Raw genomic sequence first — 114038 nt, forward strand, 5'->3', positions numbered from 1 at the left:
ATCCGCCGTACGACCCGCAGTCTCCTTGGATGTCGGCACCCCTCGCTGTGGGCATCGACCACGTGAGCATGAGTATCAGCCACTCACCACGAGGCAGTGAGGCCGTGAGCGCCGTCTGTCGCTTAGCCGAGCGGCATGGCTTGGTCATCTATGACCCCCAAGGGGACGAGGTTACCGGCTTGCAGCGGGACTACCGGACTACCGACGCAGCCACGCCTCTCCAGTAGGACTTCTGCGTGATTGCCGAGTAGAGCAAGGCGGCTACCGGCAGTGCCACGGCTGCACCGACCACGACTCGCCAGGGGCTTGTTGACATGCCTCATCGTGACAGGAACATGCAGAGATCGCAGGGCCGGGACAGCGACGTACAGCCATTCGTACAGCCAGGACCACCCACAGCCGCCGACGCTGTCCGACAGCGGCCGACGGGCTGACCAGGACTACACCCGGCGGACCAGTCGTCCGCGATCTTCTTTTAATCCCCAGGCCGCCCCGGCCACCGGCGCCCCACCCTTGACAACTGTCATTGAGACTCGTCCGTAGGGCGCTCTACCTTGTCCCCGTCCGGGGAGGCTGGACGGTCTGACGACTGCCCGACGATGAGATCCGCTCAGCCCTCATGAGACACAACGTCCCGGTCCACCCCGACCCCGCACCCGGCTATCCACCCTGCTGGCACTTGAGCTAGCTCCTCACTCGGAGACGGCCGGAGACGGGTTGGAGGTGGTACTTGCAGTCTCCTCGATCGGCCACGGCACAACCGGCTCGGGAGCCGGACGATCGGGCTGCGCTAGAACGAACAGGTAGAACAATCCGCACTGCACCACCAAGGCAATCAGCACGCTCACGGCAGCAGCCACCACGGCGATCCGAATGCTCCTGCGAGGAGCCTCGAATGTCCTGGTCCCCCCAGAGTTCATGGCAGGAGAGTACGAGTCCACGGGGCGCAGGCCAATGGCCGCGCTTTCGGTCCTACAGCCATCCGTACAGCCAAGGCCGTGCGCTGACGCGGACACTGGCCGACGGTGGCGGACAGGCAGACCAGGGGCCTAGCTCTCTGACCAGCCATCCGTGATTTTCTTCTAATCCCCAGGCCGTAGCTCAGCCGAGCAATCCCGGAACACGCTCCCGAAGCTTTGCCATCACCCGCGACAGCCCGGCGTCCAAGTCGTCGCCGTCCCACCGCACAAGGTCCCCGCCCAGCGGCTTGCCCGACACCAGCACCGTCCAGCGGCCCCGTTCGCGTTCGCCGTCCATCTTGACGATGGCGACCAGGCCGTGGTCCCCGAGCTGGACCAGCAACTCCGTCAGGCACTCATCCAACCCCATGGCCGCGTATTCGATCACGACCGCTCAGGGACGCGCTGTCCGCATCTGGTCCGCAAGAGGTCGGCGGACGGCAGGGGAGTGGTGAGAGATGTCGAGAGGCGTTTCCGCTGCTAGAAGCCCGTCCGCGCAGCTCGCCGGATTGCTCAACTTGATCTCGTAATGCGTAGGTCGGTGATGGTCGACCGGCCATCCCTCGTGGGACGGTCGGGTGACGACGAGCGGCCGGCAGGCGACCATGATGTCGGGGTGACCACGGTAGACGGCCGCCCGGAGGGCCCTGAGCCGGTAACCATCCGTGCCCGCACTCGCGCTCTGCGCCTCGGGGTGGCGATCCCCCTCGCGATCGTCAGTTTTCCGTTCCTGTTGCTGGGGGCATTCAACCTGATCTGGTGGTCACCTGCGCTCACCGGCCCGGGTCCGAACCCGTGTGATCCCGCCGTCGACGGGTGGGGAGCCTGCTGGCGTCCGGAGCAGCGAACCTTCTGGATCGTGGCCGCTGCGGTGGGCCTGCCGGGCGCGGTCTGCCTCGTGATCTCGCTGATCCGGCTTCCCCGAACCCGCCGCTGGTGGCCGTGGCCAATCGCGACAGCGGCGCTCCTCTTCTCCTGCCATTTCGCGCTGACGCAGATCCCCTGACTTCGGGGCCGGGGTTCGAGCCCGTCGGACGCGTGTAGCTAGCCAGCTATGCGCAGGAGTTTGCAGGCAGTTGCCATGGCCAACGTCCCGCCGCCATACAGCCATTCGTACAGCGAAGACCGCCGGCCAATGCCGACGTGACCCGACAGTGACGGACGGCTTGAGCAGGAGCAGGCCACCGTGACAGCCAGCCGTGATTTTCTTCTAATCCCAAGGGCGCTCCCGAGCCGCCGACGCTCAGCGTGGGACATAGCCGTTAGCAGAGTGGACCAACAAGCGGAAGCCCATCGGCACCCGCTGGTGACGAGGCAGGCCGAGCACGTCGTAGTCGACCGCGAGGTCATCGAAGCCGAGCCCTGATCCGGGAGCCATCTCCACGTCCGGGATCGTGACCGTGACGAAGACCGGCAGTTCCATGCCCGCCGCCACCCTGATCGAGCGGAACGGTGCCGCCGCAGCAGGGTCGAACACGACGGCGGTGGCCCCATCGGCAGGGTTTGCCGCCAGACGGGCAATCTTGAACACGTGATGATCCGCCGGACCGCCTTCGCCCGCGATGCCGGTGATCGTGACCGGCCACGGACCGGGATTGCGGATGGACGCGCCGAACGTGACCTGCCCTCCCGGATTGAACGCGAACCGCACCTCCGTCCTCGGCCCTTCGGTGCGGGACTCCGCGTCAGCCCCGTGCCACCACGAGCTGCCGTGATCGAGGCGATGGCCGATAGTGGCCGACAGATACCCAGCGCACAATGCGATAGCCAGCATCGCGGCGACCAGGAGCCGCCAACGGCGCCTCGCAGACGGCGTCCGCGGGGGACGAGCATCGGGCACGGCAAGTCGGCGGCGGCCTCCCCTTCTGATAGCGCCCGCACCTGCCACTGGAGGATCGACGACGGCCGGCACGGCGGGCCGGAGCGTCAACGTCATGACGCGCACGCTACAGCGCACATCCGCCCGGTGCTGCCCGCCCCAGGCAGCGTTCTGCTGGTGCCTCGGCGGCAAGGTGATCGCCGAGAGCCTGGCTTCGGAGCCAAACATGGGAGCCGCCGGGGCGAACGAAGCCGGACGAGCCCGGACCGATGCATTTGCCGAGCATGCGGCGACCAGGGCGACACTTCAGGCGGTCGGCCGCGCGACCGGCAGCAGTCCACATCCAGTCCTCAAGAGGCCGGACCGCGACCACCGACGCTGACAGACGCCGAGAGGCATTTCCGCATGTCGGGCCGGTCCAGGCCAGGTAGGCGCAGGTCGCAACTTGATCTCGTAATGCGTAGGTCGCTGCGATCCCGATTGCAGTCACAGTGTTGCAGCTCGTCGGCCTCTTGCACGATGCTGTCGAGCATGACCACGGCTAGGCGGGAACCGCCGGCATCGCGCGAACGAGCCGACCGCCTGACGCTGATTGGTCGCTGGCGCCACTTCGTACTGGACCAACCGGTCCTCGTAGGTGCCGGCGAGACAATCTGGATCGAAGACGGCCACCTCCTGGTGCAGCGTGTCGGTGGGCGACTGGACTCGTACCCCGGCGCCATGAACCGCTGCGGTTGCCGGGACCGGCGCGACGGTTGACAGCAACCGGTGACAGCAACGGCTTCGGACCATGAGGCACGGATAGAGACCCCGCAGCAGCAGGGCCAGCCACGGACACCGGGGTCGGACCGTTCCGCACAGCCTCGCCGAGGCTACGGATCAGAAGGTCGTGATCCAGGGGCGTGTGCAGCCCTCCACGCCGACGGCTGGGGTAGTCCTGCTCCGTCCCGCCAAGCGTCTGGCTCGCGTGGCCCCGTTGCGAGCCACCGATTGATCTCCTGGACACCGGCGGCGAAGGACCGAGCCAGCGCCGGGCCGCTGCCCACCACCCATTCCCGCCGTTCGACGACGTGCATGTTGTGATCATCCACGCACCAGCAGGCCACCTCGACGGTCGCGGCTACTTCGAGCAACGATGGCGTATCGAAGGCGACCAGAAGCGAGAGCTCCAGCCAGTCCTCGCCGGTGTTGGCCAGGGATACCGTCGCCGACAACACCAGCAACTGGGCGCCGGTCGCTGGCGGAGGCAGAGCAGGCTCGTGTGTGTACGACTCCCACGCCGGCTGCGCGCCGGGCAGTCCGGGCGACTGCATCGCATCAGCGGCGGCACGCATGCGGTCGTACACGGAGCTGTCCAGGTCGAACGGCAGTCCCTGGATCTGAAGATCAGCAAATTGGTCGGCGCGGGTTAGCAGCACGACAACATCGTTTCCGACCACCCGGTCCTCATCCAATCCTCAAGAGTTCGAGCCTCGCCGGCTGACAGTGAGAGATGCCGAGAGGCTCCTCCGCAGGTCAGGAACCCTTTGGTCAGGTGGACGACCTCACTATGTCGATCGCGTAATGCGTAGGTCACCCGTGCCATCCACGTGCCAGTAGTCGGTACCCCCGGCAGTCACCAGCGGCCGCGAACGGTCCCCACGTCCTGCGGATGGCCTGCCCTACCAGGTCCTTGTTGGCCGTGATCTTCGTCCTTCCAAACTGGGGCTCAGGCGCGCGTGGATACAGTGACGCGATGCGGAGGGATCTTGTGCGGCGCCAGTTGTCACGCCTCGTCGCGTGGACTGGCAACGACGGTCCCGTTCCGGCTGCGGCCGGTGTTGTCGGCGTGGAGTACCGGGGCCGGTTGGGTCACCCTTCCTCGTATGGCTTGCTCATGGCGCGCGCCGCGGACTCGCCTGGCGTCCAGTTCGACCTCAGCCCGGCATCCGTCGCCCTGTCGGTGCCGTGCGATGAGGTCACGCTGGGCCTGACCGAGCCCGAGTACCGGGCAGCGCTTTACGCCGCTGGTCATGATCTTCGCGTCGGGCTGGTCATCACGGGCGCAGTTGAGGGGAAGCTCGGCTCGTCCATCGTGGTGTTCACGCGGCTTGCCGCGGTCCTGTCCGTGCTGCTGGCTGTCGATGCCGAATCGGTTGATGCCACTAAGGTGTGGGCGACCTGGGACGACGCTTGGCCTGGCCGGAGCCGACCATGAACGCTCCCGTGGAGCAGAGAACGCGCCGGGCAATGCGTTGGGCCACGTATTCCTCGTAGCTGTAGAACCCTCACGATCAGGGATGTCTGCCGAGCAGGTCTTGTTGAGGTCGTAGCTGACCAGCTGTTGCCGGTCTAGAACACTTTGATGCTTCAGCTGGAGCAGTCGACGGCCGCGAGAGCGTGCAGCGGCACCGGTTGGGGTGACCAACACAGGCGAATGAGCGCGGTGCTCGACCGGGACACCACGCCGAGCATCGATGTGGCGAGCAGAACTAGGAACTCGCCTGCGGTTTGGCTGAGAGGCCCCAAAGCTCAGTGATCCGATCGCCGTCGAAGGTGAACATCTCCAGCATCGTTGCCGTCGAGCCGTCAACGAATCCGCCCATCTCGGTCCGAGTTGCCACCCGTTGGTCGTCCGCAACCAGATCTTTGAGAGTGACCTTTAGGGCGGGATGCTGGTCCCACATGCGCTGCCAGGCCCGCTGCACGCACTCCCATCCGCTGGTCTTCAACGGGTGACTGTAGAAGCTGTCGGCGAAGATTTCTTTGGCGGCCGCCGTGTCCCGTCGGTTGAAGGCCTCGTACATGCGCTCTGCGATCTGGTGTCCTTGATCCATGGAGCCAATATGTCCGTACCCCATGACATCGGGCCATCCATCTCCGTCGACCGCGCCCTGGAAGCGGGGTCCGCCCGGCTCGCTGGTCTGTAGACAGCCGACAGCACAGGCCGCGGTCGTGGTGACCGCACGTCGGCGGCGGTCCGGCGTCGGCGTCTACCCGTCGGCGGGTCGGCTGGCCGCGCGGTGCAGGAGGGCGAGGGCCGCCTCGCGGGCGTCGCCCGCGGCGACGGGACCGTCGAGGTGGTCGGCGACCACGATTGCGCCCTCCAGGAGCAGGAGAAGTTGCCGTCCCAGCGCGGCGGGATGTGCGGCTCCGGCTCGGGTCGCGATGTCGGTGAAGAGGTCCAGGTAGCGGCCGAGATGGCGGCTGGCAATGGTGCCGGTCGGCGTGTCGTGGTGCTGGGTGGCGGCGTTGACGATCGCGCAGCCGCGGAAGCCGGGCTCGCCGAACCAGGCGCCCAAGGCGTCGAAGACCGCGGCGAGCTGGTTCGCCGGCTCGTCGCCCGCGTCGGCGGCGGCTTGGGCCAGCCAACGGATGACGCGGTCGCTGCGCGCCTCCAGAACGCAGCGGATGAGTCCCTCTTTCGATCCGAAGTGGCGGTACAGCGTCTCTTTCGAGATGCCCGCCTCGGCGCAGAGCTCCGCGACACCCACGCCGTCGAGCCCGCGCGCGTAGAGGATTCCCTCCGCCGTGTGGAGGATCGCGGCTCGGGTGCGGTCGGGGTCGAGGCTGCTGCCTTTGGGGACGGGCACGCGGAGATGGTACCAGTCGGTTCGACAGTCTGTTAACGTCCCATCGGACCGACCGGTTCCATCTAAGGAGAGCGCTGTGTCCGACCCCCTCGTCACCGATCCCGCCGCAGCGCCTGGTCCCCCCGCGCGTACTGTGCCGATGACCTTTCAGAGCGCCCGCGCCACCCTGCTGGGCGTCCTGCATGTGCCCGCCGGGCCCGGCCGGCACCCCGTCGTTGTCGTGCTGCACGGCTTTCCGGGCAATGAGCGGAACTTTGACCTCGCGCAGGCGTTGCGCCGGGCGGGGTACGCGACGTTGGTCTTCCACTACCGCGGGTCCTGGGGGGTGGACGGCTCCTGGTCATGGACCCACATGCTGGAGGACGCCGCTCGCGCGGTCGCCCATCTGCGCGAACCCGAGGTCGGCGCGGCCTACGCCCTCGACGCGGACCGGTTGGCCCTCATCGGCCACAGCGCCGGCGGTTTCGCCGCGTTGATGACAGCGGCCGCCGACCCCGGCGTGACAGCGGTCGGTTCGGTGGCCGGTTTCGATTTCGGCACGGCCGCCGCCGCGTGCCGCAGCGACCCGACGACGCGAGCCGCCTACCTGGACGGCTGGGAAGGCGAGCTACTGCCCCTGCGGGGCACCAGCGCGCAGGCGCTGGTCACGGAGATGGAACAGGCGGGGGACGCGTGGCGCCTGGCCCGCCTCGCCCCCCGGCTGGCCACCCGCCCCGTGCTGCTGGTCGGCACCGGCCGGGACCCCGTCACTCCCGTCGGCATCCACCACGATCCGCTGGTGGCCGCCTACCTCGCCCACCCGGTCCGCGAGCTGGAACACTGCGTCTTCCACACGGACCACGTCTTGTCCGACCACCGGGTCGCCCTCGCCCGTACGGTGGTCGCCTTCCTCGATCGGTACCTGACGGACGTCCCCCGGTGAACCCGAACTCCACGGCTGCCGGAGCCGTCGGCGCTCTGCAGCGGCAGAAGTCGAAGCTCCACTGGGACGCCGCGCGATTCGCCCTGGGAACCGCTTCTGCCCTGGGGATCTCCCGATCGCCTACGGCCTGCTCCTCCCGCCCGTGAGAGCCGATCTGCAGTAGAGCCTCGCCCGAGCCGGTGCCCTGACCACAGCCAACAGGTCGGCTACCTCGTGGGCGCCGCGCTCATCGGTGTCGCGGCACGGGGCGCAGCAGGGTGGCGAGCACCCGTACCGCCGTGGTCATGCCGGCACCGTTGGCCTTAGCGCGCCGAGCACCGTGCCCCGGCGCATGCCGCGCCCGGGACCCTTGACGTTTGCAGGGTCCCGGGCGCGGGTGCTCGGCGCTGTCGGTCAGTGGGAGGCGGCGCGGTCCAGGATCGCCGCCAGCTCGTCCGGGTTGTCGCGCATGAGATTGTGCCCGCCGGGCAGGGCGTGGGTGGTCCAGCCGGGGTCCGCACTCAGCTTCTGGTAGGTCGTGGTGAACGGGGACTGGTCGGCCCAGCCGGCGGCGTACACGTAGTCTCGGCGCTCGATGTGCCCGAGATCGCCGGTGAGCCGGAGTGGCTGGAGCAATGAGGCGATCGGGTGGGACGTGGCCCGTGCGTCGAAGATCGGCAGCACCCGGGACGCGCACCCGGTCTCGTCCACGTCCACGTACCACCGTCGCTCCTGGTCTGACACGAGCGACCAGCAGGAGTCGCCGTGAGCGGGTACCACGGCGTCCAGGTAGACCAGGCAGCGGACCCGGTCGGGTGCGCGGTCCGCGGCTCCGGTGATCACCATCCCGCCGTAGCTGTGCCCGACGAGCGTCACGTCCCGCAGATTCTCGCCCTCGAGCGTGGCCACCACGTCCTGGATGTGGGTGTCGAGGTTGACCGTGCCGTGCAGGAGGTGGCTGCGTTCACTGAGGCCGGTCAACGTCAGCGGATGGACCGTGTGTCCCGCGCCGCGTAGCCGGCGGGTGAGCTGCTCGAAGCACCACCCGCCGTGGCACATCCCGGGGACGAGTACGACGTTGGCCATGATCCTGCTCCTTGTGTTGATCGTGAGTGGTGGTGGGGCACCGGAGGTCGCCGACGAGGGCGATGACCGCGGCGACGGCGCACAGGACTGCGGTCCAGGCGAGGGTGGCCGTGGTGGAGGTGTGGTCGGCGATCAGGCCGGCGAGCCAGGGGCCAGCGGTCTGACCGGCGGCGAACACGGCGGTGAGCACGCCGAGCGTGGCGGCCCAGTCGCCGGCCGCGGTGCGGGCCCGGACGAGGGCCGTCACCGCGGCCGGCACGCCCATGAAGCTCGCGCCGTACAGGAGCACGGAGAGCAGCACGAGGGGCATCGCGGACGACACGAGCATCAGCGCCGCACCGCCGCTCAGGACGACGAGGAGCGTGGTCAGCGCCCGGTTGCCGGGCCATCGGGCGATCGGGCGGCTCCACACCGCCGGTGCGGCCGCGACGGCCGTGCCGAGCACGGCCCAGGTGAGGACCACCTGCCCGACGGAGGCCTCGTGGCCGGCCAGGTAGGCGGAGAGGAAGGTGATGTAGGTGATATAGCCGGCGGCGAAGAGCAGGTAGGCCAGGGCGGGTGCGAGCAGTTGCCGCAGCCGGGCCCGGCCGGCCGAGGATGGTCCGGCCCCGCTGCTTGCCCCGGTCCAGCTGACCGCCGTCGCGAGCGCGGCAGCGGCGCCCAGGGCCACCCAGGCCAGCCGCCAGTGCTCACCGAGCAGCGGTACGGCCACGCCGCTGAGGACGATGCCCAGGCCGGCGCCGGCGAAGTACACCGTGATGGGGGTGGCCGACGCGGCGTCCGCCGCGAGGCGGGATGCGAGCACCCCGCCGGCGACGAAAACCACCGCTCCGGTGGCCCCGGAGAGCGTGCGGAGGGCCAGCAGCGTCAGGTAATCACCACTGACGGCGGTCAGGGCCAGCGACGTGGTGGTCAACGCCATGGCCAGGCGGAATGCGGTGGCCGCGCCGAGGCGGTGTATCAGGATGCGGGTCACCAGCGCACCGAGCAGGTAGCCGAAGCCGTTGGCGGTGGCCACTGCACCGGCTGCTGCCAGGGTCCAGTGCAGGTCGTCGCGCATGGCTGGCAGCAGCAGCCCGTACGCAAAGCGGGCGAGGCCGAGCGCGCAGGCGGTGCCGAGGGCGAGCCGTGCGGCCGGCCACAACCCCGCGGTCGGGGTTGCCGTCATCAGCCCTCCCAGTGATCGAACCGATCAGTACGAACTGGGCGATGCTAGCAGTAGAAGGAACCACTCGGTACCATCTGTGCCGTGCCCGTCCCCAAGGGATCCACCATTGACCCGGAACGCACCGGTTCCGGCATCATCGACGGGGCGACCCGCCTGCTCCACGAGCGGGGCCTCGACGGCATCGGCGTCGCCGAGCTGTGTTCCCTCATGGGGTGTCGAAGGAGACCCTCTACCGCTACTTCAGCACCAAGGACGGGGCTGGTCGCTCAGAATAAAGCCTCTTGATCTGGCACTTGGTGATGAACGCAGTGGCCTCCGCCAGTGGCGACGGTGCAGCGCCGAGTGCCAGGACCAAAGATGGCACCGCACTGCGGAGCAGGATCATGCAGGTGGCACAAGTTGGATTTGTTGGCTGCTCCGTTGGGACACTGAGCCCCCGATCTTGTTGTGGCAGTGCACTGTCCCCACTTGCTCACCATTCAAGGACACCTACCGCTGCTGCTTACGTCTGTCACTTCTCGCCCGCCGCGTCAACACCTGCTTGATGCGCTGAGACGGGCTGGTGCCTGATCCCTCGCTAGTCCGTCACCCTGGCCCGGGCGCTGGGGATCCGCATCGAGGACGCCGAGGCCGAGTGAACGCCTGCGGGTGCCGCCGCAGACATGCCAACGAGTCAGGCTGGGACGAGCAGGTCCCACCGGTTGCGACGGACCGGGTATCGGTTCAGAGTGGTCACCAGAACCCGCGCGAAGAGGTTCCGGAGCCAAAAGGCCGGCGACGAAAAGGGCGACCGCGCCGAGGCCGAGGGCTGACCCTCATCAGGACGTAGCCGTCCGGCTGCGAGAAATCCCGCAATCGCGAGGCTGCATATCAAGCAGGCCAGCGCGAGGTCCCTGCGAGAGGCCGGGTAGGGGGCGCGAGTCGCGCAACCGATTCCCGACAGGGCATAGTGTCCGTCGGCGTCATCGGCCGATGTCGCCTGCCCTCGGAGAGGATGGAAGGTGACGACACGCTCGCGTGCCCGATGGGCCCGGGTCGCCGCATTGATCGCGCTCACCGGGGGGACGCTCGCGGTGTCCGCGGCACCCGTGGTGGGCGCCGCGGCACCCGTCAGCATCCTGAGCGTGTCGGCGGAGAATGTGAAGCCCGGCGACAAGGTTCGCATTCAGTTCCGCGTCACGAACAACGGGAGCGGGGCCGAAACGGCCATCGTGGTGGTCGGTGGCGGCCTGCAGTGCACCACCGGCTGCCGGGTGGAGCCGAACCTCAAACCCGGCCAGAGCCAGGACTTCCAGGCCACCGTTGTCGCGCCTCAGGTGCGCGCGGGCGAGATTAGCGGTCTCAACATCTCCGTCGGCGTACGGCTCGACGGGCAGAACATCTTCGACTTCAAGATGGTCTACGTTTACGGCCCGGGCACGTCGCAACCCGGCGCGGGTGCGCCGCAACCCAGCGGGGACAAGCCGTCGTCGGAGGTGGACGGGGTGTCCGGCCAGGTCCGCGACACCAGCGGCAAGGCGATCGGCGGCGTGGCCCTGACCGTCCGGGACAGCGCCGGGCACGAATACCGTACAACGAGCGACCGGAGCGGTCGGTTCTCGATCAAGTCGGGCGCCGGCAAGACGATCGCCGAGGGCCGGATCACGGTCGTCGCGGCCCTGGACGGCTATCGCACCAGCCGCACGACCGTACAGGGCTCCGCCGGTGACACCGCGACGGTGCGGCTGACCTTAGCCGCCGTGGCCACGCCCGCCACGACCGCGCCGTCGCCCACCGCAACGGCAGCGGACGAGGCTCCCGGGCCGGAGACCAGCGTAGCCACGGCGGCACCTCCCGCCCTCGAAGCTGTGAGCGACGAGGGCAGCGGTTCGCTGCCGTTCATCCTGGGCGGCCTGCTGGTCGTCGCCGGTTTGGGCGCACTGGCCCTGATGGGGATCCGCCGCCGGAACACGCCGGACAAGCCGGCTCCGCACGTGGCGACTCAGCTGACGGCGCCAGCCGGAGCGGGCATGAGCGACGCGCCGACCGCGGTGCTGCACACGAGGCCGCCGGCCGATGGGTTACCCGGCCCGTACAGCGGGCCCCAGCAGGGCGGCGTCCAGCAGCTCAGCCACGAACCATACGGCGGGCCGGCCCGCTAACACTGTCGTAGCGGCGGTATCTGGTACTGGTCGAGTGCCTCCGGAAGTTGGGCGTCTTCTCGGGGCGCCCACGGCGACGGGGCTCAGTCGAAGTGGTAGCGGTCGGAGACGCGCGTTCCAGGTTCGCTGAGGCAGTCGAACGTGCAGGGCGAGGGGGCGATACCGCTGCTCGCGGAACGCATCGGTTGCCAACCGTCGACTTACTCAACTGCCGCAGACCGCGCGCGTGGTCAGCGTCCGCTCGCGCCGAATCGCGGACGTTGCTTTGGGATGGCATGGCCGGGTTGTTCGGTTCCCGTCGTTGACCGCGTACCGCTGCCGGGTGGCCTGGTGTTGGTCACCCGGCAGCGGCGGTTACGCCTTCAGCCGCGCCTGGTGCAGGATTGCCGCCAGCTCGACCGGTCGGCTGAGCATCGGCCAATGCCAGGTCGGCAGTTCCTCGTAGCGCCACGCGTCGTCGGCCATGTGGCGGTACAGCGGCAGTGTCGCGGCCATCCCCTGCACCTGCGCGGCGGTGAAGCTTGACAGCACGCCGAGTCTGGGCAGCTTTTCCCACTCCCCGGTCAGCCGGACCGGGGCGGTGGCGGTCGCCCACGGCTGGTCGACCGACCGCTCGCGCAGCAGCGTGACGATCGAGTCATCCACGTCGGGCACGCTGGCAGCAAGGTCGGCCCAGGGCGGCGGCGGCAGCCGCCACCCGTCACCGTGGTCGGCCACCAATGCCGCGTTGCGCTCGCGCTCGGCCGGCGGGGTGAACTCGACCTGGGTCACCCCGTCGGGCAGCGGGCCGGTGTCGACATAGACCAGCTGGGCGACGCGGTCGGTGACGCGGTCGGCGGCCGCGGTGACGACGCTACCGGCGTAGCTGTGCCCGACGAGGACCACGTCGCGAAGGTCCTCGTAGCGCAGGAGGTTGACCACGTCGGTGACGTGGACATCGAGGTCGGTGTCGGGACGGGCCAGGTGAGCGCGCTCCCCGAGGCCGGTCAGGCTGATCGGGTACACGTCGTGGCCGTGCCGGCGTAGTTCAGCGGCCGTCGAATGCCAGGCCCAGGCGCCGAGCCAGAACCCGGGGACCAGTACGAATGTCGTCATGCGCGATACGCTACGGTCAATACCGGACAGTTTCCGCCCGGATTAGGAGGACGTCTTTGGCCAGGCCGACAGCGCGCGTACTGGCCCTGCTAGAGATCCTCCAGTCGGGCGGCGCATTCAACGTCGCCGACCTGGCCCGCCGGCTCGACGTCGACGAGCGCACCGTCCGCCGCTACGCGACCCACCTCCTCGACCTGGGCATCCCGGTCGAAGCGCGCCGTGGCCGCTACGGCGGGTACCGGCTCGCGCCCGGATACAAGCTGCCGCCACTCATGCTCACCGACGACGAGGCGGTCGCCATCGCCCTCGGCCTTGCCGCCGGACGCCGCGCGGGCATGGTCACAGCCGATCACGCAGCCACCCAGAGCGCCACCGCCAAGCTGCGCCGGGTACTGCCAGCCGCCCTTGCCCGACGCATCGACGCCCTACTGAACACCATGGACGTCACCGGACCCGTCCGACAACCCGCCCCGCCCGGCACCGAGGTGCTGCTGGTGCTCGCCGAGGCGGCCCGCCACCGACACCCGGTACAGCTGACCTACACCACCTGGCATGGCCACTCCAGCGAGCGCGGCCTCGACCCGTACGGGCTGGTCTTCCACAACGGCCGCTGGTACGTCACCGGTCGCGACCACGCCAGCGGATCCACGCGGACATTCCGACTCGACCGCATCAGCGCTATCCGCGCCACCGACGGGGCGTTCGAGGTACCGGCCGGGTTCGACCCCACCGGCCACGTCCTCGCCGGACTGGCCTCGGTGCCCTACGCCCACGACCTCTCGGTCCTGCTGCAGACCAGCCTCGCCCAGGCACGGCGGCGGATCCCTCCCTCGGTCGGCACACTCACCGAGGTCGCCAACGGAGTGCGGCTGACCGCCCGAGCCGAACACCTCGACGGCGCCGCCCAGATGCTGGCCGGGCTCGGCTGGCCCTTCACCATCGAACGGCCCGCCGAACTCAGAACCGAGGTGCGCGCGCTGGCCGCTCGCCTACTCACCCACGTAGACGCAGGCGAGTAGGCCGCCACCAGCGTCCCGTCGAAGTTGGTAGATCGGCCAGCATGAAACATCCGCTCTTGCCCGCGATCGGCCTATGTGCGGGCACGGTAGGACGCAGCTGAGCGTTTCTGGGAGCCCGCTCAGCATGACCGGGCCCCCCGGAGCCTGGCCCGACTCGAACGGTGCTGCCACCCCTGGGTTCAGGGACGTGCGGCACCGGCGCGCACGTTGGGCAGGCCGGCCTCCAAGCCAAGTGCTGCCGGGCGCACCGCCGGGCTGTCGATACGCCACGACTGTGGCGGGGTGCGGCGACCAAAGCTGGTCATGGGCTTGGCGGCTCATCCATCGATCGCAGCATCGGCGGGGGTCCAGGGGGTGCTGCTGCCAGCGCGATGATCGCCGTCGCGGCCCTGGTGAGCGCGCTGCCTCGGGGTCAGTCCCACCAGAAGCTCCAGCAGTTCAAGCCCATGATTGCTTCGGCGTACTGCGGGAAGGTGTCGGTATGGCTCTGCCAGATGTTGTCCGGGCAGAAGGCGAAATGTTCGGCTGTCACCTGCAGGGCCAGGTCGAGGGTGACCGGTGGCGCGGCGATGCTCAAGTGCAGGGTGTCGAAGCTCAGCCCGACGACCGTGGCCCCGAACCGGTGCTGCCAGTCGCGGGCAACGGCGGCGAAGCGAGCGGTGTCGTTGTCGTGGTTGAGTGGCCCGGTCCAGCTGATCTCTGTCAATGCATGTGCGCCGTCGGTCGCGGGGACCAGCGCCAGGCGGGCCTGGCCGGTGCAGAGCATGTCGGCGTATTGATCGGCGAAGTGCTCCACCGGACCTTGCCGATCCAGGGCAGGTATGAGGCCGGGCCATCGTGCACCGACCGGATCAAGGTAGCCGAGGTTGGCAGCGGCCTCTTGGTCGAGGTCGTCCTCGGTGATCCCCTGCCACCATTCGGCGAGGACCACGCCGCTGTCGTGCTGTTCAACCGTGGTGATGCGGTCGTATTCGGCGTCGACGCCGAACGGTTCGTTGTCACCCTCGACGTGCAGCGCGAGCAGCGGCCACAGTCCGGTTCGGTGATGCTGGGCCCGCCACCGGGACCAATCACCTGCCGCGGCGGGGTGCGAGGAGAGCCAGTACACCGGCGTCCCGCCGTTGTATGGCTTCATCAACCGGCCCCCAGGGATGTCCGGCGGCAGCGCTTCGTACCAGGTCATGGCCGACACCATAGGCGCCGGTCACGACAAATTGTCCGGCGTGTCTGACGTCGCGGGTGTCACGGGCCACCATGACGGCTTCGTCCCAGGCACTTGGGCCAGTCATGGCCGTCGAGGCGTCGCTGCGTCGGCTGAGTGAGCCGATTGACGGAGGCTGCGGGAGCGAATTCGGAGCCCGGGGATGCGGTGACCGGCCGGCACATCGGTTGAGGCAGCGGGTCCGGGACCGCAAATCCCCCGCCTCACACGGCGCGGGCCTGCCCGACCGCCGTCTTGGCCATCGGTCACGCTGAGGGACAAGACGCTCGTGCTGCACCTTGGAAAACGCGGCGAAATAGAGCGTCAGGTGCGGGGACGCCACGGCCGCCCCGCCGGGGATCGGGAAGCACGTGGGGAGCAGCCAGGTAAGTGGCTGCAGCCTCTTGCGCGGGGCGGGAGTGGTCAGCGTGCGGTGTAACGAAAGATCGGGACCGCCCCTGAGCCGTTCGCCGTCGAGGTCGTCACGGGCCGCCCGCGCCCTCTCAGCGCCTGGCCTCCGCCGGATGTCGCACGACGGACGGGGACCCTGGCGATGCCTCCGGGTGGCATATGCTGCGCCGGCACGACGGGGAGGGTGACATGCGACGGTGGCGGGTACGGGCGGCGGTGGCCGCCCTGGCCGGGGCGGTGACGGCGATGGCGGGGTGCGGGGCGCCGGCCGGGTTGGACGGCGACCTGACCGACGACTGGCGGCCCGCCGCGGCGGCCGTGCAGTTCACCCCGAAAGTGGGCGACTGCCACGTGATCGCCAGCCCGTCGAGTTACCTGACCAGCTACCAGCCGGTCGACTGCACGCGGCAGCACCTGCTGGAGACCTTCTACCTGGGCACCTTCACCGGCGCGGTAGCCGAACGGGAAACCCCGCCGCCGGTGGGTTCGGCGGTGCTGCGACCGGCGTTCGCCGAATGCGACGCGAAGGCGACCGCGTTCGTCGGTGGCGACTGGCGGGGCGCCCGCTTGACGGTGCAGGTCGCGCCCCCGTCCCCGGGCGGGTGGCAGGGTGGCAGTCGCTGGTTCCGGTGCGACATTTTCGAGCTGGACACGGCCGACGGCGGCTCCGCGCGACGGCATCCGGACGACCACCCGGTGCAGCACACCGGCAGCCTGCGGGGCGCGCTGAAGGGCCCCTCACCGCTGGCCCTCGGGTGCCTGAACGAGGACCGGTACGGCGCCTTCGAGCAGACCGGCTGCGCCCGGCCGCACACGTTCGAGTACGTCGGCTCGTGGACGGCGCCCGACACCCCGTACGCGGACGCGGGCCGCGACGAGGACGGCGTGCACGCGAAGTGCCGGGCCCTCGTGGCCCGGTACGCGAAGGTCCCGGTGGACGGCGTGCTGCGCTACCGGACGGGCACCTCGTACCTGGTGCCGGCCGCGGAGGCGTGGGCGCGCGGTGACCGGGGGATCCGCTGCTTCTACTGGTCGGGGGGTCCGAAGGTGACCCACTCGATCAAGGGCGGTGGCACCAAGGCGCTACCGGTCCGCTGAACGCGGTGCGCCGGCGGAGGCGGGCGGGGCGATCGGGTGAGCCGGGCTTGTTGCGAGCCTCGCCAGATCTGCAGGAGAGGTTGCCGAACGCGTTTGCCATCCGTGCGATAGCGGAGGACCCGAGTCTGCGGCCACGACGACCGGCTCGTCGCTGGCGATCTCTTCGAAAGCCAGACGCAGCACTCGTAGGAAGTTGGTCTCGCCGGTGCCCTGATCCACGGACGTAACCCTAAGGGCAGATGAGGCTCGGCCGGTCTCCGAGGGATGCAGCAGCCGGGGTGCGGGCCGGTGGTGGTTGGCTTCCCGGGTGGCGTTGGATCGGGAGCTGCTGGCCGCTCGTCGGCCTCGTGATGTAATCGATGTTGCGGGGCGGTGGATCGCCGAGGCGTTGGTGGAGCACCGGGTTTGCTGGCTGATGAAGGCTCGGACTGTGCAGCGGCAGGTCGGTGGCATGGTGCAGCAGGTTGCCTTGCAGGCCGGGTCGTACAACCGCACCGGTGGGCTCATTGCGGTCCCCACCTATGCGGCGGTGCGGGACCCAGCGATGCAGCCGCGGCCGCTGGCGCATCCGCGCGGGGTCGCCGAGCGCCAGCCACCATGGTCCCGCCGCATCGACGTGCGGCTTCCGGGACGGCCCCGTGATGGCGTCGACATGGATCCTGAATCGTGGGGCCTCAATCCCGCGAGCAAGCCTCTGGCCAGGGTTTCCTGCTCGGTGAGCCCTTCGGCGGGCCCGAAGTGGCCTATCAGGTAGCTCAGGGGTTGGGTGGGTGGTGGCGGGTAGCAGCTGGGGCGGTCGCCGCGGTTGCGGCATGGGCTACAGGCGTGTGCGGCCCGTCTAGCTGGATTGCAATATCACCTCCGTGGGGTCTGCGCTGTTCGGGGTTGTTGCGGTGATGGGCACCGGAGCGACGGCCTCGCATGGAATGTGGGCTCCGAGTGGCCGGCCGAGCCATCTCGGTGGCAGTCCTGCGTCGATAGCGAGGCGGTCGTCCATCGCCGTCCACACGACCATGTCTAGCAGCCGGAGGTCGGCGATCAGAGGGCACTCGCTTCCTGGCTGCGCTTCCGCCAGCTCGGGCACAGTCGGCGAAACTTCCGCTCGTAGTTGAGCCAGCGTGCCGGCGTGGTCGCGGAGGTACGCCGCCATCGCTCGCACGATCGCGGAGATCCGCTCTTGTCGATCTTGGCCGAACCGCTGAACCTTGAGGCTGAGATCGTCACGCTGGTAGCCGAAGGCCATTCCGACGTAGCCGTCTAGCACGGGTATGGCCCGGGGTCGGTACAGCGCAGCGAGTTTCGTGATTCTCGGGGCCCATGCCCCGTCGAAACCGAACTGGCACGCGTGGATGACGGCGTTCAGCTGGACGTGAGTGAGGTGGTGCAGATCCTGGTCTGCTGGAACGCGACTGATTCGGTGGGCGAACTCGCGTCGGCGCGTGAGGTCGAAGTCGGCGATCTGCTTGAGTTCGACCCGGCCGTTGAGGGCGTTGGCGAACAACAGCGACCATGTGGAGACTTCGTCGAGTAGTCCCGCCGATCGGGCGCCGATGCCAGCCAGGTCGTAGACGGCCCATCCACTGTGTCGGGACGTGCAATACGCCAAGATCCTGCTCGCTGCATCTTCGATCGAGACCGGGGGCAGGACGTCTCCGGCGAAGCCCGCCGTTACGTCGACGGCCACCGCGTTTGTCATGTGCGGCACCGTACCGGCCAGGGCAGCGGTTAGTCAGCCGCTGCCTAGCCATATGCTTCAGTACGTCATGGCATCGCCGCGCCCTCGACCAGGCGGCGGGCGGGTGACGTGGGTATTCGGCCCGCCGCGGTCGCGATCCTGAAAAACCCCGGCCCGTCGGGCAGCCGGGAGCCCATTGCGGCCGATGTTTCGTTGGGAGTTCCACTGACAGGACAATCATCAGCCCGGTAACCAGTTCCGCAACCAAGATCAAAGATTGACGGAAAGGGTCACCTACTCCCTAGGCGGAGGGCGACGAGGGGATGCTCATCCTCGGAAGAGTCTCCGTAGCCACGCCCCACGTGGCCGCGGCGCCGGGGGTGTGACCTCCAGAATCTCGCCGTCGAAGTACTCACGGACCTCTACTTGATACCCGTGTGCAGCCAGCGTCTCAGCGTGCCGGCGCATCTTTTGAGGCTGTACGCGGAACGGGTCAACGTGGAAACCGCCCACGTGATGGGGGCCGCCACTTTTCCCGACTTCGACCTGGAAGCCGCCTTCGTAGTGTTCCTGTTCGCGGCTGGGGTCGTGCTCTCGGCCGCCGTGCTGTCGGAGCAGACTGCGGATTCGTTCCGCCTCTCGTTCGGCGTCCCGCTGCCGGTGCTGGTCAGCCGCGTCGCTCATGGCGGTCACAGTAGCTGAGCGGTGGCACCCGGTGCATCGCGGATGTCGATCCTCCAGCGGTCGCTGTCAACAGCGGCCGAGCACCAGCCCGGCTTCAGCGCGGCCCGGACTACGGTTCAGGGTGCCGTCGTGGTGACGTCGGTGTGGATTCCCCGAGCTGAGACCTGAATCCCAACTGCGAACACCTGAGCGGGTTTCCCAAACGATGACCTCTTCGGCGAGGCCGAAGCCTTAGGCCCCTGACTCCGCCTTACGGGCCGACGGCGTCCGCTCATGCCGAGTTGAGTGCGCCATGCGGATGAGCCAGTTGGGGTGGCAGCGCCAGTGGAGGCGACGGGCGTTAAGGCGCCGGGCGGGCGCCCGGCGCCGTCGCTGCTCTGCAATGCTCTTGTACCGTGCCTTCTTTTCGCCGCTTGGTGACTTCAGGATCACCGCTGGAACCGGAGATCGGCTTCTCACGCGCCGTGCGGATAGGGCCGTACGTGTCCGTGGCCGGCACCGCGCCGATCGCGGACGACGGTGCCACAGCCGGTCCGGGAGATGTGTACGCGCAATCCGTGCGTTGCCTGGACATCGCCGAGCAAGCACTGCGCGAGGCCGGCGCAACGCTGGCAGACGTCATCAGAACCAGGGTCATGCTCGTTGACATCGCCCGTTGGCGAGAGGCGGCGCGCGCACATGGCGAACGGTTCTCTCAGGTACGACCGGCGTGCACCTTCGTAGAAGTATCGCGTTTCATCGATCCGGAGTGGTTGGTGGAGTTCGAGGTCGACGCCATCGTGGCAACAACCGACCCGAGAGACGCCGTTACCCACGAAAGACCGTGAGCCGGTCGTGCGGATTCGTGTCTCGAATCGCGTCGCGCCAGCATCCTGATTTGCCGCTGAGTGTGCGCGGATCTGCCGAAAAGCGTACATTCAAGCCGAAAGCAGGATCAGATCTTGATCCTGCCATCGAGCCACCACTCTAGATAGGTGGCCAGGCTCGGGGCGACCATCGTTCGGCTGTCCGTTTCATGATCCCAGACGAACACGTCGGCCGGACGGTCACGCATGACGAAGGCGAACTGATCGCCGTTGCCGGCGTCCGCGAAGAACAACAAGGGTTCGAACGGCATGTAAAGCTGGGCGAACGTGGCGTCGGTGCGAAACTCCACGTTGTCGGTTTTGATCCGTTCTACGGGCCAGACGAGATCAAGGCCGTACTCGCCCTTGACACCGTCGCTCTCCCGGAGGAGCTCGGCAAGGTCGCGAGGCAGGGCTTGGCCCAGTGCGGCCTCGCAGGCGCGAATCGCCGCCTCCGAAGTCCCGGTATGGAAGGTGGCATCAGCCGTCCATCCCAGGATTTTCTCTCGCCACATGATCGTCAGCATCTCAGATCGCCCAGCGCCCCTGTGGAAACGAACGCGGAGCGGCCTCGGAACGCACTGTCATGCCGCTGATAAGGCGCGGCATACCTGAGCATGTCGGGTTGACAACCGGGCCGTGGCAGTGGATCGGGAGCAACTGAGCCCAACGGTCGCTGACCTGGCGTCGGCGTCAGCAAGGACGGCTCGGGCAAGCGGCCACGGTGTCTGACGAACGACGTGCAGGACGGTCCGACGCAGCCTGGACGCTGCAGCCCGGTCGCGAGCCCCTGATCGGGGGAGCAGGTTGGGAGCAGCAGGGTGCACTGAACGGCCCTGAACCGCACGGAACGGCAGCTGATCGCACCCAGCTGCACCCACCCCTGCCTGCGGCTTCTCGTTTTCGCAGGTCAGAGTCGGTGCGGCGTCCTGCTTCACACCGAAGAGGTCACTGGTTCGATTCCAGTATCGCCAACCATGGATATATGGGGCAGGAAGCCGGTCACCGGAATCGCCGGTAACGGGCTTCGCCGCTGTTGCCCCTTAGATTGTGAGCAGATGGGAGCAGGGTGCTCCCGCCCTTGGTTGGCCTGGCATTCCTATGGCCCTGGGGGTTTGCCGGCGTGCCCTGGCTCTGTTGCGGGTTGCGGGGTGGCCCGGCGGGCCGAGCCCCACGCAGCCGGGCGACCTCGGCGGGAGCCAGCGGGTTGGGTCGGGTGCGCAGCAGGCCCCGCGTGTCCAGGTCGAAGAAGCTCAGCCTCTTGTCCTCGATGCGGATGCCGACGCGTTGCCCGCCGAGGATCTCGGCGGCCAACTCACTCACTGTGCGGATCGATCCGGTCAGGGGGATCGCGGTAGATGACGTGGCTGTCCATTAGTGGGGCCATGAGGTCAGTCGTTCAGCCGCCCGGGCAGCGGGTGTCACCGCCGCTGTGTTCCACGCAGTGCCCCGGCGGGCCGGGCGTCGTCACGGCCGGCGCCGGATCGAGGTCCCGGCCGGCGAGCATGGCGACCGGTACGGCGGGCACGGCGATCACGACAGTCAGCACCAGGAAAACGACCGCCGTGCGTACCAGCCGCAGTTGGTACGCCACGAGCGCGATGAGGACCGGCCCGGCGGTCGCCACCAACGCGGCGACCAGCAGCGCCACGCTCGCCCGGCGTCTGAGGTCCTCGAACTCGCCGGGCTGATCGCCGTAGCTGACGCTCCACTGCTCCAGGCCGATGCCCACCCACCACACGGCCGCCGCGATCAGCCCGCAGACCCAGAGCAGGAACAGGAATCCCACGATCGGGCCACCCCGCCGACCTGTGCCGACCGCTTCAGACGTCATGTGGTCAGCGTGGACGGCCTAACCCCGGCCGAGCATGAGTCGGCGTACTCAGGTTCGCTCGGATCCCGGCCACTGACCCGATCTTCACCACCACCTGCCCCCACTCTTCCGGACGGGTAGCCCGGTCGCAACGTTGGTGCTGGTCGCTCACTTCACGGCGCTCGAAGCGCGGGCCGAAGCTCAGTACCTCAGCTCCGGCATCGCGAAGCTGGAGCATCACGCCAGCTTGGCCGGACGACTCGTGTCCCGCTGGTTCTAGTTAAATCCATTGGCCGGGCCCGGTCTCCGAAGCTGGGCTCGGCCATGGCCCCGGCACTCGACCTAAGGAGGCTCTCGTGGACGACTCCGACGGCGGTCCCAACTCCCTAGCCGAAGGCACGGCGCTGGCCTTGCGAGCACACTTGCTTGCCACGGCTCGCCCGGAGCTCCTGGTAGCCGCAGACGTGAAGCGAAACGGCGGTCCGGATCTGGTGTGCTGGCAGTGGCAGCCCGGCAAAGTCTGGGTCTGGCAGCTCCGCTACCTGCACGACCCTGGAACACCGCAGCACTGGCCCCCCGCCGCTGTGCTCGCCGCAGTTGCCGCCGACCCGCTGTCGGCCGGCCTCGACGTCGTTCCCGGACCGTCGATGCGCACATTAGGGCTGCTCGCGGAGCAAGAAGCCAGCAACATGGCCGAGCCGGAAGAAACCGTGGCGGTCCGCGACGGCCCGATTCCAGGCCTTCAGCTTTACTGCACTGCCTATCAGGAGGCTGGGGGCCCGGACTTCACCCGCCGGGAAGCCTCGATGCGGGCCGCGAAGTACGGCGCCTCCCGGTGTAACCGCGTGGTGGCGGCTGCACGGGCAACTTCACTGCCGACATAACACCCACAATCGCCGCCGGCTTCAGGGATGAACCCGGCGGCCGACAGAAATGGGTTGCCTGAACCCCGTGGTCGTAGCCCTTGTGGAGCGGGTACTCCACTTCCTCGGGAAGGCGACCTTGCGTCCGGTCCTGCCTCACCCACCCGCCGATGTCGTCGCTCAACTGCTCCAACTCCGCCTCAGACAACGCCCGATCCAGCTTCGGCCAGCCGAAACGACGAGCGATCTCGGCGTCGACGTAGGCGGTGGCATCCCCCCGACCGTCGGCGGGCAGGATGGTGCTGTACGCCGAGCGTTCCGCGGCGGCTGGGAAGGCCGGTCAGGGGCGTTCGATGCGCACGGGATCGCCCCGCACCAGCTCGTCGTGGACGTGCCATCGGGCGGCCACGACCGCCCGCCCGGCCGCCTCGTCACCGGCCGCGAGCCGCTGCCGCAGCAGCCGCAGCGCGATGCCCCGGTTGAGGCTGAACTGCCGCTCGGTGTCGACCACCACGACGGTGCCGGTCGGGCGGTGGGTGGCCCGCACGGCGGTGCTGGCCTTGTTGCGGTGCTGGCCGCCCGGCCCGCCGGTGCGTACGGCGACCACCTCCACGTCCGCCTCGGTGAATGGGGTGATCGGGGCGTCGACCTCGCACCGCCGGGCGGCGACGTACCAGTTCTTCCGGCCATGGCCGGCCCGGTAGGGGCTGGGCGCCTGCCAGCACAACGTTCCGGTCCAGCCGGCGGCGAACGCCTCCGCACCCGCGCCGGTGAGCCGGATCAGGACCGACCGGTAGGTGCCGGGCCGGTCGCCGGCGACGCTTTCCAGCCGTACTACGCCCACATCGTGCCGGGCGGCGTCGGCGTCCAGCCGGCGCAGCAGCCGGGCCAGCGCCCACGCGCACTCCTGCGGGCCCCGGCCGGCCGACAGCAGCAGGTGCGGGCTCACCGCCGCCCCCGCCACCGGTGCTCGGCCTGCCGGCGCTCGGGTCGCCGGTCGCCGCGGGTCGCGACCCCCACGTCCGGCGTCTTGTAGGTGACCAGTGGGACCGTGGTCGCCACCGGGGTCGCCAGCCCGTGACCGACCAGGTCGGCGATCACCTGCTCGATCCGCTTGTACGCGGTCGGCGCCTCCTCGAACAGCAGCTGCCGGTCGCCGCAGACCACCAGCGAACCCACCGGGGTGCGGCGCAGCTCCTCGACCGTGTGCTTGGCCCGGCCCCGGCGCAACGCGTCGGCCCGGGACATCTTGCGGCCCGCCCCGTGTGCCACCGAGTGGTTGGCCTGCGCGCCCGCGTGCGCGGCCACCAGGTACGACGGGGTGCCGCGGGTGCCGGCGACGAGCACGTCTCGACCGTCGCCCGGCGCCGCGCCCTTGCGGTGCAGGTAGTGCCGGTCGCGTACCTCGACCAGGTTGTGGCACTGGTCCACGATCGGCGCCGTCGGCTCGGCACCCAGTGCGATCGCGGTCCGGGCGGCCAGCAGCCGCCGGTTGAGCGAGCCCCAGCGTACGGCGTCGTCGTGCCGTGCCAGGTACGCGGCCGGGTCGCCCGCGGGCCCGGCGCCTCGCAGCTCAGTGTGCTCACGCAGGATCCGCTCGCCGAGGCCGCGTGACCCGCTGTGCACGACGAGAACCGTGTCACCGGCGGCGAGCTGGAGCCGCGCGGCGTGGCCCGGGTCGAGGACCTCGCCGACGCGGGCCAGCTCAACGAAGTGGTTGCCCCGCCCGACGGTGCCGAGACCGTCGAGGTGGCCGGCGGGGATGTCACCGTCCAGCACGGACCAGGCCGGGTCGTCGGCGTCCCGATCGGGGTCGAGCGGGCGGTCCAGGTCGGGGAAGCGGGCGGCGAGCCGCTCCGGCACGACCCGCTTCAGCGCGATCGGGAAGACGGCGATGCCGCAGCCGATGTCCGAGCCGACCAAATGCGGGTAGAGCATGGTCGAGGTCATCGCGGCGCCGATCGGGGCGCCCTTGCCGGGATGCAGATCCGGCATGCCGGCGACATGGACCATGCCGTCGAGGGTGGCCACCTGGCGGCACTGGTCGACGGCGTCGGACTCGACCCAGCTGGACGGGGAGGCGAAGACGGTGACGGTGGCAGGGGCTGGTGCCGGCAGGTACTCCTGCCGGAAAGGCTTAACGGACAAGGACGCTCGCTTCTCGCCAAAGACGGGATGGACGGCCGCCGATCGCGATGGCGTGGCGGCGACGAAGGTGCTGCCCTCAGAACGTCATGCCACCCAGCGTCCCGGAGTACACCGTCGCCAGCAACCGACTTTCGGGTCCGCCGCCAGGCGGGCCACCCCGTTCGTCGATGCGACGACCCACACCCAGGCGTCCATCGACGTTCATCCAGCCGATCGAAGTGCGTAAGCTCTGCACGGTCAGATCTGGGGAACCTACCGAGGAGGTTCCATGGATCGTCGAGCAATGTTGCGGGCCACGGTTGTCGGTGCGGGCGCGGTGGCCCTGCCGTTCACAGCGTGGTCGGCGGCGTACGGAGCCCCGGCGCAGAACGCAGCGGGGCCCTACGGTGGGCTTCAGCCCGCCGATGCCAACGGCATCCAGCTGCCGGTCGGCTTCACCAGCTCGATCGTCGCGCGATCCCGTCAGACGGTGCCGGGGACGTCGTACACCTGGCACGACGCCCCGGACGGCGGCGCCGTGTTCCCGAACGGCACCGGCTGGATCTACGTGTCGAACTCCGAGGTGGCAGCCAATGCGGGCGGCGGCGCCTCACGCCTCGTCTTCAACTCCAGCGGCACCGTGGTCGGGGCGTCGCGGATCCTCTCCGGCACCAACAACAACTGCGCCGGCGGCAAGACGCCGTGGAACACCTGGCTCTCCTGCGAGGAAGTATCCCTGGGCCGGGTCTTCGAGACCTACCCGCTCGGCGGGACCTCAGTGGCACGTCCCGCGATGGGCCGATTCAAGCACGAGGCCGCCGCGGCTGACCCCGTCCGCCGGGTCATCTACCTGACCGAGGACGAGACCGACGGCAAGTTCTACCGCTTCGTGCCGACCACCTGGGGCGACCTTTCCGCCGGAACCCTCCAGGTCTTCCGCGCCGGCACGGCCACCTCCGGCACGTTCACCTGGGCCACGGTGCCCGACCCGGACGGCTCGCCCACCCCGACCCGCCAGCAGGTGTCCGGCGCGAAAACGTTCAACGGCGGCGAGGGCTGCCACTACGCCGACGACACCGTCTGGTTCACCACCAAGGGCGACAACCGCGTGTGGCAGGTCAACCTGGCCGCCGGCACGTACGAGCTCGCCTACGACGACAACCTGGTCAGCCCTGGCGCCGCCCCGCTGACCGGGGTCGACAACATCACCGGGTCCACGGCCGGCGACCTGTACGTCGCCGAGGACGGCGGGAACATGGAGATCTGCATGATCACACCGGACGACAAGATCTCCGTCTTCCTGCGGATCACCGGACAGAGCGGCTCGGAGATCACGGGGCCGGCGTTCACCCCGGCCGGGGACCGGCTGTACTTCTCGTCGCAACGCGGCACGACCGGCTCATCCTCCGGCGGCATCACCTACTGCGTCACCGGGCCGTTCCGCCGATGACCGGCTCCCGAACGCGCTGACCGAAACGGGGCCGCCCGGCGAAGGACGCCCGGTCTTCACCGGGCGTCCTTCGCCGGCGCCCTCCACCCGGACGCGCCGGGGCGACGGCATCGGCGAGCAGCCGCTTCCGGCTGGGCCCGGCGTGGCGCCATCTGCAGATCGAGGATCACTTCCCCGGCCGACGTTCCCGCCGTCACCGCGCAGTTGGTTGACGCGCTGTCCCGGGACCCGGTTGCCGAGTGGCTGGTGCCGGACGCCGCCGACCGGCCGGATGTCCTGCACCGGCTCCTCGCCGTCGTCGACCACGCCGATCGAGACCGGCCACGTCGACGTGGCGGGGGACTGGTCCGCAGTGGCGGTGTGGCGGCGCCACGACCTGGAGGCGCAACAACGGGCGCTCGGCGACTACCACCTGCTCTGCCAGCACGGCTCCGGCCGGACCTACCGCTGCACCTGCCCAGCGCGCCGAAACTCCGGCCACTGACCCGCGCCGGACGCCCGATCCCCAGCTGCAGCTCCAGCTGAACGTTCCTCGGGTGGAGCCCGGCCGCTCTACCTCCAACGGCCGGGACACCCTGAGGGCCGGAAGGAGTGACCGCGCGAGGTCCGCAGGGGGGAGCGGGCCCGCCACCCGTGGGCCACGTTCCGGGCCTTCAGCTGCGGGTTGATGATTACCCTTGGCCGGTGGCGTTCACGGTTTGGTTTGTTGGGGTGTCGACAGGCAAGTCGGTGATCCATGAGGCGTTCCCGATCTGGATGGGCGACCTTGGTCTTGACGTACGTCTCGTAGGTCGCGACGTGCCCTTGGCCGCCCCCAGTGAGGCGTACCGCGCCTTGGTGACCGAGCTGGCCGGCAGCGATGACGTGCTCGGCGCCGTCATCACGACGCACAAGGTGGCCGTACTGCGCGAGGCTGGCGACCTCATCGACCGGCTCGACCCGCTGGCGGCCGAGTGCGGAGAGGTCAACGCCCTACGGCGTGAGACGGGCAGGCTGGCCGGCTTCGCCCGGGACCCGATCTCCGTCGGGCGAGTCGTCGACGACATCTGGCCCGACGGAGAACACGTCGTCTGTCTGGGAGCCGGCGGTAGCGCCATCGCGCTCGGCCGTCACCTGCTTGCCCGTCCCGCGCCACCGGCTCGCCTGGTGTTCACCGACCGCAGCGGCGCGGCCGGCAGTCATCTGGAGGCTGTGCTCGGTCCGTGGGCCGAGTCCCGGCGAGTGCGCCTCGAGATACACCTCGGCGCAGGGCCGTGGGATCAGCTCGTTGCGTCCGGTCCGCCCGGAACGCTCATCGTCAACGCCACCGGACTCGGCAAGGACCGTCCCGGTAACCCCCTGTCGCCAGTCGCCGAGTTCCCACCCGCTGCCGTGGTGTGGGACCTGAACTACCGGGGTGACCTGGCCATGCTGCGGCAAGCCCGCGCCCAGGATGGGTTGGTCGTTTACGACGGCTGGCAACTGTTCTGCCACGGATGGGCCGCCGCGCTCGGCCCAATCCTCGATCTGCCGAACGAGATGGACACCGCCAGCCGGTTCGCCACGCTCGCAGCACCCCTACGTGCACGCCCCTGAAGCTTGCCGCTGACCGGCAGCCGAAGTCCGAGGTGCGGGGGTCGGTGAGGACATCGAGAACCCGTCGACAAAGCTCGTTCCACCGGCGCGCATCATCTGGCCGACGACTGTCGCGCATCAGTCGACGGAGGACACCGGCTGCCGACCGGGGCGGACTCTCGCTACGACGACCACGTCACCTTTGGCTGCCGGGTTGGCCCTGTAGTCGACTCGCCGACGCCTGCTGCGACGCTCGTCAGCGGTGGCGAGGTTGCAGGAGACAGCCCGATCTTCGGCCGCAAGTTCAGCCGCGAAGAGGGGCTGAGCCACCCGCGGCTCTCTGAGTTCTGGCAGGGTTCAGCCGCAGTACGGGCCGCCCGCCGGCCCGGCCGCCTCCCGAGGGCCGACGACCGGCGCGAGAGCATCGACGTCAGCGGCGCGTGGCGAGGACCACGCCGCTCAGGCACAGCGCGCCGCCCAGCAGGGCGAGCGGCGCCGGCACCTCGCCGAGCAGCGTCCACGACAGCAGGACGGTCACCGGCGGCGCCAGGTAGGTCGCGGCGGTGGTGCGGCCCGCCGTCCAGCGGGACAGGACGTAGCCCCAGGTGAGGAAGCCGATGGCGGTCGGGAACACGCCCAGGTACAGCATGCCCAAGGTGGCCGGCGGTGGGGCCGTGGCGAGCTCTGCGAGGAGCGTGGGGGCGAACGGCAGCAGGGCCGCGGTCCCGGCCAGCGCGCCGAGCCAGGTCATCGTCACGGCGTCCACCCGCGCCAGTAGGCGCTTCTGGAGTAGTACGCCGAAGGCGTACAGCAGGGCGGAGAGCACCGCCAGCGCGACGCCGACCTTGTCGGCGTGTCCGGTGAAACCGCTGGCGGCGATCAGGGCGACGCCGGCGAAGGCGATTGCCACCCCGACGCCGAGCCGGCCGGTGAGCCGCTCGTTCAGAACGAGGACCGCGGCGACCGCGACGAGAATGGGCGCGACCGCCACCAGCAGTGCCGCCGTCCCGGCGTCGACCAGCCGCTCGGCAGCGTTGAGCGCCACGTTGTATCCGCCGAACCAGGCCACGCCCCAGACCGCGACCAGTCCCAGAGTTCCGCCACGGGGCAGGGCGGCCCGGCGGGGAGCCGTCGTCTCCGGCCCGGGCAGAGCGTGCTGTGCTCGCGTGCTGCGGCGTCGGAGGCCGCCGGTGAATGCCATGAACGCGCTCAGCGCGATGGATGCCGATGCCATACGGCCCAACGCCATCGCACCGGGGGAGTAGTCGTGCCCGGCGAAGCGGATGCCGACGAACGCCGACGCCCACAGGAACACGGTGGTGCCGGCGGCACCGACCGTCGGCCAGGACCGGGGGTACGCTCCGCTCGCGCGGTCGCCCTCGGTGACGGCCGGCCGGCTCGGGGTGGCGGTGAGCTGTGCACGCCTCATGGAGCGATCTTCGTGCGCCTGAATGTTCAGCACCAGCGACTATTTCTTCACAACGGTTTAGTGGGGCTTTACTGTCGTGGCATGCTCGACGTCCACCGCCTCCGTGTCTTCCGCTCCGTCGTGGCGTCCGGGTCCGTCCAGGCGGCCGCCGCCAACCTGGGCTACACCCCCTCCGCGATCAGCCAGCACCTCACCGCGCTCCAGCGCGAGACAGGTCTGACCCTCCTCGCCCGAGCGGGACGCGGCCTGCGGCCCACGGCTGCCGGGCATGCCCTCGCCGCCGAAGCGGACCGGGTGCTCGCCCGGATCGGAGCGGCCGAGTCGCTGATCGCCGACCTGCGCACCGGACGCACCGGCGCGCTGTCCATCGCGTACTTCGCGTCAGTGGGCGCCGCGTGGATGCCGCTCGTGGTGCGGCGCATCCTCACCGAGCTCCCCGGAGTCCGGCTCGACCTGGAACTGCGTGAACACATCCCGGACAGCCGGGAGGAACGCGCCGATGTCCAGGTGGTCGTGGCGGGCAACGGCTTCGACCCCGGTTCGGGTTTCACCACCCATCACCTCCTCGACGACCCCTACGTGGCCGTCCTTCCCACCGGGCACCGCCTCGCCGGGCAGGAGGAGGTGGACCTGGCCGACCTCGCCGACGAGCGCTGGGTCGACAACGACTTCGCCCGCGGCTGGTGTCGCGCCAACCTCATCGAGGCCTGCACCGCCGCCGGATTCAGCCCGGCCTTCCGCGTCGAGGCGCACGACTACCCGACGGCGCTCGCCTTCGTGGCAGCCGGCATCGGTCTCACGGTGCTCCCCGCGCTCGGCGCGGCACACCTGCCCGACGGCGTGACCCGCGTTCGGGTGGTCCGCCCGACGCCGATCCGGTCGATACACGTGGTGGTGCACGACGCGGTCGAGCACACCCCGGCGGTGCGCACGGCGGTCGCCGCGCTGTGGGAGGCGGCCAACTCCGCGAGCGAGCAGTAGGACGCCGACACGCAACAACGCTCGCCGCCCTCCGCCGCGGCCACGAGCGACGGGTGGCCGCACCAGGCGCCACCGAGCAGCTGGCCACCGCCCGGCTGCACCTCCGGCATGCGCTCGGCGACTTCGAGAACATCCCGGCGAACGCGCACTCCCACCTGTGGTTCGTCCGGGACCGGGCACGGAGGCGCGGCAGCGGATGCTGTCCATCCTCGTGCGGAGCGGCGGGAAGGTCACCGCGGTGCACTTCGGGCCGCGGCCGCCGGTACCGGTGCCGCAGCGGTGAACGTCGACCCGCTATGGACCCGGCGGGCCGGGTCCGGAGGCCTGGCTTGTTCTGTGCACGGGTGAGGACCTCCCGGATAGGTGGGAGCCACCAGCTAGCCGCACCCGAGTCCGTGGAAGTCCTCGTGGTTCACCGTGGCGCCCCGTTGTCGGAGACCGGCCCGTCGCACGCCGTCACCGGGGACCGGGTCCGGCGTCCCACGCCGTTGCCGTGCGGCGTCGCCGTACCGGTGCACCAGGGCGACCTCGGCGTTCACGAACGGGCGTCGAGGTTGAAAGGCGCTCAGCTGGCATTGTCGATTCGGTTGTCCACGGCGATCCAGTTCGTCTCCCACGTCTTCCCGCCGTCATCTGAGAAGGCCTGCTCGAACCTCGCCTTGTCTGGGCCCTGTCGGAGGATGAGGAAGCGCACTTTGATCGGGCGTCCCCCGAGTTGGTCGTCGCCGTAGAACTCGCCCACTCCGTCGTGGAACCCGCCGTACACGGACGGGGTGAGCAGTCCATCGCGGATGTTCACGAAGGTCAGGCTCCAGCGCCCCGCTTGGGGCTCATAGAGCCGCAGATTGAGGCCCTCGATCCGTCCGTTCGGCCCCGAGACCTTGAGTTCGACGACATTCGCGCGCCGGTCCAGCAGTGGGCGCACGACGCTCGTACCCTCGAAGTGGAGCCATTCATCTTCCGATTCCGAGAGCGGATCGGCGAGCACCCGCACCTTGGTATGCCACGCACCGATCTCCCAGTCGAAGTCACGTTGGCCGTCCTCGACAGCCGCCGAAGCCCCGCGGGGAGCCGCCGCCGCGTCGCCCGACGCCGCTATCACGGTCAGCATGAGAAGCGACAGGCACGGGACCAGAATCTGCTTGTACGGCACGGTGATCTTGGTGTGAAGGTTCATGATCCGACTATCTGAGCGGAGCACTCCCATGAACAAGAAGGCACCTTCAGGTAACCCCTCACCGTCGCGCCCCAATCCGCTACCCGGCTGCCCGATGGCCGCGGCGTTTGCCGCGATCGGTGGAAAGTGGAAGCTGACCCTTCTGTACTGGCTGGCCCATGGCGAGTGCCACTTCGCCGGCCTCCGCCGTCTGGGCGCGCCGATCACGCCCAAGGTGCTGGCCGAGCAGCTGCGCGAGCTCGAGGCTGACGGGCTCGTCGAGCGCGTCGTGACCGGACCCGTTCCGGCCCCAATCATCTACAGGCTCACCTCCTACGGCACCACGGTTCTGCCCGTCGTGGAAGGCGTCCGGGTGTGGGGCGAGGCGCACCTCCAGCGCACCCACGGCCAAGCCACCCCCGACGAGTCGATGCGCTGCACGCACGCGATCGCGTAGGTCCGCGGCTGGCCGCGGACGGGCGACTTGGAGAACTGCGCGCTTCCCCCTGAGATGTGGACACCGTCAGACTGCATCGGGCAGGCGCCGCTCGGCGATGTACACACCGATGCGGCGCAGCGCCGACCTCATCGCGCGGTACATAATGCCCCGCGCCCCAGCGACCAAGTCGTCCCCAACTCCACGTGAGCGCGGCTGTCGCCCCTGAGACCACCGCAGATCATCGCGTCCGAACGCCTCGACCACAGCAGCGACCGAGCTGCGGCGCCAACAGGACCCGCAGGATCAACGGCTGCGGAAAGAGCGCATCGTGACTCGGGCCGGAGCTGATCAGTGCGAGCGACCTCGCCAGGTCGGCGCGCTGCTCGGCAAGGGTGGTGGGTCCGTGATGTCTCCGTCATCACCCTCGCCGTCGAGGGAGGTGAGCGTGATGGCCAACCTCGCCACGCTGGCGACCCTGCTGCCGCAGGTGAGTGCTCTGGTGACGTCATCCGCAACTGGCAGCTGCGCGATCCTCAGGTGTCGACACGCGGGACGTGCCAACGAGCGGATGCCCGTGGGGCGCGCTGGGGACTTCAAGCGGCGAGCAGTGCCGCCGCTCGTTGAACGCCTGTCGCCCCGTCCACCGCAGCTTGGGGCCTGTGGTGGACGGGGCGACGGTGCTGACCGTGTCGGCCCGAGCCTGGGCGGCCGACAGGGGCGCAATGATCACCAAGCGCAGGGCGCGTAGTCCTTCAGGAAGCAGCCGTAAAGGTCTTCGCCCTGTTCGCCGCGAACGATCGGGTCGTACACCCGGGCCGCGCCGTCGACCAGATCCAGCGGGGCGTGGAAGCCCGCGTCCGCCAGCCGCATCTTCGTCGGGTGGGGCCGCTCGTCGGTGATCCAGCCGGTATCGACGCTGGTCATCAGGATGCCGTCGGCCAGCATCTCCTGGGCGCTGGTCCGGGTCAGCATGTTCAGCGCGGCCTTGGCCATGTTGGTGTGCGGGTGCCCTGGCCCCTTGTAGCCGCGGGCGAACTGGCCCTCCATCGCCGACACGTTCACCACGTACTTGCGGCGGGCGGTCGCTGCGGCCATCGCTGGTCGCAGCCGGCTGACCAGCACGAATGGCGCGGTCACGTTGCACAACTGCACTTCGAGCAGCTCGACCGGGTCCACCTCGTGCACCCGCTGCACCCAGCTGTTGACCGGGTCGAGGTCTGGCACCAGACCGCCGGCGTCGATGGCGGTGGCTGCCGCGATCCGTTCTGGCGAGGCGGAGCCGCTGGTCAGCGCCAACGCGGTGAGCGCCTGCGGGGTGACCGTGGCCGACTGCGGCGGGGCGATCAGGCCCGCCGGGTCGCCCTGGCCGGCAGGCTTGGCGAACGTGATCATCTCCGGCAAAGGGCCGTCCGGCAGGGCCGCCGCCTCCGCGGCGACGAGCTGCGCGTACGCCCCGGGCGTGCGGCGGACAGTCTGCGCCGCGTTGTTGATCAGGATGTCGAGTGGTCCCTGGCCGCTGACCGAGTCAGCGAGGGCGATCACCTGGGCGGGGTCGCGCAGGTCGATCCCGACGATTCGCAGGCGGTGCAGCCAGTCCCCGCTGTCCGGCATCGCGGCGAATCGGCGGACCGCGTCGTGGGGAAACCGCGTGGTCACGGTGGTGTGCGCGCCGTCGCGCAGCAGCCGCAGCGCGATGTACATGCCGATCTTCGCCCGGCCGCCGGTGAGCAGCGCACGCCGGCCGGTCAGGTCGGTGCGGGCGTTCCGGCGCTCCCGGTTGAGCGCGGCGCAGGGCGGGCAGAGCTGATGGTAGAAGGCGTCCACCTCGCGGTAGCGCTGCTTGCAGACGTAGCAGCCGCGCGGGTTGTGGAGGAAGCCGGCCGTGGTACCCACGGTGGGGGAGGCGAGCGGGATGCCCTGGGTCTCGTCGTCGATCCGGCCCGGGGCGCCGGTGGCGGTGGCCGCCGTCACTGCGCGGTCCGCCGCCGCGATGGCATCCCTCCGTTCCTCGCGTCGCCGCTGCTTGATCACCTTGTAGAACTTCGCGGTGGCCCGCTGCACCCGCACCACGTCGGGGTGATCGGAAGGCAGGTCCTCCAACGCCTCAAAGACGCTGAGACAGGTCTCCAGCAGGCTCCGATCGATGCCGTATTGACCGGTTTCCGTAATGTTGTCCGCCGCCATGCCGTCGCTGTCTCATCCCGTTTCCTGCGCCGGATCTGCCCGGCCCACCCCAAGTCCGACCCGGAACTGTACGCACCGCAGGGCCTCCGCCGCACCCGCGTCGCGGTCGGGGGCCGTCGCCGACGTCGAAGTCACACCCGCAGGTACCGACCGCGCGCTGAGGCGCCTGCTTCCAGCGAGCGTTCTCACGAACGTCCGGACGTCGGTGGGATCTGACGGCGCAGTGCCAGGATCCGTGCTTCCGGAATACTGCGTCCCCCCGGCCAGCTCAGGAGCGAAACCACTGCCCGGCAGGCAACCGCAGGCGGGGGTGCGGCGTGACTAGGGGTACGACCAGGCGGGGAGGGAGGGGACGCATGTCAGGCGAGGAGAGCTTTGACGCGTTCTACCGAGGTAGCAGGCAGCGGCTTTACGACTGCCTGTACGCCCTCACGGGCAACGCCGCCGAGGCGCAGGACGTTGTGCACGAGGCGTACGCCCGGGCCTGGCAGCGGTGGTCGACGGTCGGCGAGTACGCCGATCCGGAGGCCTGGGTACGGACGGTCGCCCGCCGCGTCGCGGTGAGTCGCTGGCGGCGGGCCCGTTCGGCGCTGCATGCCTACCGTCGTGCCGGCCCGCCGCCGGACGTGCCCGGCCCCAACCCGGACAGCGTCGCGCTGGTCGGCGCGCTCGCCCAGTTGCCGCCCGCTCAGCGGACCGCCTTGGTGCTGCACCACCTGGTCGGCCTACCGGTGGCCGAGGTGGCGCGGGAGACCGGCGTGCCCGACGGCACCGTGAAGGCCCGCCTGTCCCGCGGCCGGCGAGCGCTTGCCAACCTGCTCGAGGCGACACCTTCGGAGGCGCACAATGTCTGACGGATTCGAGAGCACGTTCGCGCCGCTGCAGGGCCAGCAGCCGCCGGCGCCGTTCGCGTCCCCCGAGGCGGTCCGCCGTCGCGGACGGCAGCGCTCGCAGCGCCAGGCGGTCGTCGCCGGCCTGGCCGTCGTCGCCGTGGCGGGGGCGGGGGCCGGCTCGGTCGCGAACCTCGGGCCGGGCGACGGCTCGCCAACCCCCGGTGCCAGCCGTACGACCGTGGCGCCGAGCGGCACCGGGTCGCCGAGCGTGGCGCCGAGCCCGACGACCCCGGCAACGAGCGCCCCGCCGAGCCCGAACGGCAGCGGCAGGCCCGACCCCGGCGTGGCGGACCTGGGCACCCTCATGCTCCGGCCGGCGGATCTCGGGCCGGGTGCGTGGCGGAAGCAATTGCCCCGCGAGCCGTTCTCCGGCGACACGTGGCGCTGGGCCGATCTGTGCGCGGCCTACCGCAGCTCCGACTACCAGTCGCTGCGCCGGCAGGCGGACCTCGACTTCACCGGGTACGCCACCGGCTCGGCCGGGTACGTATACGAACACCTGCACCGGTATGCGGACGGGTGGGGCCCGCGGGCGCTCGACGACGTACGTCACGTGCTGGCCACCTGCGCCGGCACGGCGACACCGTCGACCGTGCCCGGAAGTCCGGCGCCCCGCAGGTTCACCGTCGTGGGCACCGGCTTCGCCGGGGACGAGGCGCTGCTCGTCCGCGAGGAGCAGTGGTACTACGAGGGTGAGACACTTGCCGCCGATCCGATCGTGACGCTCGTCGCGGTGGTCCGGGTCGGCGACCTGGTCGGCACCGTGATGTTCTCGCCCGACCGGGACGAGCCGTACGCGCGGATGGTCGCCACGGCGGCGGCGGACCGGCTCGCGGCGGGGTAGTCGACGGCGGATGGGCGTGGCAACAGCTCGGGCCGGGCGGGGTGCGGTGGTGCGGTGCGGCCGGTCAGATGCCGGAGGACGCGGCGGCCGGGAAACGCTGGTCATCTGAACAGTTCACGGGCCAGGTCCGGCTGGACAGGATCGAGGAGCGGCAGCCGCACTCCAGACACCACATCTTGCGGCAGGCGACGCGGTTACCCACAACATCGGCCAACGTCTACTATGATCCGCTGCATGACCGTCGTCGTGAACGCCCGCCTAAAGCCGTCACGCACGCGCCGTGGAAGAACCTACGACTTTCACCTCGACGCTCTGCCGGGCAGCCTGACAGTGAACGAGCTGCCAGACGGCCGGCCAGCCGAGATTTTTCTCAAGGCCGCGAAGCAGGGATCGACCCTCGCGGGGCTGTGCGAGTCCCTGTCGATCACCACCTCGCTTGCCCTGCAGTACGGCACACCCGTCGTCGACGTCGTTTGCCGCATGATCAACGCCCGCTTCGAGCCGTCCGGGCGGACTGGTGACCCGGAGGTCCCCGTCGCGTCATCGCTCTCCGACTACATTGCCCGTCGCTTGGCGGTGGACTACCTATCCCCTGGCCAACTTGCGCAACTCGGGCTCCTGCCACCTGCCGAGGCGACCGCGCGATAGTCCGCGCGCAGGCCCTGGCTGGCGCGCGAGGCACATGTTGCGGCGAGGCCCACCCGTGGCGGTTCGAACTCGGCGAAGAACAGTCTCGGGACGTGGGTGACACTTTCCGGCTAGCCAGGTGGTGAGGGCCGCTCGGGTGGGCGCCCTCGGGCACGGGCTGCGTCGGATACGGCGATCGCGGCCAGGACGAGAGCAGCGGCGGCGGCGACCAGCAGCGGCGGCAGGAAGATCGTTGCCGGCGAGATGGCGGCGAGCACGAGGACCCCGGCCACGCGGTCTCGGGACACCCGACCGAACACCACGTACTCGAAGATGGCCCGTCCGGCGAGGAACAGTGCGGGTCCGCCGAGGATGACGGCGATCCACGCCGGTGGTGCGTGCCCCAACGGATGCTCGATGACGAGCTCGTCGCCGACGGAGATCGCGACGATGGCGGCGACCATGACCGCGTGGGCGTACATCGCCGACACGCCAACGCGGAGCGGATCACGGGCCACGGCGAAGGCCCCGCCCAACACCTCCCCAGCACGGTAGATGTAGATCCACCACAGCAGCACCGTGGTCGCGAACGCCACCACGACCGCCGCGCCGCGGGCCGCCTCGAAGCCGCCGCTGCTGAGCCCCAACCCCGTCACCAGAATCAGCTCGCCCAGCGCGATGATGAAGAACTGCCGAAGCCGCTCGGCCAGGAACTCGCCCGAGACCGAAAACTCCGCCGCACCGGCGCGGCCCAGCCTCGGCATGGGCCAGCCGAGTCCGGGCACCGCGTAGTCCACAGCCACCGCCAACGCCCACAGCACCCCACGCGGCCAACCCTGCACGACCGCGCCCGCGAGCCACGGCACCGCCGACACGCCGAACCAGAACAGCACCCGCAGCTCGGGACGCTGCGCCCGCTTGTCGCCCCACGTAAAGATCACGAGAAACAGGCTGCGACCGACCTGGACGGCGACGTACACGCCGGCGAAGGCCAGGCCACGCCCGCCGAACGCCGCAGGCGCTGCGGCCGCCAGCACCAAGCTGCCGAACATGGCCCCGATGGCCAGCCGCCGTATCGTGGGCTGCCAGGGGTCGAACCTGTCGCCTACCGCCGCCGACTGGGTCCACACCCACCACAGGGCGAGCAGCAACACCAGCGTCTGGAAGGCGCCGCTCCAGTTCAGATGCTCCAGCAGTCCTTGCGAGAGCCGGAAGAGCGCGAAGACAAAAACCAGGTCGAAGAACAGGTCCAGGAACGTCGCCCGCTGCTCCTCCGGCCCCCGCACCAGCCGGGCCGCGCCACCCGTCATCGGTTCGCCCCGTTTCTGCCGCTCCTGTCGGCCTCCGAAACAGTCGTACCACCGGCAACGCTGGGGGATGCGGATGTGCTGCTGCGGCCTGGGGTCGAACGGCCTCGCCCGTGGCGGTGACGGTGGAGGCCGGTCCTGATACCGATCTGTCATGCAGGTCCCGAGACCGGACAAGCCGGCTGCCGGCGAGGTTGACCCTCCTATTTCCGTCAAGTGGGGCGGGTTGCACAGCTCAGGCGAGTCCGTAGAGCCGGTTGAGGTCGAGTAGGAAGTGGCCGAGGACTGAGCAGGCATGTAGGTCGAGCACTAGGACCAGGAAGACGTTGGGTGTCTCGCAGTCGACCAGGACGTGTTGGTGTGCCCCGTCTGGCGACTGCCAGACGTAGGTGACGCGGACTTCGGAGAAGTCGTGCCCGTTGAAGTCGTCTTCGGGGATGGAGTCGAAGTAGGGCCAGAAGTCGAAGGGGGGTTCCTGGTCCGGGCCCACTCTTGTGGGGTGGGGTCCCATCGTTGCCTTGTACTCGTCCTCAGTCAGTCGCGGTGGCACCAGGCAAGGATGCCTGGTGCAGAGGTGGCGAGGCGAGCAGCCGACAGGCGTCTCCGGCGATGTAGCGCTTCAGGCAGCGCATGATCTCGGTCTTGGTCTTGCCCTCGGCGGTTCGGCGGGTGACGTAGTCCTTGGTTGGTTGGTGGCAGCGCATGCGGACCAGCGTGATGCGCCACGGGGCGCGGTCGGCATCGCGGTGACAAGGAGCTGCCCAGCGGTGTCGACGCCGACGCCGGGCAGGGCGACCAGGCTGGCCAGATGCTTGTCGAGGTCGTCGATCTCGGCCTGGCGCGTGAGCCAGCGGCGGGCGAGGCTGCGCACGGCGGTCTTGGTGGCGGTGGCCAGGTCGGTCACCGGGCCGGGCCGCAGGGCCGCGCACCCGCGGATACGGCGCTTGCCGGACAGCCCGCTCAGTTGGTGGTGGGTCTCGCGATCCACCGGTCGGGTCTTTCTTCTTGCCAGGTCAGTTGGCCCGTGAAGTTCCAGTGTCTGCGGAGGTGTTCGAGGAGGTCTTGTTGGGCGGCCTCGATGGGTGCGTCTGGTGGCGTGTCGGGTAGGTCGCCGCAGCCGATGGCGTCTGGTGTTTCCCGGACCGAGATGCGCCACCGCTGGGGCGTGCGGTAGAGCAGCACGTGACTGACGATCCCGTTCAGGGCGAGAGCTCCTTGGGTGCTGCCCGTCGCGGCGGTTCTGGTTTGCGGGCTTTGAATCCAGCGATACAGGAACCACGCCGGGCAGACTTGGAATGCGTGCCGAGGGCTGCTTACGGCGGCCCCGCCAGAGCTGATCGCAGCTGTTTCATCCACTGTGCGAACGCTCAAGCCTTGTCTCGCTCCGCAGCCTCTTCGGGGGAGAGGCGGCTGACTGCCAGGCCGGCGTCGGTACGAACGAGTGTCGGCGCGCCGATCCAGCTGGGGTCGTCGGGGGTACGGGTTCGACCCTGGTATATGGCGGCGCTTGTGAGGTGTACGAGCCCCGGGTTTGGGTAGCCCGCGAACCGCGTGTGTCATCAGAGGGGGTGGCAGTGGGCGGCGAGCGGATTCCGGGTTCCTTCACGGAGCAGACGGCGCGGGTCGGCGACGTCACGATCAACTATGTTCGGGGCGGTCGGGGCAGCACACTGGTCCTGCTGCACGGCTATCCCCAGACGTGGTACATGTGGCGCAAGGTTCTGCCGGAGCTCGCCAAGCACTACACGGTCATCGCGCCTGACCTTCGGGGATCGGGCGGCAGTGACGCCCCGGCAGGGGGCTACGACAAGAAGACTCTCGCCGGCGACGTGTACGCCCTGCTCACCCACCTCGCCCTTGATCGCGACGTCAGCATGATCGGACACGACATTGGGACCATGGTCGCGTACGCATATGCCGCCGCTCACCGCGACCACGTACGCAAGCTCGTGCTCACGGAAGCGCCGATCCCCGACCAGAGCCTGTACCAGTTCCCGTCACTGACCCCGAAGGGACCGGCCTTCTGGAACTTCGGATTCTTCAGCCTTCCCAACGGCCTGCCAGAACAGATCGTGGAGGGTCGCGAGGCCCTATGGGTGGATCGGTTCACCGATTCGATTCAAGTCCAGAAGACCGCCATCGGCGATGACGATGTCCGCGAGTACGCCCGGTACCTGCAAGACGACGCTCACCTGCGGGCCAGCTTCGACTACTTCCGCGCACTGCCCCAAGATGTCGCCGACAACGCCGAGTACGGCAAGACGAAGCTGACCATGCCGGTTCTCGCACTCGGGGCCCGAGCCAGCCTCGGGGAGGCGGTACCGACCCAGGTCGCGCGGTACGCCACGACGGTAACCGGTGGCGTCATCGAGGACTCTGGCCACTGGATCTTCGAGGAACAGCCGGCCGAGCTCACCGCACAGCTGATGCAATTTCTCCAACAGCCCTGAGTCGAACATAGCCCGCCAAGACGCCCATGGCGCATCCGCTTCCGCGGCGATCAGCGCGCGGAGGTGCCGCGAATCAGTTGGCGGACGAGTGTCGCGCACCAGGCGACGGAGGACAGGGCTCGACCGCGTCTGTCTGGATATCCCACGTCGCTACTGTCAAGCGGCTGCTGACAGTTCCGTCCCAGGGGCGGGCCAGGCGATTGCCTCGTTGTGGAACTGCAGGTGGCGTAGGCAGCCGTGGAGGATGCCGGCGAGTCGGTTGGCCAGAGCGCGAAGTGCCTGGTGGTGGGTGTTGCCGCGCGGTCGGGCGCGTCGGCCCTCTTGACCAGCAGCTTTGCTGCTTTACTATGTCACTAGTATAGCAGTAAGGGGCCATCGTGTTCGTCTTCCGGCTCGACACCCACTCCGGCGTGCCGCCGTACCTGCAACTCGTCCAGCAGGTCCGCCAGGCGGTGCTGCTGGGCTTTCTCCAACCCGGTGACCGCCTCCCGCTCATCCGCGAGGTGGTCGAGGACCTGGCGATCAATCCGAACACCGTCGCCAAGGCGTACCGGCAGATGGAGCAGGAGAACCTGGTCACCGGCCGGCCCGGTCAGGGCACGTTCGTCAATGAACAGCAGTCGGCCGTGATGCCGGCATCGACGTACACGTCGCTGCGCCGCGGCCTGGCGGCCTGGCTGCGCCGCGCCTACGCGGCCGGCCTCGACGAGCAGGCGGTCAACGCGCTTTTCACTTCCGTCCACCAGCAGACGAGGAATGAGGACGTGGCGTGACAGCGACCGAGTTCGCGCTGCGCACCGACGGTCTGGGCAAGCGGTACCGGAGGGGCTGGGCGCTGCGCGACTGCACCCTGGCCCTGCCGGCGGGCGGCGTGATCGCCCTGGTCGGGCCGAACGGCGCGGGCAAGACCACGCTGCTGCGCCTGGTCGTCGGGTTGCTGGCACCGAGCACCGGCACGGTGGAGGTCCTCGGCCACGACGTCACCGCCAGCACCCCGCAAACTCTGTCCCGGGTCGGGTTTCTGGCCCAGGACCATCCGCTGTACAAGCGCTTCACCGTCGCCGAGATGCTCCGCTTCGGCCGGGCCTGCAACCTGCGGTTCGACCAGGGGCTGGCCGAGCGCCGGCTGGCGAAGCTGGGCATCCCGCTCGACCGCAGGGCCGGCACGCTCTCCGGTGGGCAGCAGGCCCAGGTCGCGTTGGCTCTGGCCCTGGCGAAGCGGCCGGACCTGCTGGTCCTCGACGAGCCGGTGGCCAGCCTCGACCCGCTGGCCCGGCACGAGTTCCTGCAGGTCCTCATGGGCGCGGTGGCCGAAGGCGGGGTGACCGTCCTGTTCTCCTCCCACGTCGTGCACGAACTGGAGCGCGTCTGCGACCACCTGGTCGTGCTCAACCACGGCCGGGTCACGCTCACCGGTGACATCGACACCCTCCTCGCCGAGCACCGGCTGCTCGTCGGCCCGCGCACGGCCACCGACCTCGACCAGGCCAGCGCCGTCGTGGAGGCCGTCCACAGCGACCGGCACACGACCCTGCTGGTACGCGACGGCGCGATCCCGGCCGCGCCTGGGTGGCAGGCCCAGCCGGTCGCGCTGGAGGACCTGGTGCTGGCGTACCTGCGCCGGCCGTCCGAGCCGAGCGCCGCGGTCACGTCGGGGGTGGCGGCATGACGTGGTTGATCTGGCGCCAGCACCGGACCGAGGTCTGCGTCCTGGGTCTGCTTGTCGGCATGTTCGGCATTGCCCTGCTCGTGCTCGGGACGCAGGCCCACGACCTGTTCCCCGGCGGTCCCGCCCGGTGTGCGGGAGATGCCGGGGTCAACGAGGCCTGCGCGGCCTCCTTCCGCCGGCTCGACGAGGAGTACGGGTTCGTCGAGAACCTCCTGGCAGGCTTCTATCTGGTCCCCGTCGTCATCGGTGCGTTCCTCGGTGCGCCACTGCTCGCGCGCGAACTGGAGGACGGCACCTGGCAGCTCGCCTGGACGCAGGCCGTGCCGCGGATGCGCTGGCTGGCGGCCAAGCTCGCGGCACTGGCCGCCGTCACCGTCACGCTCACCGGGATGTTCACCGCGCTGCTCACCTGGTTCCGTCAGCCATTCGACGCGTGGGAAGGGCGGTTCCAGTACGACGCCTTCGACCTGGAGGGACTTGTTCCGGTGGCGTACGCGCTGTTCGCGTTCGGCGTCGCCACCGCCGCCGGGGCGATCCTGCGGCGCAGCCTGCCGGCGTTCGGCGTCGCGTTCGGGGCGTTCCTCGCCACCCGGATGCCGGTGGCGCTGTTGGCCCGTCCCGCGTACGCCCTGCCGCTCACCACCATGGAGCCGATCCCCGTCGGCGGCTCGAAGGACCAGGAGGCGCCCAGCTTCGCTGACTGGATGATCGAACGCGGCTACGCAGACGCCACCGGGCGCAGGCTGAGCTGGACCGAGTACTACGAGCTGGAGGCCGCCGCCAACCGGGCCGGCGCCAACCTCAACCAGTTCCTGCACGCGCGGGGCATCCAGCAGTTCAAGGTCTACCACCCGGCCGACCGGTTCTGGACGTTCCAGCTCATCGAGGCGGCCCTGTTCGTCGCTGTCGCGGCGGTCCTGATCGGTGTGGTGGTGTGGCGGGTACGGCGCCGTATGATCTAGCGCCCTGACCACAGACGTTCACGGTGTTGCTGCCGTACTGGGCGCCGCGGTCGCTGTGGAAAATCGAGGAAACCGTGCCGGCCCGCCTGCTGCCGGACCCCAGAGGACCCGTTGATGAAGAGGCGTTCGACATGCTCGCCGCGCATCGCCAGTCGTCCATGCGATATGTATCCTTGCTGACTGGAACCTGCCCCTCCAGCTCATGCCATCCCACGGATTCGCTGGGTGACGCCGGCAGATCGGAGTGACTTGGGCTGCTCACATGCTGAGGACTGCCCCCTCTTTCCCCTGCTCAACGCAAGCTTGAGCGTCTGGCGTAACCACTACTGCGACAGCGCGGAGGGTTGGCGGACATGCGCCAGGTACCAGCTGTACAGGACTGGCCAGCTCGTGCCAATCACGCTCCTGCCGAATGGAGTCGACGCCTTCAGGCCCGTACCTCCGACAGTATCCAGGTCCACTCAACCGGCGAACGCACGCCGGCGACGGACGCCAGCAACATCGCGACAGGTATCGGATGAATTGCTGCCAGCGGAGCGCGCAGGTGCCACGGAGCCGACTCCACCGGTGGCCCATCCGGATCATTCAGGCGGGCGGGACGAGGCAAGCGATGCATGGGTGCTTGCCGTCGCCGATGATGCGAAGCGCCGCGGCAGTGAGCGGCTGCATGCCTGGGTGGCAAGCCGGGAGCATCCGGGGACTGCTCCTGTTCCCATCCCCAGGCCGGGGGAGCCTTCTCACGCCGACGGAGCGGCAGTCGCCGTCGCCTGGTTCGAGCCAGCCAGCGCCGCGTGGACGGAAACCCTTGCTGGCTCTCGGTGCGAGGCACAGGTGGAGGCGGCCATCCTGTTGGGCCTGCCGCGCTGGTCCTCGGCGACACAGCCGCCGCGGGTGACCACCTGGGGTGTGGGTCTGGGCGCTACGGGTCTCGCGTTGTATGACCCGAGCGGTCATGTATTCGCCTACGGCGTGGCCGAGATACCGTCCACGTGGACGACCGCCGCTAGGGTGCTGGGCGCGGTCGCCGTCGTCTACGGAGTCGGTCCCCCGCCGCAGGCAGTGCCCCCCGAGTCGCTCCCGGCTCAACGGCTCACCGAGGCGCAACGCGACGGCACCGTCGCCGCTGCGTGGGTACCACTGCTCAAGTGACAAGCCGCCGCCTCACCCGTGCAGCCGCCGGACGCGCGCGGACCCGCGATCCACGTGCCGGGCAGCGCGAAAGCTCGGCACGCGGCTCTCACCCGGGCGCGGAACTGGCTCCACGCCAGCCGGGCGAACCAGACGGGCCGACGTGGACGCGTCATCCGCCACGGGCAACGGCCGTCCGACCGCGACCAGCCGTAAAGGGCAGTAGGGCGCAATCAGGCCGTTGATGAAGAGCGTTCGACATGGCGCCGCCTCATCGCCAGTCGTCCATGCGAAAGGTAAACTTGCTGACCGAGACCTGCGCCTCCCACTCATGCCATCCCACCCATCCGCCGGGTGACGCTGGCCAGATCGGAGTGACATGGGCTGCTCGCACGCTCCGGCCTGCCCCCTCCTGCCCCGGCCGAACGCAAGCTTGACCGTCTGGCGTAATCACTACTGCGACACTGCCCACGACCGGCGGACGTGCGCTCGATACGAGCCGCCCCGGGCGGGCCAGCTCGTACCGATCAACGCTTCAACCCCGGCTCGCCCGCACCCCAGAACCCCATCGACTCACCGGCGCCTCGGCGGGTCCGTGGACCCGACTCCTAGATTGGATTGCAGGTCCCCATGACCGAATACTGGCCCTGGTGGGCGGGGGCTGCCGGGCTCGCTCTCACCACCATCAACTACGCCGTCACAACCGATCGATCCTTCGGGGTGTCCGGTGCATGGGACCGCGTGCTGCACTGGCGCGCCGAACGCCGCGTCGAACGAGTCAACGAGCAGTTCGCTGACGAACGTGTCCTCACCGCGGCTCTCGCCGCGGCCACCACCGACCAGTTCGGAGCCGGTTCGGCGCCACCTGCTGCGCATCCCGCCCCGGACGACGACGCGCGAACACCGCGACGGGACGGGCGACGGCCCGCCTCGCCGAGCCCTTCGCTGGCGAGGCTGCTGCCGGCACCCTTGGTCAGCCAGGTCGCCCTGCTCCTGTCGATCTTCGTCGGCGGGTGGATTGCGGCGGTTACCGCCGGCCGATTCCAGCTCCGCCTCGACATGGGCGACGCCTTCGGCCAGATCGTGAGCGACAAACCGATCGAAATGATTGGCGCGCTGTTCGTCGGCGGCGTGCTCGTCGGTTTCGGTACCCGTCTCGCCGGAGGGTGCAGCAGCGGTCACGGGCTCAACGGCTGTGGCCGGCTACAGCCGGTCAGCATCGTGGCGACTGCCGTGTTCTTCGGCACCGGCGTCCTCGTGTCGTTCCTGCTGTGGAAGGTGATCTGATGCGTACCCGGGGCGGAATACTCGCCGCCAACATCATCGCTGGGCTGGCTCTCGGCTATACCGTCGCCAACATCGGGTTCGGTGACTACGGCGAACTGAACCGCATGTTCACCTTCCAGGAGCTTCGCATGTTCCTGGCCTTCGCCGGCGCCGTAGCGATCATCGTCGTGGTATTCGCCGCACTGCGCGTCCGCCGCACCCCAGGTCGCCTCCACGCCGGCGTAATCCCCGGCGCAATCCTGTTCGGCGGGGGCTGGGCCATCTCGGGTGGCTGCCCGGCGATCCCCATCGTGCAAGTCGCCAGCGGGTACCTTCCCGCCCTGGTCACGATCGCCGGCATAGTCGTCGGCATCCGGCTCTGCCGCTGGGCCAACATGAGGTACTTCCACCTCGACAGCGGATCCTGCGAGCGGTAGCCGAACACAGAGTCGCCCGGCCGGCCCCGGCGGCGTTGGCCAGGTCCGTCATGGAGATGTGCGGTCCACGCTCGGCGAACAGGCGCTCGGCGGCCGCGAGGATGCGCCGCCGGTTGGCCGCTGCGTCGGCCCGCTCCTCGGGAGCGGACCGCCAGACCTGCCAGGCCCAGCAACCGGGACGTATCTTCGTTCATGCCCGTGGCTCTTCTGTTGTGACCAGCTTGCTTCGACAACAAGATGGTCTCGGAGAGTCGCGGGTATCTCAATAGGACAGTTTGCTCCGGACGGCCACAACGGACGCTCGAACCCCTATCGACCCGAATAGCCTTGAGTCAACGAATGAGCGATGGCCGTCCGCGAGGACTGCGGCTGCCCGCGGTCTGGATCACGGTCGCAGGCATGATTCCCGGCATACACATCGTGTTCGACTGCGCCGATCCGGACCGGCTGGCGCGTTTCTGGATGGTGGCGCTACCTGGTTACGACTTCCCGCACGGGCCCTCCGGACGGCTTCGCCGCACGGGAGCAGTGGGCGGATGCGAACGAGCTCCACCAGGAGCAGCGCAACGCCAGCCGGACCCTGGTTGACAAGCAGGGCCACCGACCAGACATCTTCTTCCTCCGAGTTCCGGAGGGGAAAGCCGCTGAACCAAGAACCGGTCGCCGAATGCATATCGATGTCATGCTGACCGACGGGACACGCGATGAGGAGTCGTGCGGCTGAAGGGCTCCGGCGCGACCCGAGTATGAGGATCATCGCAAGCCCCAACGGCCCCGGTTGGGTGACCAGGGCCGACCCGGAGGGCAACCTGTTCTGCGTCGAGCGCAGTCAGAAGCATCATGGCCCACGTCAATCATCCCGCTGATCTAGGGTGACCTGGTGCCCTCGAAACCCGTGACAACCGTCCTGTTCGATTTCGCTTGGACCCTGTTCGCCAGCGACGCCAACCGCTGGGTCGGCAGCGCGGCGGCCTTAGTCGGCCGGGAGGTGGCCGTCGGTGAGGCGCACCGCATCGCCTCGGATTTCGCTGAGTTGTTGCGGACGACGGCTACGGACCCTGCCCACATCGCCCGGGACTTGGACCCACGGGTGTGGGACCGGGCGATTCTGGCTGTCCTGCAGCAAATCCGTGGGGTGGACTTGCCGTTTGCGCGAGCGCTGCACGAAACGCGGCGCGAAGCGCTCGAGCCGTACGCGGACACGTCGTCCACTCTCGCCGCACTGAGTGCCCGCGATATTCGCCTTGGCGTGGTCAGTAACGTCGGCTGGGACATTCGCCAATGCTTTGCGAGGCACGGGCTCGACCGCTACATCGATGCATTCGTTCTTTCCTACGAGGTCGGCTTCGTCAAACCCGATGTACGGATCTGGCGCACCGCACTCGACGCCCTGGCGGCACAGCCAGATCGAACGCTGATGGTCGGTGACCATCCCAGCGGCGACGGCGGTTCCGTGACCGCCGGGATACCGGCCCTGGTACTGCCGATGGTGAGTTCGCCAGCCCAGCTTCGCGGATTCGATCAGGTGCTGACGTTGGCCGGAATCTGAAGCTGGGCCACATCCGTGGGCGAGATGGCGCTGCTGCACCGCTGAATCCTGTGGGGACGCCCGCAGGGCGGGGGAGCCGCGCGTCGTCTGGCTGAACGGCTGGCCCGCCGGCCCGAGCCGGTGGCGAAGCGCCGACGCGGGCCTTCTCGACGCGGTCGTGTCGTCAGCGCTCCCGGCCGTCGAGGGCGGCGACCTCGCGTGTCTCTCCTGATCGATCAGCCGGCGGGGTGAGGCGCCGATGCCGTCGGCGGTGACGAGACGGCGCGCGGTGGCCGTTCGTTCGAAGCAGGGATCTCCCGGCGCGGCTCGGGCGCCGGCCGCTTGGCGAGCGCGGCCCGCCGGCATATCGGCAGATACCGGGGCGCCGGTGACGCGATACGAGGAACGAGTCGGTCGACCCGGCCCGGCACATCCGGTCGGGCGCGAACCTGTGGACGACCGGTGGCGTCCGCGCACAGCGCGGTCGCGGCGAGCAGCCACGGTCTCAGGCTGGTCATGACGAACCTCTTTCTCGGCAGCGCCGTGGTTCACGGCCAGGTGTCAGGGCAGGGCGAGTTCGTAGCGGCGGGTTCGGCGCAGGAGACGGAAGCCAAGGTGCCTGCGTGTGGCGAGCAGGTGCGGATCGTCGTCGGCGCCCGCGGCCTCTATCTCGGCGACGTGGGGGTGGACCTCACGTATTCGCTGGATCAGGGCGGCGGTGACCCAACGGCCCAGTGGCCGTCCGCGGTGGCCGGCGAGCACGGCCGGTCCGTACTGGTGGGCGCGGGGCGCGGCGGGCGCGTCGACGACCGCCACGGCGTACGCCGCCAGGTCGCCGTCCGTCTCGGCGGCGGTCAGCACGGCGTTGCCGGGACGGCCCGGGCCTCGGAGCAGTTCGTCGACCCCGGGTGCGTCGGCGAGGTCGCCGGTCCAGTGGGTCAGGCGGTACCCGGGATGCTCGGCGTCGACCAGCTCACCCAGCCACGCCTGGTGCACGTCACAGTAGGTGAGCAGCTCATGGCGCCGGGACCCGGTGTGTCGGAAGCCGTGCCGCAGGCAGAATGCCTCGCCCGGCGAGCCCGAAGCCACGTCCACGATCAGGCGTGGCTCGGTGGTGTGCTCCCGGACCGCGGTCAGGAGCCGCGAGCCGACCCCGCGCCGCCGCCACCCGGGCTTCACATACAGCCGCAGCTCGGCAGCACCCGGCTCAGCCGCCAGGCGGCGGGGCTGCCGGAAGTCGAGCCCGAGAGGGCTGACCGGCCACAGACCGGCCGTCCCGACCACCGACCCGTGCGCCGCCAGAGCCCGCCAGCGTGAGGTCCGAGGACGATCCGGCACCGCCACGACCTCGACCAGAGCTTCCATGGCCACCACGATCGCCCGACCCTCGAAGCGGAACAACGCGAAAGATCGAATGGCCGGATAAGCCAGCGGTTATCGCGCCCGCCGCACAGCTCCGCGGTCCCGTCCGCGCCACGACCGTAGACTTCGGGGCCGCGTACAACGTGCGGGACGCGAACGCGTCGCGTGCGGGGGAGGGGGCCGGGTGGAGCTGCGGGACATCGAGATCTTCCTGACGCTGGCCACGGAGCTTCACTTCGGCCGTACGGCCGAACGCCTGCGGGTGTCGCAGGCCCGGGTCAGCCAATCGATCAAGCAGCAGGAGCGCCGGATCGGCGCCGCCCTGTTCGAGCGGACCAGCCGCAGCGTACGGCTCACCCCGCTCGGCGAGCAGCTCCGCGCCCGACTCGACGCGGGCTACAGCGAGATCATGGCCGGCATCGACGAGGCCGTCGCCGCCGCCCGCGGGCAGGTCGGCACGCTGACCGTCGGCACGTTCGACGCGCACGCCCAGGAGATCGCGGCGGTACTCGACCTGTTCCGGCAGCGGCATCCGCAGTGTGAGCTGCGCCTGCGCGAGGTCCTTCCGAGCGACCCGTTCGGCGGGCTCAGGTCCGGCCGCGTGGACGTGGCGGTGCTCTGGCTGCCGGTCCGCGAGCCCGACCTCGTCGTGGGGCCCGAGTTGTTCACCGAGCCACTGGTGCTCGCCGTCGCACCCAATCACCCACTGGCCGGACGCGACCGGGTCGAGATGGAGGATCTCGGCGACTACCCGGTGGTGCATCCGGACGGCCCCATCCCGGATTACGTGTGGGAGGGTCACACCCCGTCCGCGACACCGGCCGGGAGGCCGATCCGCTCCGGAGCACCCGTGGCCACCCTCGCGGAGGCCTTCGCGGCGATCAGCGCCGGCGAGGTCGTCTCTCCCATCGGGTCGTACTCGGCCCTCACCCGGCTGCGCCGGGACATCACCTTCCTGCCCATCACCGACGGGCCGGTCCTGCGGTACGCGCCGGTGTGGCGCAGCACCGGCGAGACACCCCTGGTCCGCGCCCTCCTCCTCGCCGCCGCCGACGCGCCGGCCCACCGGGGCCCGGCTGCTGTCACGATGCCGGGGTGATCGATTGCCGGCGATCCCCCCACGCCGGTCTGACGCCGCTCCTCGCGGCGGTGGCGAGGCCCTCTGCAGCAGTCCCGAGGCCAGGATGCAGGTGTTCGGGCGTGCTGGGGCGGCGAACTCGGCGTGCCAGGTTCCGCCGCAGTCGTGGCAGCTCCGGCGGCCGGCTACGCGGCGAAGGATCTCGGCGTCGGGCAGGGTGGTCCGTGCCTGTCAGATGTTTCTCCGGAAACCGATCACCTGCTCACCGGGCGGCCGGCGCGGTACACGGCGACGGGGCGACGCAGTACGGTGATGTCGACCGTCGGGTCGCCGTTCACGACCAGTAGGTCGGCGTCGAATCCGGGGCGGACGCGGCCCTTGCTCCGCCCGAGACCACACACGCCGGCGCCGACCGAGGTGGCCGCGGCGAGGGCGGCGGTGGCGGGGATGCCGCACGCGACGTACTCGATGAGCGTCTCTGGCAGGATCCCGTGCGGCTTCGCCGGGCCGAGGCCCGCGTCCGAGCCGGCCACCAGGCGGACCCCGGCCCGGTGCAGGGTGGTGATGCCGTCGCGCAGCGTGGCCTCGCTCAGGCCGGCTCGCGCCGCCATCGCCACCACCTCCGGTGGCGTGAGCACTGCCGGGTGGGTGCCGAGCGTGGCACAGACCGCCGCCCCGGACGCGGCCAGGCGGTCCGCGAGCTCGTCGGGGACGTGGGCGCCGGTGGCGGTCACGCACGTGCAGTGTTCGATACCGTCGACACCGACGCGCAGCGCCTGCTCGACCGCGCTGAGCGCGTGCGCGTGCGCGGTCACCGGCAGGCCCAAGTCGTGCGCCCGGGTCAGCGCGGCGCCCAGCTCCTGGTCGGTGAACTGAGGCCGGGTGGTGTCGGTGCCGGGGGTGAACACCCCACCGCTGGCCATGACCTTCACCAGGTCAGCGCCGGCCTCCGCCCGCAGCCGCACGGCCTCGCGAATCCCGTCGACGCCGCTCGCCTCGCCCCCCAGCGACCAGCAGTGCCCACCGACGCTGGTGATGGGCGCGCCCGAACCCACCACCGTGGGCAGATCGTCGCGCGTCTCCCGCTCCCGCCACCGGAGCACCGCGCCGCGCCGGTCGCCCAGATCCCGAACCGTCGTGACACCGGCCGCCACCTGCGAGCGCAGTGAGGCCTCGATGACCGCGTCGAGGTCCGGCTCGGTACGCTCGGCGAGCCGGCCGAGAGCGTCTGGCCCAGCATCGGCGCACAGGTGCACATGCGCATCGACCAAGCCGGGCAGCACGGTGCCATCGGGCTCCTCGTACACCGGCCAGCCCTCCGGCGCCTCGGCCCGACCCCGGTGCACGTCAGCGATGCGCCCTTCGTCCACCAGGACCAGCACCCCGCCGGCCACCAGCCGCTCGCCGTCGAACACTCGCGCCGCCCGGACAGCGTGCTTCGTCATCGGTCCTCCCCGCGGCGCCGCAGAGGGCGCGCTTCGTGCGGCGCGCACTCGGGCTTGGTGTGGCGGAGGTACGAGGTGTGGCGACCAACAGGCCGGGCCCCGACGGGCCGCTCACCACGCACGGGACAGCCTCCTGGCACGTCGACCATCACTCGTGAGATCCGCAGCACCGTCAGCGCCAGGTGCGGCGGCACCGCGACGACCACTCCAGTGCCGTGTGCCAACTAAGCCACCGACGCGAAGCGTCGATGATGCCCAGTCTGGCCATCCGCACCCGCCTCGGAATAACCACACGCCGATTGTCATGCACCAATGCTCTGCGGCGGCGCACAGCAACTCCTCCCCGACGGAGGGGAATGCACTCCCTCTTCAGAGGGAGTCGCCGTTCCGTGTCCTGCTCCGCTCTTACGGGCTCCCGCCCGAGCTGAGCGGCGGGGGAGGGGGCACCGGAGGAACCGGGAGGGTTCGGGCTGCCCTGCCGCCTGGTAGGCCAGACGGACGGTGGCCTCGGCGCCCGGCTCACCAGCGCCAGTAGCCGGCGGGGGAGTACCGCGGTCCTGCTCCCGCCACTGGACTGCGGCTGGCGAACGACGCTGAGCGGACCCAGTTCGTCGATCACCTGCAGCGACGGTACTGCCGGGACCGGTACCCGAGCATGCGGGAGTGGGAGGAAGCCCAGCATGCGGGCTTCCTCGAAGAAGCCCAGTGGCGGTTCGGACGGTAATCCGCACCCCACGTCAGCGACGCCGAGGCCAGCGACGGTAGGCGGTTGGCGCGTCGCCGCAGTTCCCTGGCCGTAACGGCGCATGCCTTCAGCATGACCGGGACCAGGTAGTCAGCGACCCGGCCGGGCAGGCGGAGGGGTGGGTGGTGGAAGCGGGAGTGCTGCCGGATCCTTTCGACAGTCAGACCGGCCACGACCAGAGCGGACACCGTTGCCGGCAGGGTCGACGGCAGCGTCTCCACCGTGACGCTCAGCGGGTCTTCCTGGTCGCCCGCTTGCGGGGCGGCGTCAACAGCTCGGCGATCGCCGCGAGCGCGGACGGCACCAGGCGGTAGTAGGCCCAGACGCCCCGCTTCTCGCGCTCGAGCAGGCCGGCCTCGGTGAGGATCCGGAGGTGATGACTCACGGTCGGCTGGGAGAGGCCGAGCGGCGCCGTGAGGTCACTGACGGACGCCTCGCCCTCGGGAGCGGACTGGATCAGGCTGAGCAGTCGCAGCCGGGCCGGGTCGGCGACGGCCTTCAGCACTCCCGCGAGCCGTTCGGCATCGGCACGCTTGATGGGCTCACCAGCAAGCGGCGAGACAACAGGGGCAGCGGTGTTCGGTGTTCCCACGTCATGCATCGTTGCACCAACGCCATCAACAGGCTGGCGGAACCCAGTACCAGCCCACGGACGATCCGCGAGTAGGGATCGTCAAGTACCGGCCACGTGTGCCCGGCCGGGGTGTGGGCGTCGGCCCGCGTGTCGGCATCTTCGGCCCGCTTCGGCGAGCTGCACGCCGCGGTGTCGTGGCGCTGCAACCGCCCCGCTGCACCCGAGCAGGCGATGCTGCGCGAGCTCAACGCCTGAGGGGCGGTCCGGGTGCGATGCCGCGGGCGGCAACCGCACCCGGTGACCGGACATTCGACTCGGCGCAGACCTGCCCGGCCAGCGGCGTGACGGCCAGCCCCAGTCTGCGGGTGACCGGTGCGGCATTCTCCGGCCCGACGCTCGGCAAGCTCACCGCCGTGGGCGGCAGTCTCATCATGGTCGGCCTCGTGCTGCTTCGCGCGCAACGGCGTCGTCGCTTCGTTGCCTGACCTGAGCCGGTCCGACCATAAATGGGGCTGCTCCGGCAGGACGCTCAGCGTCGCCCATGGGGTGGATCTGCTGCTGGCCGGCACTCGACATGTCGGGTGCCGGCCAGCAGCAGTCGTCCGGGTTTCGCCCAGCGTCTCGTCTCGGCTCCGACATCACGCCGGCCAGGCCGAGGGCAATCCTGACCAAGCAGGTCCGGGGTGCGGCGGGTTTCCGTACGCTGCGCTGAGTGAAATGGGCACGTTCCTTCGTCGCGCTGGCGGCGACTCTGACGCTGACGGCGTGCGAGGCCGCCCGGACCCCACCGGCTGGTACTCCCACCCGTTCCGCCCCGGCGGCGTCGCCGTCCCAGCCTGCCAAGATCACCTTGGCGTTCGCGGGCGACGTGCACTTCACCGACCGTACGCGTGATCTGCTGCGCGACCCGGCGACCGCATTCGGGTCGATCTCGTCGACCCTGTCGGCCGCAGACCTGGCGATGATCAACCTGGAAACGGCGGTCACCACCCGGGGCGCTCCTGAGCCGAAGGAGTTCCATTTCCGGGCGCCGGCAAGCGCGTATGACGCGGTGAAGGCCGCCGGCATCGACGTCGTGTCGATCGCGAACAACCACGCGCTGGACTACGGGCGGACGGGGCTGGCTGACACCGTCGACGCGGCAAGGGCCGCCGGGGTGCCGGCCGTCGGCGCGGGCGCTGACGCTGCGGCGGCGTACCGGCCGTGGATCACCAAGATTCGCGGAACCAGAATCGCCGTGCTCGGGTTCAGCCAGGTCGCCGAGCTGTGGTCGCAGTGGAGGGCCACAGAAACCCGGGCCGGCATCGCGATGACCAGGGACCTGCCCCGCGCCGTCGCCGCGGTCCGGGCCGCCCGACAGCAGGCCGACGTGGTCGTCGTCTACGTCCACTGGGGTACGGAGGGCGACGCGTGTCCGCCCGACGAGGCTCGTGCGTTCGCCGGCGAGATGGCTCGGGCGGGTGCCACGATGGTGGTCGGCACCCATGCCCACCTCCTGCTCGGCGACGGCTGGCTGGGCAGGACCTTCGTCCAGTACGGGCTCGGCAACTTCGTGTGGTGGCGCGACGACGCGTACAGCAACGACACGGGGGTGCTGCGCGTGACCCTCGACGGATCGGCGATCTCGACGACGGAGCTGGTGCCCGCGACGATCTCCCGACGCACCGGCCGCCCCGAACCCGCCGGCGGGGATGATGCGGCCCGGATCCGCCGGGAGTACGCGGACCTGCACTCCTGCACCGGACTCGCCGCGAGCCCCGCCCCATAGTCGGACCAACGTTCGAGCCCTGTCCGAGGCGCCAGGTCGCACCCATCAATCGTCACTCTGTGACCCGCCGCGCCTCACCAGCGCCAGCAGCCGGCGGGGGAGTTGCGCGGTCCTGCTCCCGCCACTGGCCGGCGGTGTCGGCGCGCAGCAGGCGGTCAACCATCTCCAGCGCGGGTGGCTCCGAGGCGAACTCCCAGCGCAACACCCTCCCGGACTCCGTGTCCCCGGCCCGGGCCATCACCGTCCAGCGCGTCTCGCGGACCAGCCACACGTCACGCCGGGTCAGGCGCCCCCAGACACCGTTCCACCAGCGCCGTACCACCTCCTGCACCCCGTGATCGTACATACGTTCGATCAGGTCGGCGGCTCGGATGGCGAACATGTCTCGCGCGCCCGCACTGAAGGGCTACTCGCAGCGGTCCTCCGCGCCCCGGCCGTACGGTTCGCAGCAGTCCGGGCGGTGCCGATACACCCGAAGATCACGCCTGCCGCGGCGGGCGAACTCCGGCGTGATCTCGTACAAGCAGGCCCGCCACACGACGGTCTCCCCGCCGCCGGACACCGTCTGGCCGTCACCCGGCCCGCCGCGCAGCAGCACCTCCACCCCTTCGACCGTAGGTGATCGGCGAGGGACCGGCCCGAACTCGACCGATCACCCCCGCCTTGGACGCGGATCGAGAAGGAGCGAGTCCCCGCAGCGTGACCTGCACGCTGCGGGGACCGGCTGTCGGTGGCTCGACGCTCAAGACCCGACGCAGTGTCAGGCAGGTTCTGGTACCGATTTGTCCGGCAGGTCCCGAGACCGGACAGCCGGCCGCCGGCGGTTGCACAGCCAGGGCGTCAGGGCGTCACCAGGGCGTCGCGCGGCTCGGGTCACTGATCAACCCTTGGCTTGGCGCTTGGGCCGCTGCGGCTGCTCGCCCTTGTTGACTTTCGCTACGGCCGCGCGCAGCTCTTCCTCGCTCATCCTGGCGTTGGCTTTGATACCCATTGCGTGGGCCTGCTGACGCAACTCTTCCAACCGATCGCCGTCTTCCATGCCAACCTCGTAGTTCCGGTCCGGGGCAGCGACGAACACGCGCTTGCCTTCCCGCGTCTGCCGGCGTCAAACCACCGCGGCCTGGTGGACGGGCTGCTGTTCTGCTCGGAGTGACCGGGCGCCCGACGGATCGACGCCCTCACCTCCTCTCGTCGCCCTCATCGCCCGGATGGCGCCACTGCGGCGGGGTCTCCTCGCTCCGTTGAGAGTCCAGGGGGTTCTCGTCGGCCTCGGTGGTCCGCTCGAAGCTCGGGCGGCGGGTCTCCTCCGGCTCGGGTACGTCGACGGGACGGGCGCCGGACTGCGGAATCTGCTGGTATCTCGCCGCGGCCTCGGCGCCGTGGGCGCCCTCGACACTCGGCGATTCCGGCGCATGCCGTTCGCGGTGCAGTTGGTCGTGAAGATGCTGCGGCGGCTTGGCGGCGCGTTGCGGCAGGTCACGGCCGAGGTCGGCGACCAGCGGTCCGTATTTGGCGTCGAAGGCGGGGCGTTCGGAGCGGATCCGGGGCATACGGTCGAAGTTGCGCAGCGGGGGCGGGCAGGTGGTGGCCCATTCCAGAGAGTTTCCGTACCCCCAAGGGTCATCGACGGAGACAGCGGTGCCGAAGCGCCAGGACTTCCAGACGTTGTAGATGAAGAACAGAGTGGACACACCGAGCACGAACGACCCGATCGTGGAGACGGTGTGCATGGTGGTGAAGCCGTCCTGCGGTAGGTAGTCGGCGTAGCGGCGGGGCATTCCGCGGTTGCCCAGCCAGTGGTGGACCAGGAAGGTGATGTGGAAACCGACGAACATGGTCCAGAAGTGGGCCTTGCCAAGCCGTTCGTCGAGCAGCCGCCCGGTCATTTTCGGAAACCAGAAGTACACACCGGAAAACGCGGCGAAGACGATGGTGCCGAAGAGGACATAGTGGAAGTGCCCCACGACGAAATAGCTGTCGTGGACGTGGAAGTCGACCGGCGGGCTGGCCAGCAGCACGCCGGTGAGGCCGCCGAAAAGGAACGTGACGAGGAACCCGATCGCGAACAGCATCGGGGTCTCGAAGGTGAGTTGGCCCTTCCACATCGTGCCGATCCAATTGAAGAACTTCACCCCGGTCGGCACGGCGATGATGAAGGTGGTTACCGAGAAGAAGGGCAGGAGGACCTGGCCGGTGGCGAACATGTGATGCGCCCACACGTTCAGGGAGTAGAAGAAGATCACCCACAGCGCCAGGACCATGCCCTTGTAGCCGAACAGTGGTTTTCGCGAGAAGACCGGCACCACCTCGCTGATGATGCCGAAGAACGGCAGCGCCACGATGTAGACCTCGGGATGGCCGAAGTACCAGAACAGGTGCTGATAGAGCACCGGACCACCGGTGGTCGCGTCATAGATGTGGCTGTTGAGCACCCGGTCGGACAGCAGCGCGAGAAGCGTCGCCGACAGCAGTGGGAACACCACGATCGCCATCAACGCGGTGATCAACATGGCCCAGGTGAACAGCGGCATTCGCCACATCGTCATCCCCGGGGCACGCAGGGTCAGGATGGTGGTGACCAGGTTGACCGACCCGAGGATGGTGCCGACGCCCGAGAGCACCAACCCAATGACCCACAAGTTGCCGCCCACCCCTGGTGTGTGTTCAGCCCGGCTCAGCGGCGGATACGCCGTCCATCCGAAGTCCGCAGCACCTTCCGGGTTGATGAAGGAGCCGAGCACCATCAGGCCGCCGAACAGGTACAGCCAGTAGGCCAACGCGTTCAGCCTGGGGAAGGCGACGTCGGGCGCGCCGATCTGCAGGGGTACCAGGTAGTTGCCGAACGCGAAGGCGAGGGGGGTGGCGAAGAGGAACATCATGATCGTGCCGTGCGAGGTGAAGAGCTGGTTGTACTGCTCCGGAGAGAGGAACTGCATCCCGGGGCGGGCGAGCTCGCCGCGCATGAGCAGCGCCTCGATGCCCGCGGCGATGAAGAAGAAGAACGACGAGATCAGGTAGAGCAGGCCGATCTGCTTGGCGTCGGTCGTGGCGAGCAGCCTGAGCAGGGTGTTGCCGGGCACTGCTCGACGCAGCGGGCCGGGATAGCCACCGAACGCCGCCGGGGCGAGGATCGCCGGCTCACGGTCCTGGGGCTCCGCGCTCGCCCGCTTCGGCATGAGCTGCTCCTAGCACAATTCTCTCCGGGATCAGTCATCCGGACCATGTCACAGCGAGCCGGACAAAGAAGGCGAGTTGCGAAAAGGCCCTCGGCCCGGGCCGGCGCGCACGCCCGCTCCGGCCGATAGATGTCCAGATACGCGGTGTTCGCCGTCAGGGTTGTGGCGCTGTCGAACTCGCCACCGATCATCAGGCGGGTTCGAAGACGGCGCGTACGCAGCCGTCGAGCTTGTTTTTGAACATGTTGTATCCCTGTGGCGCCTCGTCGAGTGGCATGGTGTGTGTCGCGAGGTGCTCGGTGACCAGCTCGCCGCGTGCCATCCGTTCGAGCAACATCGGAATGTAGCGGTGTCCGTGCTGTTGGGCGCCACGCAGGGTGAGGCCCTTGTTCATCACTGCCCCGAGCGGGAACTTGTCGACAAGGTTGGCATAGACGCCGAGCAGGAACACGCTTCCGCCCTTGCGACAGTGGTAGATGGCCTCGCGGGCGGCGATCGGACGGTCCGACTCCAGGCGTAGCTGCTGTTTGACCTGGTCGTACAGGTATTGCGGGCCGGTGCTGTGGGACTCCATCCCCACCGCTTCGATGCACACGTCAGGCCCGCGACCGCCGCTGCGTTCCAGGAGTTCACTACCGACGTCCTGGGTCTGGTAGTTGAGCGCCTCCACGCCCAGGTACTTCTCCGCCATCTGCAGCCGATTGGCGAAACGGTCGATGATGATCACCCGTTCCGCGCCGAGCAGGACGGCCGCGCGTGCGGCCATCTGGCCCACCCCGCCCGCGCCCCACACCGCGACCACGTCACCGGCCTTGACCCCACCGAGGTCCGCGCCCATCCAGCCGGTCGGGGCGGCATCGGAGGCGAAGAGAGCACGCTCGTCGCTCACGCCGTCGGGGACGGTGAAGGCCCCTTGGTCGGCGTACGGAACGCGGATGTACTCGGCGTGGCTGCCCGCGAAGCCTCCGAGCGCATGGGAGTAGCCGTAGCAGCCGCCGGGTGCGAAGCCCCAGACGTTCTCCGTGATCGCGGGATTGGTGTTGCCGTTGTCGCACAAGGAGTACTGCTGCTGCTGGCAGTACCAGCAGCGGCCGCAGGAGACGAACGAGCAGACCACCACCCGGTCGCCCACCTTGTGCTTACGCACCTGCGGGCCGACCTCGACCACCTCGCCCAGGAACTCGTGCCCGAGGACGTCGCCCCGCTCCATGAACGGAATGTACCCACCTAGCAGATGCAGGTCGGAGCCGCACGTCACCGTCTTGCGCACCCGGATGATGGCGTCCTGCTCGTTGCGCATCGTCGGGTCCGGAACCTCGCCCACCGACAGTTCGTTGACGCCTTGCCACAACAGTGCCTTCACAGTCGCCCCTCCCGGCGCCCCTGCCGCGTCGCCATCTGCAGCGGTTTGTTGACCACCGTCGGCTGGGTGGTGGGTGGAAAGTCGGGGTGCAGCACCTCGCCGGTCTCCAGCAACTGCTTCGCCTCCCGCAGTGCGGCGCGGATCGCCTGGTTGGGATCGCGACCCGCGAGTCGTCTGGCCCCTGCGGTCACCGGAGACTGAGCGCCGTCACGCAGCCGTACCGCCAGCTCGATGCCGCGGTCGCCCGCGGCGCGGCGGATCCGCACGTCCACAGCGTCACCGAGACCGGCCAGTGGCTCCGGAAGTGGCGAGTCCGGGGTCAGCTCGTCGCGGGCTGGATTCACGGTCACCACGTGCCACCGCGGCTCGCGCCGCGTCAACGGGGCCTGCTGCCAGGGCCCATGACGGCCCGACGGAAGCAGGAACCTGCGGAGGACCAACCCCCCGAGCGTGACGACCGCCGCCTTGACCAACGCCTTCATGTACGCCCCCGAGTTGACCCCACCCGTCGCCGCATCTGCCTGACCGACGGCTCCGATACCGACAAACCCTGTCATATCGGTGCACTGTCACGCTGAGGAATCCCGCACCCCGGTCAGGCAGCGGTACGGGCGCAACCGACCTCACTGACGAGGTAGAGCGCGGCGAAGACCAGCCCCTGATCGGCGACGGCGGTCGACACCGCGACGGACATCAGCAGGCTGGCCAGCATGACGGTGACGATCAGCACCTGGACGCTCGGCCGGTTTGGGTCGAGCCGGCCCGACATCCACGTGGTCAGCACCCAGATCCACGTCGTGCTCGTGTTCCCGTACGGCCCGACGCTCGGCATGCCTGACCGGTTCGAGGGCAAGGCCAGTGCGGTGCCGTACCTGCGAAAGATGCTCTACCAGCTCACAGGGCTCAAGATGCGCGACGTGCGCTCCTACGCCGTTGAGGGTGACCCGGAGACCAGCTCAACGAGTACGAGGGCGACGCATGACCCCCGGCGGCAGCAGCTACACCCAGATCTACACGAACAAGATTCGGTTCCGCGAGGGCAAGTTGGTCCTGGTGAGGGCAGGCGGCGCACTCGGTTCAAGGCGCCGTCGGCCGGGACACCGGCGTGGGCAGAACTCGGCGGAGCGTGGGGAATCGGGAGCTGGCAGCAAGCACCGCGCCGTCCGGACGAACGACAGCTGCCTCCGCGTGGCCCCGTCCCAGCCATCGGTGTAGCTCGCTGCCGGGTGCGACACGAACAAGGACCGCTCCACGCCGAGGTGTCTGGCTGTCGGTGGCCAGGTCCGTGAGGCCGGGTACGAGGTTCAGTCGCGGCGCGACGGCGCGGCGAATGATGCTGCCCAGCTCGCCACCGGCCATCATCGCGGTGCCGATGAACTTCGCCAGCCAATCAATGGCACAACGGCCCGGATCGCCCTGACGGGTTCCTCCTGGGCGGAGGGACGAATCTTCACAGCCGCCACGATGGAGCTGCCCATGGGTTCCTGCCTGACAGCGACCCTTCGGCGCGAGCCGACCGCTGTCGCCGCCGGACCGGCGCTCGGATATCAACGGACGCAAGTCCTCGCCGTGACCCACCCCTTCGACCGCCGCGCGGCGACTGCCGTGGACAAGCCGACGGATGGCTTGCTGCGCCTACTCGGGTGTCACATCAGCGGGCTCGGTGGCGCGGAGGCCCCTCCGCGGGCGCGCCGCGCGTCCGCGACGGCGATTCCGGCCAGCACGGCAGTGGCACCGGCGCCGGCGACCAGCGGAGGCGCTGTCCAAGCAGCCGGGACCAGCACGCCGACGGCGAGGAGACCGACCAACCGTGAGCGGGAGATCCGACCGAAGACCTGCAGTTCGAAGGGTGCCCGCCCAAGCAGGAAGAGTGCCGGACCGCCGAGGATGGCAACGAGCCAAGTCGGCTCCGACCGGCCTGTGGGCTCGATGATGTACAGCTCGAAGCCGGCGCCAGCGAGGACCACACCGGAGATCATGATCAGATGAGTCAGGGCGGCCGCCAGGGACTGCCGGGTCGGATCCCGGGCGGCGGTGATAGCCCGGGGCAGGACCAGGCCGGCCCGGTAGAAGTAGATGCGCCACAGCTGCACGATGCCGATGAAGGCCAGCGCGAACCCCACTCCGTGCGCGAGAGCGAGGTCGCTGTCGGAGAACGCCCGGCCGGACACGAAGACGGCCTCACCCAAGCTGATCAGGAAGATCTGCTGCAATCGTTCGGCCAGGTGCTCGCCCGCGACCTGTTTGCCCGCCCATCGGCTGAAGCCGACCACGAACCCGGGAAACTCGATGGCCAGCGCGAGTGCCCAAAGCCCACCCCGCAGCAGCGGGTCGTGCACCAAGGCCCCCGCGATCCACGGCACCGTGCTCCCGCCGAGCGACAGCAACCCCGGCAGTGAGGATCCGCCGGTCCGCACCTGCCTGGCCATGAGGTAAACCAACAGACGGCTGAGCCGGACCACCACCCAGGCGCCGGCGAAGACCAGAGCCCGCTCCTCGAACCCCTGCGGCACGGCAACCGCCATGACGGTTGCGCCCGCCATTGAGGAGAACACGATGAACTGACCCGGACGCGAATCCGGATGCACTCGGCTGGTCAACGCGGCAGTGGTCTGCCACATGAACCAAAGTCCCAGAAACAGCAATAGCGTCCCAGCGAACGCACTAAACCCCAGCCCTCCGGCGTGGAAGTTCTCGAGGAGCCGCAAGCTGATCCGGTTGAGCGCGAAGACGAAAACCAGGTCGAAGAACAGCTCGAGGATGGTTGCCCGGCGCCAACTGGCTCCGTCGCGTACGAGCCGCTCGCCGCCTGGCTCACCCATTCGGCATCAGTCGGGTTCGCCGCTGGAGGCGCCCACGGCGTCCGCCTGCTTCGGCCAACCCACAACTCGGGCCATAAAACACGAGGCGGAGTATCCGCGGCGGGAGGCGACAAACCTGCCGTTCCCGATCACCGCCGACACCCTGACGGTGCTGCCCTCTGTCGGCCGAGGAGCATGGCGATCGCTGAGGAGGTGGAGCGAAACACCTGTTTGGCATCCAGCCGGGGGACGTCGATCAGCTCTGCGGTTGTTGGCCTGGCGGTCCTACCAGCCGCGCCGCGACCTGCCGCAGCGGCTGGCTGTTGTTGACGATCTTCTTCATCCATTGCCATGCCGTAGGGGCCGGGAATCCGCCCAGACCCCCGCCGCCGGCCGCCGCTGCGCGGTTCTGAGCCAGTTGCTGGGTGGTCTGCCCGAGCTGTTGACCGACCTGCTGGGTGGTCTGCTGCAGCGTCTGCGACAGCGGCCCCTGCGGCCCGAGCACCTGCTGAGCTGTCTGCCCGACCTGGTTCACGGCGGTGTCCACCGTCTTGACCAGCGACTCGATGATCTGAGGGTTGCGCTCGATGGTGCGGAGGGCGCTGTCGAGAATGCCGCGGAGCTCTTCGAGCCGAACCTCGAGCATCGCCTCGGCCTCAACGCCCTTGATGTCGATCTTCACCGTGCCGAGCTGCGCCTGAACGCCCACGTCGAGCTGGAGCAGGCTACCCAGTCGGGCTCGCAGTGAGACGGAGGCGTCCAGGTCGTCGACCTCGACGTAGATCTGTTCGACCTTGGCCTGCGGGATCTGGAGGACGACGTCTGGGTCTGACATCGTCTTGCTGCTGTGCCCGCCAGCCGGCTGGGGAAGTTCGTGCTCACCACGCTGCGGGGCGGCAGAGCTTTCGCCCGGCCGCTCGGCACGGGTTGGACCGCCGGCGGGACCGAGGTTCTGGCCACGACCGGACACTCCCGGGCCCTCCTCGGCGTCGCGCTGTCGATCGACCTGCTCGCGCGGTTGCGCCGGCGTCTCGCGTGCGCCCCTGCCCCGGCTCTCCGGTTCGGCCATTCCGCACTCCTCGGGCCTCGCCTCGCATGCGGACCGGATGGAGCCCAACATCGGTATGTGGCTCCGACCCTCGGCCCACCCCCTCGGACCGGATCGCGGTCTACCCGTGCGCCGAAGCATCAAACGGCTCAGCGGTACGCGCGCTCGCGACGACCCAACGACAGGTGAACGGCGCTAGCGGGTCGCTCATGGCTGTGTGCACCCGGGCCTGCCCGTCTATCAGGTGATCCAGAAACTGGGCAGCGGTCGGTGCCTTCGCCTGCGGTGTGGTTCCGTCGGGCTGCTCGGCACCTTCTTCGTGGCCGCCGCGCCGACCGGGTGGCGAAAGACCCCCGTGCCGACACCGAGAGGGAGCACCATGACAACCGTCGGAGGGCTCACGAGAACCGGTTGGTGCCGGTGAACGGCGACGAGCCTGGCTACCCGTGAGGAACACCGATGACCCACAGCGAACAGCACCGCCCGGAGATCGTCGTCGGGCTTGTGGCGACCCCGCCGGACTACCCGGCCCGGGTGGCCGCGCGGCTCACCACCGAGCTGGCCGGCCGGCTCACCGAGCGCGTGGACCCGGACGTACGGTGGACCGTTCGGGAAGGCTGGGGGGAGGTGGCGCCGCGCCGCGACGGTGGCGTTGAGGCGCTGCTCGACGACGTGGCCGAACGGCGCACCGACGACCGGTGGGACGTCGCAATCTGCCTGACCGACCTGCCGCTGCACACCGACGGGGTGCCGCTGGTCGCGCAGATCTCCGGCCGGCGCCGGGTCGCGATGGTGTCCCTGCCCGCGCTGGGACTGCAGCAGCTGCGAGCGGCCCGCGCGGCCGTTCCGGATATGGTGAGCCGACTACTCACCGACGCCTCGGACCAGCGGGTGCCGCGGGCCGGCTGGGCACCGGCCGAGTTGGCACGCCGGGTTAGGGCCATCCATCAGGTGGTCGACAACGCCGGGGAACTGGGGTACGTGGCCTCGCCGCTGATCGGCCGGGTGCGGCTGTTGGCCGGCATGGTCCGGGCCAACCGACCGGGCCGGGCTCTGCTGGGCCTGTCCAAGCTGCTGGTCGGCGCCTTTGGCACTGCCGCATTCGCGCTCACCACGGACACCATCTGGCAGATGGGCGATGCGCTCGGCGGACTCCGGCTCGCCGTGATCATGGTACTCGGGCTGACCGCGTTGGTGGCCTGGCTGATCGTCGCCCACGGCCTGTGGGAGACACCAGGCCGCGAGACACCGCCTGAGATGGCCCGGCTGTTCAACCTGGGTACGATCCTCACCCTCACTCTGGCCACGGCGGTGTCCTACCTGGTCCTTTTCGCTGGAACAGTGCTCGTCGAGGCGCTGCTGATCGACACATCGGTGCTGGAGCAGACCTTGCAGCGGCCGGTCGATTTCACCGACTACCTGACCCTCGCCTGGATCACCAGTTCGCTGGCCACCGTGGGTGGCGCGATCGGCTCGGGGCTGGAGAACGAGGAAACGGTGCGAGCCGCCGCTTACGGCTACCATCCCGAGCCCGGCGGCTGGCGGGATGAGAGGGACGGGTAGAGCCCGACCATGGGCGGGGTGTGAGCGGACGCGTGTCCGAGTTACGACCGAACCGCGGGGCACCGCGCACGGATCGGTTCGTTCGGGGTAGCCAGGCCTGAAGTGCAGTCTCCGTCAGCGGTCGATTTGGCGGGGGTTCAGGGGATCTGCGGCGGGTATGCCGGCCCGACTAGTTCGCCGCCCCGGTTCGCCATGACCGGGATGCTCGGCGAGGCGCGATGGGATACGGAGGCTACCCGTGACTCAACTGGCGGTCCGAGAGGCAGCGAGTGTCAGGCAGGAGGAGGTGCAGCGGCGGGGGCGCGGGCTCGGCTGGATGAGTCTCGGTCTGGGCGTAGCACAGCTGGCGGCGCCGGACACGGTGCGCCGGATCAGCGGCGTAGACGACTCCCCGACGTCTCGGGCGGTGGTGCCGCTCGTCGGGGTGCGGGAGCTGGTACACGCGGCCGGGCTCCTAACCAGCCGGCGGAAGGGCATCTGGGTGTGGACCCGTGTCGTGGGCGACGCGATGGACCTGACCTCGCTCGGAATGGCCCTCGCTCACCGGGGCGGGCCCCGCCGGCGGCGGCTCGTCGGTGTCACCGGCGCCGTCCTCGGGATCACCGTGCTGGACCTACTGACCGCCGTGCAAGCCACTCGGGCGAAGCAGATCGGCTCCGGGCCGGCGGTACGGGGCGCACGCAGAGGAGGAGCCATGGAGCTGACAGCCACGACAACCGTTCGCAAACCCGCATCGGAGGTCTACGCGTTCTGGCGCGATCTGGGCAACCTTCCCACGTTCATGGCTCATCTTCAGGAGGTCCGCGCCACCGGCGGCCGTACGAGCCACTGGTCCGCCAGCGCCCCGTTCGGCACGAACGTCGAGTGGGACGCCGAGATCATCGACGAGGCGGCCGGCGAGAAGATCGCGTGGCGGTCGACCGGGAACGCCGACGTGCCGAACGCCGGTACGGTTCGGTTCGTGCCCGCCCCGGACGGTGTGAGCACCGAGGTACAGGTCCTGCTGACCTACGACATCCCGGGTGGCCCCGTCGGCAAGGCGGTCGCCAAGTACTTCGGGGAGGAACCGCACCAGCAGCTCGACGACGATCTGCGCCGGCTCAAGCAGGTGCTGGAGACCGGCGAGGTGGTCCGGTCCGACGGCGCCCCGTGGGGCAAGCGGGCCCGCAAGGAGTTCCCGCAGCGTCCGGCGCAACCGCTGTCGGCTTCCGACCTCGCGAAGGGAGCGGACGCGTGAGAGCGAACACCTGGGCGGGCCGCAACAAGGTCAAGGTCCGTGACGTGCCGGACCCGAAGATCCTGAACAAGCGCGATGCCATCGTACGGATCACGTCCACCGCGATCTGCGGCTCGGACCTGCACCTGATCGATGGGTATGTGCCCACGATGCAGGACGGCGACGTCATCGGCCACGAGTTCATGGGCGAGGTGATCGAGGTCGGCGCAGGAGTGCCCGCCGACAAGCTACGGGTCGGCGACCGGGTCGTCGTGCCGTTCCCGATCGCCTGCGGCGCGTGCGGTGCCTGCGCCGCCGAGCTGTACTCCTGCTGCGAGAACTCCAACCCCAACGCCGGGATCGCGGAGAAGATGTTCGGTCATCCGGTCGCCGGGATCTTCGGCTATTCACACCTGACGGGCGGCTTCGCGGGCGGTCAGGCGCAGTACGCGCGAGTGCCGTTCGCCGACGTCGGTCCATTGAAGATCGAGTCCGATTTGACCGACGAGCAGGTGCTGTTCCTCTCCGACATCCTGCCCACCGGCTACATGGGTGCCGACCTGTGTGACATCCAGCCCACCGACGTGGTCGCGGTGTGGGGCGCCGGCCCGGTCGGCCAGTTCGCCATGGACAGCGCCCGGGTGCTCGGCGCCGCGAAGGTCATCGCCATCGACAAGGAGCCGTACCGGCTGCAGATGGCGGAACGCGCGGGCTACACGACGATCAATTTTGAGGAGGTGGACGTGCGGTCCCGGCTGCTGGAACTGACCGGTGGGCGGGGACCGGACAAGTGCATCGACGCGGTCGGCCAGGAGGCCACCCACGGCAGCGCACACGTCCACGCCTACGACCGGGCCAAGCAGGCGGTCCGCTTGGAGACCGAGCGCCCGCACGCACTGCGGCAGGCGATCCTGTCGTGCCGCAGCGGTGGCATCGTCTCGGTGATCGGCGTGTACGGCGGTTTCCTGGACAAGTTCCCCTCCGGCGCGTGGATGAACCGAGCGCTGACCCTGCGTACCGGCCAATGCCACGTACAGCGCTACATGAAGCCGCTGCTGCAGCGAATCGAACGCGGCGAGATCGATCCGACCCGGGTCATCACCCACACCCTGCCGCTCGACGAGGCAGAACGCGGATTCGACATCTTCAAGAACAAACAGGACCACTGCGAGAAGGTCGTCCTCAAGCCCTGACGACCACCCGCATCCGGCGACCACGGCGTGCACGGTCGCCGGATGCGGTGTCTATCGGGAGGCGCCGGTCGTACTGATTCGCATCACGGGCGACGGGTGCCTGGCTGTTTGCCGCGGACGACCCTGGGTAGGCGCGGTCGGTGAGCGGGCCAGAAACCGACCTCGGCACCCGGTCGGACACCAGCCGTGCCGTGGCGTTCAGCGACGCCATCTTCGCCATCATCATCACGCTGCTGGTCCTGGACCTCCGGGTGCCGGATGTCCCGCCCGGCCGCCTGCTGTCCGGACTGCTCAGCCAGTGGCCGGCATACGTGGCGTATCTCGCGTCCTACTCGTACGTGGCCGTCGTCTGGCTCAACCACAAGGCGGCATTCAACCGCATCCAGCAGACCGATCGCGGCCTGCACTGGATGAACCTGTTGGTGCTGTTCACCACGGCGCTGTTGCCGTTTCCGACCATCGTCGTGTCGCACGCCCTGCAGGAGCACGACAACGCCGACCAGCGCGTGGCCATCGCCTTCTACGCGCTGATCGGCGCGTCGCTGTGCGCGGCGTGGCTGGCGTTCTACCACTACCTGGCCCGGCACCCCGACCTGCTGAAGGAGCAGGCCAGGGATCAGTTCTTCCACGTCGAGCGGTTGCGGGCCCTCGCCGGGGTCGTTCTGTACGTCCTGGCGGGGGTGCTCGGCTACCTGGTGACGCCCCTGGTCGGCCTCGTCATCTTCCTCCTCCTGCCCGCCTTCTACGCCGTCACCAGCGCCGGCCTGTACCAGTTTCGGGTGACCCGCAGGATCACCCATCGCCCTCGACCACCCCGCGGCTGAGGGAGGGCAAACCGCCGTTTCACCCCTGGCGGGCGCGGGTACCCGCCGCAATCCGGTTCGAGAGGGGATCCGAGGTGGACTACACCGAGTTCATCCAGTCCGTGGCAGCGAGACCGAAGGTTCCGCCGGCGCAGGCGGAACCGATCACCCGCGCCGCGCTCGAGACGTTGGCAGAACGGATCACTGGTGGCCAGGCGAGGGACCTGGCCTCCCAGCTCCCTGAGGAGCTACGAGGCCTGGTGCATAGGCCCACCGAAGATCCGGAACGGTTCGGGCTCGCCGAATTCCTCGAACGGGTGCAGTCACGGGCCGGGGTGGATCGCCAAGTGGCCACCGACGGAGCACAGGCCGTGCTGGATACCCTTCGTGAGTCGGTCAGCGCGAAGGAGTACGGGGACCTTGTCGACCAGTTGCCGCAGGAGTTCTGGCAGTTGACCGGGCCGGGGACGGGACAGCTCGAGCCCCGCCGGGTCGGCACCTAGATCGGGCGCGCGGACCTGCCAAAAAGCTCCGGCGGTAACGGCAGAGGCGCCGCTACCGCACCGAGGTGCGGGTCAGTACTCCGCCGGTACATGCAGGTGGCGTCCGTCGGCCCGCAGGCTGACCGACCGACGCCAATGACCGTCACCGTTGGCCCGGCGCCCACCACCCTCCACCGTCGGGCGGAAGGCGCCGCTGGACCTACGAAGCGCCGTCCGCCCGAAACGGTGGGTGACGGCTACAGCATCTCCAACGGTTGCGGTCCGGCCGGCGGCGGGAACGCCGTGTCGAGTGCCGCCACGTCCTCTTCAGTCAGATACAGGTCGTGTGCTTCCGCGTTCTCCCGGGTGTGTTCGGGATTGGCCGATCGGGGGATGGCCGCGATCCTCTCCTGCCCCAGTAGCCAGGCCAGCGCAACCTGGGCGGGCGTGGCTCCGTGCCGGGCGGCGACCTCCGAGATCTGGGGGTGGCCGAGCAGTCGGCCCTGCTCGATCGGCGAGTACGCCATCACCGGGATTCGGTGCTCGCGTAGCCACGGCAGCAGGTCGTACTCGGGACCGCGGCGGGTGAGGTTGTACAGGATCTGGTTGGTCGCGCAGGAGTTCCCGCCCGCCTCGAGTAGGTCCGTCATGTCGGAGAGGTCGAAGTTGCTCACGCCCCACTGCCCGATGTCACCGGCGTCAACGAGTTCGGCGAACGCCTCGATCGTCTCCGCGAGTGGATGCGAACCGCGCCAGTGCAGGAGGTAGAGGTCGATGTGGTCGACGCCGAGCCGTTGCAAGCTGCGGCGGCAGGCCTGCACGGTTCCCCGTCGGCTCGCGTTGGACGGCACCACCTTGTCGACCAGAAAGACGTCGGAGCGCCGTCCGGTGATCGCCTCGCCGACGAGTTCCTCGGAGGCGCCGTCACCGTACATCTCCGCAGTGTCGATCATGGTCATGCCCAGGTCCAGCCCGGCGCGTAGGGCGGCTATCTCGTCCCGCCGCCTTCCGGGGCGCTCGCCCAGGTACCACGTTCCCTGGCCGAGCACGGGCATGGTCTGGCCGGACGGTAGCTCGATGGCGGCAGCAGCAAGAGTCATGGCGGCCCTTTCCGGAGCCTCAGTACCAATGGGTTGGGTGCGTTACCCGCTGCGGCAGGCAGCACGCGCTCGTAACGCGACCTTTCTCCGCGCAGGCCCTGTCTGAGCGGCGGGCATATGGGTGGGATTGTCCCTCTCCGAGCGGCGCTCACCGGCCTGTTTCCCGGTGCCCGCACCGGGAAGGCGACCGCGAGCGAACGATGCGCCGCCGACGGGGCGGCGCCGCGAAGGGAAGGCCCAAAAATGGCGCAAAGCCAGCAACCACTGACCGGCAAGCGAGTCGCTTGTCTCGCCGCCGACGGGGTGGAGGACGTGGAGTACACCCAGTCCCGGGCCGCCGCGGAGCAGGCGGGGGCCGAAGTCCACCTGATCTCCTTGAATTCCGGCGAGATCCAGTCAATGAACCAGGACATCAACCCGGCCAACCGCTACCGGGTGGACCGGACCGTCAACGAGGCCAACGCGGCCGACTACGACGCCCTGCTGCTGCCGGGCGGGACGGTCAACCCCGATCGGCTCCGGATGAACCCGCAGGCGATGGACTTCGTCCGGGGGTTCTTCCAGCAACAGAAGCCGGTGGCAGCGATTTGCCACGGCCCCTGGTCATTGGTCGAAACCGGGATGGTCAACGGCCGGACCGTCACTTCGTTCCCCAGCCTGCGCACCGACATCCGTAACGCGGGCGGGAACTGGGTCGACCAACAGGTGCAGGTCGACAACGGACTGGTCACCAGCCGCAGCCCCAGCGACCTTCCGGCCTTCTGCGCCAAGATGGTCGAAGAGTTCGCCGAGGGCAAACACGTCCGACAGATGGCGACAGCCTGACCCGGGTGGGGGCTCCAGGCCGGGAGGATCAGCCCGCCCTGGAGCCACAAGCCGGCCGGCATCCCGCAATCGAGCGACTCACTCAGTGGCCGGCCGGGCAGGGCGACCGGTGCACTGGCTCGCCCGATTCAGCCCCGAGAAGGCGCCGGAGTTGGCAATCGAGGTATGTCGGGCGGCCGGGTTGCCCCTGGTGCTGGCCGGCAAGTGCGTGGAGCCGTTCGAGCAGGAGCACTTCGGTGCGGTGGGACGCCGCCAGCGCCAAGGCATTGATCGACCGGAACGCCAGCAGACGCCCGAGGCCCCGCTTGCCCCCGTTCTATCCCCACCGGCGGCAAGGCCTTACCGACGGCGTCAACCAGACGGCCGACCTGCACCTCGGCCGCGGTGGTGGCCCTCTGCCTGGTGACGGCGTGCGCTCCGTCAACGGTTCGACCAGTTGGCGGAGCGACCCCTGGCAGGCGCCATGGTCCCGCGGCTGTCGGCCGCACGGCTGACCCGTACACCGTCAGCGATGGCGGCGGCCACCTCAGCCACGACGCGGGTCCTGACGACCTGTGGGTGGAGACGAACCGGAGGTCCCAGACGATCGGACGCAGCCCGGCCGTGCCGAAAAAGTGACCGGCGGGCAGCGAGAGACGCCCGGGCAGAGCACCAGCTCGACGGTGCGAGACGGCATGGGTGACCCTGGTGGTGCTTCCTTCCGCCCACTGATAGGTCCGCGGCGCCCGTGCCGCCGCGAGTTTGGGGTTCCGGCAGTGCTGTTCGACATCACCCGCAGCGAACTCGTCGCCATCTTTGGCGAAGACCGGCTCTCGTCCCTGCCCGGCACCGCCTTCCCGGCCGCCGCCGCGGGCACCGGCGGCGCCCGCCTCCTGCAGACCGTCGGCGTCCCCACCGGCACGCTCTGGCTGCGCGGGTCCGGCGAGGATGCCGGCCGGCTACCCCTCGTCCAGGATGTCGTCGACGTCGAGGACTTCGTGGACGCCCCGGCCGACGCGGGCGCCTGGCCCGTCATCGGCTGGCTGCTCAACGCCCACCTCGCCCTCGATCCGGGTACCGGCAGGGTGTACGCCGTCGACGCCGACGAGGAGACCGTGCAGGAACTCCACACGGACGTTTCCTCTCTCGTCCACGTCACCGCGGCGTTCCAGCGCCTGCTCGACGAGTTCAGCTTCAGTGGCGGCGACGAGGAGGCCGGCTTCGAGCGACTGGAGCGCGAGGTCGAGCGGATCCGTCAGGAGACGAGCAGCCGTGACCCGCTCCCGTTCCGCGACGACGAGACTGTCTGGGCAGTGGTCGGCGACGAGATCGCCATGGGCCAACGCTTCACGGGCAACAGCCCGGGAGCCCGCTCCCTCTACGGGTGACGGCTCCGGGAACGGCTCGGCTGCCGGTCAACGGCCGGTGCGGTGTTCCTCCGCCGAGTCAGGTTGTCGCCGGGTTCGAACCAGGACGGGACGAATCAAGCGAGTGCTGTCGCTGACTCATCAAATCTGGCCATTCCGGCTCCAGATCATGACGCCGGTGGGTCGCGGTTGACTATCGGTCCATCCGCGGAACAGGCGGATTGCGAGTTGGTCGGAGCACCACCATTGATCATGTGGTCCCGATGCCTCAGGGACGGGTGGCAGTGCGGCGAGGAGCTCGCCAAGGTGTGCATTGGTGGTGTCGTTGGGGACCCACGCCTCCAGCGAGCTGGGTGGCACAGGCTCCCAGTCGTGCAGCTCGTCCATGAGTGCGTGTCCCTCGATCAGGTGATTGATCGAGGGACAGACCTCCAGGAAGGGACCGCCCACGCTGACCCCGAATCGGCCGTCAGTGTGCGCTAGGTAGAGCACGGGTGACGACACGCGCTCGCCGTACCACGCAAATGACCACCCCATGCGCTCCGCCCGAACCATGTCGAGCAGGTCGAATTGCCAGCAGCGGAGGGTGTCGCGGCGCTCGTCGCCGATGCGGACGCTGCGGCGAACGTCGTAGCGCAACCCGCCGAAGCGGGCGGCGAAGCCTTCCCGCCTGACGGTCAACTCAAGGGGCGCCGCAATCAGCCGTCCCGACCGGTCTGCCACCTGCACAAAGTCGGTCAGCAGGCGAGGCTGCTCCGGCTGCCGGGTCCCGGCGCGGCACAGGAACGCCTGAGCTCTCGGTGACAGACCTTCGGGGTCGTCGAGCACGTGCACATGAACTTCCCAGCTGCCTGGTGCTCTGTTCCCGCGAGCTTAGGACATCCACTTGACCGCGCAGTCCCCACCCACTCCACGAGGTGCGGACGTAGGCGATGGGATGGCTTTGGAGCGCTGGTTCGGCTCTGCCCCTTACCGTTGCGGGGTGGCCGTTGGGAGTGGCGAACCTGACGGTCCAGAAGACGGCGGCGGTCCGGGGGGCGTGGGGTCGGCAGGAACGACATCGCACCGTGCCTCATTGAGCGGGACAACGCCGACCAGAGTGGCACCCAGTCTGCCGCTGCCGTCAGATGCGACCCCTGTCACCACCAGCCGCTCGTTCGCACCCAGCTGGCCAGCGTGAATCTTGAAGGTGGCGTACCTGGACCCCGCCGTCACGAGCCCATCAAGCGAGGTTCCGGAGCTGACAGTCCGATAGGTGCAGACCGTGCCGTGCGGGATGAACTCGACGTAGGCAGGGATGCCGGCCGTTGCCAGCCGTCGCTCCAACCCCGCGGGATCCTTGAAGTCGCGAATGCTCACCTCAACTGAACCGTCAGGACGAGTCTCAACCGCCCAGGCAGCCGAACCAGTCCCGGGCCCGACCATCGCCGGCACGCCAACGGCTGCGGCCACCGCGAGAGCCCCTGCGCCGGCCAGCGAGCTGATCTGCCACGTACGCCTGCGGCGGCGGTATCGCCCAGCAGTGGATCGAGCTGCCGCTTCCGCGACCTCGGCCTCAAGAACGGCCAGCAGGCGGTCCTCAAACGTCGTCGGTTGGTTCACTGCAATGCCTCCAGAATCAGCTGAGGGACTAGCTCGTTCGACGTCTCCTGCCGGCCTAACCGGCGGCGCGCGCGGTGCAGTCGAACACGCGCGGCGACGGTGGAGATTCTCAACGCAGCGGCCGCTTCATGAATGGTCAAGCCTTCGATCGCGACGAATTCCAGGACGGCCCGCTCGCCTTCGGTGAGCTCACCGAGCGTGGGCATCATCCGTCGCACAGCAGCCTGCGCATCGATGCGTTCCTCCAGGCGTGCGATGTCATCGTCGCTGAGTTGCCTCCGGCCAGCGACACGATCAACCGCCCGCCGCTCCCGTTCGCTGCGTCGAAGGTCGGCGATCAGTACGTTGCGGGCGATCCCGTACGTCCATCCCAGCGGGGTGCCTCTCGACGCCCGGTAGCGCGGAGCCGCGGCGATCGCGGCGAGGAACACGTCGGCTGTCAGGTCAGCCACCCGCTCGGTGTCCGGCACTCGACGTGCCAGGTAGTTCTGTACCGCGTTGAAGTGAGCCCTGTAGTAGCCCCTGAAGGCAATCGGGTCTACGGCAATCTGTCTCAGATCTCCAACGAAGCGGTCGCCATCACTCACTTGATCTCCCTCGCTTGGCGGTGCTTCTCACCCGGTACTTAGCCCGAGGCGGCGGAGGCGTTACAGCGGTCCCAATCAAGGCCGGTCACCGGATCAACGGCTCGGAGTGAAGATCGGCGGGCGCACCTCCGGCACAACTCACAACGACAAGGGCTATCAAGCACTGTCCGGCAACCGCAGAGTCCGCCCAGGTCAGGTCCGTTGGCCGTATCCTCATGCCGGAGGAGGGGTTGGCGAGGGCCACCCTCGCTGGCACCACAGCGACCTGTTGCAGCTGGTTGACGTCCTGCGGGTTCGCCAGTCGTGTGCGCGGCAGGCGGCAAATCGCTCCAGCGGCGTTTCCCTGCGTGTAAATGCCGCGCACGCCCCACCCACTGCGGGCCCGGTGGCGCAGCCCCGGACGCCCTGCTAGACCGCGGCCAGGATCCGCGCCAGCTCGGTCGGCCGCGTGATCATCGGCCAGTGTCCGGAATCGAGGTCGACCAGGTCGACGTGCTTGGCTCGGGCCAGCTCAGGTAGGTCGCCCGCCGCGATCCATCCCCGCGCTTCGGCTGGGGTGAACTCGGGGCACACCAGCACGACCGGTATGTCGAACCGCCGCTCGTCCTTCAGGCGTACAACGCCCCTGGCAACACCCTGCGGAACCGGGATCGCGGCCGCCTCGAACTCCCGCCGTGCCTGCTCGTCCAGGTCGGCCGCGTCCGCACCTTCGAACGGGTGCCAACCCGGGAACGGCATGGCGCCGTCGGTGATGTCGAAGAAGCTCGCATACGGCTGGCCGTCGCACGACGGCGACCCACCGATCAGCACCACCTTCGCGACCCGATCGGGGCGCGCGTCGGCCGCCATCCAGGCCAGGGTGCAGGCTGCGGAATGTCCCACCACCACCGAGCGACCAGGCCCCTCGTCCAGAGCGGCAAGCACGGCGGTCACCTGGTCGGCCAGCGTCGCCGACAAGTTTCCGTCACCCTGACCCGGCAGGGTGACCGGCACCGTACGGCGGCCCCTCCGCTCCAACTCCGACACGACGCCGCTCCACACCGATGCGTCGAGCCACAGGCCACCCAAGAGCACGATCTGTTCTGCGGTCATTGGGTGAACCTAGCGGCGGTTCCGGACGAAATGCTTCCGGTACCCTGGCCGTCGTGCCGACCGGTCCGAGCCCCACCGCCCGGGCCCTGCGCACGCTCGAGATCCTGCAGGCACGCCACGGCACGACTGCCTACCAGCTCGCCTCGCTCCTAGGCGTGACAGAACGGGCCGCGCGGCGCTACATCGGCATCCTGCGCGAGGCCGGCATCCCGGTGGAGTCGGCCCGCGGACCGTACGGGGGTTACCGGCTGGGCCGCGGCGCCCGGCTACCGCCGGTCGTCTTCACCCAGGAGCAGGCCCTCGGCCTGGTCATGGCCGTGTTCGACGGGCAGCCGAACGCCATCGACGCCGAGGACCTGATCGGCTCGGCCCTCAGCAAGGTCATCCGGGCACTCCCGGAGAGCCTCGGGCGGCAGGCAGCGGCGCTACGGGCGTACGCCGCGGTCACCCCCGATCGGCATTCGGTTCGCCCCGACCCGGCCACCACGAGCGCACTGATCGCCGCTGTCGCTGACCGACGCCGCGTCGTCGTCACCTACGGGAGCGAGAGTGGCGATGAGTGGCCCGCCGAGGTCGACCCGTGGGCAGTCGTGGTGCGGTACGGCCGCTGGTACCTGCTGTGCCACTCGCACCGCGCCGGCGCGGTCCGCACGTACCGCGTAGACCGGATCCGGGCCGTGCGGCAGACCCCGCGCGGGTTCACACCGCCCGACGACCTGGATCCTGTCGCCGCGCTTGAGGAGAATCTGGGCGCGGGTTGGAAGTACCCGACCCGGGTGGTGTTCCATGCCCCGCGGGAGAAGGTGGCGCCCTGGATCCGGCCGCCGATGGGTCGCCTCCACGCCGACGGCGACCGATGCGTGTTGGTGGGCAGCACCGGCAACCCAGCGATGTACGCGCAGGAGTGGCTGGCACCAGTCCCGTTCGACTTCTCGGTGGAAGAAGGCCCGGAACTACACGCCGCCGTGGCGGCGGTCGCGGCCCGTTTCGGGGCGGCACTCTCGCCTCCGCCGTCGGCCGAGGCTCGGCCTCAGGGGACCAGCCTGGTGCCCTGACGGCATCCGCCGGCCTGCCGACACCTCGCGCCGCACACGCTGCTTCCGGTCACTTGTGCGGACGCTCTGAGGGACCGTCATGGTCGGGATCGCGGCGGCCCGATCGCGGTGAGCGCCGTCAGCGGGAGGGCTTCGCGCTCGGCGGGCGCTCAGTTGGAAGAGGCCCTCAACGGTGCCGCCCTGGTGCTCCCCGACGAGCTACGCGCGCGACTAGACGCGGCGGCCTGAACGCGATAGCGCGTGCAGCCTCCGCTTACCCACCGTCACGGCCTCCCGCGAGCTGAACCTGCGCCTGCCGCGACGGTCGCTCCCGGCTGAGCGCCCTGGAGGCAGGGTGTCACGGCTCGCAGGTGCTCTCCCGTCCGCTCACGTCAGGCTGCGCGGCGACCCAAACATAAGATCAAGGTGATGACGATTCCTTCCGACAACCTGTTCCGCCCCTACCGCCTGAACGTTCCGCAACGCGAGCTGGACGACCTGCATGAGCGTCTGGACCGCACTCGTTGGCCGGACGAGCTACCCGGGGTGGGCTGGTCCTACGGCATACCGCGTGCTTATCTCGAGGAGTTGGTCCGCTACTGGAGGCATGACTACGACTGGCGGACCGCTGAGACGACGCTGAACCAGTGGCCCCAATTCACGACCACGATCGACGGGGCAAGCATACATTTCGCGCACATCCGCTCACCCGAGCCGGACGCCATCCCGCTGATCATGATCCACGGCTGGCCCGGCTCGATCGTGGAGTTCACTGAGATCGCCGCGTCCCTGACCGATCCGCGTGCCCACGGAGGGGAGCGGTCCGACGCATTTCATCTGGTGCTGCCCCACATCCCCGGATTCGGGCTGTCGGGGCCGACCAACGAGCCCGGCTGGGAACACCATCGAGTGGCGGACGCCTTCGCCGAACTGATGGAGCGCCTCGGCTACCCGCGTTATGGCGCCCAAGGCGGCGACTGGGGATCGGCGATTTCGCGAGAGTTGGGCCGCAGGCATTCAGAACACATCATCGGCGTACACCTGAACCTCCTGCCGGGCGCTCACGCGGTCAGCGAGCCGACCGCGGAGGAACTGAGCGCCCTGACGCTCGAGGAGCGCCAACGTACGCTCGCGTCCTGGCAGCGCACGCAGCAATGGATGCGTGAGCGTCAGGGCTACGCCGAGATTCAGTCCACTCGTCCACAGACACTCGCCTACGCGCTGACCGACTCCCCAGTGGGACAGCTGGCCTGGATAGCGGAGAAGTTCGCCGAGTGGAGCGACTCGTCCGACCGGCCCGAAGACGCCGTGGACCGTGACCACCTTCTGACCAACGTCATGCTCTACTGGCTGACCGGGACCGCCGGCTCGTCCGCGCGCATCTACTACGAGCGGGCACACGCCCCGTACTGGGGTTCACCGCCCGAACCATCGGCGACTCCTACCGGGCTGGCGGTGTTTCCCCAGGACAACTTCATTCCGCTGCGGCACATCGCCGAGCGGACCAACAACATCGTCCGCTGGACCGAGTACGATCGCGGCGGCCATTTCGCCGCGATCGAGCAGCCTGAGCTACTCGTACGCGACATCCGCGCCTTCTTCCGGCAAATTCGATCGGCATAGCCGCGAACATGCGGTGAAGAGCCCAGCCGGACGTCTGGGCTCTTCACCGCATCTCGAGGTGGGCGTTGGAGGCGATCTTTTCGATGCAGTAGGGCCAGGGGCTGGAATTCGGCTACGACAGGACGGCACCCCGTGGAGGACGGACATCGCCAGCGTCCCGTGCCCCGCCGGTCGCGAAGCCCCTCTGCCCGCCGGGCTTGTGCACGATCTCGACTGCGGTGCGCGGCAGGTCGCCGCGAAGTCCGTTGGTGCACCGATCGCGAAGCCCCTTCTGCACGCACACCGCGAGTCCATTCACCACGGCGCCGAGTTGCCCCTGCTGGGCCGCCGGTACTGCGGCGATCGTTACCCGAGCATGCGGGAGTGGGAGGCGGCCCAACATGGCGATGTCCTCGAAGAAGCCCGATGACGGTTCGGGTGGCATCCGGCAGCGCAGTGAGGAGGAAGCGGCGCCGGTCGGCCCGCCGAACGGCTCGGCTGATGTGAGGCGCCGGTGGCTCGCCGTGATCGACAGGGTCGCGGCCTAAGGTCGGGGCATGCAGCCAGACGACGAGGCGACGATGACGATCGGCGAGATCGCCGGCAGGTTCGGGCTGGCGACCCACGTGTTGCGGCACTGGGAGTCAGTGGGGCTACTGACGCCGGCCCGGGTCGTGGCTGGGCGCCGCCGCTTCCGCTCCGCCGACCTGTACCGGGTCGCGACGATCCTGCACGCGAAGGAGGCGGGACTGACACTGGAGCAGATCCGTGAGTTGATGGCCTCCGCCGTGCCGGCGCGCCGGCGCGAGATCCTGCTCCGCCACCGCACGGACCTCCTCGCACGCATCGCCGCTCTGCAGGACTCGCTGCGGTTCATCGAAGGGGGCCTGGAGTGCGAGCACGAGGACTTCAGTGTGTGCCCGCACTACCAGGCCATGGTGCAAGCGCGAATCGCGCCGCAGGCCACACCTCACGTACCCGCATGACGTGCCGACCTTGTCGCGATGACCAGCCAACGATCCGCAGCCGTCGGAGCGGGCTCCGTCACCCATCGGTCCACTCTTATCCCGACGTGAACTTTCCAGCTGCGGCTCGACGGAACATCAGGTCGAAGGCTCAGGAGCGGCGGGCTGAGGCCACCATCATCGGTACGGCCACGAACAGCCGTCCCATGGCCGCCCGGAACTGCTGCTCGCGCAGCCAGGCACCACTCTGCTCGACGGTGACGCTGCCTGCGGCGTCCGCCTTGGCGGCGAAGGCCTCGACCATCGGCAGGAATCCGGGTTCGGTGAAGATGCTGGTGTGCGCTTCGACGGCGACGTCCTGGAATCCGGCGTCCAGGAGCAGGTTCCGGTAGGACCGGGCCACCTGGGGGTTCGGTAGGGAGTCGGCCTGGCTGCGCAGGATCGCCCTGGTGAGCTCAGGGTGGGACGAGTCGATCATCAGCGCGTCCCAGTCCTGTCCGACCAGCACGATCCGCCCACCCGGGGTCAGCACACGGTGTGCCTCCGCCAGCGCCGCAGACGGGTCCGGCAGCACGTGCAGAACCTTGTCCGCCCGGTAGCCCGACACCGCCTGGTCGGGCAGCGGGAGAGACTCCGCGCTGCCCATCCGGAAGTCGGCCCCCGGCCAGCGGCGTCGGGCCGTGGCGATCATCAGTTCGTCCGGGTCGACACCGATCGCGGCGGCGCCGCGCTGGTGGAGTTCGGCAACCGCGCGTCCCGTTCCACAGCCCACGTCAACCACCGAGGCGCCGGGGGAGAGGTCCAGCAGCTCGTAGCTGCGGTGTCGTAGACGCACCACGCCCGCCTCGGTCTCCGCGGCGTCGAGTCGTGCGACCAACCCGGGAGTGGCGTCCATCGTGTCTTCGCTCATGGACGCCACTCTCCGACTTCAGGTCTACCTGAAGTCAAGAGGCCGTGCCACCAGCAGATGACGCCTCGCCGCCATCCAGGGATGAAGGCTCTGCCGGGACACCCCGGCAGGACCGCCTGGACCGCTGCTCAACGATCGACAACTCCACCAGCGTCAATCCCGGCCTTCCCAGCCCACGATGACGGCAACCATCGCGCGATGAAAAAGCCGGAATATCGATCACGTCAAGCATCGGGTGGGACGCGAGTGCCAACCATCTTCCATGACCGGACAGCTGACCGATGGGATCACATGCTGTCTGAGGTGCCGCACATCAGGATGACACTCTGAACGGCCCAACTGAACCAGGATTATGTCTGCTCGGCGTTTCGTGCAGCGTCTCGGAGGACGATGCGGTGCGGTGGCTTAGCTGGCATTTGTGGCAGGAGTCTCGGCATGCCGGGCCTGCTTGCAGAGCTGGTTGTCTGTTCCAGCGGTGTGGCATGGTGCGTGGATGATCGACAGTCGTGGGGCGTTGGAGGCCGTGGTTCGGCATGCCGCGGACCTGGAGGATGATTACGAGGACGTGGCCCCTGTCGTTACGGCGCTGGCGGCGTGCGGCGATACCAGTTTGGTGCCGCAGCTGCAGGAGGCGCTGGACCAGTTCCTTGATGAGCAGAATTTCTACGGTCGCGACCTGATCGCCGCCGTCCTGGCCGGCATTCACGGGTTGGCGGCACTGCCGGTGCTGTTGCGCGCCTCGGCGCGCGACCTGGGCGACGACCAGGACAGCTTGCAGGCTGAGATCATCGAGCTGATGCACGCGGATCGGGCGGCCAGCCAGCGTGTGGTCCGTGAGTTCGCCACCGGCGATACGCCCGAGCTTCGCCGTGTGGGGCTGTGGGCGCTTGGGTTCGTGGTCGAAGCGCAAGATATGGAGTTGCTTGCGGTGGCCGCGGCCGACCCGGATCCGAAGGTCAGGTCCCTGGCGATCGGCTCGATCCCTGACCCCGTCGGCGACGCTCGGGCATTCGCCCTGCTCGCCGCAGCGTTGGGCGACCTGGATGAGCAGGTGCGGGTGTCGGCGGTGAGCCGGCTCGGCTACACCGGCCGGGCTGACGCGGTGGCGCCGCTGGTTGCTCTCGCCGCTGACCTGTCCCCACGGGTACGGTCCATGGTCGCGTACGCACTCGGGCGACTCGGCAAGGATGAGGCGACGCCGGCTCTGCGGCAGCTACTCCACGACCCGGACCGGCATGTCCGCGAGGACGCCGTGGAAGCCCTTGGTTCGGTGGGCGGCCCGGCCGCGGTGGACGCGCTGCTGGCGTTGGCTGCCGAGCAGGACCCGCAGATGCGGGTCCAGGCCGCCAAAGCGCTCCCGAAGGCGGTCGACTCGGATTCCCGCGTGGCTCCGCAGCTCGCGATGCTGGCGCGAGACGGGGAGGCCGCGGTACGGGCGGCTACTCTCAGCGGCCTGGCCAGCGCCAGCCGAGCCCACGGGAGCCAGCTCCTGGTCGAGTTGACCGACGACCCGGACCCGATGGTCCGCCAGCGGGTCGCGGTCGTGGCACGACATCTCGCGCCCGAAGCTGCCCCGGACATCCTGCGCCGGTATGCCAACGACCCCGACCAAGCTGTGCGTCGACTCGCCGTCACCGAACTCAACCGGCTGGCCGAGCGCAGCACGGTTGATCGATCAGACACCAGCCAGTGACCCGATACCGAAGTCGGCGTGGGAGGACAACGAGGTGCTCCCGGTGTGTGGGCAGCAGGTGCGGGCGAAGTTCGCGGCCCGCCCGGTGTCGCGCCGCCAGGGCCATGACGTTACGTCGACCAGACCCGGCGCTACATGCCGGTGGGCGGGCTGCAGGGGTGTCGGCTTCGGTGTCCAACCGCAGACCGGCGTCGAGCTGCTGATGGTCGTCCCGAGTCGTCATTGCGACGGACATGCGCCCGGTGCACCCATCGCTGGATGCGTTCGCGGCTAGCTCGGTGAGCTGGCTGACTCCTACGGCCCGGTTTGACGCTGACCCCGGTAGGGAAGGTTCGCGGACACCTCAATGAAGGAGGCTGTATGGAGACGTCCGCTAACGTCGGGCGCAGTTACCGACAGTCGACACGTCCATGCGGGGCGGCGCATGTCGCGGCGCCGGCCGCGAGGGGGCGAGCCTGATGGCTCGCGTCGGTCGCTACGGAATCCCAGGGTTCGTGTGGTTCCTGATCTGGCTCGTCGTCTGCATCTTGATCGTCATCCTGTTGGCCATGCTCATTCACCACTTCGGAGGCGCGTCGCTATCACTCAAGCTCGGCCACTTCTACCTGAACATCGGTGTCACCTGACCCGCCAGATCGTCGACACTTCGGCGCCGGTATCGCACAAGCCGTGTTAGCCGTCACCGAAGGTGACGACTAACACGGCTCGGAAAGCGCGCAAGCGTTAGGCCCTGTTTCGAAAATGAAGAACGTCTGATCGCCCGCCGTTGGCCCCCGCTGAGTCGGCGCCGGCGTGTCGGTGATCGATAGTTGGCGAGGTCTCCGGTAGAGGGTTCATAGACCAAGACGAACTTTTATACCGGAGACCTCGCGGCCACCGTAGCGGTGACGAGGCGACACGACCTGACCGACGCCCAGTGGGCGGTGCCAGAGCCGTTGCTGCCCAGGCCGGGCCGCACCCGGGGGTCGGCCAGCTGCGGCGCGACGTGCCGGCCCTGTACGGGCCCTGGCTCAGAGTCGGTTGTATTGCTCGCGAACCAGGGACTCGACGACTGCGATGGTGTCCGGCGGTCCGCCATCTGCGCTGATGAGCACGACGATGTCATCCCGGTGTGCGACGGCGTCGACCTCGGCTTGGCCCTGGCCTTCTCCGGTGAAGGCGGTCGCCCCCGGCACGTCGGGGATACCTACCTCGCCGCCGCGGCCACGCGCGCGCCGTTCGAACTCCGCGTAGGACTGCTGGAACTGGTCGGCCTGCTCCCGCGAGTCGAATTGGAGCAGGGTAACCGTCACCGATGCGGTGTCTGGTCGGGTCCACGCCGCGCCGGCGGCGTGCCGCACGTCGAGCAGCTGCGCGGCGAGTATCAGGGCATCCGGGCCCCCGGGCGGCAGGAGCTGGGGAACGTTGACCCGGTCGTCGACGGCGGCTGGTCGAGCGGGAGCCGAATCGGCCGGGCGCGCCACCACCAGCGCGGCGAGTTCGCCGCGCCGGGTGGCGGGCGGATGAGCAGCCACATGCCACACCAGCGCCCCGACCAGGACAGCCCCGGCGACGCAAGCTGCCACGACGCCGGTCACCAGCCAGGGCCGACGCCACCAGGGGACCGCTGCGGGGCGGGGGCGAGCCGCCCAGCCAGGGGGTGGCACGAAGATAGGGGTCGGGTCGGCGGGAGCCGTTGAATCGGCAGCCACGGTCACGGCGGCGGGTGTCGGTCGCACCGGGGTGGGCTCGGGCGGTGTGGAGGGTTTCGGTGACGCCGCCAGGGTCGAGACGCCACTGGCCACCAGGAGCATGCCGACCAGCGCGAGCCACGTGCCGGCGAGGAAGTCGGTACTGGGTCCGTCGGCCTCCCGGAAGCCGCTGGCCCGGACGGCGGCGCCGCCGGGTAGGAAGGTCAGAAACGTCAGCGCCAGGCTCAGCACCGCGGTGCCAACCCGTACGCTACGGCGCCATTCCGGCCTTAGCCAAGCCACGACGAGCAAGGAAAGCAGCAGGGCCCATCCGACGTACAGGGGCGATCGGGCACCCGGCAGGTCGGCCAATGCGAACGTCCGCACCTCGGCGGACGGAGCCAGGCCCGACAGGCGGTCGGCGATGCTCTGTCCGGGTCGTACCGCCACCCACGGCATGGAGTGCACAGCGGCGAGCATGATCAGACCGACGGTCGCAGTCGCCGCGGCCTGTGCGCGGCGCCGGCCAAGCCGGGCTGGGGCGGATGGACCCGACGTCAATTGCTTCGGGCCAGAGGTGATCTTCACGGCGCAGATCATGGCAGCGCCGCGGAGCGTCGTCCATCCCTGCAGTACCTCCGCAGGCTGCGGCGGCTTCGCGACGGGCGCAAGGCCGCCCGGATCGATCGGGAGGACTGACGGCTGTACAGCCATCTGTGCAGCCAAGCCGACCGGTGTGCGCCGAGTAGAGGGCCAGGGTCCGATAACCGATGAGGTCAGCGGCCGGGCGTGACCCGCCGCTGCAGCAGCGCGAAGTTCATGCGGCCGCGGGGCCACACGATCAGCTCACCGTCCAGTGCTGCCCCGGTCGGGAGCGTCCGGATCGCCCGGGTGATGTCCGGGAAGTGGATGGTGAGCTTCCGGCGGGCCCGCGACTGCAGGTAGACGCCGTTGCTCTCTTCCGGAAGGCGATGCACCTTCACCCATCCCACCTCGGCTGGCGCGCCAGGTCGGGTACGAGACGCGGGCCGAGCCGGCCGGGTCGCTCGGTGTGAGCGGCTTCGAGGTAGCCACGGCGCGGCGGGTCGGCGCGCAGCCGCGCTGCACCGGCGGGCCGCGGCTCGGCGGGACCCGGGTTGCCGTGCGGATCGGGCCCCGTACCGACCTGGAGCAGGTTGGTGTCGGCGCGGACCGGTTGGCCCGAGACGTGGACGGCGGACCACAGAAGTCATCGCGCGAACGGCGACGGGGGCAGGTGCGGCCGTGGCGGCGAATCGCTTTTCGCATCGATACCGTTGATCTGCCAGCGCACGACGGTGGGTGCGGCGAGCCGGGCGAGGTGCCAACCGAGAACCCCCGCGGCGATGACGAGCGACACCGCGACCAGACCAAACAGCCATGCACGGACGAGAGCCCGCCGCGCCATGGGAGTACGGGGTGGCAGGCTCTTCTTGAGATCCCCTGCCCACGGGGGCCACATCAGAGCCATGAGAGTACCTCCTGGGCGACGATGGTGGCCGATTCGACGGCAGCGGCGTCCGTGGTACCGACAACCTCGTATCTGACCCAGACGAGATAGGTGCCAAGGCAGGCGGTGACATTGACGACCCGGCCGCCGGCAGGATCGCCCGCGACGGTGTAGACAGCACCGTCGCCGAGCGCGACCGGATGGTTGACGCGATTGATAATCATCATCGGCAAGCCGTGCCGATCGACGCACCGGGGGCTCTGGCCATCGTGCCGACCGAAGCGGGCCAACGCCACCCACAGCGAGGCTCGCTGCCCGTCCGTGTTGGACGTACTCTCGGCCTGGCAGACGTTCGATCGAGTGCCAGGGACGCTCTGCTCCTCGCCCTCGGCTTGGAGCGGCCCGCGCCGAGGTACGAGAAGGTCGAAAACCTCAGGTCGGATGAGTTGACAGACCGGGGGTGGTGAGGGTGGGTCCACCCGCGCGCCCCTCCAGCCCAGGCGCAGACCGACCGCGGCGGCGACCACCACGCAGAGGGCCAGCACCGCGAGCCGGATCCGGATTGCCGAGCCCACGCCGTCAGTGTCATCTACGAGGGCAAGGGACCGGCGACCCGGCCGGTGCGGCCCTGCCACGCTCAGCCCCTCGCTGGACCCCGCGCCTTGACGTGGCAGGGGCGGCAAAGCGGGCCCGTTCCACGATGTGCGGACTCACGGCGGAGATGGGCTTCGGGCCGGGGGGAGCGGTACGTCGAGGCTTCGCGCTCGCCTGCCGCGAGCTGCGCTCTATGACGTCCGTGTTGACCTGTCGGGCCGCGTGCCACGGCGCCGCGGCAGATCATCGTGGCGAGTGATGACGCCAGCGAGGTAGACGGCGGGGACGAGCATCAGCAGGTCGACGGCGATCGCGACCAGTTCGATGCGCGGGATCCGGGCGATGGGGAACAGGACGGCGCTGGCGGCGAGCAACACCCCGGCCCACAGCGGGACTCGTCGGCTGACGAGCAGGTACACCGCGAGGAGTAGCAGCGTGAGCGGAAAGGCGGGTCCGCCGAGCCAGAAGATCAGGTTGGCAACCAGCGGGTGCTCGCCCAAGCGGTCCAGGGCTTCCCGGTGGCCGACACCGTACATGGCGTTCAGGACGCCCTGCAGGCCGAAGGCGGCGCCACCGCAGACGGCGCCGTAGGCTGCCAGCACCATGCCCCAGCCGGCGATCCGCGGTGCGTCTCGTCAGATCACCGCGGCGATCCCGGCGAAGCCGACAACCCAGGCGACCGATCCCAGTACCAGCAGCGTGCCGGCGACCAAGCCGTACTCGGCGTCGCCGACCCAGAAGAAGTCGGCCGCAGTGAACAGGACCGGCCCCGCGATCAAGCACACCGCGGTGGGCAACTGACTCGAGGACAGACGTCGACTCGCCATGACAGCCGATTGTGGTGCGCCGGTCGGCAGAGGTCACTGCGGCTACCCACCCATTCGACGGTAGGGCTGTCCTTACCCCCGTCGACGCCACAGGTCGTCGCAGTCCTGCGCGCGTGGCACACGGACGAGTACGAGGCCGCGCTCGCCGAGATCCGCCGGCTGGTCGCCGCGCCGTCGGTTCCCGGTGTACGCGCCGAACTGGCCATGCACGCGCTCACGCCGCCGTGGGAGCCGGGCGAGAGCGGGCACCGGCTGACCGAGCTGGCGACGAAGGTCGGTGCCGGGCTCGGAGTGCCCGTGTCGCACACCGCCACCGGCGGCTGCGCCGACGCGAACCTGCTGGCCGAGGCCGGCGCGGCGGTGCTGGACGGACTCGGGCCGATCGGCGGGGCCGACCACACCCCGCACGAGTGGCTCGACCTCGACTCCGTCGTCCCACGGGTGGCGCTGCTGGCGGGCCTGATCGGCATGGTCAGCTCGGCTGATCCCGCGGTCCACCCCGCGCGTACAGGCTGATCCGCCCTGCCCGGGCGACGTGTGGCTCAGGAGTCGCCGGACGTGGCATCGCCAGAGCCGGCGCGGAAATCGAGTTTGTCCCGTACGGCGGCTGCTCGGGCTGCGTCGACGGTCTCGAGGATCGCCACCGACTCGCTCCACGAGCGGCGGGCGTTCGCGGTCTCGCCGACGGCGGCGTGAGCGTCACCCAGGTGATCCAACACCTCCGCCTGGTCGAGGCGGGCGCCGACGGCGCGGAACAACCGGAGGGCGCGCTGGTAGTGCCAGATCCCGCGCCGGTGGAGCTTGGCGCGAACGAGCGCGTAGCCGAGGCTGTCCGAGGCGTTCGCCTCACCCGCGGGGTTGTGCAACCGGCGGTGCAACGCCAGCGCGCGCCGGCAGTAGATCTGGGCGGCGACGGTGTCGTCGAGCGTCGCGTGGTACCACCCGACGAGGTTGAGTGCCTCGGCGACACCGAGATCGTCCCCCGCGGCGGCGGAGAGGACGAGCGCCTGCTCGGCATGGTGCAGCGACTCCCGGTGGTGATCGCGGGCCTCGTGCAGCCAGGCGATGTGCCGATGCGTCTGCGCCTGCCCCTCCCTGTCCTCGACCTCGACATAGAGCGTGAGAGCCCGATTGAAGTGTCGTAACGCATCGTCGTGGCGTCCGGCGGAGGTGAGGGCGTGCGCGACGGACAGGTGTGCCCGAGCCTGTGCCGGGCGGTCGCCGAGGCGCTGCGTGGCGGCCAGCGCCGCCTGCTGGACACGGGCCTGCTCGTGGTGGAGCCCTTGCCGGTAGAGGTAGGTCTGCATCGCTTGGGCCAGCAGCGTGACGTGGCGATCGAATCCGGCGCCACCGGCGATGCTGACCGCCGTCATGAGCGTGGGCAGTTCGCTGGCGAACCAGGCGAACGCATCTCCGATCGTCGTGATCGATTCGACCACCGCGCCCGGCCGCGCGACGGACAGCGGCAGCGGCTGCCGCTGCGGTCGCAGGACGGCCGCTGCCGCCGCCGCGGTGTGGAGGAAGTGGTCGAGGGCCCGATGCACCGCCTCGACGCGCTCCGCCTCGTCGAGTTGCTCGTGGACCAGCTCCGCGGCGTAGGCGGCCAGCAGGTCGTGCAGGAGGTATCGACCTTCCGCGCGCTCGACCACGAGATGCGCCCGCACCAGCCGGGCCAGCAGCGGCCTCACCCTGTCGGGTGGCAGCCCGGCCAGGCTGGCCGTGGCGGCAACGCTGATGTCCGGTGCCGGCCAGGCTCCGAGCAGGCAGAACAAGCGTGCCGAGGCGCTGTCGAGGCCGAGGTACGAGTCGGCGAAGACAGCGCGAAGGTTGGTGTCGGCCTCGTCGGCGGCGAGGAGGTCCAACCGACTGCGGTCGTCCGCGAGCTGACTGGCGAAGGCGGACAGCGGGAAGGAGGGTTGTTGGACGGCGCGCCCGACCACGATCGCCAGCGCCAGCGGCAGCCGGGCACACCGCTGCGCGATGTGCGCGATGGCCTGTGGCTGCGCCTCGACCCGGCCATCGTTCAGCCGGCGGCGGAGGAACTCGTGGCTCTCCTCGTCGCTGAAGGTGCCCAGACCCACCGGGTGCGCCCCGTTGCCCACGACGAGACCGGTGAGCTGGTCACGGCTGGTCACGATCACCATCGACGTGGGACTGCCAGGCAGTAACGGACGTACCTGTGCGACGTCGCGGGCGTTGTCCAACAGGACAAGAAGCCGCCGCTCGGCGAGCGTCATCCGGTAGAGATCCAGCTGCGCGCCGGAGTCCGCCGGTATCCGCCCGGGCGGCACGCCGAGGGCGTCCAGGAGGCGGCGGATCGCATGAGCCGGCTCGACCGCCGGCTGTCCCGGCGTGAACCCGTGCAGGTCGATGTAGAGCTGGCCGTCCGGGAAACGATGCCGGTTGCGGTGTGCCCAGTGCACCGCGAGGGTGGTCTTACCCACGCCGGGAGCACCGCTGACCAGGCAGATGGGTACCGCGGTGGGTTGCTCGACCGCCACCGTGGCGAGCACCGCGTCCAGACGAGCGAGCGGTTCGGTGCGGCCGGTGAACCCGTACGCGTCCGGTGGTAGCAGCGCCGGGACGGGCCGCCACGGCGCCGGCGCCGCCCGGAGATGGTCGAGTCGGTGCGGTTCGGGCGTACCACTGGCGCCCTGCCGGACATCGACATGCTCCGCATCCGCTGGTGGCGGCGCGCCCTGCCCGGCACCCTCCGCCCGGCGGAGTCCCGGGTCGACAGGGTCCGGCAGCTCGCCGGCCATGTCGCGCGCGGCACGCTGCCAGCGTTCCCGGTCCGGCTCGCTCAGCCCCAGCGCGTCGGCCAGCGCACGCACCGTGCTGCCGCGCGGCGACTGCACCCGGCCAGACTCGATCTCGCGCAGGTGCCGCACGCTCACACCGGCGCGGGCGGCGAGTTCCTCCTGAGTGAGGAGGGCTCGGGCCCGATGCGCCCGCAGCATCGAACCGAACATGAACCTCCCCATCCGTCTACAAAGACCTTACGGGAGCCAAGCACCGGCGAACCACCGCCGAAAAGCCGGTTAGCCGCCTGTTCCCCGGACATCGACCGGTGTGGAATTTGAACGACGGGGGCGCGATCCGGGACACCACCAGATCGCGGCGTGACCGGGGGCCCACCTCCCGGAGGAGCTCGGCACACAGACCGAATGCCGTCTCCCATCAAGAGAAGGGACCGAGATGCGTTCCAGACGTGTGGCAGGTGTCCGGCGGGAACGCCGGACCAGGGAGGCGAGATGACAAGACTGCTCGACAGGCTGCTCGGCATGGCCGCCGGCACCCGGACCGCGTACGCGGGCTGCGCGCCGGACAGCTGGACCGAGCCCACGTGCAGCCAGCAGAACGGCTGGTCCGCGAGGTGCACGCGCACCTGTTCGATCAACTTGGCCTGCACGGTGCGGTGTGGCGCCGAGTACAGCTGCGTGTGTTCGCCGAACCCGTGCTGAACCCTGCCGTTCCGACCGCAGGCGCGCAGCAGCCCTGGGCGCCTGCACCGAACCCGCTGATCCAGAGGCCGGCAGACCCGGCACGTCAACCAAGGAGAGTCACATGACCAGAGTCCTCGACCGTCTGTTGGGCATGGCCGCTGGCCGCACCAGCGCCTCGGCGACCTGCCCCCGGGAGAGCTGGACGGAGTGCAAGGCGACGCAGATCGGGCCCAACAGCTGGAACCGGTGCACCCGCGTGGCCACCCAGTCGGGCAACTGCACCATCACCTACACGTCGTGGGCGTGCCGGTGCGAAACGTTCGCCTGCTGATTCGGCCTGTCGTTCGCTGCTGACAACACTCGGGGTGAGGTTCCAGATGTGGTTCGTGCTGGTGATCGTCCGCCTGTTGCTGACCGGCGTCCTGCTCGTGGCGGGACTGAGCAAGGTCCGGTCCCGACAGGCGCTGCGCGAGTTCGCCGGCTCGGTTCAGGGTCTGGGCCTGGGCCGAGGCCGCTTCGCCGTGGCGCTCGGAGTCACTGTCGCAGCGGTCGAGGTGGGGGTGGCGACACTGCTCGTCACCCCCACCCTGAACGCCGTCGGTCTCGTGGCCGCCGGGTTGCTGCTGCTCGCGTTCACGGCCGTCGTCCTGCGAGCCCTCCATCGGGGGAGCGCCGCGTCGTGCCGTTGCTTCGGCTCCTCCGGTGGTCCGTTCCGCCGCGATCACCTGTGGCGCAACCTGCTGCTCGTCCTGCTGGCGTTCGGCGCCTCCGCGGTCACCGTCGTGGTCGCGCCCGGGGCACCTGCTTCTCTCGACGCCTGGCTGCTCGCCGCGTTCGCCGCGGTGGTCGGCGCCGGGCTCGCTCTACCGATCATCTACTGGGATGACGCGCGCTTCCTCGCGGGTCACTTCTCCTGAGGAGTCATGGTGCACACCGGTCTTCTCGCCGCGGTCGTCATCCTCGCCGCGGCCTGTGCGCTCAATCTCGCTCTCGTGCTGCGGCTCAGCAAGATCGTCCGCGAACAGCCGGCCGCCGCCCCGACAGTTGATCCCGGTCTGCCGGCGGTCGGTTTCGAACTGCCGAGCTTCGCCGGCCTCACCTCGCGTGGGCTGCCGCTGTCCTCGGCGGACCTCGCCACCGGCACCGTGGTGCTGGCGTTCCTGTCGACCACCTGCGGACCCTGCCGGGAGAGCCTGCCCCGGTTCGGGACGTTCGCGGCCGAGCTGCGCGAGGCCGGCGGGCGGGCAGTGGCCGTCGTCTCCGGCCCGGCGGAGTCCGGCGCCGCGGACATGGTCGGCGCGCTCAGTGCCAGCTGCGACACCATCGAGACGGCCGGCTACGAGGACCCACGCTTCACCGCGTTCGGGGTGTCGGCGTACCCGACCTTCCTGCAGTTCACCGACGGTCGGCTGACCGTGGCGACCCACTCGGTCTCCGCACTGCCCGTTCCCGTCGCCGCATGACGCCGGCGACGCCGGCCACCGGCTGGCCGGGATGGTACGAGAGTTGCGCCCGGACCCGAGATGCGCTTGGACTCGGCTGGCGGGCGAGCCGTTGGCTGACCGCTGCCGAGTTCGGCACCGCGATCGCCCAGGGCGCTGCCGCCGTCCTGCTGGCCTGGCTGTCGAAGCTGCTCATCGACGACGTCGCGAGCGGGAACTTCGACCGGGCGTTCCGGCTCGGCGCCTGCTTCGCCCTGACCGGCATCGTGGTCGCGGTGCTGGGCCAGCTCGACCAGTACGTGACGCCGATGCTGCGCCGTCGCATCGCACTGGAGGTCCAGCGCACCCTGTTCGCCAAGGTGAACTCGTTCGTCGGACTGGCACCGCTGGAGAATCCGCGCCTGTACGACAGCCTGCGGCTCGCCCAGCAGGCGGGCGAGTCCGCCCCGCAACAGACCACCAACGGGCTGGCGGGCACGGTCGGCGGCCTCGTCCGGCTCGCCGGCTTCGTGGCGGCACTGTACGTCCTGTGGCCGCCCATGGTCGTCCTCACCGTGCTGGCCGCCGTGCCGGTGGTGGTGGTCGATCTGCGCCTGGCCGGCGGCCGCGCCGGAATGCACCTGGTCACGTCGCCCGGGTACCGCCGGCGGTTGTTCTACCAGATGCTGCTGACCGACCGGGCCGCGGCGATGGAGGGCCGGCTGTTCGGCACCGGACCGTTCCTCTACGGCAGGATGCTGGACGCCACCCGGCAGACCAACCGCACCGAGGACGCGTTCGAGCGGCGGGTGTTCCGCCTACGGGCCGGATCCGCGCTGCTCAGCGGGCTGGTCACGGCGATCGGGCTGCTCCTGGCCGTACACCGGGCAGCGGCGGGTCACCTGACCCAGGGTGACGTCATGCTGTTCGTCGCAGCCGTCGCCGGCGTGCAGGTCGCCCTGCTGGGCACGGCCGCCCAGCTCGTCTCCGCGTACGAGGCCCTGCTGATGTTCGGCACCTACCGTGAGGTGCTGGCGGCCCCGCCGGACCTGCCCGTGGCGGACGGGACGCTCGAACCGTTGAGCGACGGCATCGAGTTCCGCGACGTGTGGTTCCGTTACGACGACGGGCCCTGGGTGCTGCGCGGTGTCTCCTTCACCGTCGCGTTCGGCAGTGCCGTGGGGCTCGTCGGCGAGAACGGAGCCGGCAAGAGCACGATCGTGAAGCTGCTGTGCCGCTTCTACGACCCGCAGCGCGGCGAGATCCGGTGGAACGGAGTCGACATCCGCTCGGTGCGGCCCGAGTTGCTCCGGGCCCGGCTCGGCGTCGTGTTCCAGGACTTCGTCCGCTACGACCTGACCGCGGCGGAGAACATCGGGCTCGGCGCCCTCGACGCCCTCGACGACCGGTCGCGTATCACGGCCGCCGCTCGCCTGGTCGACGCCCACCCGTTCCTCACCCGCCTGCCGTCCGGATACGACACCCTGCTGAGCCGCGTCTTCTTCGTCAACGAACGCGACGCCGCGGGCGCGGGCACCACCCTGTCCGGCGGGCAGTGGCAGCGGGTGGCGCTGGCCCGTTCGGTGATGCGTACCGAAGCCGACCTGCTCATTCTTGACGAGCCCAGTTCGGGTCTCGACGCGCGGGCCGAACACAGCGTGCACACCGCCCTGCGCACGTACCGTCACGGCCGTACCAGCCTGCTGATCTCGCACCGGCTCGGCACGCTGCGCGACGCCGACCGCATCGTGGTCCTGGACGCGGGCCGGGTGGTCGAGGCCGGCAGCCACGACGAGCTGATCAGTCGCCACGGCACGTACGCCCGGCTGTTCGCGTTGCAGGCCGACGGTTACCGCGACCGGCCCGGCGCGACGGTGGGTGCCTGATGCCCGGAACCGTCGTCGCCGCCGCCCTCGCCGGCAGCCTCCTGGCCGGCACGATGCTCTTCCTGCGGCTCCGGTACGTCCGGGTGACGGTGCTCGGCCGCAGCATGGAGCCGACCCTGACGCAGGGCGACCGGGTCCTCATGGTCCGCCGGACCGTCCGCCCGGGCGACCGCGGCGCGCTGGTCCTGCTCGTCGCGCCGCCGGACGCCACCCGGGAACCCGGCCTCGGCGAATGGCGGATCAAGCGGCTCGTCGCGCTGGCGGGCGATCCGGTCCCGCCCGAGGTGCGCGCGGCGAGGAACCTGCCGGCGGGCGCCACGGTTCGACCCGGCGAGGTGATGGTCATCGGGGACAACCCGCGCAGTGAAGACAGCAGACAGTGGGCCCGGCTGCCCGCGCGGCTCGTAGTGGCGGTCGCACGCTGTTCCGGCTAGCACTCGAGCTTCGCGCTCACGGCAGCGGCACGACGGTACTCGCCGATGTCGTGGTCGTCGCGGCAGTGTTCGCAGAACCCCTTCCCATGCGGGTACACGGCTGTCCTAGTCGTCTCACTCGATGCGGTTCCAGGTCTGCCCGAGCAACTGCTTCCTATAGCTGCGGGAGGAGGCGTGGGACATGGACCGGTCGTGGCGGGTCGCCCTTGATGGGGTTCAGCGTCGGCGTCACGCGGCATAACTCGACGCCCCCGCCCGTCACGTGCCCGATGTAGCGGTCAACAAGGGCCACCCGCGGCACGTAGCCGAGCCTCAACCTAAGCGGCCCAGACTCCTCGCCCAGCTGGCGGGGCTGCCCAAGCCGTCAAGCAACGCGCTTCCGAAGCTGTCAGTCCGCCAGGTCGTCTTCGACCAGGTAGCCGACCCCATCGCAGGTGGGGCAGGGCCCGTAGGCGCTTCCCATGCCCTTACCCATGCCGGTGGTCCTCACCATGCCTGGAATCCGCGCAGCACCACGGCATTCGGGGCATCGGCCACGGATGCCCTTCGAGTGATATCCAGGTGGCTGCGCCTCCTGAGGACCTGGCTTCACCCTGTCGAGGGTATCCGGAGGGCCGACCCGGGCGGCCCCAGGTGAACGGTCCGCATCTGGTCCTCAAGAGGCCGACGGACGACGGGGGAGTGGTGGGAGATGTCGAGAGGTGTTCCGCGGTTAGGAGCCCCATCTGCACACCGCTGCACTTTGCGGCGGCAACCGTGCTGGCCGCCGTGATCGGCCTCGGGTCTGCCGCACCGGCGTGGGGCAGCGGGGGCGGCACGACGATCAACATCGATCCGGCGGACACCGGCACGACCGCGGCGGCGTTCGGCACACACAGGTGCGACCCGAACCTCGGTGGTGGCCCCTTCCAGGCCGAGGACGTCTGGGTCTTCGCCCTGCCGGCCGCCCAGCAGGGCAACTTCACTTCACTGACCATCGAATTCGCCACCGAGGGTGGCCCCGTCACGGAGAACATCACGACCACGCCCGCCGGTGACCGCGCGATCGTCGGCAACCGGGCGTGGATCAGGACGCCGGCCGGCCTGTCCTCGACCGGCGAGCTGGTGAATCCGTTCGCCCTCACCAACGCCACGGCGGTGATCACGGGCACCGACGGAACGTTCGACCTGGCGCAGACCTGCCCGGCGAGCGGCGCCTCAGCCAGCCCCAGCCTGCCGGTGACCGGTGCGGCATTCTCCGGCCCGACGCTCGGCAAGCTCACCGCCGTGGGCGGCAGTCTCATCATGGTCGGCCTCGTGCTGCTTCGCGCGCAACGACGTCGTCGCTTCGTCGCCTGACCTGAGTCGGTCGACCCGTACCAGGGTTCTGCCTCGGCAGGACCCTGGTACGGGTCAGCCGCCCATGACTGGATCTGTTGCTGGCCGGCACCCGACATGTCGGGTGCCGGCCAGCTGCTGTCGTCCGGGTTTCGCCCACCTTGCCATCTCGGCTCCGACGTCACGCAGGTCAGGCCGAGGGCAATCCTGGCAAGTAGGCCCAGGGCCCGGCGGCCAGGTTTCCGTACGCTGCGCTCAGCGAAGTGGGCACGTTCCTTCGTCCGGTTGCGCCATGTCAGGGCGTTGTTGCACGGCGCAGATTCCGGATCGGCCGGATGAGCAGTAGCGCCGCGACTACAGCACCCGTGACGACCGTCGACACGAGTAGCAGGTCGCGTGGTGCGACGATGGCGGACGTCGGCCCGACCAGCGCTTGGCCCACCGCGATCCCGGAGACGGAGCCCGCGACCTCGTAGGCGGTGACGCGATTGAGCACTGCCGGGGGCACGAGGGTCTGCACGCTGGTGGACCACATCACCGACCAGAAGGCCCAGGCCGAGCCCCCGACGATGTGCCCGGCGATCAGGACGGGCAGTGGCGGCTCCAGTGCGACTGACAGCGGGATAGCGGCGAACCCGACGAGCGCCACGGCACCACCGGCGAGGGGCCGGGACGGGCGGATCTGGATGGCGACGAGCCCGCCGATCACGGTACCGGTGCCGAGGCCCGCCATAGTCCAGCCATACGCCGCTTCGCCGAGCCGCTCGCCGATCACCTGCGAGGCGAGAGGAATGTACGGGCCGAAGACGAACAGCCCAAAGCAGACCCAGATCAGGATCACCGACCACATCCAGGTGCGAGAGCGAAACTCCATCCAGCCGCGCCGCAGATCACGCAGGACGGTCGAGGGCTGCCGGCCCTCGAAGGGGGCCGCGTGTCGAATCAGCGCCAGGCACAGTCCGCTGAGCAGGAAGGTGGCGGCGTCGACGGCGTAGACGGTCCCCGCGCCCGTGGCCACCATCAGCAGTCCCGCGAGGACCGGCCCGCCGAGCTGAGTCACCGCGTCGGCGATCTTGAGCGTGCCGTTGGCCCGCTGCGGGTCCTTGGCGACCAATGGCACCATTCCGTTGACCCCGGGCTGGAACATCGCTGCCGCGGCACCGGATATCGCTGAGGCCACCAGCAGCAGCCACAGTGGCGGGGCGCCGGTGAAGAAGGCCACGGCGAGCACGATCTGAGTGACGGTACGGACAGCGTCCGCACCGACCATCATGGCGCGCGCGCCGATCCGATCGGAAAAGACCCCGCCGAACACGATGAACAGCACGAAAGGAGCCGTCCAGACGGCAAGAACGTACCCGACGCCGGACACGCCATACAGAGCGCCGACGGCGAGGGCCGCGGCGACCGGCATCATCGCGTCGCCCAGCAGCGATACGACACGGGCCGCGAAGTACAGCGAGAAGTCCCAGGTCCAGAGAGCGGCAGGAGCGGTCGCAGTCGTTGTGCCATCGGCGATCGTGGTCATGCGATGAACTCCATGGTCAGCAATTCTGGTGCCGCCTAGGGGGCCACGCAGGCGCCGAGCACGACATCCTTGGGTACATTCGTGCCATGGTCCATCGGGTGGTCGCACTGGTCGGTCCGACGCAAGAGATGTACCCCGTGACGTGCGCCTCCGCCGTCTTCGGCTACCACGGCCCCGACATCCCGCACCACTACGAGTTCCAGCTGTGCACCGAGCGACCCGGCCCAGTGCCCACCACGATGGGCGTGGACATCGCCGTTCCCAACGGCCTGGAAGCTCTCGACAACGCCGACACGGTCCTCATCGCAGGCTGGTGCCCCGGGCCGGGCTTGTCCACCGCGCTCGGCTCCGCCGTGCTGGCCGCGCACGCTCGCGGCGCGCGGATCGTCGGGATCGTCGGGGGCGTCTATGTGCCGGCGGCGTTAGGCCTGCTCGACGGGCGTCGCGCCGCAGTGCACTGGGAGTGCACCGAGGATCTTGCCTGGCGTTACCCATGCGTCAACGCCGACGGCTCAGTGCTCTACATCGACCACGGCGACGTGGCGACGGCCGGCGCCTCGGCTACCGCCCTGGACCTGTGCCTCAACCAGGTCCGACGAGAGCACGGCGCGGCCCTCGCCATGCGGATCGGGCGGCAGCTTGCGGCTGCGCCACCGCGGGAAGGCCGCCAGCGCCAGGGTCCCGCACCGGCGTCGGTCGGTGCTGTCCCGGAATCCCTGGCCCCGCTCCTTGAGTGGGTCAACGCCAACCTCGACCGGCCGCTGACCCTGCGCGACATGGCGGCCAGGTCGGGGATGTCGCCGCGCACCCTCAACCGGCACTTCCTTGAGCAACTCGGTATCCCGCCGGGCCGCTGGCTCCTCGACCTCCGTATCGCCTCGACCCGCGCCCTGCTGGAGGAAACCGACCTGCCGGTCGAGACCATCGCGACGCGCGTCGGGCTGTCCTCGGCGGTGAACCTGCGCCGTCGCTTCCGCAACGCCCTCGCCACCACGCCAGCCGCGTACCGTCGCGCGTACCGCTCGTCGGCGGCCTGACCGAGAGCAACCACGGGCCGCAAGCGTTGGCAACCGCCGGCAACCGCCGCCCTGGTCAGAGCTTGACCGATGACCAACCCCCAACACCCACCACAATTGATCCCCAGGGTCGTAGGAATCGGTTCCCCTGGCGCACTACCTGGCGACGAGACACCTTCATGACGAAGGAGAAGGAGCCAGTGGCGCATGCCGAACCAAACGAGCGGTTCACCGCCCTCTACCACGCGCACTACCGACAGGTGTACGCGTACGCGGTGGCCGGCAACCCGACGAGCTTCACCGCGGTGATCACCCCGCGATGGTCCGACGACGGTCTGCCGGAGGCGTCCGCACTGCGCTGACAGCACGGGCACACACGAGGCGGTGCGGGGCAGTCCGCACCGCCTCGGTGTGCTCGGTGACGGCCGGGGCGCGTCGCGTGGACCGCCAGCGCGGTCCAGCCGCCAGGTCACCGGATACGCTGCATCACCGCCGAGTCAGTGGTTGCCAGCCGTCGCGGTAGCGCAGTCCGCGAGGCTGCAGTCGGATCTGGTCGTGCACTGTTCCGGAGACCGGCTCGGTTCCTATCGCCCCGGGCCGGTCCACCACGACGCAGACGTCCTCGCCGGGCCACCACCAGCCGCAGGAGCGGGCCAGAGCGGCCCAGGCGTCGAGGTGTTCGGCCTCGTCCGGCCCGTACCGGGCAAGGCCGAGCCGATGCAGCACGTCGTAGTAGGCGATCCATGACGCGTCCTGCTGCCCGTACCAGCACGCGGGTACCGGGCCGTCGTCCGCGAGCACCGCACGCACGGGTAGGTAGTACCCATGCGCGAGGCTGCGGTGCAATGCCGTGCGCACGCCTTGGTGCAGCACGACAGCGAGCGGAACGCCGCTGCCGAGCGCCTGCAGCGGCGCCAGTTCGGGCCATGGTTCCTTGGTCTTGCTCGTCCGCACGGGTGACATATCGGGATCGGTGTGAGTGACGCCCGCACTCAGCGCGCCGCGCAACTGGGAGGCGACCATGGCAATGTCGCTTGCCAGCGGTGGGGTCCCGCGCGGCCGGGGATCGCGGATGCGCTCGTAGAGTTGATCGAGGGTGGGCCAGCCGGTGATCAGGGGGCGTGCCTTGTCTGGCGAGTCGACCCATTCGAACCGGGGTCGCGGCCGAGATGCCCTGGCATAAATGGCGGTCAGGGCGCGCTCGGCGGTCGCCTTGTCAGCCGCCTGCGTGGACAGGGCGTGGTCGAGCCATTCCTGGCGGATCCGGATGGCCTGCTGCCACAGGTCGTGAGGGTTGCCGCTGCGCACGGCCTGTGGAGGTGTCGCGGCGTCGTCGCGCCGCGCGGGCGCGCTCACCGCGCCAGGGCGTCGCCGCCCTTCCGGTAGGAGATCATGGAACGACTATGGCCCGCAACGCGGCACCGGCGCAAGGCAGTTCTCCACCTGCAGCGCATCATCAGCGGCGTGGCAGGGCTCCATCAACTTCGATGCCGCCATCCGGACGCACCTGTGCAGCACACCGCGTCGATGATCGGAGACACTTTCACCGTGCGAAACGACCTCGACCAGATCGCAGCGGCGTTCCTCGGCACGCCGCTGGCGGGCCTGCCGATCGGGCACGGCCCGTCGGGCACTGTCCTCGTCGCCGACATCGACCCCGAGCGCCTGCACGAGGCCTGGCAGGCCGCCGAGGCACTCGTGCCGGTCCTCGGACGCCGGCCCGTGATGGTCACCGACGACTTCGACGACACGCTGAGGATCCGGCCCGAGCCGGAGCCGGGTCCGTCGAAGTCGGAGCTGCGCGCGTTCGCCGAGGCGGCCGAGTCTTCCGAACCCTGGCTGACCTACCGCCACTACAGCGAGGACGACGAGGTCGATGAGGGCGAGGTCGAGTACTACGCGCGTGGCCTGGCCGGCGCCGACCTGACGGCTCTGGTGTCGGATGTGGCGCTGCCGGCTCCGCGCCAGACGCTGGAGCGGGCGCTGTACGACCGGCTGCTCGCCGACGCCGACCTGCATGCCCGGGTGCTTGGCAGCGTGCGGTTCGTGACCCAGACCGACTACTGGTACACGCCTGATGGCGTCCTGCTCATGTTGGTGCCCACCAGCGACGTCCGCAGCTCGGCGTACTGGGTGGACTTCTACGGTGCGCCCACCCGGCAGTGCCAGCGGAGGCTCGCCGAGGTGTTGGCGCAGTGGCGTGACCGGTGGGACGCCCGCCTGGTTGCGTCGTGGGGCACCATGCTGCAGTTGCAGGTGGGTCGTTGCCCGGCACCGGGGGACGAGGCGTGGACCGCGGCCGGCCAGATCAAGGCGCTCGCCCCGAACCTCGACCTCAGCCGGTGGGAGGTCGCCGTTGCCATGTCCGCCGGCGACGCGTGGTTCGTGCACAACCGGCCCTGACAAGCTCGACCAGACGTGACCCGCCGAGCCGGGTCGCCAGAGGCTCGATCATGGGCGCAGCCAGAGCGCCGGCTCGCGCGTGAAGCGGCCGGTGGCAGTGTCGCGCAGGAGCGCGATGCCGTCGACAGTCACCGGTTCGTCGGACTGGCCGCCCTCGCCCTTCATTCCATCCGGAGCGCCGCCTTGCAGCGCAGTGGCCGAATCATGCGCGTGGCCGCTCGTCAGTCCCAGGGGCGCGGGGACCGGCCGTAGCAGGTGGCGAGTGGGGAACCCGCGAAGGTCGGTCTGGTTTACGGCGCAGCTCACCTCGATGTTGTCGCCGGCGGTGAGCCGGGGCAGTCGGCTGGCGCGTGGGCCCAGCACCACCGGCTCGACCGTGGCGCCGTCCTTGCCCGTTATGGTCACCCGCCCGCTGGTGAGTGGCTCGACCCGCACCCCCTCGACCTGGAGCCACTTCGCAAGAGCCAGCACGCAGTAGCGCTCCAGCGCCTGGTCGGTCGGCTCGCCGTTCGGATGGAGATCGTCCGGCTGCACCACGACCTGGGTCCATACCTGCGGGGGCGTCGCCGGCGCCGCGGGACGATTGCCGGCCGCCGCCGCTTCCGAGCGGACGAGCAGCCGCTCGACGCTCTCCGCCGTGCAGCACGCCGAGAGTTCCAACTCGTTGAGAAGATCGAGAAGTTGCCGAGCGTACCGGGCAGGTACGGCGCCGGCGGATTCGGCGGCGCCCCGGGTCTCGCCGATCTGGCGCTTCTGCCATCTGTGCAGGTGCCTGTCGAACTCCAATGCCTGGTCGCGCTGAAAGCCGAGCCACTGCATGGCCCGCACGAACTCGCTGTCCGGCACGAGGCTCTTCGGGCGGTTCTGCCGGCCCACCTTCTCGATGAACGAGTCCGGCCACTGGATGCAGAACCGGTAGAGGCAGATGAGCCGGGGCAGCACGTACTCATGTAGTTGGCGAGGACGCTCGGTGAGTAGCAGGCCGTGAATTCCCCAGTGCTCGATCCGCCGGGCCAGTGCCTTGATGTCGGAACGGACGCGGTCCTGCCGCCGCACCCCCATCGGAGCCGCCCGATCCCACAGGTCGGCGAAGCGTCCGGCCAGGGCGTCATCGAGCTCCGCCCAACGCTGCCGGTTGTCCCGCGCGTCCTCCGGTGTGGCTGACTGGCGCCGCGCGCGCCCAAGGAAATCCTCGAGACTGTCGGTCGAGGCGTCCCTCAGGAAGTGCCACACCCCGTGGCCGTTGGGCATGACGAGCCGGCCGCGTGACCCGTCATAGAGCCGGCGAAACTGCCGCGAGCTCAGCCGCCCCGAGGACCTGAACCTGACCCAGACATACAGAGCTACGCCGAGCACGGCGACTCCGCAGGCGAGGCTGAACAGGGCCGTCTCGTTGGCGTGCCGGGACAGCAACCCCAGTGCCTGGTCATGCAGCCAGCGCAGCCAGTTGGCATCCGCCGGCGCGCCGGGGGTTGACGCGACGTCCCGCGGGGTCTTCATGTCCGTCGTCGCATCCAGCACCGTCACCAGGCTGACGAGTCCAACCGCGAGGCTGATCACCACGCCACCCTTCTGGATCACATCCGCCTCGCGGACCCGCCGCTCGTCGAAGGCGGAGGTGATCGCGGCCAGGAGGTCGTCGTACCGAGACTTGACCCAGGAGGACTGCTCGACGATTTCCGCGCCGTGCTGGCGTACCCGGGCGAACAGCCCGGTCTCGGTGATCGCTCCGCGCAGTCCGAGCACACTCCGCCCGTGCAACTCGGTGAGTTTCGTGTCGAAGTCGTCCTGCAACCGCTCCGCCGCCGCGTCGATGCTGGCACTGGAGGCCCGCGTCAGCGCGCGCAGGTGACCGAGGTCGGCTACCCCTTGGAGGAGGATCTGGTGGAGCAACTGCACGGCACGGTGCGCTTCGTTGAGCGCTCGACCGCGTCGCATCGGCAGGTGGGTCGAGAGCGCGTCCCACAGAAACGCGCCGCGCTCGGCCATCGCGGTGTAGACCTGAAGGTGGTTCTTCCAGATTTCCAGGTCGCGCTCCACTGTGTACAACTCGCTACCGCTGGTCGCCTCGAGTTCGCTGAGGGCGATGACGATCCCCGCCGCGTTCTCCTCCTGACGGCGGATCGCGGCCGCCCGCCGGTCCGGATCCCGCACGCCGTCGGCGTCCCGGGCCGGGTAACCGTTGCGGGACGGCAGGATCAGGTAGTGCGGGGTGTAGGTCTCGCCCTCCCGCCGAAACCGGCGCAGCACCATGAAGTCACCGTTGAGCACGGCGCGGCTCACCACGGAGTCCCGAGCGGTGCCGGACAGTAGCAGCTCGCGCGCGAGCCGATCACCGACCCGCTCGCTCCGCTGCAGATAGCGGTAGGCGTCGCCGCGCAGAGACCCCGGGACGGCCACCCAGAACGTCGGAAGGTCGTACTGCCAATCGAAGACCCGGAACTGGACCGGCAGAAGTTGCGCGGCGAGCAACCGCTGCAGGCTCTCGCCGACCCGCAGCAAATAGCTGCGGTAGGCGGGTATCTGGTCGGCCGGGATTCGCACGTTCTGCGCGCCGTTCACCTCCGGCAGCAGCAACTCCTCAGGGACGTGCCGACGGCTACGGGGCAGCGACGTCCAAACCGAGATGCTGGCTCGGCACAGCGGCCGCTCCACCAGGTAGGAGAAAGAAATGTCGACCACCGCATACAGGGGCAGGTCCGGATCCGCCGGATTGCGCAGTGACCGCAACCGTTGCGGCTCCAGAAAGATCTGATGCCGCAGCTCGGCTAGCTGACGCCAGGCCTGTCGATTCTTGTCCAGTGCGGCCAGGCACCCCTGCCGCACCTCGTCCACCAGCTCGGTCATGAGTGACCGGCCCGCTTCACTGTCGGCACGTTTGTAGTCGACAGCGTCCTCGCCATGGTGGACCCGTCCCAGCCAGGCCGCGCCGTCCAGCACCCCTTCCGGTCGGAGCAGACCCTCGAGCAGGCGACGATGCGCGGCGAATTCCACACCGCCTGGTTCGGTGGTGAGACCGTCCGGGGAGCAGTCCGGATCCCGCCGCAGCAGCTCGACCTCGGGGATGCGCCAGGCCGAGGTACGAACCATGACCAGACGGTTGAGCGCACCGTCCCGCTCGCGGCCCGCCCGCGCCTTCGAGCCTTCCTGCCGCCGCGAGCCGCCGGCCGCGCCCTCAGAGGCCTCCGCCGTCATTGGGGGGGCCGCGTCCGCCGGCGTGCCCGCTGGCGCCGGCTCCGGTGCCGGCGGTGGTGACGAGACTTCGCCCGGCAACACCGGATCAGTGGGGGCGGCTTGGGTCTGCTCGACGATTTCCCTTTGCTGGCGAGGATTTCCCACGTCACCCTCCGCATCGTCACCTGCCCCCACCGTAAGGGGCTCCACCGACGCCGACGAGATCCGCTCGGACGAGTGCTGGGGGACCGTCCGGCGTCGTGCGCACGACCGTTCTCGCGAACAGACGGGCACATTCAGACCCGACGGCGACCAGTAAGGCGGCAGTGGCGGCGGTGGCATCACCTCGAGGGCAGCCAACGGCTCGGAAAGCGGGTTGGCGACAGTGTCATCGCCGGGAGCGTGCTCGACCGCCGCCCCTCAACCGGACGTACTGTTCACGGTGAGCTGCTCGCCGGACGTCTGCCCGTACAGTCCATGTCTACGGGCTGGGCTGGAAGGGACAGTCGGCATCGGAGGCGTCGGCGCCGATGACGCCCATGACCGCCTGCCGCACCCGGGCGGCGGCCTGGGCCGGGCCGGGTTGCCCGGCGTCGAGCCCTGCGATGATCGCCTCGATCGCCCACCCTCACCTACGCAGCCAGGTTGCGGCGGTCAGCCGGTCAGCCAGATCGAGGCCCGTTTGATGTACGTGACCTGGGCGGCGAAGGCGACCAGTGCCACGGCCACACCGAGCGCGACCGCCAGCCCGAGAGATCCGCCCAGCACCGCGGTCAGCAGGGCGGCGCCCAGGCCGATCAGCAGTGCGTTGACCGCGCCGACCATCGCTGCCGTGGTCAGCAGTAGTTGCCAGCGAGCCGGCCTGCTGCCGACGGCCGCCGAGATTGCCTGCATGTCGCTCCCGCCGGTGACTGCGTCGGCGAAGAAGTCGTGCTCACCGGCGAGGCGGCGGTGGTAGTAGGCGCGGATGCGCTGGATGCGCTTGAGGTCCAGCGAGTTCTCCACCATGTTCTGAACCAGCCGGCCGAAGGTGAGCAGACCAGTGATCACCAGGGTCGGCAGCACCGCGCCAAGGTACGGCTTGATCAGGTGGCCGCTGCCGGAGACGAAGCCGAGCCCGATCAGGGAGGCGGAGAGCAGCGACAGGAACACGGTCGCCCGCCCAACGGACTCGGTGATCGTGGCGCTGCGGGAGGTCTGGAGCACGAAATGCTCGGTGGTGAGGGCGGTGAGCAGCCCCTGCTCGCGCGCATCCTCGTCCATGCTGCACCTCCGGTGCTGGTGGCCCGCCGCGAACTAGCAGGAACTGGCAGCAGCACCGCCAACGATCGGTATGCGGCCACAGGAGGGCCTCCACCGCTGCCTGGGGCTCCTTGTTATTTGCGTGCCTGACTCGCCGGCACCGCGGTCCGTGCTTCGGCTGCCGTCTTGATGAGCTGTGCCACTTCGTCAGGGCGAGAAACCATCGGGACGTGGCTGGCCGGAACCTCGCTGGTGGTCGCCCCCATGCGGCTGGCGAACATCCGCTGCGCGTCCGGCGGGATCGCCTGGTCCTGCGTGGCGATCAGGTACCAGGACGGTAGCGATTTCCAGGCCGGGACGCCCATCGCCTCCGAGAAGATTGCGGCGGCGATCGGCTGCTGTACGCAGTGCATCACCTTGGCCTGGACCGGGTCGACGTCGGCCGCGAAGTGCTCGACGAACTCGTCCTGCGGCTGCCACATGAAGCCCTGCTTGTCGGTGAACAGGTGCGCCACCGCCGGCGGTGTGGGGCCCTGCGACAGCAGAGCGCCGAGCGATTCCCCGTTGTCGAGCCCGAAAGCAGCGATGTACACCAGCCCGACCACGTTCGGGGCGTCGGTGCCGAGGGCGGTCATGATCTGGCCGCCGTAGGAGTGTCCGGCCACGATCGTCGGGCCGTCCTGCAAGTTCAGGACCTGGCGGAGCCGGGCGACATCATCGCCCGTCGAGGTCAGCGGAAACTGCGGGGCCGTCACCTGGTAGCCATCGGCCTGTAGATGCTCGATAACGCCACTCCAGCAGGAGCCGTCGGCCCATGCCCCGTGGACGAGGACAATGTTCGGTCGGCCATTCATGATGCTTCCTTCCCTACTGGGCGGAGTGGTCGTTTCTGCCCATGCCGGCCTGCGGCGAGGGCGGCATCCGCGCGTTCACTGTGCCCGTCGCTCGACCAGGTGCAGTCAGGTCGCGAGTACCAAACCGGGCTTGGCGTAAACGCACTCGCTCCGGCCAGTCGAGAACCACAGGGAGAGGCAGTGAGGCGGCAGCGGCACGACCAGCGACCGCCCAGACCAGACCACAAAGCGGCAAAGGGGCCATGCTCCGCAGTGCAAGACGATGTCACCTGCGCGATGGTGTGGCGGGACCGGAGCCTGCGCATCGGGTCGCGGTGGTGTAATGGCAAGGACGCGGTCGACCGCACGACGACGACCTCGCAGGCGCACCCCCGCGGCTCCCGCCGCGGGATGACGGTTTGGGATCCACGACCGCCGTGGATTCGCGCGCCGATCCTCGCTGACGACGCCTCGTAAACCGCGTCCGTGGCGCGATGCGCCGGCGTCTCCGAGGGGCTGAACGTCATCGACCACCGAGGTGAGAAAGATCGTGAGGGATGTCGAATTGACCGATGGTGACCGCCGAATCGTGGTGGTCGCGGTTGACAAGGGAGAGGACGCGGTCGCCACCATCAACGAGGTGGCAGTGCGATACGGAATTCGCGGTGCGCGCGTCACCGCGGTCGGCGGGTTCAAGTCGGCGGAGCTGGGCTACTTCGACCGCGGGAAGCGTGACTACCTCCGCATCCCGGTCCGCGAACAGGTGGAGGTCCTGTCCCTGCTGGGCGACATAGCTGACAACCAGGGCAGGCCCGCTCTGCATGTGCACGCAGTGGTCGGCCACCGCGACGGCTCGACCGTAGGCGGCCACCTCCTTCGCGGTGAGGTGTGGCCAACGCTCGAGGTCATCATCACCGAGGTCGGGGCAAGCCTCGTCAAGCGGGTCGACCAGGAGACCGGGCTGGCGCTGTTGACGGGATCTACTCAACCTTGAGTGGGTGTGGGTGGCCTTGCCACTGGTAGAAAGGCGTGTGTCCGACGCCGAGGAGCCGGCAGTGCAGACGGACCGATGAGGTGGTCTTCGTCGCAGCGGTGAACCGATACACCTCGACCGGTTCACCGCTCCGTCTGGCGTGCGAAGAAGACGCTTGTCTCGGCCAACACCGCAGCCAGCGCCGTCGCCTGGCCGCCCTGACTCGCTGACTCGTGTCCGTGGGGGAGTTGCTCGCTCCCGAAACGGCTGCGGTCAGCCGGCCCTACGACAGCTCATCCGACGCTGACGCAGGCGGCATGAGGGCTCCCGGCGCGGCCTGGAGTCCTCATGCCGTCACGAGCCGGCTGGGCGATCGTCCCGCAAGCAGCATCCGACCGCTCAGAAGTTCTGGCCGGCCGTCACCGAGTCGACGAAGGCCGACCACTCCTGCAGGTCAACCTTGATGGTGAGCTCCGGCCGCTGCGAGTTCCGCAGCAGCCGGCCTCCGGCGGACGTGAGAGCGACTGAGCCGGGCGGGACGCGTGCAGCCCGGCAGGGCAATGGGGTCGGTCATTCGATCTAAGCGACAAACACGACGAAGACGTCACGAGGCTGGAACCTCCGGCCGAGCGTGGACGCTCGTTCGGGATCGTCGATCACCGTTGGTTGGAGCACCACCTGCCCGACGGCAGCGAGATGGTGGTGGAGGCGATCATCGGCTCGATCGGGTACCGCAGGACCGCTCGGTCGCCCCGTCCGACGGTCATTGCCGCAGGCCGTCGGCCGCTGGTTTGACTATGGCCACTTGTGTTGATCGTGTGCAGCGCCGGGACGGCACAGGAGGATTCACGAGAACGAATCGGCTCACGGCGTCGGCGACTGCTGATCGCAGGCTTCGTGAAGGACACGACCGGAATCTGGTCGCCAGGGGCCGCCGCAAGCCTCCGACACCTTCTGTTCATGCGCAGTTCGCACCTGGTTCAAAGGTGGCTTTGAGGTTCGTCTGGTTACGTCCACTTGGTCCTGGCCGTAACCAGATGGGCGACCACACATGCGAAACCCGTTCAGACGACGACCCGTGCCGCCGGATGGCGCCGGCGGCGACCCGCCGGGCCCCGTTCCTTCCCCACGGTCGACTGCGCGGCTCAGCGACGATCAGGCCGGTCATGCGCTGCGCGCGCCGAGCGCGCTGCACGCCTTCAACCGGTACGAGGTCAAGTATCTGATGCCGCAGACCGCGGTGCCGGAGCTGCGCAAGGCGCTCGCCCGGCGGCTCGACCTCGACAGCCACGCCGTCGGCGGCGGCTACGGCGTGTGGAGTGTCTATTACGACACCCGGGACCTGCGCTTCTATTGGGAAAAGGTCGAGGGCCTCAAGTTCCGGCGCAAGCTGCGGGTGCGCCACTACGGTGACCGGTTCACCGTCGACGACGACAGCCCGGTCTTCGTGGAGATCAAGCAGCGCGTCAACCGGGTCACCCAGAAGCGGCGGATCGCGCTGCCCTACCGGCTCGCCCGGGACCTCTGCGACCGGCGGATCATGGTCGAGCACGAGCCGCGCCAGCGTGCGTTCCTCGAGGAGGTGCTCGACCTCCTCTCCCGGCTCGACCTGCGCGCCGTGGCGATGACCGGCTATCAGCGGGAAGCGTTCATCGGCCGCGACGCCGACGCCGGCCTGCGGGTCACGATCGACCACCGAGTGCGGGGTCGCGACCGCGACTTCCACCTCGGCGCTGACGCCGAGAACCGGCTCATCGTCCCGGCCCGGCTGGCCGTGGTAGAGCTGAAAGCCAACGAACGGATCCCCTACTGGCTCACCGACCTGGCCGCCCAGATGAGCATGTCGGTGGTTCGGGTCTCCAAGTACTGCCAGAGCGTCGAGGCCTTCGGCCGCGCGCCTCGATCGATTTTCCATGTTTCCGACGACGACCCCGCCGGCGCCGCGGTGCCGGCTGCTACCCGAAGTGAGGCCTGACCCATGCCGTTCGACGTTCAGGATCTGTCCGGCACCTTCAGCGTCGGCGACATCGCCATCGCGCTGTCGCTGTCGTTCGTGCTCAGCGCCATGATCGGCTGGGTCTACCGGTTCACCCACCGCAACGTCTCCTACAGCCAGTCCTACGTGCAGACGCTGGTCATCCTCGGGATGCTGATCGCGCTGATCATGCTGGTGGTGGGGTCGAACATCGCCCGCGCCTTCGCCCTGGTCGGCGCGCTGTCGGTGGTGCGGTTCCGCAACGCGATCAAGGAGACCCGCGACGTAGGGTTCATCTTCCTCGTCATGGGCGTCGGCATGGCCGCCGGCACCCGCTTCTACACGCTGGCGATCGTCGCCGCGGTCGCCATCAGCCTCATCATCCTGGTGATGTACCGGTTCAACTGGTTCGCCTCGAGCATCCAGCGGCAGGTCGTCAAGGTCCAGGTCCCGCCGGATGGCAACTACACCGCGAACATCCAGGATGTGCTCATCGCCCACACCAGCGAATTCGAGCTGGTCAGCATGGAGTCGATTCGCGGCGGCGCGCTGACCGAGCTGATGTACACGGTGCGGCTGAAGAAGGGCCACGAGCCCGGTGATCTGATCAGCGCCCTGGGTGAGCGCACCGCCGGCCAGCGGGTGACCGTGCTGACCGGCTACGACCAGACGGACCTGTGATGACACCACCATCAACGTCCGGAGCGCCGGCAGACGAGTCGGGGGCGGAAGCCACGACACCACCACCGACGACACCACCACCGACCAGGCCACCGCGCCGACGGTTGATGCATCGCGTGCCGGTACGGGTGCGGCACTACTGGAAGCTGCTCGCGACCTGCGCCGCTTTCGTCGTTATCTGCGCGCTGGTGTTCAGCACCGTGCGGGTCGCGCCGCTCGTGACCAGCAGCAGCGACCAGACCACGGACAGGGTCACCCAGGACATCGCCGGGACGACCGACCTTTTCGACGCGAGCGTGGCCCACGAGATCACGCTCACCTACCGCGAGGAGGACTACCAGGAGATCCTCGACGACTACTGGGACGACGACGAGAAGAACTGGCTCGAGGCTGACCTGACCATCGACGGCACCACCATCCCCAGCGTCGGCATCCGACTGAAGGGCAACTCGACGCTCAGCGGCCTGACCCGCAACGGTGAGGCGAGGCCGGGTGGTATCGGGCGCGGCGGGCCCCCGGGCGGCGGGCAGATGGCCCGGCCGGGCGGTGCTCAGGCCGGCGGTGCTCAACCCGGCGGCGCTCAGCGCCGAGATGCGCAGCCCGGCGTCCAACCCGGCGACGCGCAAGGCGGCGGCCCCCAAGCCGGTGGCGGGCCGGGCGGGTTCGGCCGGTCCTCGCTCAAGGCCGAGGAGCCGGAGAACCTGCCGTGGCTGATCCGCTTCGACGAGTTCGTCGAGGGACGCCGCTACCAGGGCCACCGCGAGCTCGCCCTGCGAGTCTCCGGCATGGGTGGCGGCAGCACGGTGCTCAACGAGGCCGTCGCGCTCGGCACCCTCGCAGCGGCCGGGCAGAGCGCGCAGCGGTACGCATACTCGAGCTTCACCGTCAACGACCGGCCGACCACGGCCCGGCTCGTCGTCGAACACCCCGACGAGGGCTTCGCCGACACGCTGGGCGACTCCGGCGTCCTCTACAAGAGCCTGGCGACCGGCCAGTTCACCGACCAGGGCGACGACCCCACGGACTACGCCGACGACTTCAAGCAGATCACCATGAAGGGCAGCCAGGATCTGCAGCCGGTCATCAACCTGATCAGATGGGTCAACACGAGCAGCGACGCCGACTTCGACGCCCACCTCGCCGACCACGTCGACGTGGCATCGGTCGCCCGCTACCTGGCCACGCAGAACCTGCTGCTCAACTTCGACGACATGTCCGGCCCGGGCCGCAACTACTACCTGTGGTACGACCTGGAGACGAAGAAGTTCTCCGTCGTCGGCTGGGACTACAACCTCACCCTCTCCGGCGACGCCACCCAGGGCCCGCACGATGCCGGGCGCATGGGCGGCGGGCGTTTTCCGCAGGGCGGCACCCCGCCGGAAGGCTTCCAGCCACCGGAGGGCATGCAGTTGCCGGAGGGCTTCCCGCCGCCCGAGGGAATGCAGCCGCCGGGCGGCGACAACGGCGTCGGCGAGCAGGACCGGACGCGTGGCTTCGGTGGAATGGGCGGCAACAAGCTCAAGGAACGCTTCCTCGCCAGCGCCGCGTTCAAGACGGTCTACGAGGACGCCTACCGCGAGCTCTACCAGAAGATCTACGCGAAGAACGGGGCGAAGAACACCCTCGACAGCATCACCAAAGTGCTCCCGACCGTCGACGGCTACAACGCGCAGACGGCAGGCGCCGACGTCGAGCGGCTCCGAACGCTCATCCAGCAGCGCACCGACCACCTCGCCACCGACACCGTCATCACCGGCAGGTGATCCGACCGTAGGTGGAACGGCGCGGAGACTACGCCGGCGGTGTGCTCGCGCACACCGCCGGCGTGCACGTCACTGGTAGGTCCGCGGTTGCTCGATGTGAGAACCGAGCGACAGCGGCGAGGCCCTCACATACCGACGAGCTGACGTAGGCGCGCGCTCCAAACGCTGGTGGGACGGGGACCATCGGCTGCCGTGTTCCGGCTCAGCCGTGGCGGCGGACGTTCAGGTCACCGCGTGCCCAGCTGACTCGCTCGGAATGAACGCCCCACATCAAGGCGCTTTCGTCCGTGGGCTCGAGGTCGCGCGGTATGCACTCGCTCGCTTGGCACGAGCGGGTGGCCTCCGCCTTGGTGCTGCAAGCGACGATTGTGCACGCCGGTGGCACCCGGAAGCCGCGGTTCGGAGGCCCACGCCAGCTGCCGGATGAGGTCGTCGAGGAGGCCGGGCGAGGGCGGTCACCCCCGCTTGCCACCGTCGTTCGCTCCGCCGCCAGTCGCTGGTGGTCAGGGGCAGCTCGCCGCCGACTGGGTCGAAGACCGCCCGGTGCGCCGCCGAAACGTACCGGCCGCACACCAACGAGGTCGAAGCCGGGGGTACGCCGTGGGCGAAGACGTACAGGCGTAGGACCAGGAACCGCCCGGTACCGGCGAGTGCGGAGGCGCTGAGGTAGACGGCCTGCTCCCAGCGGATGCCGGCGGACGGCTGCACTGCGTGCAGGATGAGGACGGCAGCTGAGGTGACCAGGTAGGCGGCGGTGGCCGAGCCGGCGGACTGCAGATGCTGGTGCCATCGCGCGCGCCGGCCGGCGCCGAAGGTGAACCGGGCGTGCAGTTCCGTGCCGAGCAGCGTGGATATCACGGTGATCAGCGCGTTCGCGGCCGCCCACGGCATGAGCGTGCCCACCACTGACACCGCGATGCTGGAGGCGAGCCCGACACCGCCGCCGATCAGAACGAACCTGGCAAATGAGCCTGATGTGCTGCGGTCCACCGGTCGAGCCTGGGACGCCTCGGGTGGCTTCGGCGGGAGCAGCGACGTGACCTGCTCACCTTCGCGCACTCGTGCACAGCGGCGACGAAGGGGCTTCAGCATCGACGGAGCGGTCGAACCGGCGCAATGTCTTCTCCGACCGGCCTGCCAGCGCCGCTGCGGCAGGCAGCCCGCGCTGGTGGCGGTCAGCCGCACCACGCCGGCCATCTGCCTGCTCACCACGGTCCTCCTCGTCCGGACGGTGGAGACAGGGGTCGCGGTGTCGAACTTCGGCATCATGTTCTCCATCGGGCGGTCGTCATGTGGTGCTCGGCGGCTCGCATGTCCGCCGTGCACACCGACCATCGCTACTGCCGCTGACACCGCCCTATCAGCGCACTGACACGGACGCCCACCCGCATCGGCGCGATGTCAGCAGCGCGGGGCGGCCGGGGCTCACCTAGCCCGCGTACGAAGGGCGTGCTCCACGCAGCCCTCACCTCCGTCGCGGCCGAAGGGTGGCCATCCCTGGCGGGATGGTGACCCTTCGACACGCGTTCGGCTCCCCGAATACCTACCGAGGCGGGAAGAACGACGCTCAGCAGGTCACGGCACAACCTGGAAGCCCTGGCGCCAGGTGGGATGTGCCGGGTGCCAGCCCAGTTCGCGCTTGGCCTTCGCGTTGGATGCGCCCCGCAGTTCGGTCATGAGCACGACGCCGGCCTGTCCGGCCGCCAGCCGTCCGATGAACCGCGGAACGCGCATCGGCTTCTTGGCACCCAGCATCGCTGCCAGTTCCGGCAGCCATTCGGCGACCGGGGCGGGGTCGTCATCGACGATGTTGTAGACACCGCGGCCGCCGTTCTCCACTGCCGCGACCGTGGCCTCGGCGGCGTCGGCGATGTGGACGAACGACCACACCCCGCCGCCGTCGCCGACGACCGGGAACCTGCGCTTGCGGATCATCTCGAGCTGCTCGGAGCCTGGCGCCATGGAGGTGCCGGGTCCGTAGAACGCGCCGTAGCGCAGCACGATCCCGTCGATCCAGGCGGCGCCCAGCGCAGCCTTCTCCAAGTGCTCGATCGCGGCGATCATCGGCGCCATCTGACCGACCGGTGCGCGATCCAGAGGGTCTTGTTCGCTCTTGACCGGCCCGCCGGTCCGCGCGTAGGTGAAGGCGCCGTTGCTCTGGGCGACGAAACGTCGTACTCCCGTGGCGCGTGCGGCCGCGAGCAGGTTGTCCGTGCCCTCGATCCGCAGCCGGTTGGTAGCGGCGAAGCTGCGGTCGAAATTGCGGGTGTCGACGTGCCCGATGGCGGTCAGCTGGTTGACGATCACCTCCGGGGCCGCCTGGCGCACGGCCGCCTCGACCTGGGCGCGATCCAGCGCATCGGCGATGACCGGCACCGCGCCCAGCTCTGCTGCCCTGGCCTTGCTGGACTCGCTGCGGATCATGGCGAACACCTCGTGGCCCGCATCGACCAGACGCGGCACCAGTTCCTTGCCCAGAGCTCCGGTCGCTCCTGCCACCAACACTCTCATCGTCGGCTCCTTGCTGTCCGGTTCGGATTCGTCACTTGAACCGGATGGCCCGCCGATTCCTGACAGGAGCGAAGGTGTTCCACGTCACATGGTGAGCAGGGGCTCCCCACGGTGGCCCGCCGCCCACTGCTCGGTCGCGCGTTCGAGCTTGTCCGGGTTCGCCTGGGTACGGCAGGCGGTGATGCCCTCGGCGGTGACCTCCAGGCACATGATGGCGACGACCCGGCCTTCCACGACCGCCACAACGGCGGGTTCCCCATTGGCGACCCAGGCGTAGATCGCGGGCGAGCCGCCCACGATCGACCGCTTCGCCTCGGCGGGCTTGAGCAGGCCCCACACGAACTTCGCGACCGCGACGGCTCCCTCGAACGCCTTGGTGCGTGCCGGAACCTTCCCTCCGCCGTCGCCGATGGCGATGGCGTCCTTGGTGAGCAGGCGTACGAGCTCGTCGGTCTGGCCACTGGTGGCGGCCGCGAGGAACTCCTCGACGATCCGCCGGGCGGCGGCCTGGTCGATCTCGGTGCGGGCCTTGCCATACGCGACGTGCTTCTTGGCACGGTGAAAGATCTGCTGGCTGGCCGCCTCGGTGATGTCGAGGATCTCGGCGATCTCCCGGTGCGGGTAGTCGAAGGCCTCCCGCAGCACGTACACGGCCCGTTCATTGGGGGACAGGCGCTCCATGAGGGTGAGGACCGCGTACGAGACCGATTCGCGCTGCTCAGCGGTGTCGGCCGGGCCGAGCATCGGGTCACCCGCGAGCAGCGGCTCGGGGAGCCATCGGCCCACGTAGGTCTCGCGGCGTGCCCGCGCGGAGGTGAGCTGATTGAGGCACAGGTTCGTGAGTACCTTCGTCAGCCAAGCCTCGGGGACCTCGACGCGGTCGACGTCGGCGGCCTGCCAGCGCAGGAACGTCTCCTGCACGATGTCCTCTGCCTCGTCGGCGGAGCCGAGGAGACGGTAGGCGATGGCCTCCAGACGGCGCCTCGACAGCTCGAATCGGTCAACGTCCTCCACCGTCAACGGCATGACCTGATCATATTTCCCGCACGGCCTCCAGCTGATCACGGCCCACTCGCGGACCGAGGCCATCCGGACAGCGAACACGCTGCTCCTCCTCACCTGGCAGCGTGAACGGGAGAAGTCAGGTGGTGTCCAGATGACCGCGCTGATGCAGGACGAACAGCAGCGCCATGGCCGGCACGACGAGCAGGAGCGCCGCGGCGGCGACGAGGGTGAGCGACGCCAGGGTGGCCTCGGGCGCCGCGGCCTCGCCGATGCGAAGGTGGGTGCCCAGCAGGTACGGGTACTGCGCGACGCCCCAGCCGACCACCACCGTGCCGGCCGCGCCGACGGCGAGCGCCTGCAGCAACCGCGGCGCCGCCCGATGCAGCAGCGCGATGCTGGCCAGCCCGCATGCCGCGGAGACCAGCACCAACGGCAGGCCGCGGCCGGTCAGCCCGTCGAACAGGCGCCCGGCGTCGGCGTGCAGGATGGCGATGCCCGCCAGCGCCACGGCGCCGGTCGCCACGGCGGTGGCCTGGGCCCGACGGCGGAACCAGCCCTCCAGGCGGGCGTCGGCGCGCGTACGGGCTTCGGCGGTGAGGAACACCGCGGCGACGAACGCGCACACCCCGACCGCGAGCACCCCGCCGAGCAGCGACGTCGGGTTGACCCAGCTCGTCACGGGATCGCCGTGCCCGTCGGCGGGCACCCGTCCGGAGGCGATTCCACCGGCGACCGTGCCGAGGAAGAACGGCGTGATCACCGACGAGGTGGCGAACGCCGCCCCGGTCGCCCGCTGCTGGTCGGTCTTCACCACCACCTTCCGGAACGCGAACCCGCTGCCGCGGACCACGATGCCCAGGGCGGCGAGGCCCAGCGGAATGTAGAGCGTGGTCATGATCGCGGCGAACGCGGACGGGAAGCCGGTCCAGAGCATCACCAGGCAGAAGATCAGCCACACGTGGTTGGCCTCCCACACCGGCGCCAACGCCTGATCGATCAGGTGCCGTGAGCCTCGCCCACGTCGCGCACCACCTGCAGTGAGATCCCAGAACCCCGCACCGTAGTCCGCGCCGCCGAGCACGGCGTAGGCGGTGACGCCGATGAACAACACGACGGCGGCGAACGTACTCACGCCTGCCCTCCCGCCGGCGTGGTCTCCGGGCCCCGGGCCGGGCCGTAGGGCACGTCCGTCTCGGTCGCCCCGCCCTCGTCGCGCCAACGCCGGCGCAGCAGCCGCAGCACGTACACCGTGGTGGCCCCGACCGCGACGTACAGCGCCACGGTGGCGGCGAAGAACAGCCACAGGTTGGCGGATGTGGTGACCGCGTCCCGGGTGAGGAGGTGACCGGTGACCGTCCACGGCTGCCGGCCGACCTCGGTGACCACCCAGCCCGCCTCCAGCGCCACCACCGCGAGCACGCCACTGATCGTGGTCGCCCGCAGGAACCATCTGCTGCGCGGCAGGTCACGGCGGCGCCACCAGGCCAGGGCGTACCAGACGGAGAGGCCCAGCAGCGCCGTGCCGATGCCGACCATGACGTCGAAGCTCAGGTGGACGATCGCGACCAGGCGGTCCGGTGGTCGCACCTCGGCGGGGATCGCGTCCAGGCCCTGAATGCGGGTGGACGGCGAGTAGCCGGACAACAGCGACGCCCCCGACGGAATCTTGATGCCGCCGTGGACCTCCCCGTTCGCGTAGTAGCCGCCGAGCACCTCC

At 69.5% G+C, this 114038-nt stretch carries 109 protein-coding genes and 2 pseudogenes (2 of these 111 only partly in view); 53 read left to right on the forward strand and 58 right to left on the reverse strand.

The features are described 5' to 3' along the window. The 3 genes from GA0070214_RS32085 to GA0070214_RS11255 form a co-directional block, all read right to left on the reverse strand. Positions 1–2, reverse strand: a 2-nt sliver of a protein-coding gene (locus GA0070214_RS32085; protein ID WP_208602718.1) for a hypothetical protein. The gene continues 523 nt to the left of window position 1, outside the view; just 2 of its 525 coding nucleotides fall inside the window; only part of the start codon is in view: it crosses the left edge, with 2 bases visible at positions 1–2; its stop codon lies beyond the left edge, outside the window. A 690-nt stretch (positions 3–692) separates the two neighbouring features. After that, positions 693–848 carry a hypothetical protein gene (locus GA0070214_RS31800; protein WP_167364246.1) on the reverse strand — a complete coding sequence of 52 codons (156 nt, stop codon included), beginning with the start codon at positions 846–848 and terminating at the stop codon, positions 693–695. A gap of 253 nt (positions 849–1101) precedes the next feature. Further along, positions 1102–1347: a hypothetical protein gene (locus GA0070214_RS11255; protein ID WP_244167665.1), complete on the reverse strand. Its 246-nt coding sequence runs from the start codon at positions 1345–1347 to the stop codon at positions 1102–1104. A 228-nt stretch (positions 1348–1575) separates the two neighbouring features. Between GA0070214_RS11255 and GA0070214_RS11260 the strand changes: the two genes are divergently transcribed. Next, the gene (locus GA0070214_RS11260) at positions 1576–1965 is read left to right on the forward strand and encodes a hypothetical protein (protein WP_139141821.1); all 390 of its coding nucleotides are present in this window, start codon (positions 1576–1578) and stop codon (positions 1963–1965) included. Between the two features lie 237 nt (positions 1966–2202). Here the strand turns inward: GA0070214_RS11260 and GA0070214_RS11265 are convergent, their stop codons facing one another. Next, on the reverse strand, positions 2203–2610 hold the full coding sequence (locus GA0070214_RS11265) for a hypothetical protein (RefSeq protein ID WP_139141822.1): 408 nt from the start codon (positions 2608–2610) through the stop codon (positions 2203–2205). A 1040-nt stretch (positions 2611–3650) separates the two neighbouring features. Beyond that, positions 3651–4232 carry a hypothetical protein gene (locus GA0070214_RS11270; RefSeq protein ID WP_139141823.1) on the reverse strand — a complete coding sequence of 194 codons (582 nt, stop codon included), beginning with the start codon at positions 4230–4232 and terminating at the stop codon, positions 3651–3653. A gap of 281 nt (positions 4233–4513) precedes the next feature. Here GA0070214_RS11270 and GA0070214_RS11275 point away from each other — a divergent pair, with 281 nt between their 5' ends. Continuing rightward, the gene (locus tag GA0070214_RS11275; protein WP_139141824.1) at positions 4514–4975 is read left to right on the forward strand and encodes a hypothetical protein; all 462 of its coding nucleotides are present in this window, start codon (positions 4514–4516) and stop codon (positions 4973–4975) included. A gap of 274 nt (positions 4976–5249) precedes the next feature. Here GA0070214_RS11275 and GA0070214_RS11280 read toward each other — a convergent pair whose 3' ends face one another. Next, complete coding sequence (locus GA0070214_RS11280) at positions 5250–5594, reverse strand: nuclear transport factor 2 family protein (RefSeq protein ID WP_167364247.1); 345 nt, start codon at positions 5592–5594, stop codon at positions 5250–5252. Between the two features lie 156 nt (positions 5595–5750). Next, positions 5751–6350, reverse strand: a complete 600-nt coding sequence (locus GA0070214_RS11285) for a TetR/AcrR family transcriptional regulator (RefSeq protein WP_091261907.1) — start codon at positions 6348–6350, stop codon at positions 5751–5753. A 76-nt stretch (positions 6351–6426) separates the two neighbouring features. Here GA0070214_RS11285 and GA0070214_RS11290 point away from each other — a divergent pair, with 76 nt between their 5' ends. Next, positions 6427–7272: an alpha/beta hydrolase family protein gene (locus GA0070214_RS11290; RefSeq protein WP_091261908.1), complete on the forward strand. Its 846-nt coding sequence runs from the start codon at positions 6427–6429 to the stop codon at positions 7270–7272. A gap of 393 nt (positions 7273–7665) precedes the next feature. On the opposite strand, the gene GA0070214_RS11295 is transcribed toward GA0070214_RS11290, so the two are convergent. Both GA0070214_RS11295 and GA0070214_RS32385 read right to left on the reverse strand, forming a co-directional pair. Further along, complete coding sequence (locus GA0070214_RS11295) at positions 7666–8310, reverse strand: alpha/beta fold hydrolase (protein ID WP_244167684.1); 645 nt, start codon at positions 8308–8310, stop codon at positions 7666–7668. After that, positions 8216–9505, reverse strand: a complete 1290-nt coding sequence (locus GA0070214_RS32385) for a YbfB/YjiJ family MFS transporter (RefSeq protein ID WP_244167666.1) — start codon at positions 9503–9505, stop codon at positions 8216–8218. Before GA0070214_RS32385 ends, GA0070214_RS11295 begins: the two co-directional genes overlap by 95 nt. 1001 nt (positions 9506–10506) lie before the next feature. Between GA0070214_RS32385 and GA0070214_RS11310 the strand changes: the two genes are divergently transcribed. After that, the gene (locus GA0070214_RS11310) at positions 10507–11646 is read left to right on the forward strand and encodes a carboxypeptidase-like regulatory domain-containing protein (RefSeq protein WP_091261910.1); all 1140 of its coding nucleotides are present in this window, start codon (positions 10507–10509) and stop codon (positions 11644–11646) included. A gap of 354 nt (positions 11647–12000) precedes the next feature. Here GA0070214_RS11310 and GA0070214_RS11315 read toward each other — a convergent pair whose 3' ends face one another. After that, complete coding sequence (locus tag GA0070214_RS11315) at positions 12001–12741, reverse strand: alpha/beta fold hydrolase (protein ID WP_091261911.1); 741 nt, start codon at positions 12739–12741, stop codon at positions 12001–12003. A 56-nt stretch (positions 12742–12797) separates the two neighbouring features. Between GA0070214_RS11315 and GA0070214_RS11320 the strand changes: the two genes are divergently transcribed. Next, entirely contained in the window at positions 12798–13760 is a 963-nt protein-coding gene (locus GA0070214_RS11320) for a helix-turn-helix transcriptional regulator (RefSeq protein WP_091261912.1), read from the forward strand. 412 nt (positions 13761–14172) lie between these two features. On the opposite strand, the gene GA0070214_RS11325 is transcribed toward GA0070214_RS11320, so the two are convergent. Continuing rightward, positions 14173–14943, reverse strand: a complete 771-nt coding sequence (locus GA0070214_RS11325; RefSeq protein ID WP_167364248.1) for a DUF4253 domain-containing protein — start codon at positions 14941–14943, stop codon at positions 14173–14175. 618 nt (positions 14944–15561) lie between these two features. On the opposite strand from GA0070214_RS11325, the gene GA0070214_RS11330 reads away from it, so the two are divergent. Next, complete coding sequence (locus tag GA0070214_RS11330) at positions 15562–16470, forward strand: septum formation family protein (protein WP_091262125.1); 909 nt, start codon at positions 15562–15564, stop codon at positions 16468–16470. A gap of 838 nt (positions 16471–17308) precedes the next feature. Here GA0070214_RS11330 and GA0070214_RS11335 read toward each other — a convergent pair. Then, positions 17309–18166, reverse strand: coding sequence for a DUF6308 family protein (locus GA0070214_RS11335; RefSeq protein WP_139141825.1), 858 nt, complete (start codon positions 18164–18166; stop codon positions 17309–17311). A 435-nt stretch (positions 18167–18601) separates the two neighbouring features. Between GA0070214_RS11335 and GA0070214_RS11340 the strand changes: the two genes are divergently transcribed. Beyond that, positions 18602–18847 carry a hypothetical protein gene (locus GA0070214_RS11340; protein ID WP_139141826.1) on the forward strand — a complete coding sequence of 82 codons (246 nt, stop codon included), beginning with the start codon at positions 18602–18604 and terminating at the stop codon, positions 18845–18847. A gap of 377 nt (positions 18848–19224) precedes the next feature. After that, on the forward strand, positions 19225–19656 hold the full coding sequence (locus tag GA0070214_RS11345; protein ID WP_091261916.1) for a RidA family protein: 432 nt from the start codon (positions 19225–19227) through the stop codon (positions 19654–19656). Positions 19657–19763: 107 nt separating this feature from the next. Here the strand turns inward: GA0070214_RS11345 and GA0070214_RS11350 are convergent, their stop codons facing one another. The 3 genes from GA0070214_RS11350 to GA0070214_RS11360 form a co-directional block, all read right to left on the reverse strand. Further along, positions 19764–20201, reverse strand: a complete 438-nt coding sequence (locus GA0070214_RS11350; RefSeq protein WP_208602719.1) for an SMI1/KNR4 family protein — start codon at positions 20199–20201, stop codon at positions 19764–19766. A 475-nt stretch (positions 20202–20676) separates the two neighbouring features. Next, entirely contained in the window at positions 20677–20988 is a 312-nt protein-coding gene (locus tag GA0070214_RS11355; RefSeq protein ID WP_139141827.1) for a hypothetical protein, read from the reverse strand. Positions 20989–21073: 85 nt separating this feature from the next. Next, positions 21074–21508: a hypothetical protein gene (locus GA0070214_RS11360; protein WP_139141828.1), complete on the reverse strand. Its 435-nt coding sequence runs from the start codon at positions 21506–21508 to the stop codon at positions 21074–21076. Positions 21509–21843: 335 nt separating this feature from the next. Between GA0070214_RS11360 and GA0070214_RS11365 the strand changes: the two genes are divergently transcribed. Next, the gene (locus GA0070214_RS11365; protein ID WP_091261919.1) at positions 21844–22371 is read left to right on the forward strand and encodes a hypothetical protein; all 528 of its coding nucleotides are present in this window, start codon (positions 21844–21846) and stop codon (positions 22369–22371) included. Between the two features lie 319 nt (positions 22372–22690). Here the strand turns inward: GA0070214_RS11365 and prfH are convergent, their stop codons facing one another. Together prfH and GA0070214_RS11375 are read right to left on the reverse strand one after the other, a co-directional pair. Further along, complete coding sequence (prfH, locus tag GA0070214_RS11370) at positions 22691–23299, reverse strand: peptide chain release factor H (RefSeq protein ID WP_091262129.1); 609 nt, start codon at positions 23297–23299, stop codon at positions 22691–22693. Beyond that, positions 23296–24498: an RNA ligase RtcB family protein gene (locus tag GA0070214_RS11375; protein ID WP_091261920.1), complete on the reverse strand. Its 1203-nt coding sequence runs from the start codon at positions 24496–24498 to the stop codon at positions 23296–23298. Before GA0070214_RS11375 ends, prfH begins: the two co-directional genes overlap by 4 nt. A gap of 268 nt (positions 24499–24766) precedes the next feature. Between GA0070214_RS11375 and GA0070214_RS11380 the strand changes: the two genes are divergently transcribed. The 3 genes from GA0070214_RS11380 (at position 24767) to GA0070214_RS11390 (ending at position 27502) form a co-directional block, all read left to right on the forward strand. Then, positions 24767–25927: an alkaline phosphatase PhoX gene (locus GA0070214_RS11380; protein ID WP_091261921.1), complete on the forward strand. Its 1161-nt coding sequence runs from the start codon at positions 24767–24769 to the stop codon at positions 25925–25927. Between the two features lie 271 nt (positions 25928–26198). Next, on the forward strand, positions 26199–26411 hold the full coding sequence (locus tag GA0070214_RS11385) for a hypothetical protein (RefSeq protein ID WP_091261922.1): 213 nt from the start codon (positions 26199–26201) through the stop codon (positions 26409–26411). Between the two features lie 200 nt (positions 26412–26611). After that, on the forward strand, positions 26612–27502 hold the full coding sequence (locus tag GA0070214_RS11390; RefSeq protein WP_091261923.1) for a shikimate dehydrogenase family protein: 891 nt from the start codon (positions 26612–26614) through the stop codon (positions 27500–27502). Positions 27503–27911: 409 nt separating this feature from the next. On the opposite strand, the gene GA0070214_RS11395 is transcribed toward GA0070214_RS11390, so the two are convergent. Beyond that, positions 27912–28910 carry a DMT family transporter gene (locus GA0070214_RS11395; protein WP_091261924.1) on the reverse strand — a complete coding sequence of 333 codons (999 nt, stop codon included), beginning with the start codon at positions 28908–28910 and terminating at the stop codon, positions 27912–27914. Positions 28911–28991: 81 nt separating this feature from the next. Between GA0070214_RS11395 and GA0070214_RS11400 the strand changes: the two genes are divergently transcribed. Further along, on the forward strand, positions 28992–29891 hold the full coding sequence (locus tag GA0070214_RS11400; RefSeq protein ID WP_091261925.1) for a LysR family transcriptional regulator: 900 nt from the start codon (positions 28992–28994) through the stop codon (positions 29889–29891). 565 nt (positions 29892–30456) lie between these two features. Here the strand turns inward: GA0070214_RS11400 and GA0070214_RS11405 are convergent. Then, positions 30457–31068, reverse strand: a complete 612-nt coding sequence (locus GA0070214_RS11405; RefSeq protein WP_208602720.1) for a hypothetical protein — start codon at positions 31066–31068, stop codon at positions 30457–30459. A 28-nt stretch (positions 31069–31096) separates the two neighbouring features. Between GA0070214_RS11405 and GA0070214_RS11410 the strand changes: the two genes are divergently transcribed. Further along, positions 31097–31504, forward strand: a complete 408-nt coding sequence (locus tag GA0070214_RS11410; protein WP_208602721.1) for a winged helix-turn-helix transcriptional regulator — start codon at positions 31097–31099, stop codon at positions 31502–31504. A gap of 708 nt (positions 31505–32212) precedes the next feature. Here GA0070214_RS11410 and GA0070214_RS11415 read toward each other — a convergent pair. Beyond that, positions 32213–33670 (reverse strand): SDR family oxidoreductase, encoded by a 1458-nt coding sequence (locus GA0070214_RS11415; protein WP_091261927.1) that lies wholly within the window; start codon positions 33668–33670, stop codon positions 32213–32215. Positions 33671–34026: 356 nt separating this feature from the next. On the opposite strand from GA0070214_RS11415, the gene GA0070214_RS11420 reads away from it, so the two are divergent. From GA0070214_RS11420 to GA0070214_RS11430, 3 genes are all read left to right on the forward strand, one after another. Next, complete coding sequence (locus GA0070214_RS11420; RefSeq protein WP_091261928.1) at positions 34027–34524, forward strand: SigE family RNA polymerase sigma factor; 498 nt, start codon at positions 34027–34029, stop codon at positions 34522–34524. Further along, positions 34517–35407 (forward strand): hypothetical protein, encoded by an 891-nt coding sequence (locus GA0070214_RS11425; RefSeq protein ID WP_091261929.1) that lies wholly within the window; start codon positions 34517–34519, stop codon positions 35405–35407. Before GA0070214_RS11420 ends, GA0070214_RS11425 begins: the two co-directional genes overlap by 8 nt. A gap of 234 nt (positions 35408–35641) precedes the next feature. Then, positions 35642–36055: a TSCPD domain-containing protein gene (locus GA0070214_RS11430; protein WP_139141829.1), complete on the forward strand. Its 414-nt coding sequence runs from the start codon at positions 35642–35644 to the stop codon at positions 36053–36055. A 110-nt stretch (positions 36056–36165) separates the two neighbouring features. On the opposite strand, the gene GA0070214_RS11435 is transcribed toward GA0070214_RS11430, so the two are convergent. The 3 genes from GA0070214_RS11435 to GA0070214_RS31445 form a co-directional block, all read right to left on the reverse strand. After that, positions 36166–37344 (reverse strand): low temperature requirement protein A, encoded by a 1179-nt coding sequence (locus GA0070214_RS11435; RefSeq protein WP_091261931.1) that lies wholly within the window; start codon positions 37342–37344, stop codon positions 36166–36168. Positions 37345–37576: 232 nt separating this feature from the next. Beyond that, a complete protein-coding gene (locus tag GA0070214_RS11440) occupies positions 37577–37891 on the reverse strand; it encodes a hypothetical protein (protein ID WP_139141830.1) in 315 nt (104 codons plus the stop codon). Positions 37892–37960: 69 nt separating this feature from the next. Next, positions 37961–38329, reverse strand: coding sequence for a hypothetical protein (locus GA0070214_RS31445; protein WP_139141831.1), 369 nt, complete (start codon positions 38327–38329; stop codon positions 37961–37963). Positions 38330–38915: 586 nt separating this feature from the next. Here GA0070214_RS31445 and GA0070214_RS11445 point away from each other — a divergent pair. After that, on the forward strand, positions 38916–39791 hold the full coding sequence (locus GA0070214_RS11445; protein ID WP_091261933.1) for an alpha/beta fold hydrolase: 876 nt from the start codon (positions 38916–38918) through the stop codon (positions 39789–39791). Positions 39792–39947: 156 nt separating this feature from the next. On the opposite strand, the pseudogene GA0070214_RS33010 reads toward GA0070214_RS11445, so the two are convergent. Further along, positions 39948–40103, reverse strand: a pseudogene (locus tag GA0070214_RS33010) (IS110 family transposase); the annotation flags it as partial. A gap of 65 nt (positions 40104–40168) precedes the next feature. On the opposite strand from GA0070214_RS33010, the gene GA0070214_RS11450 reads away from it, so the two are divergent. The 5 genes from GA0070214_RS11450 (at position 40169) to GA0070214_RS11475 (ending at position 45253) form a co-directional block, all read left to right on the forward strand. Continuing rightward, positions 40169–40564: a GntR family transcriptional regulator gene (locus tag GA0070214_RS11450; RefSeq protein WP_091261934.1), complete on the forward strand. Its 396-nt coding sequence runs from the start codon at positions 40169–40171 to the stop codon at positions 40562–40564. Then, a complete protein-coding gene (locus GA0070214_RS11455) occupies positions 40561–41460 on the forward strand; it encodes an ABC transporter ATP-binding protein (RefSeq protein WP_091261935.1) in 900 nt (299 codons plus the stop codon). Before GA0070214_RS11450 ends, GA0070214_RS11455 begins: the two co-directional genes overlap by 4 nt. Then, positions 41457–42422 carry an ABC transporter permease subunit gene (locus tag GA0070214_RS11460; RefSeq protein WP_091261936.1) on the forward strand — a complete coding sequence of 322 codons (966 nt, stop codon included), beginning with the start codon at positions 41457–41459 and terminating at the stop codon, positions 42420–42422. The genes GA0070214_RS11455 and GA0070214_RS11460 overlap by 4 nt, the downstream gene beginning before the upstream one ends. 1758 nt (positions 42423–44180) lie before the next feature. Beyond that, positions 44181–44837, forward strand: coding sequence for a YeeE/YedE family protein (locus GA0070214_RS11470; RefSeq protein WP_091261938.1), 657 nt, complete (start codon positions 44181–44183; stop codon positions 44835–44837). After that, positions 44837–45253: a YeeE/YedE thiosulfate transporter family protein gene (locus GA0070214_RS11475; RefSeq protein WP_091261939.1), complete on the forward strand. Its 417-nt coding sequence runs from the start codon at positions 44837–44839 to the stop codon at positions 45251–45253. The genes GA0070214_RS11470 and GA0070214_RS11475 overlap by 1 nt, the downstream gene beginning before the upstream one ends. Here the strand turns inward: GA0070214_RS11475 and GA0070214_RS32775 are convergent. Next, positions 45162–45437, reverse strand: a complete 276-nt coding sequence (locus tag GA0070214_RS32775; protein WP_091261940.1) for a TetR family transcriptional regulator — start codon at positions 45435–45437, stop codon at positions 45162–45164. The genes GA0070214_RS11475 and GA0070214_RS32775 overlap by 92 nt on opposite strands. A gap of 711 nt (positions 45438–46148) precedes the next feature. Here GA0070214_RS32775 and GA0070214_RS11485 point away from each other — a divergent pair. After that, positions 46149–46802 carry an HAD family hydrolase gene (locus GA0070214_RS11485; protein WP_091261941.1) on the forward strand — a complete coding sequence of 218 codons (654 nt, stop codon included), beginning with the start codon at positions 46149–46151 and terminating at the stop codon, positions 46800–46802. Between the two features lie 540 nt (positions 46803–47342). Here GA0070214_RS11485 and GA0070214_RS11490 read toward each other — a convergent pair. Beyond that, complete coding sequence (locus GA0070214_RS11490; protein ID WP_139141832.1) at positions 47343–48146, reverse strand: GNAT family N-acetyltransferase; 804 nt, start codon at positions 48144–48146, stop codon at positions 47343–47345. Between the two features lie 181 nt (positions 48147–48327). Between GA0070214_RS11490 and GA0070214_RS11495 the strand changes: the two genes are divergently transcribed. Then, on the forward strand, positions 48328–49242 hold the full coding sequence (locus GA0070214_RS11495) for a LysR family transcriptional regulator (protein ID WP_091261943.1): 915 nt from the start codon (positions 48328–48330) through the stop codon (positions 49240–49242). 233 nt (positions 49243–49475) lie between these two features. On the opposite strand, the gene GA0070214_RS11500 is transcribed toward GA0070214_RS11495, so the two are convergent. Together GA0070214_RS11500 and GA0070214_RS11505 are read right to left on the reverse strand one after the other, a co-directional pair. Continuing rightward, positions 49476–50666: an amidohydrolase family protein gene (locus GA0070214_RS11500; protein WP_091261944.1), complete on the reverse strand. Its 1191-nt coding sequence runs from the start codon at positions 50664–50666 to the stop codon at positions 49476–49478. A gap of 974 nt (positions 50667–51640) precedes the next feature. After that, the gene (locus GA0070214_RS11505) at positions 51641–52012 is read right to left on the reverse strand and encodes an ArsR/SmtB family transcription factor (protein ID WP_091261945.1); all 372 of its coding nucleotides are present in this window, start codon (positions 52010–52012) and stop codon (positions 51641–51643) included. 823 nt (positions 52013–52835) lie between these two features. Here GA0070214_RS11505 and GA0070214_RS11510 point away from each other — a divergent pair. Next, on the forward strand, positions 52836–53753 hold the full coding sequence (locus tag GA0070214_RS11510) for a CapA family protein (RefSeq protein ID WP_167364249.1): 918 nt from the start codon (positions 52836–52838) through the stop codon (positions 53751–53753). A 52-nt stretch (positions 53754–53805) separates the two neighbouring features. On the opposite strand, the gene GA0070214_RS11515 is transcribed toward GA0070214_RS11510, so the two are convergent. The 9 genes from GA0070214_RS11515 to GA0070214_RS11555 form a co-directional block, all read right to left on the reverse strand. Continuing rightward, a complete protein-coding gene (locus GA0070214_RS11515; RefSeq protein ID WP_091262134.1) occupies positions 53806–54084 on the reverse strand; it encodes a hypothetical protein in 279 nt (92 codons plus the stop codon). 75 nt (positions 54085–54159) lie between these two features. Next, positions 54160–54357 (reverse strand): hypothetical protein, encoded by a 198-nt coding sequence (locus GA0070214_RS11520; protein ID WP_091261947.1) that lies wholly within the window; start codon positions 54355–54357, stop codon positions 54160–54162. 276 nt (positions 54358–54633) lie between these two features. After that, complete coding sequence (locus GA0070214_RS31455) at positions 54634–54831, reverse strand: hypothetical protein (protein WP_139141833.1); 198 nt, start codon at positions 54829–54831, stop codon at positions 54634–54636. A gap of 100 nt (positions 54832–54931) precedes the next feature. Further along, positions 54932–56929, reverse strand: coding sequence for an aa3-type cytochrome oxidase subunit I (gene ctaD, locus GA0070214_RS11530; RefSeq protein ID WP_091261949.1), 1998 nt, complete (start codon positions 56927–56929; stop codon positions 54932–54934). Between the two features lie 190 nt (positions 56930–57119). Continuing rightward, entirely contained in the window at positions 57120–58292 is a 1173-nt protein-coding gene (locus GA0070214_RS11535; RefSeq protein ID WP_091261950.1) for a zinc-dependent alcohol dehydrogenase, read from the reverse strand. Beyond that, positions 58289–58642 carry a hypothetical protein gene (locus GA0070214_RS31460; RefSeq protein WP_139141834.1) on the reverse strand — a complete coding sequence of 118 codons (354 nt, stop codon included), beginning with the start codon at positions 58640–58642 and terminating at the stop codon, positions 58289–58291. Before GA0070214_RS31460 ends, GA0070214_RS11535 begins: the two co-directional genes overlap by 4 nt. A 245-nt stretch (positions 58643–58887) precedes the next feature. Continuing rightward, the gene (locus tag GA0070214_RS11545; RefSeq protein ID WP_091261952.1) at positions 58888–59124 is read right to left on the reverse strand and encodes a low temperature requirement protein A; all 237 of its coding nucleotides are present in this window, start codon (positions 59122–59124) and stop codon (positions 58888–58890) included. Between the two features lie 814 nt (positions 59125–59938). Next, positions 59939–61114 carry a low temperature requirement protein A gene (locus GA0070214_RS11550; protein WP_091261953.1) on the reverse strand — a complete coding sequence of 392 codons (1176 nt, stop codon included), beginning with the start codon at positions 61112–61114 and terminating at the stop codon, positions 59939–59941. A gap of 235 nt (positions 61115–61349) precedes the next feature. After that, entirely contained in the window at positions 61350–62162 is an 813-nt protein-coding gene (locus tag GA0070214_RS11555; RefSeq protein ID WP_091261954.1) for a hypothetical protein, read from the reverse strand. A gap of 513 nt (positions 62163–62675) precedes the next feature. Between GA0070214_RS11555 and GA0070214_RS11560 the strand changes: the two genes are divergently transcribed. From GA0070214_RS11560 to GA0070214_RS11580, 5 genes are all read left to right on the forward strand, one after another. Next, positions 62676–63704: a DUF2267 domain-containing protein gene (locus GA0070214_RS11560; RefSeq protein WP_244167667.1), complete on the forward strand. Its 1029-nt coding sequence runs from the start codon at positions 62676–62678 to the stop codon at positions 63702–63704. A gap of 694 nt (positions 63705–64398) precedes the next feature. Continuing rightward, positions 64399–64941: an SRPBCC family protein gene (locus GA0070214_RS32090; RefSeq protein WP_208602722.1), complete on the forward strand. Its 543-nt coding sequence runs from the start codon at positions 64399–64401 to the stop codon at positions 64939–64941. Further along, the gene (locus tag GA0070214_RS11570; RefSeq protein WP_091261956.1) at positions 64938–66113 is read left to right on the forward strand and encodes a zinc-dependent alcohol dehydrogenase; all 1176 of its coding nucleotides are present in this window, start codon (positions 64938–64940) and stop codon (positions 66111–66113) included. The genes GA0070214_RS32090 and GA0070214_RS11570 overlap by 4 nt, the downstream gene beginning before the upstream one ends. A gap of 140 nt (positions 66114–66253) precedes the next feature. Further along, positions 66254–66937: a TMEM175 family protein gene (locus tag GA0070214_RS11575; protein WP_208602723.1), complete on the forward strand. Its 684-nt coding sequence runs from the start codon at positions 66254–66256 to the stop codon at positions 66935–66937. Positions 66938–67011: 74 nt separating this feature from the next. Continuing rightward, positions 67012–67419: a DUF2267 domain-containing protein gene (locus GA0070214_RS11580; protein WP_091261957.1), complete on the forward strand. Its 408-nt coding sequence runs from the start codon at positions 67012–67014 to the stop codon at positions 67417–67419. Between the two features lie 236 nt (positions 67420–67655). On the opposite strand, the gene GA0070214_RS11585 is transcribed toward GA0070214_RS11580, so the two are convergent. Continuing rightward, complete coding sequence (locus tag GA0070214_RS11585) at positions 67656–68453, reverse strand: aldo/keto reductase (protein WP_244167668.1); 798 nt, start codon at positions 68451–68453, stop codon at positions 67656–67658. A 288-nt stretch (positions 68454–68741) separates the two neighbouring features. Here GA0070214_RS11585 and GA0070214_RS11590 point away from each other — a divergent pair, with 288 nt between their 5' ends. The 3 genes and pseudogenes from GA0070214_RS11590 to GA0070214_RS11600 all read left to right on the forward strand — a co-directional run bounded on the left by GA0070214_RS11590 (position 68742) and on the right by GA0070214_RS11600 (position 70690). Beyond that, positions 68742–69323, forward strand: a complete 582-nt coding sequence (locus GA0070214_RS11590) for a type 1 glutamine amidotransferase domain-containing protein (RefSeq protein WP_091261959.1) — start codon at positions 68742–68744, stop codon at positions 69321–69323. A gap of 106 nt (positions 69324–69429) precedes the next feature. Next, positions 69430–69573: pseudogene (locus tag GA0070214_RS32395) on the forward strand (glycosyltransferase family 4 protein); the annotation flags it as partial. 505 nt (positions 69574–70078) lie between these two features. Beyond that, entirely contained in the window at positions 70079–70690 is a 612-nt protein-coding gene (locus GA0070214_RS11600; RefSeq protein ID WP_091261961.1) for an SUKH-4 family immunity protein, read from the forward strand. Between the two features lie 120 nt (positions 70691–70810). On the opposite strand, the gene GA0070214_RS11605 is transcribed toward GA0070214_RS11600, so the two are convergent. The 3 genes from GA0070214_RS11605 to GA0070214_RS11615 all read right to left on the reverse strand — a co-directional run bounded on the left by GA0070214_RS11605 (position 70811) and on the right by GA0070214_RS11615 (position 73950). Further along, positions 70811–71497 (reverse strand): hypothetical protein, encoded by a 687-nt coding sequence (locus GA0070214_RS11605; protein ID WP_091261962.1) that lies wholly within the window; start codon positions 71495–71497, stop codon positions 70811–70813. A 770-nt stretch (positions 71498–72267) separates the two neighbouring features. After that, positions 72268–72858, reverse strand: coding sequence for an RNA polymerase sigma factor (locus GA0070214_RS11610; RefSeq protein ID WP_091261963.1), 591 nt, complete (start codon positions 72856–72858; stop codon positions 72268–72270). A 408-nt stretch (positions 72859–73266) separates the two neighbouring features. Then, positions 73267–73950 (reverse strand): alpha/beta fold hydrolase, encoded by a 684-nt coding sequence (locus GA0070214_RS11615; RefSeq protein WP_091261964.1) that lies wholly within the window; start codon positions 73948–73950, stop codon positions 73267–73269. A gap of 53 nt (positions 73951–74003) precedes the next feature. Between GA0070214_RS11615 and GA0070214_RS11620 the strand changes: the two genes are divergently transcribed. The 3 genes from GA0070214_RS11620 (at position 74004) to GA0070214_RS11630 (ending at position 77572) form a co-directional block, all read left to right on the forward strand. After that, positions 74004–75005 (forward strand): helix-turn-helix transcriptional regulator, encoded by a 1002-nt coding sequence (locus GA0070214_RS11620; RefSeq protein ID WP_091261965.1) that lies wholly within the window; start codon positions 74004–74006, stop codon positions 75003–75005. A 408-nt stretch (positions 75006–75413) separates the two neighbouring features. Next, entirely contained in the window at positions 75414–76607 is a 1194-nt protein-coding gene (locus tag GA0070214_RS11625; RefSeq protein ID WP_091261966.1) for an epoxide hydrolase family protein, read from the forward strand. 536 nt (positions 76608–77143) lie between these two features. Beyond that, positions 77144–77572, forward strand: coding sequence for a MerR family transcriptional regulator (locus tag GA0070214_RS11630; protein WP_244167669.1), 429 nt, complete (start codon positions 77144–77146; stop codon positions 77570–77572). A 130-nt stretch (positions 77573–77702) separates the two neighbouring features. Here the strand turns inward: GA0070214_RS11630 and GA0070214_RS11635 are convergent, their stop codons facing one another. Beyond that, positions 77703–78461 (reverse strand): methyltransferase domain-containing protein, encoded by a 759-nt coding sequence (locus GA0070214_RS11635; protein ID WP_091261967.1) that lies wholly within the window; start codon positions 78459–78461, stop codon positions 77703–77705. 493 nt (positions 78462–78954) lie between these two features. Between GA0070214_RS11635 and GA0070214_RS11640 the strand changes: the two genes are divergently transcribed. Both GA0070214_RS11640 and GA0070214_RS11645 read left to right on the forward strand, forming a co-directional pair. After that, complete coding sequence (locus GA0070214_RS11640) at positions 78955–80154, forward strand: HEAT repeat domain-containing protein (protein WP_091261968.1); 1200 nt, start codon at positions 78955–78957, stop codon at positions 80152–80154. Positions 80155–80564: 410 nt separating this feature from the next. Beyond that, positions 80565–80780: a hypothetical protein gene (locus GA0070214_RS11645; RefSeq protein ID WP_091261969.1), complete on the forward strand. Its 216-nt coding sequence runs from the start codon at positions 80565–80567 to the stop codon at positions 80778–80780. Positions 80781–81164: 384 nt separating this feature from the next. Here the strand turns inward: GA0070214_RS11645 and GA0070214_RS31805 are convergent, their stop codons facing one another. From GA0070214_RS31805 to GA0070214_RS11665, 5 genes are all read right to left on the reverse strand, one after another. Next, on the reverse strand, positions 81165–82538 hold the full coding sequence (locus tag GA0070214_RS31805; protein WP_167364216.1) for a DUF7373 family lipoprotein: 1374 nt from the start codon (positions 82536–82538) through the stop codon (positions 81165–81167). A 62-nt stretch (positions 82539–82600) separates the two neighbouring features. Next, entirely contained in the window at positions 82601–82807 is a 207-nt protein-coding gene (locus GA0070214_RS11655; RefSeq protein ID WP_208602724.1) for a DNA ligase-like domain-containing protein, read from the reverse strand. 245 nt (positions 82808–83052) lie between these two features. After that, complete coding sequence (locus tag GA0070214_RS31475) at positions 83053–83313, reverse strand: hypothetical protein (RefSeq protein ID WP_139141836.1); 261 nt, start codon at positions 83311–83313, stop codon at positions 83053–83055. Beyond that, positions 83304–83867: a hypothetical protein gene (locus GA0070214_RS11660; RefSeq protein ID WP_091261971.1), complete on the reverse strand. Its 564-nt coding sequence runs from the start codon at positions 83865–83867 to the stop codon at positions 83304–83306. Before GA0070214_RS11660 ends, GA0070214_RS31475 begins: the two co-directional genes overlap by 10 nt. Positions 83868–84077: 210 nt before the next feature. Beyond that, complete coding sequence (locus GA0070214_RS11665; RefSeq protein ID WP_091261972.1) at positions 84078–84491, reverse strand: hypothetical protein; 414 nt, start codon at positions 84489–84491, stop codon at positions 84078–84080. On the opposite strand from GA0070214_RS11665, the gene GA0070214_RS32095 reads away from it, so the two are divergent. Continuing rightward, positions 84405–85229 (forward strand): M20/M25/M40 family metallo-hydrolase, encoded by an 825-nt coding sequence (locus tag GA0070214_RS32095; protein WP_139141838.1) that lies wholly within the window; start codon positions 84405–84407, stop codon positions 85227–85229. The genes GA0070214_RS11665 and GA0070214_RS32095 overlap by 87 nt on opposite strands. 26 nt (positions 85230–85255) lie before the next feature. Here the strand turns inward: GA0070214_RS32095 and GA0070214_RS11675 are convergent, their stop codons facing one another. Then, a complete protein-coding gene (locus GA0070214_RS11675; RefSeq protein ID WP_167364251.1) occupies positions 85256–87685 on the reverse strand; it encodes an ATP-binding protein in 2430 nt (809 codons plus the stop codon). Positions 87686–88280: 595 nt separating this feature from the next. On the opposite strand from GA0070214_RS11675, the gene GA0070214_RS31485 reads away from it, so the two are divergent. The 6 genes from GA0070214_RS31485 (at position 88281) to GA0070214_RS11705 (ending at position 93238) form a co-directional block, all read left to right on the forward strand. After that, the gene (locus GA0070214_RS31485) at positions 88281–88490 is read left to right on the forward strand and encodes a hypothetical protein (RefSeq protein WP_139141839.1); all 210 of its coding nucleotides are present in this window, start codon (positions 88281–88283) and stop codon (positions 88488–88490) included. A gap of 46 nt (positions 88491–88536) precedes the next feature. Further along, on the forward strand, positions 88537–89076 hold the full coding sequence (locus GA0070214_RS11685; protein ID WP_091261975.1) for a MauE/DoxX family redox-associated membrane protein: 540 nt from the start codon (positions 88537–88539) through the stop codon (positions 89074–89076). A 9-nt stretch (positions 89077–89085) separates the two neighbouring features. Further along, the gene (locus GA0070214_RS11690) at positions 89086–89622 is read left to right on the forward strand and encodes a TlpA family protein disulfide reductase (protein WP_167364252.1); all 537 of its coding nucleotides are present in this window, start codon (positions 89086–89088) and stop codon (positions 89620–89622) included. Continuing rightward, positions 89619–91466, forward strand: a complete 1848-nt coding sequence (locus GA0070214_RS11695) for an ABC transporter ATP-binding protein (protein WP_091261977.1) — start codon at positions 89619–89621, stop codon at positions 91464–91466. The genes GA0070214_RS11690 and GA0070214_RS11695 overlap by 4 nt, the downstream gene beginning before the upstream one ends. After that, positions 91466–91900 carry a S26 family signal peptidase gene (locus GA0070214_RS11700; RefSeq protein ID WP_091261978.1) on the forward strand — a complete coding sequence of 145 codons (435 nt, stop codon included), beginning with the start codon at positions 91466–91468 and terminating at the stop codon, positions 91898–91900. Before GA0070214_RS11695 ends, GA0070214_RS11700 begins: the two co-directional genes overlap by 1 nt. 756 nt (positions 91901–92656) lie before the next feature. Further along, positions 92657–93238, forward strand: coding sequence for a hypothetical protein (locus tag GA0070214_RS11705; RefSeq protein ID WP_167364253.1), 582 nt, complete (start codon positions 92657–92659; stop codon positions 93236–93238). Positions 93239–93512: 274 nt separating this feature from the next. Here GA0070214_RS11705 and GA0070214_RS11710 read toward each other — a convergent pair whose 3' ends face one another. After that, entirely contained in the window at positions 93513–94745 is a 1233-nt protein-coding gene (locus GA0070214_RS11710) for an MFS transporter (protein ID WP_091261980.1), read from the reverse strand. Positions 94746–94843: 98 nt separating this feature from the next. Between GA0070214_RS11710 and GA0070214_RS11715 the strand changes: the two genes are divergently transcribed. Both GA0070214_RS11715 and GA0070214_RS31490 read left to right on the forward strand, forming a co-directional pair. Then, positions 94844–95782 (forward strand): GlxA family transcriptional regulator, encoded by a 939-nt coding sequence (locus GA0070214_RS11715; RefSeq protein ID WP_244167670.1) that lies wholly within the window; start codon positions 94844–94846, stop codon positions 95780–95782. A gap of 158 nt (positions 95783–95940) precedes the next feature. Beyond that, positions 95941–96123 carry a hypothetical protein gene (locus GA0070214_RS31490; RefSeq protein ID WP_139141841.1) on the forward strand — a complete coding sequence of 61 codons (183 nt, stop codon included), beginning with the start codon at positions 95941–95943 and terminating at the stop codon, positions 96121–96123. A gap of 124 nt (positions 96124–96247) precedes the next feature. Here the strand turns inward: GA0070214_RS31490 and GA0070214_RS11720 are convergent, their stop codons facing one another. Next, positions 96248–97117 (reverse strand): DUF6745 domain-containing protein, encoded by an 870-nt coding sequence (locus tag GA0070214_RS11720; protein ID WP_244167671.1) that lies wholly within the window; start codon positions 97115–97117, stop codon positions 96248–96250. A 36-nt stretch (positions 97118–97153) separates the two neighbouring features. Here GA0070214_RS11720 and GA0070214_RS11725 point away from each other — a divergent pair, with 36 nt between their 5' ends. After that, complete coding sequence (locus GA0070214_RS11725) at positions 97154–98164, forward strand: DUF4253 domain-containing protein (protein ID WP_139141842.1); 1011 nt, start codon at positions 97154–97156, stop codon at positions 98162–98164. Between the two features lie 48 nt (positions 98165–98212). On the opposite strand, the gene GA0070214_RS11730 is transcribed toward GA0070214_RS11725, so the two are convergent. The 3 genes from GA0070214_RS11730 to GA0070214_RS11740 form a co-directional block, all read right to left on the reverse strand. Further along, on the reverse strand, positions 98213–101503 hold the full coding sequence (locus tag GA0070214_RS11730) for a hypothetical protein (protein WP_139141843.1): 3291 nt from the start codon (positions 101501–101503) through the stop codon (positions 98213–98215). A 489-nt stretch (positions 101504–101992) separates the two neighbouring features. Beyond that, a complete protein-coding gene (locus tag GA0070214_RS11735) occupies positions 101993–102601 on the reverse strand; it encodes a hypothetical protein (RefSeq protein WP_091261984.1) in 609 nt (202 codons plus the stop codon). 113 nt (positions 102602–102714) lie between these two features. Next, the gene (locus GA0070214_RS11740; protein ID WP_091261985.1) at positions 102715–103434 is read right to left on the reverse strand and encodes an alpha/beta fold hydrolase; all 720 of its coding nucleotides are present in this window, start codon (positions 103432–103434) and stop codon (positions 102715–102717) included. Positions 103435–103951: 517 nt separating this feature from the next. Between GA0070214_RS11740 and GA0070214_RS11745 the strand changes: the two genes are divergently transcribed. From GA0070214_RS11745 to GA0070214_RS11760, 4 genes are all read left to right on the forward strand, one after another. Further along, positions 103952–104407, forward strand: coding sequence for a PPC domain-containing DNA-binding protein (locus GA0070214_RS11745; RefSeq protein ID WP_208602725.1), 456 nt, complete (start codon positions 103952–103954; stop codon positions 104405–104407). Between the two features lie 1030 nt (positions 104408–105437). Next, a complete protein-coding gene (locus tag GA0070214_RS11750) occupies positions 105438–106361 on the forward strand; it encodes a polyphosphate polymerase domain-containing protein (protein ID WP_091261986.1) in 924 nt (307 codons plus the stop codon). A gap of 3 nt (positions 106362–106364) precedes the next feature. After that, a complete protein-coding gene (locus GA0070214_RS11755; protein WP_091261987.1) occupies positions 106365–107042 on the forward strand; it encodes a DUF4956 domain-containing protein in 678 nt (225 codons plus the stop codon). Positions 107043–107149: 107 nt separating this feature from the next. Continuing rightward, complete coding sequence (locus tag GA0070214_RS11760) at positions 107150–108805, forward strand: CotH kinase family protein (RefSeq protein ID WP_167364254.1); 1656 nt, start codon at positions 107150–107152, stop codon at positions 108803–108805. A 270-nt stretch (positions 108806–109075) separates the two neighbouring features. On the opposite strand, the gene GA0070214_RS32100 is transcribed toward GA0070214_RS11760, so the two are convergent. The 5 genes from GA0070214_RS32100 to GA0070214_RS11785 all read right to left on the reverse strand — a co-directional run. Then, positions 109076–110083: a GtrA family protein gene (locus GA0070214_RS32100; protein WP_208602726.1), complete on the reverse strand. Its 1008-nt coding sequence runs from the start codon at positions 110081–110083 to the stop codon at positions 109076–109078. Positions 110084–110380: 297 nt separating this feature from the next. Then, positions 110381–111316, reverse strand: coding sequence for an NAD-dependent epimerase/dehydratase family protein (locus tag GA0070214_RS11770; RefSeq protein ID WP_091261989.1), 936 nt, complete (start codon positions 111314–111316; stop codon positions 110381–110383). 84 nt (positions 111317–111400) lie between these two features. Beyond that, positions 111401–112342 (reverse strand): RNA polymerase sigma factor SigJ, encoded by a 942-nt coding sequence (sigJ, locus tag GA0070214_RS11775; RefSeq protein WP_091261990.1) that lies wholly within the window; start codon positions 112340–112342, stop codon positions 111401–111403. Between the two features lie 115 nt (positions 112343–112457). Continuing rightward, on the reverse strand, positions 112458–113453 hold the full coding sequence (locus tag GA0070214_RS11780; protein ID WP_091261991.1) for a cytochrome d ubiquinol oxidase subunit II: 996 nt from the start codon (positions 113451–113453) through the stop codon (positions 112458–112460). Beyond that, a protein-coding gene (locus tag GA0070214_RS11785) for a cytochrome ubiquinol oxidase subunit I (RefSeq protein ID WP_208602727.1) crosses the window boundary here: on the reverse strand, positions 113450–114038 show its 3' portion. The gene runs 839 nt beyond the window's last position; 589 of the gene's 1428 nt are visible here — the last part of the coding sequence; the start codon falls outside the window, past its right edge — the gene reads right to left on this strand; it ends in the stop codon at positions 113450–113452. The genes GA0070214_RS11780 and GA0070214_RS11785 overlap by 4 nt, the downstream gene beginning before the upstream one ends.

This window comes from Micromonospora chaiyaphumensis, from assembly GCF_900091435.1.
GTDB lineage: Bacteria > Actinomycetota > Actinomycetes > Mycobacteriales > Micromonosporaceae > Micromonospora > Micromonospora chaiyaphumensis.

Coding starts and splice junctions, on each gene's coding strand:
- GA0070214_RS11275 (WP_139141824.1), top strand. CDS start 4,514: ATGCGGAGGGATCTTGTGCGGCGCCAGTTGTCACGCCTCGTCGCGTGG.
- GA0070214_RS11280 (WP_167364247.1), bottom strand. CDS start 5,594: ATGGATCAAGGACACCAGATCGCAGAGCGCATGTACGAGGCCTTCAAC.
- GA0070214_RS11295 (WP_244167684.1), bottom strand. CDS start 8,310: ATGTGCCACGGCGGGTGGTGCTTCGAGCAGCTCACCCGCCGGCTACGC.
- GA0070214_RS32385 (WP_244167666.1), bottom strand. CDS start 9,505: ATGACGGCAACCCCGACCGCGGGGTTGTGGCCGGCCGCACGGCTCGCC.
- GA0070214_RS11315 (WP_091261911.1), bottom strand. CDS start 12,741: ATGACGACATTCGTACTGGTCCCCGGGTTCTGGCTCGGCGCCTGGGCC.
- GA0070214_RS11325 (WP_167364248.1), bottom strand. CDS start 14,943: ATGACCTGGTACGAAGCGCTGCCGCCGGACATCCCTGGGGGCCGGTTG.
- GA0070214_RS11330 (WP_091262125.1), top strand. CDS start 15,562: ATGCGACGGTGGCGGGTACGGGCGGCGGTGGCCGCCCTGGCCGGGGCG.
- GA0070214_RS11335 (WP_139141825.1), bottom strand. CDS start 18,166: ATGACAAACGCGGTGGCCGTCGACGTAACGGCGGGCTTCGCCGGAGAC.
- GA0070214_RS11350 (WP_208602719.1), bottom strand. CDS start 20,201: ATGCTGACGATCATGTGGCGAGAGAAAATCCTGGGATGGACGGCTGAT.
- GA0070214_RS11360 (WP_139141828.1), bottom strand. CDS start 21,508: ATGACGTCTGAAGCGGTCGGCACAGGTCGGCGGGGTGGCCCGATCGTG.
- GA0070214_RS11380 (WP_091261921.1), top strand. CDS start 24,767: ATGGATCGTCGAGCAATGTTGCGGGCCACGGTTGTCGGTGCGGGCGCG.
- GA0070214_RS11385 (WP_091261922.1), top strand. CDS start 26,199: ATGTCCTGCACCGGCTCCTCGCCGTCGTCGACCACGCCGATCGAGACC.
- GA0070214_RS11395 (WP_091261924.1), bottom strand. CDS start 28,910: ATGAGGCGTGCACAGCTCACCGCCACCCCGAGCCGGCCGGCCGTCACC.
- GA0070214_RS11400 (WP_091261925.1), top strand. CDS start 28,992: ATGCTCGACGTCCACCGCCTCCGTGTCTTCCGCTCCGTCGTGGCGTCC.
- GA0070214_RS11405 (WP_208602720.1), bottom strand. CDS start 31,068: ATGAACCTTCACACCAAGATCACCGTGCCGTACAAGCAGATTCTGGTC.
- GA0070214_RS11410 (WP_208602721.1), top strand. CDS start 31,097: ATGAACAAGAAGGCACCTTCAGGTAACCCCTCACCGTCGCGCCCCAAT.
- GA0070214_RS11415 (WP_091261927.1), bottom strand. CDS start 33,670: ATGGCGGCGGACAACATTACGGAAACCGGTCAATACGGCATCGATCGG.
- GA0070214_RS11420 (WP_091261928.1), top strand. CDS start 34,027: ATGTCAGGCGAGGAGAGCTTTGACGCGTTCTACCGAGGTAGCAGGCAG.
- GA0070214_RS11425 (WP_091261929.1), top strand. CDS start 34,517: ATGTCTGACGGATTCGAGAGCACGTTCGCGCCGCTGCAGGGCCAGCAG.
- GA0070214_RS11430 (WP_139141829.1), top strand. CDS start 35,642: ATGACCGTCGTCGTGAACGCCCGCCTAAAGCCGTCACGCACGCGCCGT.
- GA0070214_RS11435 (WP_091261931.1), bottom strand. CDS start 37,344: ATGACGGGTGGCGCGGCCCGGCTGGTGCGGGGGCCGGAGGAGCAGCGG.
- GA0070214_RS11460 (WP_091261936.1), top strand. CDS start 41,457: ATGACGTGGTTGATCTGGCGCCAGCACCGGACCGAGGTCTGCGTCCTG.
- GA0070214_RS11470 (WP_091261938.1), top strand. CDS start 44,181: ATGACCGAATACTGGCCCTGGTGGGCGGGGGCTGCCGGGCTCGCTCTC.
- GA0070214_RS11475 (WP_091261939.1), top strand. CDS start 44,837: ATGCGTACCCGGGGCGGAATACTCGCCGCCAACATCATCGCTGGGCTG.
- GA0070214_RS11490 (WP_139141832.1), bottom strand. CDS start 48,146: ATGGAAGCTCTGGTCGAGGTCGTGGCGGTGCCGGATCGTCCTCGGACC.
- GA0070214_RS11500 (WP_091261944.1), bottom strand. CDS start 50,666: ATGACGAAGCACGCTGTCCGGGCGGCGCGAGTGTTCGACGGCGAGCGG.
- GA0070214_RS11505 (WP_091261945.1), bottom strand. CDS start 52,012: ATGCATGACGTGGGAACACCGAACACCGCTGCCCCTGTTGTCTCGCCG.
- ctaD (WP_091261949.1), bottom strand. CDS start 56,929: ATGCCGAAGCGGGCGAGCGCGGAGCCCCAGGACCGTGAGCCGGCGATC.
- GA0070214_RS11545 (WP_091261952.1), bottom strand. CDS start 59,124: ATGCCGAGCGTCGGGCCGTACGGGAACACGAGCACGACGTGGATCTGG.
- GA0070214_RS11550 (WP_091261953.1), bottom strand. CDS start 61,114: ATGGGTGAGCCAGGCGGCGAGCGGCTCGTACGCGACGGAGCCAGTTGG.
- GA0070214_RS11555 (WP_091261954.1), bottom strand. CDS start 62,162: ATGGCCGAACCGGAGAGCCGGGGCAGGGGCGCACGCGAGACGCCGGCG.
- GA0070214_RS32090 (WP_208602722.1), top strand. CDS start 64,399: ATGGAGCTGACAGCCACGACAACCGTTCGCAAACCCGCATCGGAGGTC.
- GA0070214_RS11585 (WP_244167668.1), bottom strand. CDS start 68,453: ATGCCCGTGCTCGGCCAGGGAACGTGGTACCTGGGCGAGCGCCCCGGA.
- GA0070214_RS11590 (WP_091261959.1), top strand. CDS start 68,742: ATGGCGCAAAGCCAGCAACCACTGACCGGCAAGCGAGTCGCTTGTCTC.
- GA0070214_RS11615 (WP_091261964.1), bottom strand. CDS start 73,950: ATGACCGCAGAACAGATCGTGCTCTTGGGTGGCCTGTGGCTCGACGCA.
- GA0070214_RS11625 (WP_091261966.1), top strand. CDS start 75,414: ATGACGATTCCTTCCGACAACCTGTTCCGCCCCTACCGCCTGAACGTT.
- GA0070214_RS11630 (WP_244167669.1), top strand. CDS start 77,144: ATGCAGCCAGACGACGAGGCGACGATGACGATCGGCGAGATCGCCGGC.
- GA0070214_RS11635 (WP_091261967.1), bottom strand. CDS start 78,461: ATGAGCGAAGACACGATGGACGCCACTCCCGGGTTGGTCGCACGACTC.
- GA0070214_RS11640 (WP_091261968.1), top strand. CDS start 78,955: ATGATCGACAGTCGTGGGGCGTTGGAGGCCGTGGTTCGGCATGCCGCG.
- GA0070214_RS11645 (WP_091261969.1), top strand. CDS start 80,565: ATGCGGGGCGGCGCATGTCGCGGCGCCGGCCGCGAGGGGGCGAGCCTG.
- GA0070214_RS31805 (WP_167364216.1), bottom strand. CDS start 82,538: ATGGCTGTACAGCCGTCAGTCCTCCCGATCGATCCGGGCGGCCTTGCG.
- GA0070214_RS31475 (WP_139141836.1), bottom strand. CDS start 83,313: ATGGCTCTGATGTGGCCCCCGTGGGCAGGGGATCTCAAGAAGAGCCTG.
- GA0070214_RS11665 (WP_091261972.1), bottom strand. CDS start 84,491: ATGGTGCTGGCAGCCTACGGCGCCGTCTGCGGTGGCGCCGCCTTCGGC.
- GA0070214_RS11675 (WP_167364251.1), bottom strand. CDS start 87,685: ATGTTCGGTTCGATGCTGCGGGCGCATCGGGCCCGAGCCCTCCTCACT.
- GA0070214_RS31485 (WP_139141839.1), top strand. CDS start 88,281: ATGACCAGAGTCCTCGACCGTCTGTTGGGCATGGCCGCTGGCCGCACC.
- GA0070214_RS11685 (WP_091261975.1), top strand. CDS start 88,537: ATGTGGTTCGTGCTGGTGATCGTCCGCCTGTTGCTGACCGGCGTCCTG.
- GA0070214_RS11695 (WP_091261977.1), top strand. CDS start 89,619: ATGACGCCGGCGACGCCGGCCACCGGCTGGCCGGGATGGTACGAGAGT.
- GA0070214_RS11700 (WP_091261978.1), top strand. CDS start 91,466: ATGCCCGGAACCGTCGTCGCCGCCGCCCTCGCCGGCAGCCTCCTGGCC.
- GA0070214_RS11710 (WP_091261980.1), bottom strand. CDS start 94,745: ATGACCACGATCGCCGATGGCACAACGACTGCGACCGCTCCTGCCGCT.
- GA0070214_RS31490 (WP_139141841.1), top strand. CDS start 95,941: ATGACGAAGGAGAAGGAGCCAGTGGCGCATGCCGAACCAAACGAGCGG.
- GA0070214_RS11725 (WP_139141842.1), top strand. CDS start 97,154: ATGGAACGACTATGGCCCGCAACGCGGCACCGGCGCAAGGCAGTTCTC.
- GA0070214_RS11735 (WP_091261984.1), bottom strand. CDS start 102,601: ATGGACGAGGATGCGCGCGAGCAGGGGCTGCTCACCGCCCTCACCACC.
- GA0070214_RS11740 (WP_091261985.1), bottom strand. CDS start 103,434: ATGAATGGCCGACCGAACATTGTCCTCGTCCACGGGGCATGGGCCGAC.
- GA0070214_RS11750 (WP_091261986.1), top strand. CDS start 105,438: ATGCGAAACCCGTTCAGACGACGACCCGTGCCGCCGGATGGCGCCGGC.
- GA0070214_RS11755 (WP_091261987.1), top strand. CDS start 106,365: ATGCCGTTCGACGTTCAGGATCTGTCCGGCACCTTCAGCGTCGGCGAC.
- GA0070214_RS11760 (WP_167364254.1), top strand. CDS start 107,150: ATGCATCGCGTGCCGGTACGGGTGCGGCACTACTGGAAGCTGCTCGCG.
- GA0070214_RS32100 (WP_208602726.1), bottom strand. CDS start 110,083: ATGGAGAACATGATGCCGAAGTTCGACACCGCGACCCCTGTCTCCACC.
- GA0070214_RS11770 (WP_091261989.1), bottom strand. CDS start 111,316: ATGAGAGTGTTGGTGGCAGGAGCGACCGGAGCTCTGGGCAAGGAACTG.
- sigJ (WP_091261990.1), bottom strand. CDS start 112,342: ATGCCGTTGACGGTGGAGGACGTTGACCGATTCGAGCTGTCGAGGCGC.